General features: G+C 65.3%; 88 protein-coding genes (2 of these 88 cut by a window edge). 48 read left to right on the forward strand and 40 right to left on the reverse strand.

What is annotated here, in order from left to right; all coding sequences use genetic code 11:
* The 3 genes from parE to AAFG07_RS23070 all read left to right on the forward strand — a co-directional run.
* A protein-coding gene (gene parE / locus AAFG07_RS23060) for a DNA topoisomerase IV subunit B (protein WP_207839516.1) crosses the window boundary here: on the forward strand, positions 1–1,754 show its 3' portion. The gene continues 307 nt to the left of window position 1, outside the view; the window shows 1,754 of its 2,061 coding nt (coding positions 308–2,061); the start codon falls outside the window, past its left edge; its stop codon occupies positions 1,752–1,754.
* A gap of 229 nt (positions 1,755–1,983) precedes the next feature.
* Entirely contained in the window at positions 1,984–2,775 is a 792-nt protein-coding gene (locus tag AAFG07_RS23065) for a porin family protein (protein ID WP_342722174.1), read from the forward strand.
* A 199-nt stretch (positions 2,776–2,974) separates the two neighbouring features.
* The gene (locus AAFG07_RS23070) at positions 2,975–3,745 is read left to right on the forward strand and encodes a glucose 1-dehydrogenase (RefSeq protein WP_342722175.1); all 771 of its coding nucleotides are present in this window, start codon (positions 2,975–2,977) and stop codon (positions 3,743–3,745) included.
* Positions 3,746–3,819: 74 nt separating this feature from the next.
* On the opposite strand, the gene AAFG07_RS23075 is transcribed toward AAFG07_RS23070, so the two are convergent.
* From AAFG07_RS23075 to AAFG07_RS23085, 3 genes are all read right to left on the reverse strand, one after another.
* Positions 3,820–4,596, reverse strand: coding sequence for an outer membrane beta-barrel protein (locus AAFG07_RS23075; protein ID WP_342722176.1), 777 nt, complete (start codon positions 4,594–4,596; stop codon positions 3,820–3,822).
* Positions 4,597–4,795: 199 nt separating this feature from the next.
* Positions 4,796–6,001: an FAD-dependent oxidoreductase gene (locus AAFG07_RS23080; RefSeq protein ID WP_342729221.1), complete on the reverse strand. Its 1,206-nt coding sequence runs from the start codon at positions 5,999–6,001 to the stop codon at positions 4,796–4,798.
* Positions 6,002–6,101: 100 nt separating this feature from the next.
* Positions 6,102–7,598: a caspase family protein gene (locus AAFG07_RS23085; protein WP_342722177.1), complete on the reverse strand. Its 1,497-nt coding sequence runs from the start codon at positions 7,596–7,598 to the stop codon at positions 6,102–6,104.
* A 250-nt stretch (positions 7,599–7,848) separates the two neighbouring features.
* On the opposite strand from AAFG07_RS23085, the gene AAFG07_RS23090 reads away from it, so the two are divergent.
* The 6 genes from AAFG07_RS23090 to AAFG07_RS23115 all read left to right on the forward strand — a co-directional run bounded on the left by AAFG07_RS23090 (position 7,849) and on the right by AAFG07_RS23115 (position 17,867).
* Positions 7,849–8,802 carry a helix-turn-helix domain-containing protein gene (locus AAFG07_RS23090; RefSeq protein ID WP_342722178.1) on the forward strand — a complete coding sequence of 318 codons (954 nt, stop codon included), beginning with the start codon at positions 7,849–7,851 and terminating at the stop codon, positions 8,800–8,802.
* A 112-nt stretch (positions 8,803–8,914) separates the two neighbouring features.
* Positions 8,915–9,529, forward strand: coding sequence for a helix-turn-helix domain-containing protein (locus AAFG07_RS23095; protein WP_342722179.1), 615 nt, complete (start codon positions 8,915–8,917; stop codon positions 9,527–9,529).
* A gap of 189 nt (positions 9,530–9,718) precedes the next feature.
* The gene (locus AAFG07_RS23100) at positions 9,719–10,555 is read left to right on the forward strand and encodes a helix-turn-helix transcriptional regulator (RefSeq protein ID WP_342722180.1); all 837 of its coding nucleotides are present in this window, start codon (positions 9,719–9,721) and stop codon (positions 10,553–10,555) included.
* Positions 10,556–10,749: 194 nt separating this feature from the next.
* Complete coding sequence (locus AAFG07_RS23105; RefSeq protein ID WP_342722181.1) at positions 10,750–14,622, forward strand: autotransporter domain-containing protein; 3,873 nt, start codon at positions 10,750–10,752, stop codon at positions 14,620–14,622.
* A 371-nt stretch (positions 14,623–14,993) separates the two neighbouring features.
* Positions 14,994–16,484 (forward strand): DEAD/DEAH box helicase, encoded by a 1,491-nt coding sequence (locus tag AAFG07_RS23110; protein WP_342722182.1) that lies wholly within the window; start codon positions 14,994–14,996, stop codon positions 16,482–16,484.
* Between the two features lie 315 nt (positions 16,485–16,799).
* A complete protein-coding gene (locus AAFG07_RS23115; RefSeq protein ID WP_342722183.1) occupies positions 16,800–17,867 on the forward strand; it encodes a GGDEF domain-containing protein in 1,068 nt (355 codons plus the stop codon).
* A 39-nt stretch (positions 17,868–17,906) separates the two neighbouring features.
* On the opposite strand, the gene AAFG07_RS23120 is transcribed toward AAFG07_RS23115, so the two are convergent.
* The 8 genes from AAFG07_RS23120 to AAFG07_RS23155 all read right to left on the reverse strand — a co-directional run bounded on the left by AAFG07_RS23120 (position 17,907) and on the right by AAFG07_RS23155 (position 25,486).
* Positions 17,907–18,383, reverse strand: coding sequence for a TfoX/Sxy family protein (locus AAFG07_RS23120; protein ID WP_342722184.1), 477 nt, complete (start codon positions 18,381–18,383; stop codon positions 17,907–17,909).
* Between the two features lie 150 nt (positions 18,384–18,533).
* Positions 18,534–18,923 (reverse strand): iron-sulfur cluster assembly accessory protein, encoded by a 390-nt coding sequence (locus AAFG07_RS23125; protein ID WP_018271449.1) that lies wholly within the window; start codon positions 18,921–18,923, stop codon positions 18,534–18,536.
* 64 nt (positions 18,924–18,987) lie between these two features.
* Positions 18,988–19,359: an SUF system Fe-S cluster assembly protein gene (locus AAFG07_RS23130; protein WP_028342143.1), complete on the reverse strand. Its 372-nt coding sequence runs from the start codon at positions 19,357–19,359 to the stop codon at positions 18,988–18,990.
* Positions 19,356–20,603, reverse strand: a complete 1,248-nt coding sequence (locus AAFG07_RS23135; protein WP_342722185.1) for a cysteine desulfurase — start codon at positions 20,601–20,603, stop codon at positions 19,356–19,358. The genes AAFG07_RS23130 and AAFG07_RS23135 overlap by 4 nt, the downstream gene beginning before the upstream one ends.
* Positions 20,600–21,907, reverse strand: a complete 1,308-nt coding sequence (sufD, locus tag AAFG07_RS23140) for a Fe-S cluster assembly protein SufD (RefSeq protein WP_342722187.1) — start codon at positions 21,905–21,907, stop codon at positions 20,600–20,602. The genes AAFG07_RS23135 and sufD overlap by 4 nt, the downstream gene beginning before the upstream one ends.
* 17 nt (positions 21,908–21,924) lie before the next feature.
* A complete protein-coding gene (gene sufC, locus AAFG07_RS23145; RefSeq protein ID WP_342722188.1) occupies positions 21,925–22,677 on the reverse strand; it encodes a Fe-S cluster assembly ATPase SufC in 753 nt (250 codons plus the stop codon).
* Positions 22,678–22,735: 58 nt separating this feature from the next.
* Entirely contained in the window at positions 22,736–24,232 is a 1,497-nt protein-coding gene (gene sufB, locus AAFG07_RS23150) for a Fe-S cluster assembly protein SufB (RefSeq protein WP_212317493.1), read from the reverse strand.
* Between the two features lie 96 nt (positions 24,233–24,328).
* Positions 24,329–25,486, reverse strand: coding sequence for a cysteine desulfurase family protein (locus AAFG07_RS23155; RefSeq protein WP_342722189.1), 1,158 nt, complete (start codon positions 25,484–25,486; stop codon positions 24,329–24,331).
* A 474-nt stretch (positions 25,487–25,960) separates the two neighbouring features.
* Here AAFG07_RS23155 and AAFG07_RS23160 point away from each other — a divergent pair, with 474 nt between their 5' ends.
* Positions 25,961–26,608 (forward strand): alpha/beta hydrolase, encoded by a 648-nt coding sequence (locus AAFG07_RS23160; protein WP_016843213.1) that lies wholly within the window; start codon positions 25,961–25,963, stop codon positions 26,606–26,608.
* 137 nt (positions 26,609–26,745) lie between these two features.
* On the opposite strand, the gene AAFG07_RS23165 is transcribed toward AAFG07_RS23160, so the two are convergent.
* From AAFG07_RS23165 to AAFG07_RS23175, 3 genes are all read right to left on the reverse strand, one after another.
* Entirely contained in the window at positions 26,746–27,075 is a 330-nt protein-coding gene (locus tag AAFG07_RS23165; protein WP_342722190.1) for a multidrug efflux SMR transporter, read from the reverse strand.
* A gap of 3 nt (positions 27,076–27,078) precedes the next feature.
* Positions 27,079–27,756 carry a glutathione S-transferase family protein gene (locus AAFG07_RS23170; RefSeq protein WP_342722191.1) on the reverse strand — a complete coding sequence of 226 codons (678 nt, stop codon included), beginning with the start codon at positions 27,754–27,756 and terminating at the stop codon, positions 27,079–27,081.
* Between the two features lie 83 nt (positions 27,757–27,839).
* A complete protein-coding gene (locus AAFG07_RS23175) occupies positions 27,840–28,943 on the reverse strand; it encodes an anhydro-N-acetylmuramic acid kinase (RefSeq protein WP_342722192.1) in 1,104 nt (367 codons plus the stop codon).
* Between the two features lie 152 nt (positions 28,944–29,095).
* Here AAFG07_RS23175 and tyrS point away from each other — a divergent pair, with 152 nt between their 5' ends.
* Positions 29,096–30,349: a tyrosine--tRNA ligase gene (tyrS, locus tag AAFG07_RS23180; protein ID WP_342722193.1), complete on the forward strand. Its 1,254-nt coding sequence runs from the start codon at positions 29,096–29,098 to the stop codon at positions 30,347–30,349.
* Positions 30,350–30,405: 56 nt separating this feature from the next.
* On the forward strand, positions 30,406–31,653 hold the full coding sequence (locus tag AAFG07_RS23185) for an MFS transporter (RefSeq protein WP_342722194.1): 1,248 nt from the start codon (positions 30,406–30,408) through the stop codon (positions 31,651–31,653).
* A gap of 84 nt (positions 31,654–31,737) precedes the next feature.
* Here the strand turns inward: AAFG07_RS23185 and AAFG07_RS23190 are convergent, their stop codons facing one another.
* On the reverse strand, positions 31,738–33,492 hold the full coding sequence (locus tag AAFG07_RS23190) for a hypothetical protein (RefSeq protein WP_342722195.1): 1,755 nt from the start codon (positions 33,490–33,492) through the stop codon (positions 31,738–31,740).
* A 224-nt stretch (positions 33,493–33,716) separates the two neighbouring features.
* Entirely contained in the window at positions 33,717–37,421 is a 3,705-nt protein-coding gene (locus AAFG07_RS23195) for a DUF3971 domain-containing protein (RefSeq protein WP_342722196.1), read from the reverse strand.
* A 227-nt stretch (positions 37,422–37,648) separates the two neighbouring features.
* Here AAFG07_RS23195 and AAFG07_RS23200 point away from each other — a divergent pair, with 227 nt between their 5' ends.
* Both AAFG07_RS23200 and AAFG07_RS23205 read left to right on the forward strand, forming a co-directional pair.
* Positions 37,649–38,395: a peroxiredoxin gene (locus tag AAFG07_RS23200; RefSeq protein WP_342722197.1), complete on the forward strand. Its 747-nt coding sequence runs from the start codon at positions 37,649–37,651 to the stop codon at positions 38,393–38,395.
* Positions 38,396–38,494: 99 nt separating this feature from the next.
* On the forward strand, positions 38,495–39,844 hold the full coding sequence (locus AAFG07_RS23205) for a peptidoglycan DD-metalloendopeptidase family protein (RefSeq protein WP_342722198.1): 1,350 nt from the start codon (positions 38,495–38,497) through the stop codon (positions 39,842–39,844).
* A 169-nt stretch (positions 39,845–40,013) separates the two neighbouring features.
* Here AAFG07_RS23205 and AAFG07_RS23210 read toward each other — a convergent pair whose 3' ends face one another.
* Both AAFG07_RS23210 and AAFG07_RS23215 read right to left on the reverse strand, forming a co-directional pair.
* On the reverse strand, positions 40,014–41,255 hold the full coding sequence (locus AAFG07_RS23210) for a DUF5666 domain-containing protein (RefSeq protein ID WP_342722199.1): 1,242 nt from the start codon (positions 41,253–41,255) through the stop codon (positions 40,014–40,016).
* Positions 41,252–42,127, reverse strand: a complete 876-nt coding sequence (locus tag AAFG07_RS23215; RefSeq protein ID WP_342722200.1) for a DUF6502 family protein — start codon at positions 42,125–42,127, stop codon at positions 41,252–41,254. Before AAFG07_RS23215 ends, AAFG07_RS23210 begins: the two co-directional genes overlap by 4 nt.
* 175 nt (positions 42,128–42,302) lie before the next feature.
* On the opposite strand from AAFG07_RS23215, the gene AAFG07_RS23220 reads away from it, so the two are divergent.
* The 6 genes from AAFG07_RS23220 to AAFG07_RS23245 all read left to right on the forward strand — a co-directional run bounded on the left by AAFG07_RS23220 (position 42,303) and on the right by AAFG07_RS23245 (position 48,571).
* A complete protein-coding gene (locus AAFG07_RS23220; RefSeq protein ID WP_342722201.1) occupies positions 42,303–42,737 on the forward strand; it encodes a hypothetical protein in 435 nt (144 codons plus the stop codon).
* 195 nt (positions 42,738–42,932) lie between these two features.
* Entirely contained in the window at positions 42,933–43,163 is a 231-nt protein-coding gene (locus AAFG07_RS23225; RefSeq protein ID WP_342722202.1) for a hypothetical protein, read from the forward strand.
* Positions 43,164–43,180: 17 nt separating this feature from the next.
* Positions 43,181–45,121, forward strand: a complete 1,941-nt coding sequence (locus tag AAFG07_RS23230; RefSeq protein WP_342722203.1) for a glycosyltransferase — start codon at positions 43,181–43,183, stop codon at positions 45,119–45,121.
* A gap of 3 nt (positions 45,122–45,124) precedes the next feature.
* Positions 45,125–45,865: an ABC transporter ATP-binding protein gene (locus AAFG07_RS23235; RefSeq protein WP_342722204.1), complete on the forward strand. Its 741-nt coding sequence runs from the start codon at positions 45,125–45,127 to the stop codon at positions 45,863–45,865.
* Positions 45,862–47,277, forward strand: a complete 1,416-nt coding sequence (locus tag AAFG07_RS23240; protein ID WP_342722205.1) for a glycosyltransferase family 1 protein — start codon at positions 45,862–45,864, stop codon at positions 47,275–47,277. The genes AAFG07_RS23235 and AAFG07_RS23240 overlap by 4 nt, the downstream gene beginning before the upstream one ends.
* A 7-nt stretch (positions 47,278–47,284) precedes the next feature.
* Positions 47,285–48,571: an O-antigen ligase family protein gene (locus tag AAFG07_RS23245; protein ID WP_342722206.1), complete on the forward strand. Its 1,287-nt coding sequence runs from the start codon at positions 47,285–47,287 to the stop codon at positions 48,569–48,571.
* A gap of 336 nt (positions 48,572–48,907) precedes the next feature.
* Here AAFG07_RS23245 and AAFG07_RS23250 read toward each other — a convergent pair whose 3' ends face one another.
* Positions 48,908–50,143 (reverse strand): ABC transporter substrate-binding protein, encoded by a 1,236-nt coding sequence (locus AAFG07_RS23250; RefSeq protein ID WP_342722207.1) that lies wholly within the window; start codon positions 50,141–50,143, stop codon positions 48,908–48,910.
* A gap of 159 nt (positions 50,144–50,302) precedes the next feature.
* On the opposite strand from AAFG07_RS23250, the gene AAFG07_RS23255 reads away from it, so the two are divergent.
* On the forward strand, positions 50,303–52,456 hold the full coding sequence (locus AAFG07_RS23255; RefSeq protein WP_342722208.1) for a carbamoyltransferase C-terminal domain-containing protein: 2,154 nt from the start codon (positions 50,303–50,305) through the stop codon (positions 52,454–52,456).
* Here the strand turns inward: AAFG07_RS23255 and AAFG07_RS23260 are convergent.
* From AAFG07_RS23260 to AAFG07_RS23280, 5 genes are all read right to left on the reverse strand, one after another.
* Positions 52,416–53,351 carry a DMT family transporter gene (locus tag AAFG07_RS23260; protein ID WP_342722209.1) on the reverse strand — a complete coding sequence of 312 codons (936 nt, stop codon included), beginning with the start codon at positions 53,349–53,351 and terminating at the stop codon, positions 52,416–52,418. The two genes, AAFG07_RS23255 and AAFG07_RS23260, sit on opposite strands and share 41 nt — an antisense overlap.
* Before the next feature lie 84 nt (positions 53,352–53,435).
* Positions 53,436–54,305 carry an NAD(P)-dependent oxidoreductase gene (locus tag AAFG07_RS23265; RefSeq protein WP_342722210.1) on the reverse strand — a complete coding sequence of 290 codons (870 nt, stop codon included), beginning with the start codon at positions 54,303–54,305 and terminating at the stop codon, positions 53,436–53,438.
* Between the two features lie 3 nt (positions 54,306–54,308).
* A protein-coding gene (prfB, locus tag AAFG07_RS23270) for a peptide chain release factor 2 (protein ID WP_342722211.1) occupies positions 54,309–55,440 on the reverse strand; the annotation gives its coding sequence in 2 pieces (ribosomal slippage) (positions 54,309–55,370 and positions 55,372–55,440; 1,131 coding nt in all).
* 207 nt (positions 55,441–55,647) lie between these two features.
* Entirely contained in the window at positions 55,648–58,149 is a 2,502-nt protein-coding gene (locus AAFG07_RS23275) for a penicillin-binding protein 1A (protein ID WP_342722212.1), read from the reverse strand.
* 293 nt (positions 58,150–58,442) lie between these two features.
* Entirely contained in the window at positions 58,443–59,768 is a 1,326-nt protein-coding gene (locus AAFG07_RS23280) for an N-acetylmuramoyl-L-alanine amidase (RefSeq protein WP_342722213.1), read from the reverse strand.
* 703 nt (positions 59,769–60,471) lie between these two features.
* Between AAFG07_RS23280 and AAFG07_RS23285 the strand changes: the two genes are divergently transcribed.
* A complete protein-coding gene (locus AAFG07_RS23285) occupies positions 60,472–63,696 on the forward strand; it encodes an Rne/Rng family ribonuclease (RefSeq protein ID WP_342722214.1) in 3,225 nt (1,074 codons plus the stop codon).
* Positions 63,697–63,802: 106 nt separating this feature from the next.
* Positions 63,803–65,035, forward strand: a complete 1,233-nt coding sequence (locus tag AAFG07_RS23290) for an FAD-binding oxidoreductase (RefSeq protein ID WP_342722215.1) — start codon at positions 63,803–63,805, stop codon at positions 65,033–65,035.
* A 2-nt stretch (positions 65,036–65,037) separates the two neighbouring features.
* On the opposite strand, the gene AAFG07_RS23295 is transcribed toward AAFG07_RS23290, so the two are convergent.
* Together AAFG07_RS23295 and AAFG07_RS23300 are read right to left on the reverse strand one after the other, a co-directional pair.
* Positions 65,038–66,372 carry a dicarboxylate/amino acid:cation symporter gene (locus AAFG07_RS23295; protein ID WP_342722216.1) on the reverse strand — a complete coding sequence of 445 codons (1,335 nt, stop codon included), beginning with the start codon at positions 66,370–66,372 and terminating at the stop codon, positions 65,038–65,040.
* A 185-nt stretch (positions 66,373–66,557) separates the two neighbouring features.
* Positions 66,558–67,745, reverse strand: a complete 1,188-nt coding sequence (locus AAFG07_RS23300; RefSeq protein ID WP_342722217.1) for an aminotransferase class I/II-fold pyridoxal phosphate-dependent enzyme — start codon at positions 67,743–67,745, stop codon at positions 66,558–66,560.
* Between the two features lie 226 nt (positions 67,746–67,971).
* Between AAFG07_RS23300 and AAFG07_RS23305 the strand changes: the two genes are divergently transcribed.
* The 12 genes from AAFG07_RS23305 (at position 67,972) to AAFG07_RS23360 (ending at position 81,245) form a co-directional block, all read left to right on the forward strand.
* Positions 67,972–69,393, forward strand: coding sequence for a M48 family metalloprotease (locus AAFG07_RS23305; protein ID WP_342722218.1), 1,422 nt, complete (start codon positions 67,972–67,974; stop codon positions 69,391–69,393).
* An 86-nt stretch (positions 69,394–69,479) separates the two neighbouring features.
* Positions 69,480–70,247 (forward strand): DsbA family protein, encoded by a 768-nt coding sequence (locus tag AAFG07_RS23310; RefSeq protein ID WP_342722219.1) that lies wholly within the window; start codon positions 69,480–69,482, stop codon positions 70,245–70,247.
* 133 nt (positions 70,248–70,380) lie between these two features.
* Positions 70,381–71,340 carry a hypothetical protein gene (locus AAFG07_RS23315; RefSeq protein WP_342722220.1) on the forward strand — a complete coding sequence of 320 codons (960 nt, stop codon included), beginning with the start codon at positions 70,381–70,383 and terminating at the stop codon, positions 71,338–71,340.
* A gap of 124 nt (positions 71,341–71,464) precedes the next feature.
* Entirely contained in the window at positions 71,465–72,277 is an 813-nt protein-coding gene (locus AAFG07_RS23320; RefSeq protein WP_342722221.1) for a DUF1236 domain-containing protein, read from the forward strand.
* 298 nt (positions 72,278–72,575) lie between these two features.
* Positions 72,576–73,037, forward strand: a complete 462-nt coding sequence (gene aroQ, locus AAFG07_RS23325; protein WP_342711091.1) for a type II 3-dehydroquinate dehydratase — start codon at positions 72,576–72,578, stop codon at positions 73,035–73,037.
* Positions 73,038–73,088: 51 nt separating this feature from the next.
* On the forward strand, positions 73,089–73,583 hold the full coding sequence (gene accB / locus AAFG07_RS23330) for an acetyl-CoA carboxylase biotin carboxyl carrier protein (protein ID WP_342722222.1): 495 nt from the start codon (positions 73,089–73,091) through the stop codon (positions 73,581–73,583).
* A 24-nt stretch (positions 73,584–73,607) separates the two neighbouring features.
* Positions 73,608–74,966, forward strand: a complete 1,359-nt coding sequence (accC, locus tag AAFG07_RS23335) for an acetyl-CoA carboxylase biotin carboxylase subunit (RefSeq protein ID WP_342722223.1) — start codon at positions 73,608–73,610, stop codon at positions 74,964–74,966.
* A gap of 100 nt (positions 74,967–75,066) precedes the next feature.
* A complete protein-coding gene (locus AAFG07_RS23340) occupies positions 75,067–76,605 on the forward strand; it encodes a CHASE3 domain-containing protein (RefSeq protein WP_342722224.1) in 1,539 nt (512 codons plus the stop codon).
* Complete coding sequence (locus AAFG07_RS23345) at positions 76,602–77,042, forward strand: response regulator (RefSeq protein ID WP_342722225.1); 441 nt, start codon at positions 76,602–76,604, stop codon at positions 77,040–77,042. Before AAFG07_RS23340 ends, AAFG07_RS23345 begins: the two co-directional genes overlap by 4 nt.
* Positions 77,039–78,130 carry a response regulator gene (locus tag AAFG07_RS23350; RefSeq protein WP_342722226.1) on the forward strand — a complete coding sequence of 364 codons (1,092 nt, stop codon included), beginning with the start codon at positions 77,039–77,041 and terminating at the stop codon, positions 78,128–78,130. The genes AAFG07_RS23345 and AAFG07_RS23350 overlap by 4 nt, the downstream gene beginning before the upstream one ends.
* A 404-nt stretch (positions 78,131–78,534) precedes the next feature.
* Positions 78,535–80,250, forward strand: a complete 1,716-nt coding sequence (locus AAFG07_RS23355) for an adenylate/guanylate cyclase domain-containing protein (protein WP_342729223.1) — start codon at positions 78,535–78,537, stop codon at positions 80,248–80,250.
* 200 nt (positions 80,251–80,450) lie between these two features.
* Complete coding sequence (locus tag AAFG07_RS23360) at positions 80,451–81,245, forward strand: hypothetical protein (protein ID WP_342722227.1); 795 nt, start codon at positions 80,451–80,453, stop codon at positions 81,243–81,245.
* Positions 81,246–81,269: 24 nt separating this feature from the next.
* Here AAFG07_RS23360 and AAFG07_RS23365 read toward each other — a convergent pair whose 3' ends face one another.
* From AAFG07_RS23365 to AAFG07_RS23395, 7 genes are all read right to left on the reverse strand, one after another.
* Positions 81,270–81,608, reverse strand: a complete 339-nt coding sequence (locus tag AAFG07_RS23365; protein ID WP_342722228.1) for a BA14K family protein — start codon at positions 81,606–81,608, stop codon at positions 81,270–81,272.
* 11 nt (positions 81,609–81,619) lie between these two features.
* On the reverse strand, positions 81,620–81,919 hold the full coding sequence (locus AAFG07_RS23370; protein ID WP_342722229.1) for a hypothetical protein: 300 nt from the start codon (positions 81,917–81,919) through the stop codon (positions 81,620–81,622).
* Positions 81,920–81,927: 8 nt separating this feature from the next.
* Positions 81,928–83,415 (reverse strand): efflux transporter outer membrane subunit, encoded by a 1,488-nt coding sequence (locus tag AAFG07_RS23375; protein WP_342722231.1) that lies wholly within the window; start codon positions 83,413–83,415, stop codon positions 81,928–81,930.
* Positions 83,416–86,700: an efflux RND transporter permease subunit gene (locus AAFG07_RS23380; protein WP_342722232.1), complete on the reverse strand. Its 3,285-nt coding sequence runs from the start codon at positions 86,698–86,700 to the stop codon at positions 83,416–83,418.
* Between the two features lie 3 nt (positions 86,701–86,703).
* The gene (locus AAFG07_RS23385) at positions 86,704–89,811 is read right to left on the reverse strand and encodes an MdtB/MuxB family multidrug efflux RND transporter permease subunit (protein WP_342722233.1); all 3,108 of its coding nucleotides are present in this window, start codon (positions 89,809–89,811) and stop codon (positions 86,704–86,706) included.
* Positions 89,808–91,127, reverse strand: coding sequence for an MdtA/MuxA family multidrug efflux RND transporter periplasmic adaptor subunit (locus AAFG07_RS23390; RefSeq protein WP_342722234.1), 1,320 nt, complete (start codon positions 91,125–91,127; stop codon positions 89,808–89,810). Before AAFG07_RS23390 ends, AAFG07_RS23385 begins: the two co-directional genes overlap by 4 nt.
* A gap of 178 nt (positions 91,128–91,305) precedes the next feature.
* Positions 91,306–92,751 carry a DASS family sodium-coupled anion symporter gene (locus AAFG07_RS23395; RefSeq protein WP_342722235.1) on the reverse strand — a complete coding sequence of 482 codons (1,446 nt, stop codon included), beginning with the start codon at positions 92,749–92,751 and terminating at the stop codon, positions 91,306–91,308.
* A 223-nt stretch (positions 92,752–92,974) separates the two neighbouring features.
* Here AAFG07_RS23395 and aat point away from each other — a divergent pair, with 223 nt between their 5' ends.
* Positions 92,975–93,655: a leucyl/phenylalanyl-tRNA--protein transferase gene (gene aat / locus AAFG07_RS23400; protein ID WP_342722236.1), complete on the forward strand. Its 681-nt coding sequence runs from the start codon at positions 92,975–92,977 to the stop codon at positions 93,653–93,655.
* Between the two features lie 108 nt (positions 93,656–93,763).
* On the opposite strand, the gene AAFG07_RS23405 is transcribed toward aat, so the two are convergent.
* Complete coding sequence (locus tag AAFG07_RS23405) at positions 93,764–94,747, reverse strand: DUF2155 domain-containing protein (protein WP_342722237.1); 984 nt, start codon at positions 94,745–94,747, stop codon at positions 93,764–93,766.
* Positions 94,748–95,016: 269 nt separating this feature from the next.
* Here AAFG07_RS23405 and AAFG07_RS23410 point away from each other — a divergent pair, with 269 nt between their 5' ends.
* From AAFG07_RS23410 to AAFG07_RS23425, 4 genes are all read left to right on the forward strand, one after another.
* Positions 95,017–95,796: an SDR family oxidoreductase gene (locus tag AAFG07_RS23410; RefSeq protein ID WP_342722238.1), complete on the forward strand. Its 780-nt coding sequence runs from the start codon at positions 95,017–95,019 to the stop codon at positions 95,794–95,796.
* Positions 95,797–95,832: 36 nt separating this feature from the next.
* Positions 95,833–96,774 (forward strand): alpha/beta hydrolase, encoded by a 942-nt coding sequence (locus AAFG07_RS23415; RefSeq protein WP_342722239.1) that lies wholly within the window; start codon positions 95,833–95,835, stop codon positions 96,772–96,774.
* Positions 96,775–96,941: 167 nt separating this feature from the next.
* Positions 96,942–98,165 (forward strand): SLC13 family permease, encoded by a 1,224-nt coding sequence (locus AAFG07_RS23420; protein WP_342722240.1) that lies wholly within the window; start codon positions 96,942–96,944, stop codon positions 98,163–98,165.
* Positions 98,166–98,288: 123 nt separating this feature from the next.
* Positions 98,289–98,723: a hypothetical protein gene (locus AAFG07_RS23425; RefSeq protein WP_342722242.1), complete on the forward strand. Its 435-nt coding sequence runs from the start codon at positions 98,289–98,291 to the stop codon at positions 98,721–98,723.
* Positions 98,724–98,994: 271 nt separating this feature from the next.
* Here AAFG07_RS23425 and AAFG07_RS23430 read toward each other — a convergent pair whose 3' ends face one another.
* Both AAFG07_RS23430 and AAFG07_RS23435 read right to left on the reverse strand, forming a co-directional pair.
* On the reverse strand, positions 98,995–99,213 hold the full coding sequence (locus tag AAFG07_RS23430) for a hypothetical protein (protein WP_342722244.1): 219 nt from the start codon (positions 99,211–99,213) through the stop codon (positions 98,995–98,997).
* A 464-nt stretch (positions 99,214–99,677) separates the two neighbouring features.
* The gene (locus AAFG07_RS23435) at positions 99,678–100,616 is read right to left on the reverse strand and encodes a GlxA family transcriptional regulator (RefSeq protein ID WP_342722245.1); all 939 of its coding nucleotides are present in this window, start codon (positions 100,614–100,616) and stop codon (positions 99,678–99,680) included.
* 129 nt (positions 100,617–100,745) lie between these two features.
* Between AAFG07_RS23435 and AAFG07_RS23440 the strand changes: the two genes are divergently transcribed.
* The gene (locus tag AAFG07_RS23440; protein ID WP_342722246.1) at positions 100,746–101,444 is read left to right on the forward strand and encodes a DJ-1/PfpI family protein; all 699 of its coding nucleotides are present in this window, start codon (positions 100,746–100,748) and stop codon (positions 101,442–101,444) included.
* A 42-nt stretch (positions 101,445–101,486) separates the two neighbouring features.
* On the opposite strand, the gene AAFG07_RS23445 is transcribed toward AAFG07_RS23440, so the two are convergent.
* Positions 101,487–102,242 (reverse strand): substrate-binding domain-containing protein, encoded by a 756-nt coding sequence (locus AAFG07_RS23445; protein ID WP_342722247.1) that lies wholly within the window; start codon positions 102,240–102,242, stop codon positions 101,487–101,489.
* Positions 102,243–102,449: 207 nt separating this feature from the next.
* On the opposite strand from AAFG07_RS23445, the gene AAFG07_RS23450 reads away from it, so the two are divergent.
* On the forward strand, positions 102,450–103,319 hold the full coding sequence (locus AAFG07_RS23450) for a LysR family transcriptional regulator (protein WP_342722248.1): 870 nt from the start codon (positions 102,450–102,452) through the stop codon (positions 103,317–103,319).
* 361 nt (positions 103,320–103,680) lie between these two features.
* On the opposite strand, the gene AAFG07_RS23455 is transcribed toward AAFG07_RS23450, so the two are convergent.
* Complete coding sequence (locus AAFG07_RS23455) at positions 103,681–104,091, reverse strand: NADH:ubiquinone oxidoreductase subunit NDUFA12 (protein WP_342722249.1); 411 nt, start codon at positions 104,089–104,091, stop codon at positions 103,681–103,683.
* A 264-nt stretch (positions 104,092–104,355) separates the two neighbouring features.
* Between AAFG07_RS23455 and AAFG07_RS23460 the strand changes: the two genes are divergently transcribed.
* The gene (locus AAFG07_RS23460) at positions 104,356–104,934 is read left to right on the forward strand and encodes a BA14K family protein (protein ID WP_342722250.1); all 579 of its coding nucleotides are present in this window, start codon (positions 104,356–104,358) and stop codon (positions 104,932–104,934) included.
* Between the two features lie 126 nt (positions 104,935–105,060).
* On the opposite strand, the gene AAFG07_RS23465 is transcribed toward AAFG07_RS23460, so the two are convergent.
* Complete coding sequence (locus AAFG07_RS23465; RefSeq protein WP_342722251.1) at positions 105,061–105,957, reverse strand: DMT family transporter; 897 nt, start codon at positions 105,955–105,957, stop codon at positions 105,061–105,063.
* Positions 105,958–106,137: 180 nt separating this feature from the next.
* Here AAFG07_RS23465 and AAFG07_RS23470 point away from each other — a divergent pair, with 180 nt between their 5' ends.
* Together AAFG07_RS23470 and AAFG07_RS23475 are read left to right on the forward strand one after the other, a co-directional pair.
* On the forward strand, positions 106,138–106,542 hold the full coding sequence (locus AAFG07_RS23470; RefSeq protein ID WP_342722252.1) for a response regulator: 405 nt from the start codon (positions 106,138–106,140) through the stop codon (positions 106,540–106,542).
* 19 nt (positions 106,543–106,561) lie between these two features.
* Positions 106,562–108,799 carry a CHASE3 domain-containing protein gene (locus AAFG07_RS23475; protein ID WP_342722253.1) on the forward strand — a complete coding sequence of 746 codons (2,238 nt, stop codon included), beginning with the start codon at positions 106,562–106,564 and terminating at the stop codon, positions 108,797–108,799.
* A gap of 182 nt (positions 108,800–108,981) precedes the next feature.
* Here the strand turns inward: AAFG07_RS23475 and AAFG07_RS23480 are convergent, their stop codons facing one another.
* Positions 108,982–109,875: a DMT family transporter gene (locus tag AAFG07_RS23480; protein ID WP_342722254.1), complete on the reverse strand. Its 894-nt coding sequence runs from the start codon at positions 109,873–109,875 to the stop codon at positions 108,982–108,984.
* Positions 109,876–110,705: 830 nt separating this feature from the next.
* On the opposite strand from AAFG07_RS23480, the gene AAFG07_RS23485 reads away from it, so the two are divergent.
* From AAFG07_RS23485 to AAFG07_RS23495, 3 genes are all read left to right on the forward strand, one after another.
* Positions 110,706–114,482 (forward strand): vitamin B12-dependent ribonucleotide reductase, encoded by a 3,777-nt coding sequence (locus tag AAFG07_RS23485; protein ID WP_342722255.1) that lies wholly within the window; start codon positions 110,706–110,708, stop codon positions 114,480–114,482.
* 107 nt (positions 114,483–114,589) lie between these two features.
* Complete coding sequence (locus AAFG07_RS23490) at positions 114,590–114,919, forward strand: hypothetical protein (RefSeq protein WP_342722256.1); 330 nt, start codon at positions 114,590–114,592, stop codon at positions 114,917–114,919.
* A 2-nt stretch (positions 114,920–114,921) separates the two neighbouring features.
* Positions 114,922–115,343 carry the 5' portion of a hypothetical protein gene (locus tag AAFG07_RS23495; RefSeq protein ID WP_342722257.1) on the forward strand. It continues 160 nt past the right edge of the window, so 422 of the gene's 582 nt are visible here — the first part of the coding sequence; its start codon is at positions 114,922–114,924; its stop codon lies off the right edge, out of view.

Here is a 115,343-nt window from a genome sequence, read left to right on the forward strand (position 1 = left end):
ACGGCTTCCTGACCGTGACGGACAATGGCCGCGGCATCCCGGTCGATCCGCATCCGAAATTCCCGAAGAAGTCGGCGCTCGAAGTCATCATGTGCACCCTGCATTCGGGCGGCAAGTTCGACTCCAAGGTCTACGAGACTTCGGGCGGTCTGCACGGTGTCGGCGTCTCCGTGGTCAATGCCCTCTCCTCACGGCTCGAGGTCGAGGTCGCGCGCAGCGGGCAGCTGCACCGCATGACCTTCGAGCGCGGCCATCCCAAGGGCAAGCTCGAAGACCTCGGCAAGATCAACAACCGCCGCGGCACGCGCATCCGCTTCAAACCGGACACCGATATTTTCGGCGCCAAGGCGGCCTTCAAGCCGCAGCGTCTGTTCAAGATGACGCGCTCGAAGGCGTATCTGTTCGGCGGCGTCGAAATCCGCTGGCGCTGCGACCAGGAGCTGTTGAAGGGCGTCGAAGATGTCCCGGCGGAAGCCAAGTTTCACTTCCCTGGCGGCCTGAAGGACTATCTGGCCGCGGCGATCCATGCCGACACGCTGGTGCATCAGGATATCTTCTCCGGCAAGTCCGGCCGCAGCGGCGCGCATGGCGCCTGCGAATGGGCGGTAGCCTGGACGGCCGATGCTGATGGCTTCCTGTCGTCCTACACCAACACGGTGCCGACGCCCGATGGCGGCACGCATGAATCGGGTCTGCGCAGCGCACTGCTGCGCGGCCTGAAGGACCACGCCGAGCGCGCCGGCCAGGGCAAGCGCGCGGCCTCCATCACCTCCGAAGACGTGATGGTGGGCGCGGCCGTGATGCTCTCGGTGTTCGTGCGCGAGCCTGAATTCCAGGGCCAAACCAAGGACCGCCTCGCCACCGCCGAAGCGCAGCGCATCGTCGAACAGGCGATGAAGGATCCGTTCGACCACTGGCTGTCAGGCAATCCGAACCAGGCCAACCGGCTGCTCGACTTCGTGATCGATCGCGCCGAGGAACGGCTGCGCCGCCGCCAGGAAAAGGAAACCGCGCGCAAGACCGCCGGCAAGAAGCTGCGTCTTCCCGGCAAGCTCGCGGATTGCTCCGATGCCGGCACCGAAGGCTCCGAACTCTTCATCGTCGAAGGCGACTCGGCCGGCGGCAGCGCCAAGCAGGCACGCGATCGCAAGACACAGGCCGTGCTGCCGCTGCGCGGCAAGATCCTCAACGTCGCCTCTGCCGGCAAGGACAAGCTGACCGCCAACGCGCAGCTCTCCGATCTCGTGCAGGCGATCGGCAGCGGTACGCTCGCGCACTACCGCGAAGAGGATCTGCGCTATCAGCGCATCATCATCATGACCGACGCCGACGTCGACGGCGCGCACATCGCATCGCTCCTGATCACCTTCTTCTACCGGCAGATGCCGCGGCTGATCGACGAAGGGCATCTCTATCTGGCGGTGCCGCCGCTCTACAAATTGAAGCACGGCACCAAGTCGGTTTACGCGCGCGACGACGCCCACAAGGAAGAGCTGCTCAAGAGCGAATTCAACGCCAACGCCAAGGTCGAGGTGAACCGCTTCAAAGGCCTCGGCGAGATGATGCCGGCGCAGCTGAAGGAGACCACGATGGATCCGGCCAAGCGCACGCTGCTGCGCGTGGTGCTGCTTGCCGACGATCGTGAGGGCACCGCCGACTCGGTCGAGCGGCTGATGGGCACCAAGGCGGAAGCCCGCTTTGCATTCATCTCCGACAAGGCCGAATTCGCGAGCGACGATTTGCTTGACGTTTAGGCCCCAACCAGCTGATTTAAAATGATTTTATGGCCGCCCCCAGATCGGGGCGGCCGTTTTCATTTCGCGCTTTCGGAGAGTGCTTGCGGTTTCGTTTTCGGGCGGTTGTGTCTCACCCGCAACAGCATTTGCGGCGGAACCACGTATAGTCCCAGCATGAGTTTCGGGAATCGGTGCCATCGCGCCCCCGTCAGCGACCCGATCGAACGCTAAAGTCGAGGATTTGGATATGAAGAAGATTTTGCTCGCTCTGACCGCGGTTGCTGCGATGACGGGTTCCGCGTCGGCTGCCGATCTGGCCGCCCGCCCCTACACCAAGGCTCCTGCCCCGATCGCGGTGGCGCCGAGCTGGACCGGCTTCTACATCTTCGGCGGTGGCGGCGGCGGCGTCTGGGACGCTGACACCGGCGTCCAGTCGACCACCACGGGCGCGCCGATCCTCGGCTTCAACCAGCGCCAGGGCGGTGATGGCTGGTACGGCACCGTCGGTGCCGGCTACGACTGGCAGACCGCCAACAGCTGGGTCATCGGCGTGTTCGCCGACGGCCAGTTCGGCAGCCTGAAGGGCACGATCCAGGATCAGGGCCTCGGAATCGCCGGCAACATCAAGAACGACTACAGCTGGGCCGCCGGCGCGCGCCTCGGTTATCTGGTCGCTCCGAACGTTCTGTCCTACGTCAACGCCGGCTATTCCAACTCGCACTGGAAGGGCACCACGCTGTTCAACACCGCCACTGCTCTCCCGGTGGGTGGACACACCGACGGCTTCGATCGCAGCGGCTGGTTCGTCGGCGGCGGCGTCGAGAACAACCTGAACATCTTCGGCATCACCGCGCCGGGCTGGTTCATGAAGACCGAGTACCGCGCCGCTTACTACGACAACAAGAACATCTCGGAACTCGCCGACGTCACCAACATCTCGAACGGCCGCGACATCACCTTCAAGCCGCTCGTGCAGACCATCAGCACCTCGCTGGTCTACCGCTTCAACTGGACCGGTCCGGTTGTTGCCAAGTACTGAGCTGATTACTGATCCCTGCTGACTTGGCAGACGAAAAGCCCCGGTATTGTCCGGGGCTTTTTTGTTGCCTGAACGCAGTCGAGAACGATTCTCGCGCGCACGCCTCTTCGCGCAGGGCCGACCGGCCGCGCCCGATCTGGTCAGCGCCCTGACGATCGGGCACTCTCTCCGCAGGTTCAAACCATAGCGGACAATAACAATGAGAAACGGACAGTTTGATCTCTCGGGCCGGGTCGCGATCGTCACCGGCGGCAATGGCGGCATCGGGCTTGGCATGGCGCGCGGCCTGGCGGATGCCGGCGCGGCGGTTGCCGTGGTCGGCCGCAACGAGGCGAAATCGAGGGCTGCCGTCGAGGATCTCGGCCAGCGTGGTGTCAAGGCGATCGCGGTGGCAACCGACGTGACCGACAAGGCCGCCGTCGCGGCGATGGTCGAGCGGGTCATCGGTGAGCTCGGCCGGATCGACATCCTCGTCAACAACGCCGGCATGAGCATCCGCAAGCCGCCGCACGAGCTCGAGCTCGACGAGTGGAGCAAGGTGATCGACACCAACCTCACCAGCGCCTTCCTGTGCTCGAAGGCGGCCTATCCGGCGCTCAAGGCGTCGGGCCACGGCAAGATCATCAATATCGGCTCGATGATGTCGATCTTCGGCGCGAGCTTCGCTGCGGCCTATGCCGCGAGCAAGGGCGGCATCGTGCAGTACACCCGCGCCTGCGCCAACGCCTGGGCCCCAGACAACATCCAGGTCAACGCCATCCTTCCGGGCTGGATCGACACCGATCTGACGAAGGGCGCGCGCCAGCAGGTCGCCGGGCTGCACGAGCGCGTGCTCGCACGCACGCCGGCGGCCCGCTGGGGAGCCATCGACGACTTCTCAGGGATCGCCGTGTTCCTGGCCTCGCCGGCGTCGGACTTCGTCACCGGCACCGCGATCCCGGTCGACGGCGGCTATTCGGTGATGGCCTGAAAACACAGGATCCATGAAACACAAGAGCCCCGGCATTTGCCGGGGCTCCTGCATCCTGTTCGCCTCAGTGTCGTTCAGTAGCGCGCGATGACCGGCGCGTCGAACTTGTAGTTCATCCGCACCACCGCCCACTGGATATCGCGCGGCTTGGCGTCGAACGTATAGGTGCCCGCCGCGGTGCCGGCGAGCTGATAGGTCTGACGCTCGAAGGCGGCGTAGTTGTATTCGACGCCGATGGTCCAGTTGCGGGTGATGCCGTATTCCCAGCCGGCGCCGACCGTCCAGCCGCTGGCCCAATGGGTCTGGCTGCCGGAGCCGGTTGCCGGCGGAAGGTTGTCGACGACGGACAGGCGGTTGTTCACGCCGGCATAGCCGCCCTTGAAATAGAGCAGATTGTTCTGGATCGCGTAGCCGGCACGACCGACGATCGTTGCCATGACGTTCGAGCGCCAGCTGAATTGATCGTCGCGGCCGACGCCGAACACCGTGTTGGTGACGCGGCCGGAATTGTCGAGCCCGGAGATCGTGCCCTCGACGCCGAACACGAAGTTGTTGGCCTGCCAATTGTAGCCGATCTGACCGCCACCCATGAAACCCGAGCCGCGTTGCCGAAAGCCCTGGCCGGGTGCGAGATCGCCGAACGCCGTCGTGTTTGCGCTGTTGACCCACTGCTCGTTGGTCCAAGCGCCGCCGAGATGGCCTCCAATGTAGAAGCCGGACCAGTTGTAGAGCGTTTCTACATAGGCCGGCGCCTTGGTGTACGGACGGGCGGCAAGGTCGGCGGCCGATGCAGCACCGACGCCGAGCGCTGTGGTCACGGTCAGCGCGGCAATGAATTTGGCATGAGACATGGTGGCATCCCCAGATTGTCTGATGGGGATGAGCTTTCCCAGAGAGACCCTTACCAAAAGCAAACCGCGGGAACCGGCCCTGCAGAATCCATGTGCGCCGGGTTCGAATCATGTCTGTCTGTTGCAATCACGCAACTTCTAACGGCTCCTTTAAGAAGCTGTTATCCTTGATAAATTCCTTCCCTGCGCGCGACGCCTGTCAGCGCGCCGCCGGCGAATGGACGTGCTCCGGCCGCACCCCGATCGCGACAAGACGCGCCGTCAGCCCTTGCAGCCAGGGCATCGCGGTGATCAACCGCAACGCGAACGGCACCGGTTGATCGCCGCCCTTCAGCGCAGCGCTGATGATGTTGTTCTGCGCGATCACCTGCATGCGCTGCGTCACCCGCACCGGGAATTCGCGGCGACGCCGCACGGCATCGAGCTCGTCCTCCGGCGGACAGCCTTGCGCGAGCTTGGCCGCCAGGATGTTGGCGGTCGCGACCGCGTCCTGCACCGCGAGGTTGACGCCGACGCCGCCGATCGGCGACATCGCGTGCGCGGCGTCGCCGATACAGAGCAGGCCGGGACGGGTCCAGCGCGTCAGGCGATTGATCGCAACCGTGAGCAGCTTGACGTCGTCAAAACTCTTCACGTCGGCAATGCCGGCCTTGAGGATCGGCGCGAGCCGCAGCACGTCGTCGAGCAGCGCCGGCAATCCCCTCGCCTTCACGGCCTCATATTGTCCCTTGGCGATCACATAGGCGCATTGCCAATAGTCGCCGCGGTCGAACGTCACCATCATCTTGCCGTGGTCGATGCGGGCGAACAAATTCTCGGTCTCGTCCCGACGCCGCCCGACGCGAAACCACAGCACGTCCATCGGCGCGCCGATCTCCTCGACGTCGAGGCCGGCGCGCTCGCGCACGATCGAATGGCGGCCGTCGCAGCCGATCGTGAGATCAGCCTCGATCTCGATGGGCCCATCAGGCGTGTTCACATGGACGCCTGCAACGGCGTCGCCGCGCCGGATCAGGTCGGTCGCCTTGGCGCTCATCAAAACCTGCAGCGAGGGGAAACGCTTGCCGCTCTCGCGCAGGAAATTGAGGAAGTCCCACTGCGGCATCATCGCGATGAAAGGATATTTGACGCTGAGGCGACTGAGGTCGGCGATCCGCACCGGGGTGCCGCCGAACATGCCTTCGAGCTTCTGGATGTCCTGGTGCGGCAGCTTCAGGAAGCCGTCGATCAGACCGAGCTCGTCCATCACCTGCAGGGTCGACGGATGCACGGTGTCGCCGCGGAAGTCGCGGAAGAAATCGGCGTGCTTCTCCAGCACCACGACATCGATCCCGGCGCGCCCGAGCAGATAGCCGAGCATCATGCCGGCCGGCCCACCGCCGACGACGCAGCAGCGCACCTTCATCTGACGCGTCTTCGGCGTTGCCGGATTGCCTGCATCCACGATGCCGTCCTTATCGCTGCCTCGCCGACTGTAACGCAGATCGGACGACAAGGATGCTGTGCTATCGCCTGAACGTCTTGATTTCCGACACGCTGCCGTCGCGGTAGGTCAGCTCCACCGAAACCGACTTGGTCTGCGGCGCGAGCTTCAGATAGGGCTGCGCGTCGGACGGGATTGCGCTCGGATCGCGCGAATTGCAGGCCGGCATCTTCAAGACCTTGTCCGGTACCGCGGTGTCGATGCCGATCCGCACCTCGCGGATCGCGCAGCGATACGACATCAGGTGGGTGTAGTAGACGAGCAGCCCGTTGAACTCTCGGAACGACAGCCAGCTCGTCGCGGTCATGTCGAGTATCTTGCGCTGGTCGCGGATCAGCGCGGCGTCGGGATCGAACTTGATCGGGAACGGCCCCTGCATCTCGCCCTGCGTATCGACATAGCGGAGCTCGATCGTGGCCGCCGGCGCATCGGCCGGCAGCTCGATCGATGGATTGGGCATCCGCTTGCGCGTGCGCGGATCGAGCGTGTCCATGAAGCCGGTTTCGCGGAAATCGCCGCTATCGCCGATCCGCCAGGAGATGCCGAGCGTCGGATCGGCGATCGAGAACACGACGGTCCAGCCGCCATTGTGCCGCGAGAAGCTCGCGATCGGCGCGTTGATGGAATCGTCCTTCGGCAGCTTCGGCACCGAGACCGGCGGCAGCGCCGCCACCTGCTGCGGCGGAGCCGATGGCTTGGCCGCCTCGGCCTGCCCCTTCGCGATCCCGTTCAGGAAGACGTCGTCGACCATCTGGTCGAAATAGACCGGGATCTGCTTGTGCTTCACGGTCTCGGCCATCTCGCTGACCAGACGCCGCGTGCGCTGCGCGACCTGCACGAGGTTTTCGCCGGGCTGCAGCAGCTCCCTGGCAAAGGTTCGCGTGAACACAGAATTGGGACTGGCGTCGTCGTTCGACAGCCGGTCGAGCGCAGTCTGTCGCGGCCCCGCCGAAAACACCGAGAACACGCCTTCGGGCAGCTGCGTCATCGGCGCGAGGCCACCGCCGCCGGCAACGGCGCGCGTGCCGGCGCGCTCGAACGGATTGTTGCGGCAGGCGTCGAACACCAGGATCGAGGTCCGCGCCTTCTTGTTCTGCAACCGCTCGATGATGCGGTCGGCGAGAACCGAGGCGTCGCGCACCAACTCCTCCTGCCCCTCGGTCGCGGCAGGCACGTCGGTCGGCAGCAGGAAATTCTGGCCCGCGATCTCGAAGCCGTGACCGGCATAGAAGAAGAACGCGGTGTCGCCGGGCTCCACGGCGCGGTCGAAGGCCAGCAACGTCTCGGAGAACGCCTGCCGGTTCAGATTCTCGGCCACCATGACGTTGAAGCCGAGCTGCTTCAGCGTGTCGCCCATGGTGCGGGCGTCATTGACAGCCTTCTGCAGCTTGGGGACGTTCCTGTAATCATTGTTGCCGATCACCAGGGCGACGCGCTTTTCGGCCTGGGCGGGTGCCGCCGATGCGACAAAGGCGACCGCGAACAGGGCCGCTGAAAGTCTCGAAAGCCAGCTCTTCATCCCAATTCCCGCCTGCACGACAAGTGCGCCGCTCGTGCGACCGCCGCCTAATAGTCGGATCAGCCGTTTGGCCGGTTCAAGGCCGACGCCGGATGGCCATCGTGACCGCCCCTTGGCGTCCCTCTTTGCCCCCCATGAGGCGTCCCGTCCGTCTTAGGTCAAGTTTCTTTTTACGGCCCGCGTGATAGGTTCCAGCTTCCATCCGGCGCGAGCTCTCCGCACGTCCCAAGGGCACTCCAGGGGCTTTTCCGTGTACACATGGTCCACTGAGCAAGTCGATCCCCCGGATCGCTTCGACTATTGGCGCGAGGTCCGCGCCAAGGGGTTGTTCGGCGTCACCGCAGAACTCGAACCCGAGCACCGCAGCGACTTCTTCGGCGAGTTCTCGCTGCGCCAGCTCGGCGACGCTGGGCTGGTCGAGCTGCGTGCCTCGCCCTACCGCGTCGAGCGGCGCGCCGGCGACATCGCAGACGCGCGCAGCGACAGCCTGTGCATCTACCAGCAGCTCGGCGGTGGCGGCTGGTTCGGCGGCGCGCGGCTCGATGAATTCGCGGTGCGCGACGGCATGTTCGCGACCAGCTATTCGGACCTGCCCTATCGCACCGTCCCGCTGCACGATGACGGCTTCCACCTGCGCATCATCAAGATCCCGGTGACCAACATCGTCCCGCCGGGTGCGGAGCTCGGCGAACTGGTCCCGAGGCCCATGCAGGATGAGACCGCGCTGCGGCCATTGCTGGAATCCTGCTTCCGCGACCTCATCGAAGGCCATGACGCCACCGCGGCGGATGCGGCCCCGATGGTGCAGGCGCTCGCCCATATCGCGCTGATCGAGCGCGGCATCATGCGGCCAAAGAGCCGGCTCGCGCAGCAGGCCCTGCGAAGCGCCCATCTGTCGCTGGCCCGCCGCCTGATCCGGCGGCATCTCTCGAACGCGGCGCTGACGCCAAGCCTGATCGCCGGCCTGCTCGGCATCTCGGTGCGTCACCTGCACATCCTGTTCGAGGCGACCGAGATGAGCTTCTCGGAGACCGTTACCGCGCTTCGGCTCGCGCAAAGCCGCCGCCTGCTCCGCGAGCAGTCCGGGCAGACGATCGCCGAGGTCGCGTTTGCCTGCGGCTTCGAGAGTCTCGCGACGTTCTACCGCCTCTTCAATGCATCCGAATCGATGACCCCAGGCGATTACCGGGCACGGGTGGCCTGACCGTCGATCCGGACCGGCCGCGACACCGGGCACTTGCGGGTTGCTAAAGCGCCGTGATGCCCGTAATCGGGATTCCCTGCGTCACGCGCCGTCCCTCGTCCCCGGAATCCTGATGTCGAAGAAGATGATCAAGCCTGGACCTGACCTGCTGGCGCAGGTCAATCAGGCTTTTCTCGACTACGGCTATAGCGGGCTGTCGATGGTCGGGCTGGCCAAGGTCTGCGGCTTCACGCAGCGCGCGCTGTATTACTACTTCAGCAACAAGGAAGAGGCGTTTCGCGCCGTCATCGCCTGGCGCCACGTCGAGGACGTGGCACTCGCGCTGGAGGCCGGCCGCACCGTGCGGGCGAAGGGCGGCGGCGCGCTGGATATTTTCGCGACGATTCTCGACGTCCGCTACGGCGAGACGCGGCGCCGCCTCACCCATTCGCCGCACACCGTCGAGCTCAATGCCGAGGCCTTCAAGCGCTGCCGCGATTTGATGATCAAATCCGCCGTCTCATTCCAGGCCGATCTGGAAAGACTGGTGATCGACTTGCAGGCCGCACGGCTCCTGAAGCTGAACGGCGAGTTCAAACCGGCGCAGATCGCGCAGGCCCTTGCGGACGGCGCACGTGCCGTCAACCAGGCGCTGCCGCCGATCGCCCGTGACGACTTCTCGGCCCGCTACCGCCAGATGTGCGCGATGGTGCTCTACGGCTGCGCCGTGATGCCGAAGCGGAAGTAGTCCGCAACGACGGCCCGCGCGCGCCGCGGTTACCCTTTAGCAAAACCCTCCCGACCACCGACCATCAGGGACCGGCCGGACCATTTCGCCGGACCGTGGATAGTTTTGACGCATGTTATCTATTTCATATTTTACACGACTATGTGAAATATAGGATATTGCATCGCAAGACCTTTGGAGACGTCTCGAATGGCTGACATGGGACAAACCGACGACCCGGCCGATCGTGGCGCGATCCCGCGTCCTCTGCACCGAAGTGATCAGCTTGCGCGCATTGAGAAGATAATTTCCGGCGATTTCGCCAGAACCGCGCTGGCGCTTCGCCCGGGCTCGGCACAGCCAATTTCCTTACCGGCGACGCGCGCTCTGATGCAGAGCGAAGGGTCACGCACGATGCGCAGCAAGCAAGTGGATCACAGCCCGGAAGCGCCATCGACCGGCCCGGCTCGCGCGCTTGTGCCCGATCTCGTGGACCTGCGCGTAGATCAGACTGCAGCCCTCGCGCTTGCGCGCCGGAGTTCTCCGGCGACAAGCCATCGCGGCTGGGCGCCGTTGCTCGAAGCCTGCCTTGCCGATTTCAAGGAGGCCACCGAGGCCGGTGATACCGCGAGCATTCCTGCGCTGGTCAAGATCGTGGCGGACCTTGCGTTGATCGAGCGCGGCGCGATCAGGCCGGGCAGCCGCCGCGCCCAGCAGGCACTGCGCGCCGGCCGGCTCAGCCTCGCGCGCCGCCTGATCACGCGCCATCTCGCGAAGCCGGCGCTGTCGCCGGGGATGGTCGCCGAGATGCTCGGCGTCTCGGTCCGCTATCTGCACGTCCTGTTCGAAGCGACGGGGGAGAGCTTTTCGCAGACCGTCACGGCCCAACGCTTGAGCGAGAGCCGCAGGCTGCTTTGTGAAAAGCCGCCGCGGCCGATCGCCGATATCGCCCTCGCCTGCGGGTTTGGCAGCCTGGCGACGTTCTACCGGATCTTCGGCGCATCCGAGGGCCTGACGCCGGGCGAGTACCGGGCTGCGGGGCACTAGGACGACGGCGCTGCGTGGCGGCACTGCGCTCGCGCCGATCCGACGCAGCCCGTGCGACATGGTGCCGAGAGGCAACACCTGCGCTCATTTCTGCGGCAGCTGCGCTTTGGATCGACGGTATGCGCGCACTGAGAAGACAGCGCACGACCGTTGCGCGAGAAACATGCAGATACAATGGGGCGTGGGGCAAGTTCATGATCGGCATCGGCGGCAGGCTGACGATGTGGCGCGGCGCGCTGCTCGGATCGGCATCATTGATCGCGCTGGCCGCCGCGACCGAAGCGCAGGCGGCCTGCCAGGGCCTCAGCGGCACCATAGCCACGTCAAACAACGTCCTCTGCGACGCCGCCAACCCGGCCGGCGGGCGCCTTAACGTCACGCGTTTCTCAAACGATCTCACGGTTACCGTCAACGCCGGCGCCGGAATTACCGGCGGCGCAGCGGCGAGCAGCGGCGGCAACCTGACTTTCAATCACAACGACCTCGCCGGGATCACCGCATCAACCTTTTACGACGGCGTCGTGCTCAGCGCCCAAGGCACGATCACCTACACGGGGTCGGCCGACGTCACCGCCGGCGTGTACGGGTCCGCGATCAATGCCTCGATCGGAAACGGACCGGTCTCCATTACGCAGAGCGCCGGCACGATCAGGGGCGGCAGCGGGATCCAGGTCGCGGGCAGCGGACCGAACGCCAGCGTCAACATCAACACGGTCGGAAGCCAGATCGTGGCCAGCTTGGGAATCTACGTCCTGACCGACGGCAGCCAGTCCGACGTCACGATCGCGACAGGCGCAGTCAGCGGGGACGCAACCAATGGCAGCCGCGGAATCTTCGTCCGGATGGGACAGATCCTTCATTCTGCGCGCAATCTTTCCGTCACGACCAACGGCGCAGTCACCGGCGGCATTTATCTCCAGAACGGCGGCGTCGGCACCGTCGACCTCACCACCAATGCGAGCGTCACTGGGGGCATCCGCCTCGAAGGCAACAATTCGGCCAACACCAGCGCGTTCACGGTGAAGCTCAATCAGGACGTTAGTGGCGACGTCAGCCTATGGAACTACGGCACCGGCACCACGACGGTCCGAACGCGCGGCATCACGGGCGGGACGCTGTCCGTTTACGCCGCCGGGGGCGCCAACAACAGCCTCGTCGTGGACGGCAATATCGCCAGGGGAAGCGGCCCCGATACGTCCTTCTTCGGCACCCTGGCGTCGGTCAGCTTTTCCGCCGCCGGCGGCACCAACACCGCGACCATCAATGGCGATCTTTCCGGAACCTTCGACACCAGGGCTTCCACCCTTCCTTCGGCCGGTGGCACCGTCGCCGGTCTGTCCGCCGGGCTCGGAAGCACGTCCAGCAACGGCTCGGCGGTGCTGAACGCCAACGGTTCGATCACGGTCACCGGCATGTCACGGTCCGGCTACGTGGCAAACGTGATCGGAGCGTCCCTCGGCGCCAGCGGCGTGGTCCCGGTCGACTTCAACCTGCACGGCGCCGTGACGGCAACCTCGGTCAGCGACATCGCGTCGAAGGTCATCGGCATCAGCATGGGACAATACAATCTGGCCGCGACGCGGCTGACCACCGACGGTGCCGTGACGGCGACCGCGACCGGCCCCGGCAGCACCGCCACCGGAATCAGCGCCTCAGCCACCAGCTTTTCTCCGACCAACATCAACACCGGCACCATGACCGTTCGCGCCAATGGCGACGTGACCGCCACCTCGGACGGTGCCGCGACCGGTGTCGCGCTGACCCGCGGCGATACCAGGCGCGCTGCCGAGACCGCGGGGCTCGGCGGCATCGATCTCGACACCAAGGGGACCGTGAGCGCCACCTCGACCAGCGCGGCGGCGATCGGCATCAGCGGCATCATCGCGAACGGCGCCGACAATTCCGCAACGCTGGCGCTGCGCGCCGAAGGCAATGTCATTGCGAACGGCACGGCCGCCGGAAGCTACGGCATCTTCGCCCAGCGCGACGGCCTCGGCGACATCAGGATCGACGCGCTGGCCGGCGTGCAGAGCTCGGGCATCGGCATATCGGCATCGCGCTCGACCCCCGGCAACATCTTCATCACGACCGGCACCTACGTCACCGGCACCACCGGCATCGTGACGTCCGGCGGCACCACCACGCTGATCGCCAACGGCACCATCACCGGCACCGGCGGCACCGCCGTTCAATTCGGCGGCACCAACGACGTGCTGCAAGTCCAGTCCGGCGCTGTGTTCAACGGCAACATCGTCGGCAGCGGGACCAGTATCGTGCAGTTCGGCGGCACGACCGCGTCGAGTTTCGACCTATCGAAACTCGGCAGCGGCTTCGCCAATTTTGGGATTCTTGCAGGCTCGAACTGGAGCTTTACCGGCAGCAACTCGAACTTTGCCGGGATGGTCAACGTCGACAGCGTGTTCATCCTCAACGGCACGATGCCGAACGCCAGCGTCACGGTCGGCCCGACCGGCACGCTCGGCGGCAACGGCACCATCGGTAACGCTGTCATCAGCGGCACGCTGTCGCCCGGCAATTCGCCGGGGACGATCACGATGGCGAGCCTGACCATGACCGCGGCGGCGACCTATCTGGTGCAGCTCACCAATACGATCAGCGACAAGACGATCGTGACCGGCACCGCCAACCTTGGCGGCAACGTGGTGGTCGATCCGCTCGAGCGGATTACGAAAAAGACCACCTACGCGATCGTCAATGCGGGAACGCTGAGCGGCACGTTCGGCTCGGCAACCCTGCTGCTCGCCAACAACCTCGCCCGCAATCCGGTACTGAGCTATGTCGGCAACGATGTGCTGCTGTCGGTCGATCCCGGCATGCTCTCCCCGATCCTGCCGGCCAATGCCGGCATCAACCACAGGACCGTCGCCGGTGCGATCGACAACGGCCTGCTCGGCGGCGCCAACCTCTCCAATGCGTTCAGCGCGATCTTCAAGGTCTCGGGCGACAACCTCCTCAACGGCCTGACCCAGCTCTCCGGCGAGACCGCCGCCGGATCGCAACAGACCACCTTCAACGCCATGAACCAGTTCATGGGCACGATGCTCGATCCCTTCGTCGACGGCCGTGTTCCGACGGCGACGCCGGCCGGCGCCACGGCCTACGTTGACGACAACTCGCTGGCCTATGCAGCGAAGCGTTCGACCAGCGACGCCGCCGCCGCGATCTATCGCAAGGCGCCGATCGCCGAGAGCTATGACCCACGCTGGAGCGTGTGGGCGGCGGCCTACGGCGGCTCCCAGACCACCGACGGCAACGCGGCGCTCGGCTCGAACAACACCACAAGCCAGGCGTTCGGCACCGCCATCGGCGCCGACTACCGCTTCTCGCCGAACACGATCGCCGGTTTCGCGCTCGCCGGCGGCGGCACCAATTTCAGCGTCGCCAATGGCGGCGGCGGACGCTCCGATCTGTTCCAGGCCGGCGCCTTCGTCCGGCACACTATCGGCGCGGCGTATCTCGCCGGTGCGCTGGCCTATGGCTGGCAGGACGTCACCACCGACCGCACCGTGACGGTTGGGGGTCTCGATCGCCTTCGCGCCGAGTTCAACGCCAACGCCTGGTCGGGCCGCGCTGAAAGCGGCTATCGCCTCGTTGCGCCGTGGATCGGCGGCGTCGGCATCACGCCCTATGCCGCCGGCCAGTTCACGACATTCCAGCTGCCGGGCTACGCCGAACAGGCCATCGTCGGCGCCAACACCTTTGCGCTGGCCTACAACGCCAAGAGCGTCACCGACAGCCGCAGCGAGCTCGGCCTGCGCGCCGACAAATCCTTTGCGCTCTCCAATGCGGTTCTGACGCTGCGCGGCCGTGCCGCCTGGGCGCATGATTTCAACCCCGACCGCAGCATCGCCGCGACGTTCCAGACCCTGCCCGGCGCGAGCTTCGTCGTGAGCGGTGCGGCGCAGGCCGCAGACTCCGCCCTCACCACCGCCTCGGCCGAACTGAAATGGGCCAACGGCTGGTCGGCGCTCGCAAGCTTCGAGGGCGAATTCTCCAGCGCGACCCGCTCCTATGCCGGCAAAGGCGCGGTCCGTTATACCTGGTAGGGCAGCCCGCGCCGCGGCGGGGCCGGGCGCGGCGGATTTATGGGAAAAGCGGCGCGAACGCCCCTTGCCGAGGCCCGCCGTCAGATAGCCGGCCAGTGATTCATTTGAACGCCAAATGACGGAAACGACGGTTATTTTGGCGAAAACATTAAGCTTTTTCGGCCATCCGGCTGGTTCCAAGATTGACTTTACCGCTTGCGCCCCTATGTTGCGGGCAACGCGGCCCTCGGATCGAAACGCGATTCGTCAGGTTTGCCGTCCGTCAGCGTTAGTCAGAGCCCCCGAGCTTTATAGAAAAGCGAGCCGTTTCGGGGCCGAACGCGACAGCCTTTTACCTGCGATGCCGAACGGCGGTTTCGACCAGAGGCTCAATGTCTTTTTCCAATCTAGGCCTGTCCGATAAGGTCCTCGCCGCAGTTGCGGCTACCGGTTACACCACCCCCACTCCCATCCAGGAACAGGCAATCCCGCACGTCCTCGCCCGGCGCGACGTGCTCGGCATTGCCCAGACCGGCACCGGCAAGACCGCTGCCTTCGTTCTCCCGATGCTCACCCTGCTCGAGAAGGGCCGCGCGCGGGCACGCATGCCGCGCACCCTGATCCTCGAGCCGACCCGCGAGCTAGCCGCGCAGGTGAAGGAGCAGTTCGACAAATACGGCGCCGGTCAGAAATTGAACGTGGCGCTGCTGATCGGCGGCGTCTCGTTCGGCGACCAGGACTCCAAGCTGATGCGCGGCGTCGACGTCCTGATCGCAACGCCGGGCCGCCTGCTCGACCACACCGAACGCGGCGGATTGCTGCTCACCGGCGTCGAGCTGCTGGTGATCGACGAAGCCGACCGCATGCTCGACATGGGGTTCATTCCCGACATCGAACGCATCTGCAAGCTCGTCCCGTTCACGCGGCAGACCCTGTTCTTCACCGCGACGATGCCCCCGGAGATCAGCCGCATCACCGAGGCCTTCCTGCACAATCCTGCGCGGATCGAAGTCTCCAAACCCGCCACCACCGCCGTCACCGTGACGCAATTGCAGGTCCCGGCCGGTCGCGAGGCGCATGACAAGCGCGAAATCCTCCGCCGCCTGCTGCGCGACGCCAAGGATCTCAACAACGCGATTATCTTCTGCAATCGCAAGCGCGAAGTCGCCGTCCTTCACAAATCACTCCAGAAGCACGGCTTCAGTGTCGGTGCCCTCCACGGCGATATGGATCAGTCCGCCCGCACCGCGGCGCTGGATCAATTCCGCAAGGGCGAGATTCCGCTGCTCGTCGCCTCCGACGTCGCCGCCCGCGGCCTCGACATTCCCGCGGTGAGCCACGTCTTCAATTTCGACGTGCCGCACCACCCCGATGATTACGTCCACCGCATCGGCCGCACCGGCCGCGCCGGGCGGACCGGCACTGCGATCTCCATCGTCACCTCGCTCGACAGCAAGTCGATGACGGCGATCGAGAAGCTGATCGGCCAGCCGATCCCGCGCGCTGAGGGCGACTTCACCGTTCACAGCGAGGCCTCCGACGACACGGCGCCGCGTCGCTCGCGCAGCCGCGAAGGTTCGCGCGACGGCGCCCGTGGCGGCCGCAAGCCGCGACGTGAGCGCGAGCCGCGTCACGTTGAACGCGAGGCGCGTCACGGTGAGCGTGAGCCGCGTCAGGACCAGGAGCCCCGCCAGGAGCGTGCAGCCAAGCCGGAGCGCGAACCGCGCCACGGCCGCAACTCTTCGCCGCAGGCCACCCCGGCGCACGTGCCGTCGATCGGGCGCGCCGAGCCACGGCGGCCGCAGCGCGAGGTGGACCACGAGCCCGCCGATCATTCGCACCTGCCCGCCTTCCTGCTGCGACCTGTGCGCGCACGCGCCTAAGACCGGCTCCGATGCCGCCGCACCAGCGGCGGTATCCTGCGGAGTCTGTGTCGCTGCCGGCGACCGACGCCCACGCTGATCGCTCGCGTTTGAAGCAAATGCGCTCGGTTTCGCGACATAATGGCGAGCAAGCGAAAGGCTTGCCAAAGCCGGGCTCGATCCGCGACGGACTCGAGCTCGTACGACATTAGTTGCGGCGAAATCCCCCTAGTTCCACTATTTACCTTGCCTTCATTCTCGTCCCGTACCCTCGCGCCAATAATTTAGTCATTGCTGCCGGGCATGACCGGCATTGCGTGCATTGAGGACGTGACAGTGGTCAAGCTGCTGGACGAACACGAACGTACGTTGGCCTTTGCCGAAGTCGCGCTTGGCCAGATCCGCTCGCTTCGCCAGACCGCCGTGCCGCGCAACTACGAAATCTGGTACGTCTACGCGACCGGATACAACGCACCGCTGAACAAGGTCATCAACGAGACGCTTGCGCGCTGCGGCAAGCTCTCTGAATCCGATCTCGAGCAGATCTACGAAACCTACCTTTCGCACATCAAGACCTCGGACCGCATCGACAAGGTCGGCGCGCGCGTCATCGGCGAGATCGACGCCGTCATGCGGCTGATCACCGATGCGCTCGGCGTGTCCGCGACCTACGACGCGAGCCTCGTCGGCGCCAGCGACCGGCTCTCGACCGCGACCTCCCGCGACCAGATCAAGATCATCGTCGAGGGGCTCGCCAAATCGACGCGCGAGATGCGCGAGACCAATCAGGCATTGGAGAACCGGCTTGCGCTGTCGAAGTCGGAGATCAGCGATCTGCAACACAGCCTCGAGGCGATCCGCGCCGAGAGCCTGACCGATCCGCTCACCGGCCTCGGCAACCGGAAGTATTTCGACCGTTCGATCGACATGGCGGTGCAGACTGCGCTCGCCAGCGGCGAACCGCTGTCGCTGCTGATGTTCGACATCGATCACTTCAAGTCGTTCAACGACTCCTACGGCCACCTCACCGGTGATCAGGTGCTGCGGCTGGTGGCGCAAACGCTGAAGCAGACCATCAAGGGCCAGGACATCACCGCCCGCTACGGCGGCGAGGAATTCGCGGTGGTGCTGCCGAACACCGCGCTGCGCCAGGCGCTGACCGTTGCCGACCACATCCGCCGTGCCGTGATGGCCAAGGAACTGAAGAAGAAGTCGACCGGCGAGATCCTCGGCCGTGTCACGATCTCGGTCGGCGTCTCCATGCTGAAGCCGGCCGACGACACCGATTCCCTGATCGAGCGCGCCGATGCCTGCCTCTACGGTGCCAAGCGCGCCGGCCGCAACCGCGTGATCTGCGAAGCCGATCCGGAATACAGCGCCGAGACCCAGACCCGCGTGGCGTGACCTCTGAGCGTGCCTTGAGACGCGCGCAATGCGCGTCGCTCAGGATTCTTTCCGCTTCACGCGCTTCTTCGAAACTGAGGACGGTTTTGCGCTCGGCTTCCGCGCCGCTATCTTCTTTCCCGCCACCTTCTTTGCGGCAGTCTTCTTTGCTGGCGCCTTCGCCTTTTGCGCGGCCGGTCGTTTCCTCGGCCGCTTGCGCAGCGCGGCGCGCTGGGCGGCGCCGAGCGCCAGGCGCGCCCAGACCGCAAGCTCCTCGGAATCATCGAACAGCCGCGCCGGCAGCTGCCAGTAGGAGTTCACCGTCACCGTCTTGGCGCGCGTCTGGTACTGGAACGGTCCGCAGCCTTCGGCCTCGAATTGCGGGATGGTCTCCTCGTCGGCACGGAAGTAAAGCCCGGCGCGTAGCGCGAGCGCGAAATTGGTACCGTCAGCGGAGATGCCGTAGCCGGAGAACATCCGGCGCAGCGTGACCGGGCCGAAATCGGCGAACAGGTCGGTCAGGAATTCGCGGTCCATGTGCCCACCATTGTTCCAGCGCGGCCGAACGCGCCAGCCGCAGCCTGTTGGCAACGCAGTATGGTCGACGACGGCGTCAACATGCAACGATGGAGGGTATCGGATCCAAGGCGCGAGCGCGATTGCGCGCTCGCGAGGGCGCAGCAGCGATCAGACCGTCGCCGGCTTGAGCTGCACCGATTCGCCACAACCGCAGGCGGAAACCTGGTTCGGGTTGTTGAACACGAACTGGGCCTGCATCCTGTCGGCCACGTAGTCCATCTCGGTGCCGAGCAGGAACAGCACGGCCTTCGGATCGACCAGGATCTTCACGCCCTTGTCCTCGACCACTTCGTCGGTCGGGCGGATCTCGTGGGCGTATTCGACGGTGTAGGACTGTCCGGCGCAGCCGCCGTTCTTGATGCCGACGCGCAGGCCGACGATCTCGGAATCGGCGCGCTTGGTCAGCTCGGTAATCCGCTCCGCCGCGGCATCGGTCAGTCTCATGACCTGCGGGCGCGGCCGCTTCGGCTTGGCTGGGGTCGGTGAGGCTTGTGTCATGTCACTCATGTGGTCAGTCCCAGCGGCAATTCAATCTCGAGCTTAGGCTCAATCCCCTAACGCATCACCACATATTGAGGACGAGGCGCGCCTCGTCCGACATCCGGTCCGGCGTCCAGGCCGGATCCCACACCAGGTTCACGTTGACGACGCCGACGCCGGGGACGCTGGCAACCGCGTTCTCGACCATCTGCGGCAACTCGCCGGCCGCCGGGCAGTTCGGGGTGGTCAACGTCATCAGGATGTCGACCGAGCGGTCATCCTTGAGATCGACCTTGTAGATCAGGCCGAGCTCGTAGATGTCGGCCGGGATTTCCGGGTCGAACACCGTCTTCAGCGCCGCGACGATCTCGCCGCTCATGCGCTCGGTCTCCTCCGCCGGCAGCGCCGAGGTGGTTTCCATGGTGGCCGTCTTGACTTCGGCTGTATCGGTCATGCGAACAATTCCCGCGCCTTGATCAGCGCCTGCGCCAAATGGTCGACTTCTTCCTTGGTATTATACATCCCGAAGGATGCCCGGCAGGTGGCCGTGACGTTGAACCGCTCTAAAAGCGGCATCACGCAATGGGTGCCGGCACGCACCGCAATGCCCTGCCGGTCGATCACGGTCGCGACATCGTGGGGATGCGCGCCCTTCATCTCGAACGAGATCACCGGCCCCTTGTTGCGGGCGGTTCCGATCACGCGCAGCGAGTTGATCTCGCGCAAGCGGTCCTGCGCGTAGGTCAGCAGCTCGTGCTCGTGCGCGGCGATACGCTCCTTGCCGATCGAATTGACGTAGTCGATCGCGGCACCGAGCCCGATCGCCTCGACGATCGGCGGCGTCCCGGCCTCGAACTTGTGCGGCGGATCGCCATAGGTGACCCAGTCCTTGGCCACTTCACGGATCATCTCGCCGCCGCCGTTGAACGGCCGCATCGCCACCAGATGCTCGTGCTTGGCGTAGAGCGCGCCGATGCCGGTCGGCCCATACACCTTGTGGCCGGTGAAGGCGTAGAAATCGCAATCGAGGTCCTGGACGTCAACAGGCAGATGCACCGCGCCCTGCGCGCCATCCACCAGCACCGGAATGCCGCGGGCGTGGGCGAGGCGGACCACCTCCTTGACCGGAACCAGGGTGCCGAGGGCATTCGACATCTGGGTGATCGCGACGATCTTGGTGCGCGCCGTCAGGAGCTTCTCGAACTCCTCGATCAGGAAGTTGCCTTCGTCGTCGACCGGCGCCCACTTGATCACGGCACCATGGCGTTCCCTGAGGAAGTGCCACGGCACGATGTTGGAGTGGTGCTCCATGATCGAGAGGACGATCTCGTCGCCCTCCTTGATGTTCACCCCACCCCAGGACGATGCCACCAGGTTGATCGCCTCGGTGACGTTGCGGGTGAAGACGATCTCTTCAGCGCGGCGGGCGTTGATGAACTGCGCGACCTTGCCGCGGGCGCCCTCATAGGCCTCCGTCGCGGCATTGGCGAGGTAATGCAGGCCGCGATGCACGTTGGCGTATTCGCTCTTGTAGGCCTCGGTCATGCGGTCGAGCACCGCATTCGGCTTCTGCGCCGATGCCGCGTTGTCGAGATAGACCAGCGGCTTGCCGTAGATCTGCATGGCGAGCGCCGGGAAATCCTGCCGCACCAGGGCGACGTCGTAAGAACCGTTGGCGACCGCCTTGTGCATGCTCACGCCCTCGCCTGAAGCCAGCGCTGCGCGGTGGCAATTGCGACCTCGCGCAACGCGTCGCTGGCAATCGTCTCGATCGCCTCGCCGACGAAGGCCTGGATCAGAAGCGCCTGCGCTTCCTTCTCGGGCAGTCCGCGGGCGCGCATGTAGAACAGCAGGCTCTCGTCAAGCGCACCGGTGGTCGCACCATGACCGCAGGTGACGTCGTCGGCGAAGATCTCGAGCTCGGGCTTGTTATCGGCTTCCGCGTCGTCGGACAGCAGCAGCGCGCGGGTCATCATCTTGGCGTCGGTCTTCTGGGCATCCGGACGGACGATGATGCGGCCCTGGAACACGGAATGGGCGCGGTCGTCGACGACGGCCCGGAAGATCTCGCGGCTCGCGCAGTGCGGCACCGCGTGATCAATGAACAGCGTGGTGTCAGCGTGCTGCTTGCCGTTGATCAGATTGACGCCATTGGTCTCGACCTTCGAGCCTTCGCCGGCGCAGGTGATCGTCAGCTGGTAGCGGCTGACATGACCGCCCGAGGTCAGCCCGAACGTGTTGAAATGGGCATGCGCGCCGAGCGACACGGTCGCCGACGAAATGTTGAAGGCATCGACGCTGTCCTCGACCAGACGCACGTGATCGAACCGCGCATTGTCGCCGATCAAGACGACCAGCGCGTCGTGTGCCTGGTAGGTTCCGGCGCCTTCGGCAGCAAGAAAGCTTTCCACCAGCGTCGCGCTGGCATCGCGACCGAGGCCAAGCAGCGACCGCGTGAACATCGCCGCCGGAGCCGCGCCGGACGCCACGTGCACGATGTGTAGCGGCTGGCTCAGCACCGCGCCGTCGGCGATCTTGATGAACACGCCATCAGTCGCCATCGCGCCGTTCAGCGCGATCATGGGGTTGGAATAATCCGACGAGAGCGCCTCTCCACCGTCCTCCAGCACCTCGCGCAGCGGGCGGATGCTCAGACCCTTATCGAGATGACCGAGGTCGGAGAGGTCAGGCGCGAACACGCCATCGACCAGCACCAGGCGGCGCACGTCGTCGATCGCCCGCAGCTTGACCGCAGCAGCAGCACGCCCCAGCGCCGCCGCATCCGGCGCAGGGGCCAGCGGCAGCACCTCGCGCATCAGCGCGCGCAGGTCGGTGTATTTCCAGTCCTCGATCCGGCGATGCGGCAAGCCAAGGCGCTCATAGGCCTCGAACGCCTCGCGGCGCTGATCGGCGATCTTGCCCTTGCCCGGCAGACGGTCGCGCGCGACGGCGAAAGCATCGCTCAGCGCGCGCCCGGTCTCGGTCTTTGCAACAACGTTCATCTGAGAACCCGCATTTGTCAGGCAGCGTCTTCGAACTGCGCGTAGCCGGACTCTTCCAGCTCCAGCGCCAGTTCCTTGCCGCCGCTCTTCACCACCCGGCCCTTCGACATCACGTGCACGACATCGGGCACGATGTAGTTGAGCAGCCGCTGATAGTGGGTGATGACGACCATCGCGCGCTCCGGCGAGCGCAGCGCATTGACGCCGTCGGCGGCGATCCGTAGCGCGTCGATGTCGAGGCCGGAATCCATTTCGTCGAGGATGCAGACGGCCGGCTCGAACAGCGCCATCTGCAAGATCTCATTGCGCTTCTTCTCGCCGCCGGAGAAGCCGACATTGACGCCGCGCTTCAGCATGTCCTGCGGAATATTGAGCGACTTGGCGACTTCGCGGACCTTCTTGAGGAAGGCCGGCGACGAGAGCTCGTCCTCGCCGCGCGCCTTGCGCTGGGCGTTGAGCGCCGCGTGCAGGAAATTCCAGGTGGTCACGCCGGGGATTTCGACCGGATACTGGAACGCCAGGAACACGCCCCTGGCGGCGCGCTCATTGGGCGCCATCTCCAGGAGGTCCTCGCCCTTGTACAGGATTTGGCCGCCGGTGACTTCGTAGCCCGGCTTGCCCGCGATGACGTGGGAGAGCGTCGATTTGCCGGAGCCGTTCGGCCCCATGATCGCGTGCACCTCGCCCGGGTTCACCGTGAGCGACAGCCCGTGGAGGATCTCGCGCTCCTCGACACGGACCTGCAGATCTTTCACTTCAAGCAGAGACATCTGATTTTTTCCTGAGCATCACCCCGGGGCGCGTCGGCCGCGCCGTTAGCGGGATGGATTAGCCAACCGAACCTTCAAGGCTGATCGAGATCAGCTTCTGCGCTTCCACCGCGAACTCCATCGGCAGTTGCTGCAGCACGTCCTTCACGAAGCCGTTGACGACGAGGCCGACGGCTTCTTCCTGCGAGAGCCCGCGCTGGATGCAGTAGAACAGCACGTCCTCGGAAATCTTCGACGTCGTCGCTTCGTGCTCGAACGTCGCCGAGGAATTCTTGGCCTCGACATAGGGCACGGTGTGCGCGCCGCATTTGTCGCCGATCAGGAGCGAGTCGCAGGCGGTGTAGTTGCGCGCGCCGGTGGCTTTACGATGCGCGCTGACGAGACCGCGATAGGTGTTCTGCGACTTGCCGGCGGCGATGCCCTTGGAGATGATCCGGCTCGACGTGTTCTTGCCGAGGTGGATCATCTTGGTGCCGCTATCGACCTGCTGGAAGCCGTTCGAGATCGCGATCGAGTAGAACTCGCCGCTCGAATTGTCGCCGCGCAGGATGCAGCTCGGATACTTCCAGGTGATCGCCGAACCGGTCTCGACCTGGGTCCAGGAGATCTTGGAGTTCTTGCCGCGGCAGTCGCCACGCTTGGTGACGAAATTGTAGATGCCGCCCTTGCCCTCGGAATTGCCGGGGTACCAGTTCTGCACCGTCGAATACTTGATCTCGGCGTCGTCGAGCGTGACCAGCTCGACCACGGCGGCGTGCAGCTGGTTCTCGTCGCGCTGCGGTGCGGTGCAGCCTTCGAGATAGGAGACGTAGGAGCCCTTGTCGGCGATGATCAGCGTGCGCTCGAACTGGCCGGTGTTGCGCTCGTTGATGCGGAAATAGGTCGACAGCTCCATCGGGCAGCGCACGCCCGGCGGCACGTAGACGAACGAGCCGTCGGAGAACACCGCCGAGTTCAGCGTCGCGAAGTAATTGTCCGAGGTCGGCACCACGGTGCCGAGATATTTCTGCACCAGCTCGGGATGCTCGCGGATCGCCTCCGAGATCGGCATGAAGATCACGCCGGCCGCCTTCAGCTCCTTCTGGAAGGTGGTCGCGACCGACACCGAATCGAACACCGCATCGACCGCGATCTTGCGATTGGCCGACGGCGGGCCGCCGGGCGGCGGCTCGACGCCCTCGAGAACGGCGACTTCGCGGAGCGGAATGCCGAGCTTCTCATAGGTCTTGAGGATTTCCGGATCGATCTCGTCGATCGAGGACAGCGTCTTCTTCGGCTTCGGCGCCGAGTAATAATAAAGATCCTGATAGTCGATCTTCGGATAGTTGACGCGCGCCCAGGTCGGCTCGGTCATGGTCAGCCAGCGGCGATACGCCTCCAGACGCCATTCCAGCATCCAGGCCGGCTCGTTCTTCTTTGCGGAAATGAAGCGGACGGTGTCTTCCGACAGGCCTTTCGGGGCCTTGTCGGACTCGATCAGCGTCTCAAATCCATAACGATACTGGTCGACGTCGATGCGCCGGACGCGCTCGACCGTCTCTTGTACAGCAGGCATTCAATCCTCCGCTCGCGGTTTCAAGGACCGCGGTGGATCTCAAGTTCCGAAGTCTCTTACGATGCTTTGAAGACGAAATCACCCGCTTAGAACTGTTCAAGCTGTGTTTCGTCGCTCTCCCTTAACTAAGGTATCGGCGAGCTTTCGCCAAGCCTTGAGGGTCAAATCCACGTCTGTCTCCGTGGTAGACCAGCCAAGACTAAGCCGCACCGCTCCCTGGGACACCTCTGGACGGTATCCCATTGCCTCCAGGACGTGGGACGGCTGGACCTTGCCCGACGAGCAGGCGGAACCGGACGACACCGCTACCCCCGCCAGGTCGAATCCGATGACCGCCGTTTCGGCCTTCATGCCGGGCGCTGTGAACAGAACGGTATTCGGCAACCGCTTCACGTCATCGGAGAAGACCACCACGTCCGGCGTCTGCCGCAGCCCGTGCTCGAGCCGGTCGCGCAGTCCCCTGACGCGGGCGGCGTCGGCCTTCAGCGCCACCATCGCGGCCTTCGCGGCCGCACCAAAACCGGCAATCCCTGCGACGTTCTCGGTCCCTGCCCGTCGTCCGAGCTCCTGCCCGCCGCCGCGCAAGAACGCCTCCAGCCCTTCGACGCCTTCGGCAAGCACCAGTGCGCCTGCGCCCTTCGGTCCACCGATCTTGTGCGCCGACAGCGTCACGAGATCGGCCTGGGTCGAGGCGAGATCGAACGGGATCTTTCCGAACGCCTGGATCGCGTCGACGTGCATTAGGCCACCGGCCGCGTGGACGGTCTCGGCGACGTCAGCCACCGGCTGGATGGCGCCGGTCTCGTTGTTCGCCAGCATCACCGAGACCAGCGCGGGCGCACCGTCGGCCAGCAGCGCACGCAGATGATCGAGATCGATCACCCCGGCGCGCGTGACATTGATCGCGAGGGTGGCCTCGCGCGCGAACCGTCCGCCCGCGAGGACAGACGCGTGCTCGATCGCGGACACGAGCAGCCGGCTGACCGGCGCGCCTGCACCGCGGCGCAATCCCGGCGTCAGTGCGAGCGCATTGGCTTCGGTCCCGCCGGAGAGAAACACGACGTCCTGCGCCCGGCCGCCGACCGCATTCGCCACCGCACTGCGGGCATCCTCGACCAGCCGGCGCGCGCGGCGTCCCTCGCTGTGCACCGAGGACGGGTTGCCGCTCAATTCCCATGCCGCAGTCATCGCCGCCTTCGCCTCCTGGCGAAGCGGCGTGGTGGCATTCCAGTCGAGATAGACGCGATCGGCCATCGAGCTTGTCCGCGGCAACCACCGTGATTGCGGCCTTCCACTGCGACATAACGACAGTCGGGCAGCGAGACCAGATCAGAGTCACCAATGCCAGCGATTTTTCACACTCGCCGGGAGTCCCATCGTGTTGCCTGGCAAGACATTCGCAGTTTCCTTGCGCCGCGCCCCGCGCGCGATAGCAATATGACAAAGCAAAACTTCAGGTAGCCAACGAGCAATTCGGCGTGTCGATCCGGGTCGCCGCCGACGCGCCGGCTACGCGTGCGTCACGGAGCGGATTAGCACCTGCCAAGCGGCACAATTTCCTTGATTTTTGCCCCTTGCGTCATGCTAGAAGGCCTTCCAGCGTGCCGCCCGGCGGCGCCTGCGCTGATTTCATCATGAGCCGCTCTGCTCGCGCCCGTCGCCGAAGATGGCTCCAACCGGTTGATTGATCGACGTCAATCAAGGGAACGCGTCAATCAAGGGAACACAATGCCTGAAGTCATTTTCACCGGCCCTGCTGGCCGTCTCGAAGGCCGCTACCATCCGGCCAAGCAGAAGAACGCGCCGATCGCGATGATCCTGCATCCGCATCCGCAGTTCCACGGCACGATGAACCACCAGATCGTCTACCAGTGCTATTACGCGTTCGCGCATCGCGGCTTCTCGGTGCTGCGCTTCAACTTCCGTGGCGTCGGCCGCAGCCAGGGCTCGTTCGATCACGGCACCGGCGAATTGTCAGACGCCGCGAGCGCGCTCGACTGGGCGCAGGCGATCAATCCGGAGGCGCGCGCCTGCTGGGTTGCGGGCTTCTCGTTCGGCGCATGGATCGGCATGCAGCTCTTGATGCGCCGTCCCGAGGTCGAGGGCTTCATCTCGATCGCGCCGCCCGCCAACCTCTACGACTTCTCGTTCCTCGCGCCCTGCCCGTCGTCGGGCCTGATCGTGCACGGCGACAAGGATGCCGTGGTGCCGCCCAAGGACGTCAACACGCTGGTCGAGAAGCTGAAGACGCAGAAGGGCATCGTGATCGACCAGCAGGTCATCCCCGGTGCCAACCATTTCTTCGACGGCAAGCTCGAGCCGCTGATGGAGACGGTGACCGGCTATCTCGACATGCGCCTCGCCAACGTGCGCTGAGGCGATCTTGTAGCCCGGATGGAGCCAACGGGTCGCGCGAACGCGCGCCCGATGACAGGCTCCGCGAAATCCGGGACAGCTCTCACTAGTGGCACAACTGATCCCGGATTGCGCTTCGCTCCATCCGGGCTACGGATTTATTCCGGCGCGAATTTCAGCGCGGCGATGCCGACCAAGACCAACGCGATCCCGGCGACCTTCATCGGATTCAAAGCCTCGTTGAACAGCAGCACGCCCATGGTCAGCGTGCCGACCGCGCCGATGCCGGTCCATACCGTGTAGGCGACGCCGACGCCGAGCACCTGCAACGCGCGCCCGAGCAGGAACACGAACGCGGCGAGCAGCGCCAGCGAGACCAGCGTCCAGCCAAGGCGCGTATAGCCTTCGGCATATTTCATCGAGATGGCCCAGCCGACGTCGAGAAGACCGGCGACGACCAGCGCGATCCAGGCAATGGAGTGCGACATGGGTTACGCGGCAAGCTTCAGCATGTGCGCGCGGTGGCCGACCAGGAACGCGTGCAGCAGCGCGGGATATTCAGGCGACACGGCGCTGCGCACGCTCGGCCGCTGCGCCAGCGCACTACGCCACGCGCGAACCTTTGGCGTGTGGGTGAACACGGCTAGATCGGTCAGCTGGTCGAACAGATCGAAATAGCGGAAGACCGGCGCGAACACCGCATCCACCAGACTGAACCTGGCGCCCGCGAAGAACGGACCCGCGCCGAGCGCAGCCTCGACGCGCGCGAATTTTGCGGCGACCGCCTGCCGCTTGCCCTCGAAGACCGCGGCATCGGTCGCAGTCTCGAGCCCCCAGAGGTCGCCGAGAATGGCCGAGCCGAACTCCATCCAGGCGCGATGCTCGGCGCGCGTCAGTGCATCCCCCGGATGCAGCTTCGCGCCGCCTTGCGTCTCCTCGATGTACTCGCAGATCACGTTGCTCTCGAACAGCGCGACCTCCTTGCCGTCGTCACCGGTCACGACCAGCACCGGCACCTTGCCGAGCGGCGAGATCTTCAGGAACCAGTCCGGCTTGTTGGCGAGATCGATGTCGATCCGCTCGAACGGCACGCCCTTCTCGTGCAGCGCGATCACCGCGCGTTGCACGTAGGGACAGAGCTTGTGGCTGATCAGCTTCAGGGCGGCCATGACGAACCTCGCGTTCCAATGCAACTGCATCGAATTAAATGCTGCGGCATGGAACTGTCAAGGTAGATGCATTTGCATCTAAATCACGGTCGCGCGATGATGCCCCCGGTCATCGGGATCGGCACCCCCGTGGTGGTGGGGTAGCTCAGCGGCAGGCCCTTCATGCCGCGCGCGGCGAGGAAGCCGAAGGCCTGCGCCTCGATCGCGTCCGCCGCCCAGCCGAGCGCCTCGGCGGGCTCGACGAGCGCCGGCGTCAGGCGCTCGCGCAGCATCCGCAGCATGGTGAGGTTGGAGGCGCCGCCGCCGCAGATGATCCAGCTCTTCGGCGCCTTCGGCAGCAGCGGCACCACGCGAGCGATCGCGGCCGCCGTGAAAGCGGTCAGCGTCGCAGCGCCATCGGCCGGCGCCACGGCGCCGAGCTTCAGGCTGGCAAAGTCGTTGCGGTCGAGCGATTTCGGCGGCGGAACCGAGAAGAACGGCAGCCTCAACGCCTGTGCGATCCAGGCTTCGTCTGGTTTGCCCAGCGCGGCAAATTTCCCGGCGGTGTCGTACGGCTGATGCATCTGGCGGAACATGAAGTCGTCGAGCAGCGCGTTGCCGGGCCCGGTGTCGCAGGCGATCAGCGTGTCGGTTCCGTCGATATAGGTGATGTTGGAGACGCCGCCGATATTGACCACGACGGTCGGCCCCTCGCGGTTCAGCGATTGCGCCAGCGCGCGGTGGTAGACCGGCACGAGCGGCGCGCCCTGCCCGCCGGCCTCGACGTCGGCGGCGCGGAAATCATGCATCACCGGAATGTGGATCGCTTTGGCGAGCGCCAGGGCATCGCCGATCTGGACCGTCAACCTCCGCTCGGGGCGGTGCAGCACGGTCTGGCCATGGAACCCGACGATGTCGATGTCCTGGGCGGAGATCCGGGTCTGCGCCATGAAGCTGGCGACGGCCGCAGCATGGGCTGACGTGACGGCCTGCTCGGCCTGCCGCAAGATCCCCGGCCGGGCGTCGCGCTGTGTCAGATGGACGGCCTCGGTCAGCGCCTGGCGCAGCAGGCTGCGCTCGCTGTCGGTATAGGGTCGATAGCCTGTAGGCCCGAAGGCCTTGATCTGGCGGCCGTCGGTCTCGATCAGTGCCACGTCGACCCCGTCGAGCGAGGTCCCGCTCATCAGACCGAGTGCCGTTAACATCATTGTGGAAGCGCCCCAGCCGGGAACCCCCGGCTTGTCTCAAACAAGTACATCCTATAATGCCACTGCGCGTCCGCCTGCGGCAGCCTCAAGCCTCAAGGTTCCGCAAATAGATGCAAAAACCGTAAAACAAGAATGATCTGGCTCGCCGACAAATGACTGCATTTAAATCGGATTTCCTGAACACTCTACAGGAACGCGGCTTCGTCCACCAGTGCTCCGATTTCGAGGGCCTCGACGCGCTTGCCGCGAAGGGCGAGGCGACCGCCTATGTCGGCTATGACTGCACCGCGCCGTCGCTGCACATCGGCAACTTCCTCACCATGATGATGCTGTACTGGCTGCAACAGAGCGGCAACAAGCCGATCACATTGATGGGCGGCGGCACCACGATGGTCGGCGACCCCTCCGGCAAGGACGAGACGCGTGCGATGCGCACGGTCGCGGAGATCGAAGCCAACAAGGCCTCGATCCGCGGCGTGTTCGCCAAGGTGCTGCGCTATGGCAATGGGCCCTCCGACGCCATCATGCTCGACAACGCCGAGTGGCTGACCAAGCTGAACTGGATCGAGATGCTGCGCGACATCGGCCGGCACTTCTCGGTCAACCGCATGCTGACGATGGATTCGGTGCGGCTCCGGCTCGAGCGCGAGCAGGAGATGAGCTTCATCGAATTCAACTACATGGTCTGCCAGGCCTACGACTTCGTCGAGCTGTCGCGCCGCGCCGGCTGCCGGCTGCAGATGGGCGGCTCCGACCAGTGGGGCAACATCGTCAACGGCGTCGATCTCGGCCGCCGCATGGGCTCGCCGCAGCTGTTCGCGCTGACCACGCCGTTGCTGACCACCGCCTCCGGCGACAAGATGGGCAAGACCGCCAAGGGCGCGGTGTGGCTCAACGCCGACCAGTTCTCGCCGTACGATTTCTGGCAATACTGGCGCAACGTCGAGGACGCCGACGTCGTCAAATTCCTCAAGCTGTTCACGATCCTGCCGATGAGCGAGATCGGCAAGCTCGCCGCGCTCGGTGGCAGCGAGATCAACGAAGCCAAGAAGGTGCTGGCAACCGAGGCCACCGCCCTGCTCCATGGCCGCGATGCGGCCAATGAAGCCGCCGAGACCGCGCGCCGCACCTTCGAGGAAGGTGCGCTGGCCGAGACCTTGCCGACGGTGGAAATTCCGCGCGGCGAATTCGGAGCCGGCGTCGGCGTGCTCGTCGCCTTCGTCAAGGCCGAGCTCGTCGCCTCCAACGGCGAAGCGCGGCGGCAGATCAAGGGCGGCGGCCTGCGCGTCAACGATGTCGCGGTCACCGACGAGAAGATGCTGCTGACGCCGGCCAATCTGACGCCGGAAGGCGTCGTCAAATTGTCGCTCGGCAAGAAGCGGCACGTCCTGCTGAAGCCTGCATAGGCGCATTCGTATTTGTCGGTTGCAGGGAGCGCCCAAAGCGCGCTCCCTCCTTTTCGATGGACCAGACCACGACTCCGAACGACACGCTTGCAACGCCGGCGAAACAGTCGCGCGTCGCACTGAACGTGCTCGCACTCTGCTTCGTGCTGTCGGTGCTCGGACGCGGTCTCAGCGACAGCTTCACGGTGTTCCTCAAGCCGATCTCGGAAAATTTCGGCTGGGACCGCGCCTCCGTCGTGTCGGTCTATTCGCTGACCTGGCTCGCCAGCGGCCTCACCGCGCCCCTGGTCGGGCGCCTGTTCGATCGCTCGGGTCCGCGCGTGGTCTATGCGCTGGGCCTGTCGCTGCTCGGCTGCGCATTCCTGATCGCCTCACGCGCGCAAGCGCTCTGGCAGTTCCAGCTCAGCGTCGGCCTCTGCGTCGGCTTCGGCACCGCGCTGATCGGCAACGTCTCGAACTCGATCCTGCTCGGCCGCTGGTTCGGACCAAAGCTGCCAACCGCGATGGCCGTGATGTATTCGGCGACCGGCGCCGGCCTCTTGGTGCTGCTGCCGCTGTCGCAGGTGCTGATCGACCGGATCGGCTGGCGCGAGGCCTATCAGGTATTCGGCGTCAGTGCGCTTGGCCTGCTCGTCCCGCTCGTGTTCCTGCCGTGGCGGCTGCTCGCCGGCGGATCGCCGCACATCATCAGGAAGGCGCAAGCCGGGCTCGCCGAAGAAGGCTGGACGTTGCTGGCTGCGATGCGCCACCACGCCTTCTGGGCGCTGTTCTCGACTTTCTTCTTCACCGCGATTGCGATGTATGCGCTGACGGCGCAGATCGTCGCCTACCTGATCGATGTCGGCTTCCCGCCGCTGCAGGCCGCCACCGCCTGGGGCTTCTCCGGCGTCGCGCTGTTCGTCGGCATGCTCGGCGTGTCCACGCTCGACGGCATCATCGGCCGCCGGCCCTCGGTGCTGTTCAGCTACGGCGTCTCGATCATCGGCATCATCCTGCTCTGGCTGCTACAGTGGTATCCGAACTACTGGCTGCTGACCGGCTTTGTGATCTGCTTCGGCAGCATGATCGGCTCGCGCGGCCCGCTGATCACCGCGACCGCGCTAAAAATCTTCCGCGGTGAACGTGTCGGCACGATCTACGGCACCATCATGATCGGCAGCGGCCTCGGCTCCGCGCTCGGCTCCTGGGGCGGCGGCCTGATCCACGACTGGACCCACAGCTACAATCCGCTGATCGCCTTCGCGCTCGTCAACGTGGTGCTCGGCCTGATCCCGTTCCTGGTGGTGCCGGCGCTGCGGCGCTGAGTCGAGTGCTCATGAACTTGGCTAGTTCGACGGCCTCTCCCCACGGGCACATGGGGAGAGGCCGAAGGCTACGACGTCTTTCGCTCAGTCGATATCGCGGCAATCGTCGCCGCGGTGGTCACGGCCGCAGGAGCCGCGGTCATGGGCTTCCTCCCGGCCATCGCCGGTGCCCGGCGTGAACGACACGCCACGCAGCGCCTCGCCGGAGTTCGCGGTGCGCAGCGTGACGAAATGCTCGCCGGCCGGCAGCGTGGTCGCGGAAAGCTTGTCGGTGATCATCACGAGCTTGTTCGGATCGGCACCCTGGTCGCCGCTGCCGCTCACCGTGGAGGTGATCGCCCAGATCGACACGCTGCCGTCGCGATTGACGCGGCCGGTGATGTTGCGCAGGCCGTCGGTCGCCGGCGACCACGGCTTGCCGGTCGCGGTGTTGTTGCCGGTCGGATAGCCCTGCACCGTGTAGGGCACACCGAGGTCAAGTCCCGCCTGCAGGGTGTAGGCCTGCTTCCACGCGCCGGCGGTGCTGTCGAACACCCACTTCTGCAATCCGGCTGATGTCTGCGCCTTGGCAGCGGTATAGCTGTTCGATGTCGGGTCGAATGTTGCGGTGCCGTTGCCTTCGTCGGCGACGTAGAGCGTGTTCGCGTCGGCGAACCAGATGCCGAACGGGAACGAGGTTGTGCTCTTGAGCGCAGTCGGGAAACCGCTCAGCACGCACATGTTGTAGGGCGTGACGCCCTGCGTCGCCAACTTCGAACCGTCGTAGAAGATCTGCGTCGTCGGCAGCGACGCAGACGGAGCCGGCAGGCCGACGCCGTTCGGGCACGCCTTCGGACTGCCGTTGGCGGCGTTGCCGGTGGTGTCGATGAAGTAGACGGTGTTGATTCCGTTACCGCCGCTGCCCTTGGTCGTGTAGATCACGTTGTTGAACACGGTGAGGCCGCGAAAATTGGTGTCCTTGCCGATCTTGTCGGCTTTCTGGCCGAGTTCGGTGATGTTGAAGCTGCCGAGCGGGAAAGGGCCGCCCGGATCCGCCTGCCGCGCGAGCGGCGCGTCGGCCTCTCTCGCGATCTGCATGCCGGCCCCCGTGATGACGCCCGCAGGCTGCGGGTTGCCGCCATTGCCCGCATTGCCGGCGGTGTAGAACACACCGGCACCATGCCGATCGTTGAAGATCGCAGCGCGACCGTTGTTGCCGCTATAGCCGTTCACCTTGGTGAAGTGGAAGCGACCGTTCTCGTCGACTTCGGCGACCAGGCGATAATAGGTGCCGGGCACCGGATTAGTCGGATCGATGACGTCAGGCGTATTGGAGTTCGACACGTCGATGGCGCCGATCGGAGCGAGATAGCCCATGAACGTCACCCTGCGGTGATCGAGCGACAGATTGAGCGCCAGCTCGGATTTTGACGAGAAGCTGGTGACCATCTGGTCCTTGTTTTGGGACACGCCGCGCTGGGCGCTGTTCGGCACCTCGAGCGACTGCACATGTCTGCCGTCGAGACGCAGTTCGTCGAGCAGGATCTTCGCAGTCAGGCCGAACGAGCCGTCGACACCGTCGTTGTTGAACACCGTCGGATAGGTGCCGTCCGCCGTTGCGGTCACGCAATTGGGCGACACGCAGTTCGGCGGCAATTGTGTCACGCCGGGCGTGATGGTGACGGCGTTGTTGACGAACACCGCACGGCTCAACAACAGATGACCCGGCCGGAAATGAACGTCGTCGCCGTCGGCGTGCGCAAGACTGCTGGCGAGCGCCGTGGAGGCGAGCAGCGTCAACGCAAAAACCGGCCGAGACAGCGGAAGCCCCACAGGCGGGCGCAATCCTTTGGCGATCATTGCTTTTCTCCCAATGTAAGATTTTTTCAGAAAACGAGAGGCGCGTAACCGCCCGCCATGGCGGCGGTCGGCGCGCGCAATCTGCGGGCGGACTGTTACGGGCGTGCGACAATCCACCGCATGTCCACTGCGGGATCTCACTCGTCGCGATGGATGATCCAGTCGGTCATGCCCGGCAATCTCGTCCGGGCCCTCGGCTACCGCCGAGGGAATCTGCTGACGCGCTAATTGTTCGTCGTCGGCAGATCGTTCGGGCCGTACTGCTTGAACTCGAAGATCTTGCGCGTCAGGCCGGGCGCCAGCGCCGAGATCGGGTTGACGCGCAGCACCGGCGCACTCGGTGTTCCCACCACTTCATAGGTCACACCGATCAGGCCTTCGTTGCTGCCGGCGCCCAGGAAAATCCCGAAGAACGGGATCTGGCCGAACATGTTGTTCAAGCCGTACATCGGAATGAAGGTGCCGTTCATCCGCACCTGGTTGCCGAGATAGTCGATGCTGCCTTCGATCGTCGCGCCGATGCTCGGTCCCTTGACCACGCCGTTGCGGATCGAGAGCTGGCCGCTCTGGCGCGTGAACTCGGCGCGCAGCGCGTCGAACCCGATGCCGTTCTGGGTGCTGACCGGCCCGCCGGCGACGGCGCGGTCGAGCTGGGTTTCGCCCTTCACCGAAAAGCCGGTGATGTTGATGAGACCTTCCCTCGGGCTCGGCTCGGGGATCGGCGGCTCCATCGCCAGCGTGAGCTGGCCGCCGACCACCTTCGAATAGGTGTCGATGAAGCGCAGGAACGCGCCGGCGTCACCGGTTTGCAGGTAGATCACCTCGCGGCCCTGCTGGCGGCCGCGCATGTCGACGCTGACGGGGGTATCGCGGCCGACCCTGCCGCTCAGCGTGAACGCCTTGAAGAACCCGTTGCGCCGCGAAATCTTGGCGTCGACGCCACGCAGCGCTTCGCCGTTGAACCCGGCCACCGCGCCGAGCTTCAGATCGACATCGAAATCGGTGGTCTTGGTCTTGCTCTTGGGATCGCTGTCGCGGCCGGAGATCGCCGATTTCAGGAAGCCGCGGCCATCGAACACGTCGCCACGCATCGTCACCTTGATCACGCCGTCGGGACCGCGATCGGCCCGCAGCGATGTCTTGTCGCCGTCCGACGGCGCATAGGTCGGGAAGTTCGCATTCATCAGGTCGCCGTTCTGGTCGACCTCGAGCGCGCCCTTGATCGAGACGCCGCTGCCATCGATCGAGATATCCTCGAACCGCGTCGACTGCCCCTTCGGCACCACGTTGAAGGTCGCCTTGCCGGCCCTGCCCTGCGCCTTGACCCAACCCGGCAGGATGTTGTCGAGCTTGAGCTGGGTCAGGTCGGCCTCGACACCCATCTTGGTGGCGGGATTGTCGCCGCTGCCGATCTTGCCGCTCAGCTTGATCGGGATCGCGCCTGACACGGCGGGACCGAGATCAAGCCCGAGCCGTGCGCGGCTCGCATCGTCCAGCGTTGCCTGCAGCTTGACGTCGGCATCGCCGTCGGCCGGCTTGCGGTAGTCGAGCGAGGCCGCCTGCCCGTTGATCTTGACGTCGCCCTTGACCTGGAAGCCGGCGTTGCTCGCAATCACCTTCAGCGTGTTGGCCTCGAGCTTCTGGTTCATGACCAGCTTGTCGACGGCAACGGCGGAGATGTCGGCGGTGACGGAATATTGCGTGTCGGCCTTGGTCAGCCCGCCCGTCACCGGCATGCCGAGATTGATCGTGGCCGTGACGTTGCCCTTGCTGCCGTTGGGATCGATCGGCGGACCGGAGAGATCGCTGAGCCGGTCGGATGCGAGGATTTCGGCGGCGGCCGGCACCGGACAGTCGACCCGGAACTTGACCTTCGACGGCGACGGCTTCGGCGCCATGTCGGGCACCTCGAAGCTGAAATCCGACAGCGTGATCTTGCGGCCGGCCGGCGTGTCGGCGATGCCCTGATTGATGGTCACGGTCGCCGTGCGGCCGGTCACCCTGGCCTTCAGATCCGCATCATGCACCGCGGGCATCTTGTCCACCGGACGCACCGTGACACCCGAAGCGACGATGTTAACCGAGAGGCCGTCATCCGGGATCGGCGGTCCCTTGCGCGACAGATTATGTACCGGCGAATTGACGCCGACATCGATGCGCTGGAGCGTGCCGCGGTCGATCCGCTCGAGCACCCATTCGCGCACCTCGGGCACGATGATGATCGGCCACATCCGCTTCAGCGCGGAGGCCGACATCGGCGTGCCGGCGAAGCCGAGTTGCAACCGCGGCTCGCCGGAGTAGTCGATGCTGCCGGTGCCGGCGACGCCGATCTCGCCATTGCTGATATCGGCCTGGGTCAGCAGCACCCGCTTCTTCTCGGTGTCGAACCGGAAACCGACGTTGATGCGATTGAAGATCAGCGGCGGTTCGTCCTTGTCGGCGCCGGCGAGCACGATGGTGCCCCCGGACAGGCCCGCCTGCCAGTCGGTGACGTTGTCGTTCGGCGGCTCGAGATGGCCGAGCAGCGTGATGCGGTTGGCGCCCGAGACGATCTTGATCGGCGCCAGCAGCACGCGGCGCCCCGAATCCCATTCGACGCTCATCTCGGCCGAATCGACCGGCATCGGGTAGTCGGGCGTGTCGGTGTCGATGATGTTGCCGGCACCGACATTGATCTTGCCGCGGAAATAGGTCGGCAGGCCGTCGCGGCCGAGCTCGCCCTTCATCTCGCCCGACAGCGGCAGGTCCGCGGTGTAGGTGAGATCCTTGGTCCGCATCGCGAGCAGGATGTTGCGGGTGGAGACCTTGTCGGCCTTGATGTCGACCGAGCGCACGCCATTCTGCTGCGGTCCAATCAGGACGCGGACCGACCAGGGCTTTGCGCCGTCCTCGCCGAAGCTGAGCGCAACCCCGCCGCCACTCGGGCGCCGCAGGCTCAGGCTGATATTCTCAAAGCTCCATTTGTTGCCGCGCTGCTGGTCGTCGACGACGAGATTGCCGTTCTTCAGGCCGATCTCGTTGAGATTCTGACCATCGAGGCCGGTCATGCTGAGGCTGTCGAGCCAGTCGAGGCCGGCGAGCAGCCCGCTCTGGGCCGAATCGGGTGCGGCAGCCGAGGGTGCGGAGGCAACTGGAGGCAAGGCAACCGGCGGCGGCGGCGCAGCGGTCGCCGGCCGCGGGAATGTCGGCGGCAGCCCCGCCTCCCGCTTGGATGCAACCCCGGTGGCGAGCGGTTTTGCGGTGTCGCCGGCGGACACGGTGACATTGCCGTCGGGCGTGATGCGCACCGACAGTTCCGCATCGACCAGGTTGAGGCTCTCCGCCCGCAACTGGCCCATCAGCAATGCCGTTCCGGACAAGCGCACTTCGGCTTTCGGCGCGCTGGCAACGACCGCGTGGTCGCGGTCGCGGACGATGATGTCACGGATGCGCACCGCGATCCTGACCCGGCCGGCGCGCTCGATCTGCGTTCCGCCGACCTCGACCGTGTTGCCGTGACCGATATTCTCCTCGATCGCCGCGGCAAGCCATGGCGTCGCCAGATCGAGATTGATCGGACCGGCGCCGAGCCGCCACCACAACGCGCCGAAGCAGGTCGCGAACATCACGACCAGCACCACGAGCACCAGCCCGATGCGGCGGATCCAACGCTCACGATGCAGCCAGCGCTGCATGCCGGAGCAGAAATCGCTGAAACGATGCAGGTTGGTGTTGGAACGCGCCAGCAATTGCCGCGCACGGTTGCCCGCCGCCTCATCCTGCTCGTCCCACGCGGCGTCGTCTTCCCATTGCGAGAAGTCGGTCCCGGCGCGCGGATTTGGACCCTGCGGCGACGTGTTCCTTGCCATTGCCTCTCGGTGCTGACGGCGAAGCTGATCGCCGCCATCGGGGCGCCCGTCGACTGTTATCGAGCGCTCCCTTGCCGGCATCGCCGCCTATCCTCGCCTAATCATGTTACTCGCCGATGGCCCCGGAACGGGCCAAACCAACCAATCAAAAACCAATTCAGCAAGCGGACGGGTAACGCGTCGAATTCCTTGTCACCATACTCCGTGGCCATCAAACTTGCCCAGCAGCCGATGCGAATCCGGCCGCTGCGAATGAGACCCGCAATACCCCAATGGTTGAGCTTCGGAAAGCGACGAAAGGAAGGCGTATGTCCAAGAAAACGCGCAAGAAATCCTCCAACACAACCGGAAAGCGGGTCGCAACAAAGGTTGCGCGCGCCACAAGCGCAAGCACTGGGAAGTCCGCGATGAAAACCCGCACAACGGTTGCGAAGACGGCCGCGGCCAAGAAAGCAGCCAAGAAAGCAACGAAGGCGAAGGCCAAGACCACCGCAAAGACCGCAACGGGTGTTCAAGGCAAAGCCTCGCACAAGGCTGCATCGAAACCGTTAAAGGCTGAGCCGGCCGCAACCGTGACCAAGTTGTCCGCCGTCACACTCACTGAGGGCGCCGCGGCGCCCGGCTTCGACCTGCCGCGCGACGGTGGAGGCAGCGCTTCACTGCGAGATTTTGCCGGCAAGAAGCTGGTGCTGTTCTTCTATCCCCGCGCCGACACCCCCGGCTGCACCAGGGAGGCGATCGACTTCACCCGGCTCAAGAACGAGTTCGCGGCTTCAGGTGCCGAGGTGGTCGGCATTTCCGCCGACACGGTTAAGGCGCAGGAGTCATTTCGAAACAAACACCAGCTGTCGGTGCCGCTGGTCTCGGACCCGGCCCACCAGATGCTGGAGGCGTATGGCGCCTGGGGCGAAAAATCCATGTATGGCAGGACCTTCATGGGAATTATTCGCACCACGGTTCTGGTCGATTCCAGTGGAAAAGTCGCCCGGATCTGGCGCCATGTGAAGGTCGACGGCCATGCCGAAGCGGTATTGGAGGCCGCCCGATCGCTCTGATCGGAGGGTTCCGTTTCCTGAAAATTAACCATGGCGAGCTCAAATCGGCCCCACAAATTAGCCGTACGGAACTTGGTCCGACCGGCCGCGGGAGTACCGATGTCGAGCCGGTCCGGTCATCACCAGAAACACCATCATCCACAGGACCATGGCCGGTCGCCGGCACGCCGTCCGGTAGCACAGCATGCCGCACCGGCGGCGGCCGCCTCCGGCGAGGGCTATACGCTGGTTCATGCCGGCAAGCAGGTCCGGTTCGGGCCCGTCGTGTTCTGGATCGCGGTCGGCACCGTCGTCCTGCTCGGCATGTGGTCGGCGGCGACCGCGACCTATTTCGCATTCCGTGACGACGTCCTGACCCGGCTGATCGCGCGCCAGGCCGAGATGCAATACGCCTATGAGGACCGCATCTCGGAGCTGCGCGCCAAGGTCGACCGCACCACCAGCCGCCAACTGCTCGATCAGGAGCAGTTCGACCAGAAGCTCGACCAGATCATGAAGCGGCAATCGGCGCTGGAATCGCGCGCCACCGCGCTCGGCGCGATGCCTGATGTTGCGACCACCGGATCGACCAAGCCGCAGGGCCGCGCCGACGCCGCGCCGTCATCCGGCACGCCAAAGCCCTCCCCGATCAGCGACACCGTGATCTTCGTGGCACCGCCGGATCGCGAGGCGCGGCTGGAATCGCGCGCGCCGCTGATCGCCAAGGCGCAACCGAACCAGTTCGCCAAAGCGCAGGGCGTCGACAACGTCCTGGTCCGTCTGCAAACCTCGCTCGATCAGGTCGAGCGGCGCCAGGTCGCCGCGCTCTCCTCGGTCGAGGACGGCATCGAATCGCGGGTGCGCCGGATGCGCGGCGTGATCTCCGATCTCGGCCTCAACATGGCGCAGCTCGAAGCCGCGACGCCGCGCTCCGGCATGGGCGGACCCTATGTGCCGGTGAAGCTCACGCCCGACGCTGGCGCGTTCGAGCGCCAGCTCTATCGCATCAACATCAACCGCGCGCAGATGCAGCGCCTGAACCAGACGCTGGCGCTGGTGCCTTACCGCAAGCCCGTTGTCGGCGAGGTCGAATTCACCAGCGGCTTCGGCGTTCGCTCCGATCCCTTCCTCGGCCGTCCGGCGATGCACACCGGGCTCGACTTCCGCGCCGCGCAAGGCGATCCGGTGCGGGTCACCGCCAACGGCAAGGTGGTGTCGGCAGGCTGGGCCGGCGGCTACGGCCGCATGGTCGAGGTCGATCACGGCAATGGTCTCTCGACCCGCTACGGCCATCTCTCCGAGATCGGCGTCAAGGTCGGTGAATACGTCAAGATCGGCCAGGTGATCGGCGCCGTCGGCTCGACCGGCCGCTCCACCGGTCCCCATCTGCACTATGAGACCCGCATCGACGGCGAAGCGGTCGATCCGCAGAAATTCCTCCGCGCCGGCGTCCGGCTCAGCGCAGGCTAGCTCAATCTCGCAACGATTGATCTGAACGTCGGCGCAAGCGGCCTCGCTTGCGCCGATCTCGTTTGTGGTTTGGAGCATCAGTTCTGATTGCATCAGCTCCGATGCTCCAGTTTTTTGTCTGGACGCGTTTTCTTCACGCGAACCGGCGTCCACTTCGCTCGAAAACACTTTAGCGACGGCCGCCACCGGGCGGCCCGCCGCCACCGAATCCGCCGCCGGGCCCGAATGGGCCCCCGCCGCCGGGGCCGAAGGGTCCGCCGGGCGAGCCGAAGCCGCCCGGACCGGGGCCGGCCGTTCCGCCATTCAGCGGATCGGGCGCAGGACCGCCGCCACCGGGCGGCCCGCCACCGGGCGCACCAGACGGCCCGCCAGGGCTGCCACCTGGGCCGCTGCCGCCGGGGCCGCCAGCTGGCGCACCGCGCCCGCCCGGTCCGGATCCATGCCCGGGCCCAGAGCCGCCTCCGCCGGAGCCGCGGCCCGGTGTGCCGGGGCTCCGCACCGACGAGCCCGGGAATCTCGTGACCGATTGCACCGACTCGACGCGCAGCTCGCGTGTCCCCGACAGCTGCGCGTTGACCACCACGCGCGTATCGGCGGCCGGTGAAAAGCGCGAGTGGTCGCGCGCGACGAAGCCGGAGCCGAGCTGCAGGTCGTTGCCGACCCGCCGCACATAGGCCTCGATCAACAGCCGCTTGGCGCCGGCGAGATCGGAGAAGTCATCGGCGCGGCTGCGCGAGACCTGCATCACGCCCTGCGCAACATGGCCTTCGGCCTGCACGCGTTGACCGACCAAAGCTGCATCGACGCCGGTCAGCTTGAGCTCGCCGATCCGGAACGCTCCGTCGTGGTCGCGCTCGAGCGGTCCTGCGACGCGCATCGCAGCGTCATGGCGCTCCTGCACCAGGCTTGCGACGACGACGCCATCGGTGCGGCGCAGGCCGAACACGGCGACATGCGCGCCGACCTTCAGCCAGCTCTCGCGGCCGCTCCAGGCGACCTTCTGACCGAGCACCATCAGCTCGCCCGATTTCACCTGCTCGACCGGCCCGGTCACTTCGCTCGCCACGTCGATGCGTTTGGTCGACAGCGTGCCGCCGGCATCGCGCTCTGCCACCACGCGCGCGAGCTGGCCGATCCGCAGCGCTTTGGCGCTCGCCGCCTCGCCGTCGATCCGGACCGGCACGTCGGCCGCATAGGCGACGCGCTCGCCATTGACGTAGATCGAGCCGAACCGCTGGATCACACCGACAATGCCGGTGCCACCGATGCCCTGGTCGGAGCCGGTGATCCCGGTGCCGCCGATACCCTGATCGTTGCCGCGCTTCTTGACCTGCGCGCCGGCGAGCGAGGTTCCACCGAGCCAGAAACCGATCAGCAGCGCGCGGCGGGACATGACCGGCGGGCTTTTCATGCCGCACCGCCTTCGTCGGCATCTTCATCGACCGGACCGTCGGGGCCCTCGCGATAGATGTAGATGCCGAAATTCCAGCGGTAGTCGCCGCCCTTGTCCTTGGCCAAGGCGCGGTTGGCCTCGCGGTTGGCGACCTTCAGCGCCTCCATCGCGAGCTCGCGCGAGCGCCCCTCGAGCCGTTTTGCCAGCTTGGCCGACAGCCCGTCGTAATGTACCGCGCGTTCGAGGAAGCGCGGCGTCGCCGACGACACGTTGAGTTCGGCAGCCGCGACATGGTCGTGCAAATTGCGGCCGAGATAGTGCCATTTGCGATCGTCGTCGCCATGCGGGACGAAGGCCTCCTCGACCAGCATGATCTCGTCGCGATCATTGATGGTGACGAGCTTGCGGTCGAGCCATTCGTCGAGCACCGCGCGCGGCCGCACATCCTTGGTGATCGATTCGACCAGCGTCTCGAACGACGGTGCGCCGCCATCGGCGGTGCGCGGCAACGGCAGGGGATCGCCCTTGGCGTCGGTGAATTCCGGCGCGGCCAGCCAGCGCGCGATGATCGCGCTGGTGCGCGACAGTGTTGCCGGCACCGCATTGACCGGCGCGCCTGCGCCGCGCAGCCGCGCGACCTCCTTGCGGTGGATGCCGGTCAAGAGGCTGACGCGGCTGTCGGTCTGCTCCTTACCCTCGAGCGCGAAGTCGTGCTCGGCGACGTTGACATAGAGCTCGCGCAGCAGCTGGGTCAGCGCCGGAAATGTCATGCCGCCGCGGACGCAAAGCCGCACCAGCGGGCGCAGCATCCGCGCCAGCGGCGCGTGCAGCTTCGCGGCGGCGATCGGCGCAGACGATCCCGGCTTCGACTTCGGGGGCTTGGCATTCATGCCCAACTTTTAGCCGTCCGCTCCGTGGGACACAATCCCACCGCTTTGCCCCCCCCGCTTGACGTGTGACATTTTCCCACTTATGGGAAATAAAATCACATCCGGACACGACGCGCGCTTGCCGGCGTGAGTGTCAGGGTGCGGAGGCACTGCCGCCATCGCCACGGACCGCTCCATGACGCCTGCCCGATTCGACCTTGCGATCGCGGAAGCCTGCCGGATCGCCCAGGTTCCCTACGAGGAGTTCGTGTCGACGGTGATGGCAGGCGGCTATCCCTGCCTGCCGGGCGTGGCGCCCGGCTCGCCGCGCCGCTTCGGCGAAACCGATCTGCTGGCGCTGTACATCTATGGCCGCCTGCTCGCCTTCGGCTTTAGCGGCCTGCGCGCCGGCGAATATGCCAGCCGCGCGCATGCCGGCCTCACCGCCGAGCCGCGGGCGAACTCGATCTCGATCGCGCTGACATCGGATGGCGGCAAGCGTGTCGTCATCGAGCAGGATCTGCAGCGGCCCGCAGCCGCGATGCTGCCCGAGCGGATCCATTTCGACATCCCCGCGATCCGCCGCCAGTTGCAGCCCTCTGCGGCCGGCAGCACGGCCGAGCCGGCCTGACATCTCGCTAGCACTCCCGACCTGCTCGCCTCGCGCCGTCACGGCGCGATCGCGCCGCCATGCGCTCCGATGCCTCCTGCCAAAAAAATTGTCCACCGCCACACGTGGGACATAATCCCACATTTTAGTCCGACGCCATTGACGTGTGAAATTTTCCCACGTATCCAGAATCCATTCAGCAGGGAATCCGACGCAATGTCTCTTCGTTCGGCCCACGAACCCGGTTCGTCTTACGAACTCGGTTCGTCTTGCGAACCCGGTCGGTTCGCCGCCACCACACTCCGTTTCACGCCGAAGGCGCCCTTCTGCTTCACGCCGCAGGCGCCTTGCGGCCCGATCGAGCCGGTGTTTCCGGCGCTGCTGCGCTCGCTGGTGTTCGCCGCCGCGCTGGCGCTGCCGTTCGTCGTCGCCCTGTTCGTCGCATGATCCGGATCGAGCCGCCCATGATTGGTCTCAACGCGCAGGCCCGGCGTCCGTCGGTGCTCCACATCTTCAAGGTCTACTACCCCGACCTGTTCGGCGGCACGCTGACCGTGATCCGCGACATCTGCGCCTCCCTGAGGGACACGTTCGACGCCGCCGTGTTGGTCTGCTCGCGCTCCGGAGGCGAGCGGCAGATCGTGGTCAATGACGTTGCCGTCGAGCGCGTGCACTCGTTCGGCGACGTGCTGTCGCTGCCGGCGGCGCCGACCTATCCGTGGCGGCTGTGGCGCCGCATCGCCGAGCACGATCTGCTGGCGCTGCACGCGCCCTTCCCGCTCGCCGACCTCGTGTTCGCATTCGGGCTCGGCCGCGCGCGTCCGCTGGTGGTGCACTGGCACGCCGACATCGTCTCGCACGCGGCCTTGCGCTTTCTGGTCGAGCCGATGATGCGGCGAACCCTGCGGCGTGCCGCCGCGATCATCGTCTCCGATCCGGTGCTGATCGAAACCACGCCGCTGCTTCAGGAGTTTTCCGACAAGTGCCACGCCGTTCCGTTCGGCGTCGATGTCGAGAAATATGACCGGCCCGCCGCGCAACCCGACGACGTCAACGCCCGCGGCCGCCTCGTCCTCGCCTGCGGCCGGCTGGTGCCCTACAAGGGCTTTGACGTGCTGGTGCGCGCCGCCCACGCCCGCAATTTCGAGGTCTGGATCGTCGGCGAGGGCCGCGAGCGCGGCAATCTCGAGCAGCTGATCCGCGACTATGGCCTGCAGGACCGCGTCCGCCTGCTCGGCTCGGTGTCCGAGAGCGAACGCGTCAAGCTGATGCGCATCGCCGATGTCTTCGTGATGCCGTCGGTGACCAATGCCGAGACCTTCGGGCTGGCCCAGCTCGAGGCGATGGCGGCGAGCCGTCCGATCGTCAACACCGCGCTCGACACCGGCGTTCCGCATGTCGCCCGCGACGGCCTCGAGGCCATCACCGTGCCGCCCGGCGATCCCACCGCGCTCGCCGATGCCATCGAGACGCTGATCAACGATCCCGAGCGGCGCCGCCGCATGGGGCAGGCCGCGCGGCATCGCGCGATGACGAAATACTCGACATCAGCCTTCAAGGAGGGAGTGGAGACGGTGTACCGCAAGGTCGTGACCGAAGAGGCCGCCCCAAAGGACGCAGGGTCACTAGCCTCAGCCCCGCGCCCCCGAACGGCCGGTCTCGTCGGCGCGATCCAGATCGCGGCAGCGCTGGCCTGGTCAGACGTCCGCCATCGCTACGTCCGCTCCCTCCTTGGACCCTTCTGGATGTCGATCCAGATGGCGATCATGGTGGCCGTGCTTGGCTCGGTCATCGGCCATCTCTCCAACGCCAGCGCGGTGGCGCGGCTGCCGATGCTGGCGGCGAGCCTCACCGCCTGGACCTTCCTCAACAGCGTCGTGCTCGACGCCACCACCGCGCTGCAGGGCTCGGCCAGCCTGATCAAGGATCGCGCGCTGCCACCGGTGATCTTCCTGCTGCAGTGTACTTTCCGCCAGGCGCTCTTCGCGGCGCACAACGCGGTCGTGCCGCTGATCCTGTGGCTCGTGCTGACGCCGCGGGATGTGGGCGGCGCCATCGCCGCGCTGCCCGGCCTCGTCCTGTTCGCCATCTGCACGCTCGGCGCCAGCCTCGTGCTCGGTGCGTTGGCGACGCGCTACCGTGACATAAAGCCGATCATCGAGTCCTCGCTGACGCTGGCCTTCCTAGCGTCGCCGATCATCTGGACGCCTGAGATGATCGATCGCGGCTCGACGGTGATGCGGCTCAATCCGCTGACGCATCTGTTCGCGGTCTGGCGCGACCCGCTGGCATCGGGCCATGTCGCGATGCCGAGCGTGATCTACGTGCTGGCCTGCCTTGCTGCGCTCGCGGTCGCGGCGACCGTGACGGTCGCTCAATTGCGCAAAGCGGCATTCTGGATCTAGCACATGGCAAGCATCCACCTCCGTGACGTCTGCCTCGATTATCCGCTGTACGGCGCCTACGACTTTTCCCTGAAGCGCCGCCTGCTCGGCCGCCTGTTCCGCCAGACCAGCGAGATGCGCACCATCCGCGCGGTCGACAACATCTCGATCGAGGCGAAGGCCGGCGCCCGCATCGGCCTCGCCGGGCCGAACGGCTCCGGCAAGTCAACTTTGCTGCGGCTGATCGCCGGCGTGTTTCCGGCAACCAGCGGCGAGGTCGAGATATCAGGCAATATCGTGCCGCTGCTCGGCCTCGGTGCCGGCGTCAATCTCGATTTCGTCGCCGCCGACAATATCAACCTGCTGCTGCGGATCTCCGGACGCAAGCCGACGCCGGCGATCCTGGACGAGATCTGGGCGTTCACCGAGCTGGAGGCGCGCATGCAGCGGCTGCCGCTGCGCATGTTCTCCTCGGGTATGCTGATGCGCGTGCTGTTCGCGACCGCGACCGCGTTTCCCGCCGACATCCTGCTGCTCGACGAATGGCTCAGCGTGGTCGACGAGAATTTCTCGGCCAAGGCCGAGCAGCGGCTGCGCAAGATGGTCGAGGCAGCTGCGATCGTGATCATCGCCTCGCACGACCAGGGGCTGCTGCGCCGAACCTGCAACCGCATCATCAATCTCGACCACGGCCGCATCACCAGCACTGTTGCGCTGGATCCGCCCGTCCTGCATCACCTTGAGCTCAGAGAAATAACCGCATGACAAAGATCCTGGTCGTCAGCGAGGCGCTCGGCGAACCCAACCACAAGCGCGGCATCTTCCATTTCACGCGTGAATTGATCCGCTCGCTGGCCGACGACGGCCACGAGCTGACGCTGCTGGTCGAGACCACCCGCCGCTATCGCAAGCTGCGCCAGCGCCAGCAGCGCACAAGGCTGCTGCCCGACGGCTCGCGGCTGATCGAGCTGCTCGCGCTCTATCGCTTCCTCGACGAAGCCGACATGAATGCGCCTGTCATGCGCAGCAGCGGCGGCTTGCGCCGCACCGTCGACTGGTTCCGCGGCAAGCTCCGCGCCGCGACCTCGCTGGAATTCGCCGTCAGCTTCCTGCGCGCGCTCCATTTGCTGCCGGCCGGCGTCAGCCTGATCGAGAACCACGCCGACGGCCTCGAATACATCCCGACCGATTTGCGCCATCTCAAGCTGTTCGGCGATTTCCTGCTCGAACCCGGCTTCTACAGCTATCAGGACACCTCAGCGCTGCTGCGGCTGCCGCCGCCGCGGGTCGATGCGCGCGGCTACGACGTCATTCTCGTCGACACGCCGACGCGGGTCGCGATCCAGCGCAAGCGCGGCGCCAAGGTGATCTGCGTCGTGCATGACCTGTTGCCGCTCACCGATCTCAAGCTCAGCGACGTCGCAACGCGGCTGTTCCTGTCGCGCCTGTTCACCAGCCTGCAGCAGGCCGACGAGCTCGCCTTCGTCTCGCATTACAGCCTGGGCCGGTTCCGCGCCTTGCTTCCGCAGTTCGCGCATCTGCCGGCGCGGGTGGTCTATCCCCGCACCAGGTTCGATGCACCGGCGCTGCCGGCAGCCGGTGCCCCGAGCGGACGGCCGTACTTCGTCGTGATCGTCTCCGCCGAGCCGCGCAAGAACCTCGCCGCGGTCATCCGCGCCTTCCGCAAATTGCCCCAGGCCGACCTCGTCGTGATCGGCTACACCGGCGCGCCGAGCCTGACCCGCAATGCGCCGCCCAACGTCCGCTTCTCCGGCTATGTCGAGGAGCACGAGAAGGCCGCGCTGATTGCCGATTCCCATGGCCTGATCATGCCGAGCCTCGCCGAAGGCTTCGGCGTGCCGATCATCGAGGCGCTGGCCGCGAACACGCCGGTGCTGTGCTCCGACATCGCCGTGTTCCGCGAGGTCGCGGGCGAGCTCGCCGACTATTTCGACCCGTTCTCGATTGATGCGATTAGCGCCTCGGTCACCCGGGTGCTGGCTGAGCAGGAGCAATGGCGGAACAAGATCCGCGCGCGCCGGACCGAGCTCGCCGACCGCTTCGGCCACCATACCCAGGCGCGCGACCTGCTGTCCCATCGGGTCGTCGCGGAAGCCGCGGCCGCCGTGCCAGCGCCGCCTGCCGCGATCGCCGCATTCAACGGCGCCACCGTGTAGGCCGGTCATGACCACGGAATCCCACGCGTTCGGCGGCGCCGAGCCCGCACTGCGCTGGCGCGACCGCGTCCGTGCCTGGTCCGGCTCAATCGCCTATGTCCGCACGACCGATATCCTGATCGTGCTCGCCGCGGCCTCGCTGCCATGGTCGACGACGGCGCTTGCCGTCTTCATGCTGCTGTGGCTCGTCGCCGTGATCCCGACCATCGACTGGGAGCAGTTCATTCTCGACCTCGCGCAACCGGCCTTTGCATTGCCGGTGGCGCTGGTCGCGCTCGCGGTGTTCGGCGTGGCGTGGTCGGAGACCGGCTGGACCGAACGGCTGCAAGGCATCAAGCCGCTCGGCAAGCTGCTGCTGCTGCCGTTCCTGCTCGGCTACTTCCAGCGCTCGCAGCGCGGACTCTGGGTGTTCTCAGCTTTCCTGGTGTCCTGCACCTTGATGATGATCCTGTCCTGGATCGTGCTGGCGCTGCCGCAGCTCAAGCTTGCGCACACCGCCTCCGACGGCGTGCCGGTCAAGAACTACCTCGACCAGAGCCAGGAATTCGTGCTGTGCGTCTTCGCGCTGATGCTGCCGGCGTTGACGGCGCTGCGGGCCCGGCAATGGCGCATCGCAGCCGGCGCCCTCGCGCTGATCCTGCTGTTCGTCGCCAACATGTTCTATGTCGTCTCGGCGCGGACGGCGCTGGTCACCATGCCGGTCTTGCTGATCCTGTTCGCCGCGCTGCATCTGTCCCGCCGCGCCACGCGGCTGCTGTTCACCGCTGTCGCGCTGGCGAGCCTGCTGGTGTGGACGACGTCGCCCTATCTGCGTCACCGCATCGCCGACATCGGCCTCGAGTATCGCGCCCACGATACGTCCGGGATCGCCTCGACCGCACAGCGCCTGACCTATTGGCGGAAGTCGGTGAAGTTCATCACCGAGGCGCCGCTGCTCGGGCACGGCACCGGCGCGATCAAGCACATGTTCAGGCAGGATGCCGCCGGACAAACCGGCCTAAACGCCGAGGTGATCAACAACCCGCACAACCAGACCTTCAATGTCGCGATCCAGTGGGGGCTGATCGGCACCGTGCTGCTGTACGCGATGTGGACCACCCACGTCAGGCTGTTCGCCGGCCGCGATCTCGTGACCTGGGTCGGGCTTGCCGTCGTCGTGCAGAACATCACGAGCTCGCTGCTCAACTCGCATCTGTCCGATTTTCACGAGGGCTGGATGTACGTGATCGGCGTCGGCGTCGCCGGCGGCATGACGCTGCGCGCCCGCCGACCCGGAGAAGGTCCTGGCGGATAGTGCAGCACGCCGTGGATGCCTGGCTCACAAGTAGTGCAACAAACTCAGTTGTCGTCCCGGCGCAGGCCGGGACCCATAACCACCGAAGGTAATTGTTGAACGACGCTGGAGCCACAGCCCTCTTCAACGACACGACCCTGGTGGTTATCGGTCCCTGCTTTCGCAGGGACGACGATCGGGATGTAGTCCGCGCCACACATTCGATGTCGTCCTGGCGAAAGCCAGGACCCATTACCCCAAATGGTCATTGCAGCACGACGCTGCGGGCCCCCTGGCTTTCGCCAGGACGACAGCAGTGTTTGCTGCGTCAGCAGCGCCTCAACGACCTCCAACCGCCTACCGCGTCGCGTCGTGCCCGACCTCACCCGTGATGACGTCGCCGAACAGCTCCCACGCTTCGCCGTTGAACCGCATCAATTGCATCTGCTCGATCGGGTAGTAGTCGTCGGGCGAGGTGTTGACCATGATGCCCGGCAGCATCAGGTCGGAGTGGAAGTTCTTCAGGCTGGCCGCCTGCTTCATGACGTTCTCGCGCGTGAGATTGTCGCCGCATTGCTTCAGCACCTGCACCATGGCCTCCGACTGCACATAGCCGTAGACGTTGTTGAAATTGGCCTTGTCCCCTTCAGGATAGTATTTGTCCATAAAGCCGCGCCACTTCACGACCGCGGGGTCCTTGTCCCAGGTTGGGTCGGTCGGATCCTTCAGGTATTGGGTCGAGATGATGCCCTTGGCGTATTCGAGCCCCGCCGGCTTCAGCACCGAGGCGACCGTGGTCGCGGTGTTGGCGAGGAAGAACTTCGGCTTCCAGCCGAGCTCGCCCACTTTCCGGATCGCCTGCGCCGATCCCTTCGGCGCCGCCCAGGAGAAGAAGATGTCGGCGCCGGAATCGTGCAGCGCGACGATCTGCGAATCGATCGAGGGATCGGAGACTTCGTATGACTTGTCGGCGATGATCATGCCCGCCTTGTCGCCAAGCCCGTCCTTCAGGCCCTTGAACTGATCCTTGCCGGCGTCGTCATTCTGCCAGAACACCGCGATCTTGCTGTCGGGGAATTTGTCACGAATGTATTTCGCATAGATGCGCCCCTCGCTCTGGTAGTTGGGCTGAAAGCCCATCGTCCAGGGAAAATTCTTGGGGTCGCCGAATTTGGTGCCACCGGAGGCGACGAACAATTGCGGCACCTTCTTGGCATTCATGTATTTCATGATTGCCGAATTCGACGGCGTGCCGAGCGCCTGGAAGATCAGCAGCACCTCGTCGCTCTCGACCAGCTTGCGCGCCTGCTCGATCGCCTTCGGCGGCGAATAGGCATCGTCGTAGCTGATGAAGGTGATCTTGCGGCCATTGATGCCGCCCTGCTCGTTGATCATCTTGAAGAACGCGACCTCGGTCTTGCCGATCACGCCGTAGGACGACGCCGGGCCGCTATACGGCATGATGTTGCCGATCTTGATTTCGCCATCACTTGCGCCGGGATCGTATTTCTTCTGCGCGGTGGCCGAGGTCGTGATCAATGCGGCACTTGCGAAGGCCACGATCGCGCCAATATATCCAGAACGAGCCGGCATCGTTTTCTCCCCGATTTTTGTCGTGGTTTTGACGGCAAGTCTCGCAAGAGACGCATGTGCTGGCAAGCGCTAGGTTTTTCCGTTGGGCGAAACGGCATTGTTGCCTGGCGCTAGTTATGATTGAAGTCGACCTGGGGATCACGAGTCGAGGCGTTCTGATTGCGTAAACCGGACATTCGTACCGGTCCGCGGCATCCGCGTATTGCGGCCGCGGGCTATGAGATCACGCGCCGCCTCAGTGAACGTGCGTTGGCGAAGCGTGGCCTGCACAAGGCCAATGGCGAGTTCGCGCAGCGCACGATCGCTTCGATCCGCGAAAAGCTGCAGCGCGGCGAGACCGTCTACATCGCCGGCCTTGCCTGCCCCGGCACCCACAACACCGGCGTCGCGCTGGTCGAGGTCACCCAAAAGGACGGGCCGCGCCTGATCGTCAACAACGAGGAAGAGCGCTTTTCCGGAAACAAACACACCAACGAGTTTCCGCAACACGCGCTCGACGACATGCGCAAGGTGTTGCAGCGGATGGGCCGCGACGTCGGCGACATCGCGGCTTTCGTCACCACGTGGGACTATCCGGCGCTGCTGGCGATGCTGATCCGCACCTCGCTCGAGGAAGCGCCGGCCAGCATTAAATTGCTGAGCGCGCCGATCGCGCCGGCGATCAACCTGCGCCAGATGGACCAGGTGCGGCGCATCGCACGCAGGCTCGGCAGGATGTACGGGCTTGGCGAACAGCTGCCGCTGATCTGCATGCCGCATCATGACAATCACGCCTGGTACTCGTTCACCGCATCGCCGTTCGCCGATGTGCGCGAGCGTGTCGCGATCGCGGTGCTCGACGGCACCGGCGACGTCGGCTCGATTTCGCTCTATGTCGCCGAGAACGGCGAGATGAAGCAGCTCTATTGCAACGAGAGCCTGTTCGATTCGCTCGGCGCCTTCTACACCGTGATCTCGTCGAGCCAGGGCGGCTGGACCTGGCTCTCCAGCGAGGGCCGCTACATGGGCGCCGCCGCCTGGGGCGACATGAACCGCGCCACCAATCCCTATTATCAGCGCCTGAAGGCGGTGCTGCAGCTCGGGCCCAATGGCAGCGTGCGGCTCAACCGCGCGATGGCCAATTGGTACGCCGACCCCGCCGACAATCCCTATCATCAACCGCTGATCGATATTCTCGGGCCGCCGCTGCGGCCCGACCAGCTCTGGAATCCCGACGCCGTGCTGCGCGTCGAGGACATCAATCACCGCCCCGACACCAGGGACCGCGTCGACAAGGCCGCCGCCACCCAGTTGGTGTTCGAGGACGCGATGATCCATGTCATCGATCATCTCCTGCGCATCACCGGCACCGACCGCCTGGTGCTGACCGGCGGCGTGGCGCTGAACGCGCTCGGCAACATGCGGCTGCTCGAGCACTTTGACGAGGCGTGGTTCGAACGCGCGCAGCAGCGCAAGACGCGGCTGCATATGTGGGTGCCGCCAGTGCCCGGCGATCCCGGCGTGCCGATCGGCGCGGCCTGGCTGTTCGCGCATATGGCGGGCGCGGCGCGCGGCGCGCCGCTGTCGCATGCCTTCTATTGTGGCCTGCCGCCCTCGAACGCCGACATCACCGCGGCACTGCGTGCCGACGACGTCGCCTCCACGGAGATCGGCAATGTCGCGACATCGGAAGGACGCGATGCGGTCGCCGATCTGATGGCCAGCATGGTGGCGCAAGGCGGCGTGATCGCGATCTATCAGGGCGCGGCCGAAACCGGCCCGCGCGCGCTCGGCCATCGCTCGATCCTCGCCAACCCCTGCGACCCCGAGGTGCGCAGGCGGCTCAACGAGCGCGTCAAGTATCGCGAGGCGATCCGGCCGCTGGCGCCGATGGCGACGCTGCAGGCCGCGCGCGACTATTTCGAGCTCGAAGACGGCGCGTCCGACGACGACTACAACGCCTACAATTACATGGTGCTCACGGCGCATTCGAAGCCGGAGGCCCGCGCCAAGATTCCCGCCGTGGTGCATGCCGACGGCACCGGCCGCATCCAGATCGTGCGCGAGGCCGACGATCCCCTCACCTACGCTTATCTGAAGGCGCTCGGCCGCCATATCGGCGTCGAGATGTCGGTCAACACGTCGTTCAATGTGGCGGGCCCGATTGCGCAGACGCCGGCTCAGGCGATGGACACGCTGCGTCGTTCCAGGGGGCTCGATGCCGTGGTGCTGGTCGCCGACGACGGCACCGCCTACGCCGCCTGGCACGGCGGCGAGCGTGACAGCGGCCGCTTCACCGGCTGGTATGCGGCGTGGAAGCAGGCGCGCGGCTGAACCAGGTCAGGACGCGCCCGTCGATCAGGAGCAGCGCGCTGGCGATCACGAGCGCACCGATCACCTCGCGCGGCGCGACCGGCTCGCCGAGGACGAAGAATCCGAGCAGCATCGCGGTGACCGGGAGCAGCAGCGTCACCAGCATCACATTGGTCGCGCCGGAGCGCTGCAGGATCTGAAAGAACACGATATAGGCCAGCGCCGTCGACAGCGCCGCGAGCCCGAGCACGGCGAGCCACGTGGTCGGATGCGGCATCGGCAGCAGCCAGGGTCGTTCGGCCACACCGACAACGACCGCCATCATCACGCTGGAGGCCATCATCTGGAACGTCGCCGTGCCCAGCGGCGGCACGCGCTGTGGCAGCCGCCGCCCGACCAGCGCCGCGATGCCGTAGCTGAAGGCGCCGGCGAGGCACAGCAGGATGCCGATGCCCTGCCTGCTCTCGAAGCCGAGCGCATCACCATGCAGGATCGCGACCCCGATCAGCCCGACCACCACGCCGGCCACGCGGCGCGCCTGCAGCCGCTCCTCGCCGGCCACCGCCATCACGACCACCGCAAACAGCGGCGTCGTCGCATTGAGGATCGAGGCCAGCCCGCTCGGAATATAGGTCTGGCCGAATACGATCAGCGAGAACGGCAACGCGTTGTTGAACAGTCCCATCGCGGCGAACGGCGCCCAGCCGGACAGGCCACGCGGGAATTCGATCTTCCGGGCCCGCAGCAGCGGCAACAGAATGAGCGCGCCGAGCACGACGCGCAACAGCACCAGCGTCAGCGGCGGCAATTCGCGCAGGATCACGCCGTTGAAGAAGAACGAGCCGCCCCACAGCACCGACAGAAAGAGAAGCAGCCCCCAGTCGCGGCGATCGATCCTGTTGTCGGCGGAAGACATGGCGGGCACTCATCTGCGCAGGCGCAGGTACCTAGCCGGGCGCGGCGGCGATGGCCACCCGATTTCCGTGAATGGCGGCTCTGCCTATTTCGGCCGCGACACGATCTCGATCATCTGACCTTCGTCGCCATCGGGCGCGTGGGCCTTGGCCTTGTCGTAGGCGGTGAGCGCGGCACGGCTCACGGGCACGCCGGGCAACAGCGTCTCGGCGAGCCGCACGGCGTAGTCGGCATCCTTGTGGCGCAGCGCCGCCGTGAAGGATGCGCCGGTGAAGTTGCGGTCGATCATTCGCTTGCTGTGGCGGATGATCTGCGGGCTCGCGATCGCGCCGGTCGCCAGCGCCTCGGCGACCAATTGCATGTCGAGGCCGGCCTGCTCGGCGATCGCAACGCCCTCGGCGAGGCTTGCGATCTGCACCGCGCCGATCAGATTGTTGATCAGCTTGAACACGGTGCCGGTGCCGACCGCACCGAAATGGCGGATCGTGCTGCCGATCGGCGCGAGGAACGGCCGTGCCTTGTCGAGGTCAGCGGCATCGGCGCCCACCAGCAGCGTCAGCTTGCCCGCGGCCGCCGCCTCGGGGAGCCCGATGACCGGGCAATCGATGTAGATCAGGCCGCGGCTGTTGAGCTCGCGCGCCATGTCCAGTGTGTGCTGATACGAAACCGTGGAGCATTCGATCGCGAGGGTGCCGGCCTTCATGGTGGCGGCGGCGCCGTCCCGGGTCAGCCAGACCGCGCGCGATGCCTCGTCGTCGGCGACCATGGTCACGACGGCATCGGCATCGATCGCGGCGTCCTCCGGCGAAGTCGCCCACAGCGCGCCGCGCGCGATCAGATCCTCGGCCTTGGCCTTGCTCCGGTTCCACACCGCAACGGTGAAACCGGCATCGAGATAACGGCCGGCCATGCCGTGGCCCATGCGTCCCAATCCGATGAAAGCGACGCGCGGCATGGGCTAATCCACATCCTCGACGGAGCCGGGCCCGGTGCCGAAGGCACGCTGCGCCAAGGTCGCCGCCATGAATTCATCGAGATCGCCGTCGAGCACACCCGAGGTGTCGGAGGTCTGCACGCCGGTGCGCAAATCCTTCACCATCTGGTAGGGCTGCAGCACATAGGAGCGGATCTGGTGACCCCAGCCGATCTCGGTCTTGGCGGCCTGATCGGCAGCCGCCTGCTCCTCGCGCTTCTTCAGCTCCATCTCGTAAAGCCGCGCGCGCAGCATGTCCCAGGCCTGCGCCCGGTTCTTGTGCTGGGAGCGGCCGGCCTGACAGACCACCGCGATGCCGGTCGGGATATGCGTCAGGCGCACCGCCGACTCGGTCTTGTTGACGTGCTGACCGCCGGCGCCGCCCGACCGCATCGTGTCGGTGCGAACGTCGGACTCCTTGATCTCGATCTTGATGCTGTCGTCGATCACCGGGAAAATCTGCACCGACGAAAACGACGTATGCCGCCGCGCGTTGGAATCGAATGGCGAGATGCGCACCAGGCGGTGCACGCCGGCCTCGGTCTTCAGCCAGCCATAGGCATTGTGGCCGGAAATCTGGATGGTGGCGGACTTGATGCCGGCCTCTTCGCCCTGGGACTCCTCGAGGAACTCGATCTTGAAGCCGTGCTTCTCCGCCCAGCGCGTGTACATGCGCAGCAGCATCTGCGCCCAGTCCTGGCTCTCGGTGCCGCCGGCGCCGGCATGGACTTCGAGATAGGAATCGAACGTGTCGGCCTCGCCTGAGAGCAGCGCTTCCAGCTCGCGCCGGGCGACTTCCTTCTTGAGGTCCTTGAGCGCCTTCTCGGCCTCGGCGACCACGGCCGCATCGTTCTCGGCCTCGCCGAGCTCGATCATGCCGATGTTGTCCTCGAGCTCGCGCTCGACCTTGCCGATGCCCGACAGCGCGTCCTCCAGCGAGGTGCGCTCCTGCATCAGCCGCTGGGCCTTCTGGGGATCGTTCCAGAGATTGGGATCTTCAGCGAGCTTGTTCAGCTCAGCGAGGCGTGCCGTCGATTGTTCGACGTCAAAGATGCCTCCTCAGCAGCCCGACTGACTGCTTGATCTCTTCAACAAGGCGTTCGATTTCCGCGCGCATGGTCTTTCAGGTGTTGGTGAAAAAGCTTGCCGGGGATGTAGCGACCGGCGCGGCAAAGCGCAATCGGCTTGGCCGCGCTATCCCGGCGATTTGGATCGGCCAACCGCTAGAGCCATTTCCGTTCCGATTGGATCGGAACGGGCTCTAGGTTTTTGTTTTGACGCGTTTTCTTCACGCGAACCGGCATCCACTTCGCTTGAAAACGCTCTAGTACAGCCCCCCGGTTCCCGGCCGCATGAAGAAGCCGCCATCCGGCTGTCCGCCGCTCTGCGACGGCTGTGGACCGGGTGCAGGGCCGCGGCCATCGGCATCGGCGACACCGATCACCGAATAGTTGTCCGGCGGCGCGGTGCCCGGCTTGAAGGCTTCGAGGATGGTGTTGCCGCTATCGCCTGGGCCGGCACGCATGCCGGTCTTGGCGTCGACGCGGATCAGCTTGATGCCGGCCGGGACCTTGAACGGGGTCGGCGGCTTGTCGGCGAGCGCAAGCTTGAGGAAGTCGCGCGCGATCGGCGCGGCCACGTGACCGCCGGTGGCGGTGCGGCCGAGATTGCGCGGCTTGTCGTAACCCATGTAGACGCCGACCGCGAGGTCCGGCGAGAAGCCGACGAACCAGACGTCCTTCTCGTCGTTGGTGGTGCCGGTCTTGCCGGCGATCGGCTTGCCGACCTCCTTGACGACGGTCGCGGTGCCGCGCTGGACCACGCCTTCCATCATCTCGGTGATCTGGTAGGCGGTCATCGGATCGAGCACTTGCTCGCGGCGGTCGACGAGCTGCGGCTCCGGCTGGCTCTTCCAGCCCCCTGGCGCGTCGCAGCCGCGGCATTCGCGGGTGTCGTGCTTGAAGATGGTGTGGCCGTAGCGGTCCTGGATGCGATCGATCAGCGTCGGCTTCACCCGGCGGCCGCCATTGGCGAACATCGAATACGCCGTGACCATCCGCATGACGGTCGTCTCACCAGCACCCAGCGCATACGACAGATAGTTCGGCAACTCGTCATAGACGCCGAAGCGTTTGGCATACTCGCCGACCAGCGGCATGCCGATGTCCTGCGCAAGCCGCACCGTCACGGTGTTGAGCGATCGCTGCAACGCGTTGCGCAGCGTGGTCGGACCGTAATACTTGCCGGTCGAATAGTTCTCCGGACGCCACACGCCGGCGCCCTGCCCCTGATCGATCTCGATCGGCGCGTCGATCACCGTGGTCGACGGCGTATAGCCGTTGTCCAGCGCCGACGAATACACGATCGGCTTGAACGACGAGCCGGGCTGCCGGTAGGCCTGCGTCGCCCGGTTGAACTGGCTCTGGTCGAACGAGAAGCCGCCGACCATCGCGAGCACGCGGCCGGTCCACGGATCCATCGCCACCATGGCGCCGGAGACTTCGGGCAATTGCCGGAGGCGATACTGGCCCTCGACCGCAGTGCCTTCCTTGGTCACCAGCGGGTCGGCATAGATCACATCGCCGGGCTGCAGCACCTGCGAGACCGCCGTCGGCGCCTTGCCCTTGGTCTTGGCCCAGCGCACGCCGTCCATCGTGATGATGCCGGTCTGCCGCTCCTTGCTGACCGCGCCGCCGAGCTCGCGGCCCGGCTGGAAGCCGATCCGTGCTGACTGATCGCCGGTCTCCAGCACCACCGCCATCCGCCACGGCGAGATGTCGGAGAGCGATTTGACGTCGGCAAGCTTGACGCCCCAGTCGCCGGAGACGTCGAGCTTGTGCACCGCCCCGCGCCAGCCCTGCGCCTCATCGTAGTTGACGAGGCCCGTGACCATGGTCTTGCGCGCCATCACCTGGATCTTGGGATCCAGCGTGGTGCGGACCGACAAGCCGCCCTCATAGAGCTTCTTCTCGCCGTAGCGCTCGAAGATGTCGCGGCGGACTTCCTCGGCGAAATATTCGCCGGCGAAGATGTGCGCGCCGTTCGAGCGGCTGGTCACGTTGAGCGGGTCCTTGCGCGCCTTGTCGGCGTCGGCCTGCTTGATCCAGCCGTTCTCCAGCAGGCGGTCGATCACATAGTTGCGGCGCTCGATCGCGCGATCACGGTTGCGGACCGGATGCAGCGCGGCCGGCGCCTTCGGCAGCGAGGCGAGATAGGACGCTTCGGCGATCGTCAGCTCGTTGACCGACTTGTCGAAATAAACCAGCGACGCGGCCGCGATGCCGTAGGCGCCGAGCCCGAGATAGATCTCGTTCAGATAGAGCTCGAGGATGCGGTCCTTCGAATAGGCGCGCTCGATGCGCATCGCCAGCAAGGCTTCCTTGATCTTGCGCGCGAACGAGACCTCGTTCGTCAGCAGGAAGTTCTTGGCGACCTGCTGGGTAATGGTAGAGGCACCCTGCGGGCGGCGGTTGGAGCCGTAGTTCTGCGCGTAGAGGATCGCAGCGCGCGCCATGCCCTGATAGTCGATGCCGCCGTGCTCGTAGAAATTCTTGTCTTCGGCGGCGAGGAACGCGTTGATCACGAGCTTCGGCACCGCCTGGATCGGCAGGTAGAGCCGGCGCTCCTTGGAGTATTCGCCGAGCAGCGCGCCGTCGACGGCGTGCACGCGGGTCATCACCGGCGGCTCGTAATCCTGGAGCTGCGAGTAGTCGGGCAGATCCTTCGAGAAATGCCAGATGGCGCCAGCGACGGCGGCGACACCGACCAGGAACATGACGGTTCCGGCGGCGAACAAGAAACCCATGAACCGCACGAGCAGGCGCATTATCGACGTTCCGTTCCTACCCTCCGGCGCTCAATCGTCAGAAGCGCCTGTCCAAAAGTGCGGAGCCTCACACAACGGAGGCTCACATAGCGAGGCCTTCACGTTGAGGCCTTTACTTCAAAGCCTTGACATCGAAGCCTTGGCCCAGCGAGCCGCCTTGCGCACGCGAATAAACAAAAGCCGCCGGACAATATGGTCGATTCTGCGGACCTGCGGTCCTTTGTCTATAACGTCGCCGCTGTGGCCAAACTAGGGCTTCCGGGCAACGGCCCCGGCTTTTCAGGCGGCCAATTTCACTTTGCCGGTCCGGCGGTTGCCAGCCGTTTGGAGAAGAACGTGTCGATCGCCTGGACCATCGATCCGACGGCCTTGCTGCGCCAGTTCTCGGAGACCAGATGCTCGAGGTCACCCTTGTTGGAGACATAGCCGATCTCCACCAGAACGGACGGCACGTCGGGCGCCTTCAGCACCCGGAAGCCGGCCGATTTCAGCGGATGCTTGTGCATCCGCACCGTGGACTTCATCTCGTCCATCAGCAGACGAGCGAAGCGGTTCGAGAAGGTCTTGGTCTCGCGCTGCGCGAGGTCGATCAGGATGTCGGCGACCTCGGTCGGCTCGTCGGTCAGGTTCACGCCCGCGATCGCGTCGGCCTTGTTCTCCGCTTCCGCCAGCCGCTCGGCCTCGGCGTCGGACGCCTTGTCCGACACGGTGTAGATCGTGGCGCCCTGGGCGTCGCCCTCGCGGCGCGGCAAGGCATCGGCGTGGATCGAGACGAACAGCGCCGCGGATTGCGAGCGCGCGATCTTCACCCGGTCGTTGAGCGGGATGAAGGTGTCGTCGGACCGGGTCATGACCACCCGGTATTTGCCCGACTTCTCGATCCGGTCGCGCAAAGCGAGGCCAAAGCCCAGCACCAGGTTCTTCTCGGTCTGGTCGCCGGACTGGGTGCCGTTGTCGATGCCGCCATGCCCCGGATCGATCACGATCAGCGGGCGCGAGTCGGTGGTCGCAACCGGCGGCAGCGCCGCCGTGGTGACGGCCGGAATGGTCGCCGTGGTGGCTTCGGAAATCGACGGCTTCAATTCGGGCCGGCTCTCCGGCGCGAGCGACTGCACGAAGCTGGTGCGATCGACCTGCTCGAAATCCAGCACCAGCCGCGGCGGCTGGCCGTTGGCGGCATCGAGCACATAGGAATTGGCGATCTTCACCGGGCCGGTCATGTCGAACACGATGCGGGAGCCGCCGGGCATCACGAGGCCATAGCGAAACGCCTTCACCAATCCCCGCGCCGCCGAGCCGGTGCCGGCAGCGAGCTGGAAATTGACCTGCGGGATATCGACCACGACACGGTAGGGGTCGGCCAATGGAAAGGCGCGAAACTCGATCTTCCGGTCGAGATCGAGGATGAAACGGGTCTGCTTGTCGTCGCCGGCAAGCCTGGCGCCGGATGCGACCGGGAAATTCGGCGCACTGGCGGCTGGGGCACTAGCGGCCGGCGCCGGCTGGCCGTCCGGTGGTCCCTCGGCCGCGCTCGGGGCGCTGGCCATGCCAAGCGCCAATGCTGCAGCGCACAACAGCCCGCATCCCAAGAAAACAAGGTGTTTTGCGCGGTTCTCCACCCGATTCGGAGCCTCCCAGCTGCTTCTTACCGCATTAGAACCACACGGTTAATCGCACCCTAATGACGCGCGGGCGAAAAGAGCCGAGTGTTGCGGCGGCGTGACGCTTCCCTTGCACGCGGCGGGCAATCCACGTATGTACGGAGTGCTGACGGCTAGTACTCCCGGTTGTGTCGCGTTCAGCCTCTCGGTGCAACGGTGGAACCTTCCAAGTCGAAGATCCCGCCGTGTTTTTCCGGTCCCTCCCCAGCCAGCGCCGCGCGCGGCTGACACGGAGAGGCGGATTCAAGCCCGAGCGGCGTCCGGTCCCAGACACACTCCCTCGCCAGAGGGACGGTTTGAGACACGGCGTAACCGATTATCCGGCCCCTCGGGGCCTCGATATGCGATGGCCGGCAGGCGCTTCGGCGCCAGGCGGGGCCTTCAGCAAAAGATACGGCGGTAATTTTCGCCGCCAACATTTAGACGGGCCGACGCTTAATGCGCCAGACTGCATTGCCGACCAGGATCTCCCGAATGATCGCGCTGACGCGAGGTGAAAACTTCGCCCGTCGCATCATCCCGGTGGGTTCCCGTCCGGCGCTGCGCCGCGAGACGCGTTTTGGCCTTCCCCTCACCCCCGAATCAGGTGGACCGTCGCGTCACCGGGCGGCGCAATTTGCGCCTGCCATGATCCGCGCCCGCCGCCGTCAAGAGCTCCAAAATGCCCAACAAGATGTTGATCGATGCCACCCACCCGGAAGAAACCCGGGTCGTCGTGGTCCGTGGCAATCGCGTCGAAGAGTTTGATTTCGAGACCGCCCAGCGCAAGCAACTGCGCGGCAACATTTACCTCGCTAAGGTCACGCGCGTAGAGCCGTCGCTGCAGGCCGCCTTCATCGAGTATGGCGGCAACCGCCACGGCTTCCTGGCCTTCAGCGAAATCCATCCCGACTACTACCAGATCCCGGTCGCCGACCGTCAGGCGCTGATCGAAGCCGACGAGCGCGCCCATCGCGAGGCCGAGGAAGAGCACGAGAACCGCGGCCATCGCCGCCGGTCGCGCCATCGCAATGCCCGCCGCCGCGGTCATGGCGACCGCGTCCAGAGCGAGGTGATCGAGGGTGCAGCCGACGCGCAGGCGCTGCCGGCAGCCGAGGCTCACGAACATCCCGCCGATGCCGGGCATCATGAACACGATGCCGGGCATCACGAGCACGGCGTGGCCGCCTATGAGGGTCACGAGCATGAGGCGCATGATCATGCGCATCACGACGACCACGAGCATCACCACGATCATGAGCATGAGCATGAGCATGAGCATCACCATGACCATGGTCACGACGATCATGGCCACGATGATCACGATCATGACCACCATGACCATGATCATGCGCACGTCCACGTAACGAGCGAGGCGCCGGCGGCCGACGCTCCGTCCGACCCCGTCGTCGCGGTGGTCGAAGCCTCCGTTGCGTCAGCTGCGCCGGAATTCGTCGAGACCGCCGAGGTCAATCATGAGCCCGAGCGGGCCCATGAGGAACAGGTCGCGGAAAACGCCGCGCATGCCGACGACGCGCCGCATGGGGCAGCCGACGAAGTCCACGCCGCGGCCGATGAGCACGGCGTCGCCGAATACGCAACGCTTGCAGACGGAGCCGCGCCCGAGGCTCGGCATGGCGACGATGCCGGCGAAGACGATGACGAGGATGACGGCGAGGAAGGCGAGGAAGAGGATGTCGTCGAGTCCGTCGGCGGCGACGACGTGCTCGAGGAGGTTCCGGAGCGCGCGTTCCGCCCCCGTCGCCAGTACAAGATCCAGGAAGTGATCAAGCGCCGGCAGGTGATGCTGGTGCAGGTCGTCAAGGAAGAGCGCGGCAACAAGGGCGCCGCGCTGACCACCTATCTGTCGCTCGCCGGCCGTTATGCCGTGCTGATGCCCAACACCGCGCGTGGCGGCGGCATCAGCCGCAAGATCACCTCCGCCCAGGACCGCTCGCGGCTGAAGGAAGTGGTGCAGGACCTCGACGTGCCCGAGGGCATGGGGATCATCCTGCGCACCGCCGGCGCCTCCCGCAGCAAGCCGGAGATCAAGCGCGACTTCGAGTACCTGATCCGGATGTGGGAGACGGTGCGCGACCTGACCCTGAAGTCGCAGGCGCCGACCCTGGTCTACGAGGAAGGCTCGCTGATCAAGCGTTCGCTGCGCGACCTCTACAACAAGGAGATCGACGAGATTCAGGTGGCGGGCGAAGCCGGCTACCGCGAAGCGCGCGACTTCATGAAGATGCTGATGCCGGCCAATGTGCGCGCGGTGAAGCAATATCGCGACGGCCAGCCGCTGTTCTCGCGCATGGGCGTCGAAAGCCAGCTTGACGCGATGTTCTCGCCGACGGTGCAGTTGCGCTCCGGCGGCTACATCGTGATCAACCAAACCGAGGCGCTGGTCTCGATCGACGTCAACTCCGGCCGCGCCACGCGCGAGCACCATATCGAGGACACCGCGCTCAAGACCAATCTGGAAGCCGCGGAAGAAGTTGCGCGTCAATTGCGTTTGCGCGACCTCGCGGGCCTGATCGTCATTGACTTCATCGACATGGACGAGAAGCGCAACAACCGCGCGGTCGAGCGCAAGCTGTCGGATTGCCTGCGCCAGGACCGTGCCCGGATCCAGGTCGGCCGCATCTCGCATTTCGGCCTGTTGGAAATGTCGCGCCAGCGCATCCGCGCTAGCGTGCTGGAGAGCTCGACCGAGCCCTGCCCGCAATGCGGCGGCAGCGGTCACGTCCGTTCGGTCTCGTCGGTGGCGCTGCAGCTCCTGCGCGGCATCGAGGAAATCCTGATGAAGGGCGCCACCCACAATCTGGTGGTCCGCACCCGCACCGACGTCGCGCTCTACGTGCTCAACCACAAGCGCGGCCATCTGCGCGACCTCGAGGACTCCTTCCGCGTCTCGCTGTCGATCGTCGCCGACGCCACGGTGCACGGCCAGCAATCCTACATCATCGATCGCGGCGAGCAGGTGCATACGCTCGAAGCCGCCAAGGCGCTGCTTGCCGCGCAAGCTGCCGCTGCGCCGGCGCAGGTCGACGAGCCGGATGACGAGGAAGAACTGTTCGAATACGAGGCCGAGATCGAGACTGACGAGACCGAAGGGCTCGTCGACGACCGGGCGGCCGGCGAGGAAGCAGGCGCCGCTGAGGGCGAAGGCGACGGCCAGCGCCGCAAGCGCCGCCGTCGGCGCCGCGGCCGTGGTGGCAGCGAAGCGCGCGAAGGTGCTCCGCCGCCGCGCGAGGACGGCGATCTGATGCATGTCCTGCCCGATGGCACCGAGGTGGTTGCCGCGGGCGAAGCCGAAGGCGATGAGGACGAAGGCGACGAAGCCCAGGGCGCTGCCCGCGACGACCAGGCCGGCAACGGCGATCGCCGCCCGCGGCGCCGCGGACGCCGTGGCGGCCGCCGGCGGCGCGGCACTGGCGGACCGGATGACGGTCTCGCTGGATCGATCTCCGATGAGCTGAGCCCGGTGGCAGCGCCTGAAGCCACGGACGCAGTTGCCGATTTCGATAGCCACGACGTGGAGCCGGCCCCCTCGCTCGCGCAGCCCGAGCTATTTGCCCAGCCGGCGGAATGGCAGCCGATCGAGGCCGCGCCGGTTGAGGCGATCGCGGCACCCGAGCCCGAACCCGTTGCAGCACCTGCCGCTGAGGACACGGCCGAAAGCGACCGCGCGCAGCGGCGCCGCTCGACGGTGCGCGAAAAGGTCAGCTTCGCATCGAGCCCGCAACCCGAGACAACACCGGCGCTGGCTCAGAGCCCGGCGGAGCAACCTGCCCCCGCCCCTGAACCCGCAGCCTCTGCCCCGCAGTCCGCAGCGGACGCCGCCACGGCCGAGGCTCCGGCCCGCAAGGGCTGGTGGTCGCGCCGCTTCGGCGGCGGCGGCAACTAGCGCCACCTGGAAGTCAAAACGCCCGGTTCACCCCGGGCGTTTTTATTGAACAGGCCATCCGTTCGTCAGACGCCGGCGTGACGGAGCCTGACGGAGACGGATCCCAATGCAAAGCGCGATCGTTCTTGGCGGCGGCATGGTGGGCGTCAGCACGGCGCTGCACCTGCAACGCCGCGGCTGGTCGGTGACGCTCGTCGACCGCAAGGAACCGGGCCGCGAAACCAGCTACGGCAATGCCGGTATCATTCAGAGCGAGGCGGTGCGGCCCTATCCGATGCCGCGCGATCCCGCCACGCTCGCCAGGATCGCGATGGGACGCACCAACGACGTGCGCTATCGCCTGGCCTCGTTGCCGCAGCACGCCGGTCCGCTGCTGCGCTATTGGTGGAACTCAACGCCCGAACGGCACCGCGAAGCCACCATCGCCTGGGCACGCCTGATCGCCTACGCCACGGCGGAGCACGACACGCTGATCCGCGATGCGCATGCCGACAATCTGATCCGCCGCGCCGGCTATCGCCTGCTGCATCGCGACCCGGCGGCACTGGAGCAGGCGATTGCAGTCGCCGAAGGGAACCAGCGCGACTTCGGCGTGCAGTTTCGCGTGCTTGACGGCAGCGAGCTCGCCAAGGCGGAGCCGTTGCTGCGCGACGACCTGCCCGGCGCCATTCACTGGCTCGGACCGTGGACCGTGTCGGACCCCGGCGGTCTGGTCTCGGCCTATGCCGGATTGTTCGAGCGTCTCGGCGGCACGCTGCTGCGCGGCGACGCGCAGACGTTGACGGAGACCGCAACCGGCTGGTCGGTCGGCACGACCGGAGGCCGGATCGATGCCGCCCATGTCGTCGTCACGCTCGGGCCGTGGTCACCGCAATTGCTGCGCAAGTTCGGCTACCGCATCCCGCTGGTGCGCAAGCGCGGCTACCATATGCACTATCAGGGCGGCCGCTCGCTCGACCTGCCGCTGGTCGACACCGCGAATGGGTATGCGATGGCGCCGATGGCCAAGGGGATCCGCATCACGACCGGCGCGGAGCTGACCAGCCCCGATGCGCCGGCGACGCCGATCCAGCTTGGCCATGCCGAAGCGGCCGCACGCGAGCTGATCGAGATCGGCAGCCGCGTCGAGCCCGAGCCGTGGTTCGGCACCCGCCCCTGCACCACCGACATGCTGCCGGTGCTCGGGCCTGCGCCGCGGCATCGCGGGCTGTGGGTGAACTTCGGTCACGGCCATCAGGGCTTTACGCTCGGCCCGGCGACGGCGCGGGTGCTGGCCGAAGCGATGAACGGCGAGGCATCCTCGGTGGACACCTCGCCGTATCGGATGGACCGGTTCTGACGTCAATCCGTCGTCAGCGCGGTCTCCATGTCGGTCGGGTCGATCTGCCGGGCGAGATTGGCATTGAGCTTGTCGCGATCGAGCTCGCCCTCCCACCAGGCGACGATCACGCAGGCGACACCGTTGCCGCACAGATTGGTCAGCGCGCGGCATTCGCTCATGAACTTGTCGATGCCGAGCACGATCGCCATGCCCGGCACCAGCCGAGGATCGACCACCGCAAGCGTCGCCGCCAGCGTGATGAAGCCCGCGCCGGTGATGCCGGAGGCGCCCTTCGAGGTCAGCATCGCCACGACCAGGATCGTGAGCTGCTGGCTGAACGAGAGGTCGTAGCCCAGCGCCTGCGCGATGAACAACGTCGCCAGCGTCATGTAGATGTTGGTGCCGTCGAGGTTGAACGAATAGCCCGTGGGCACCACGAGGCCGACCACCGACTTCGAGCAGCCGAGACGTTCGAGCTTCTCCATCAATGACGGCAGCGCGCTCTCGGAGGATGAGGTGCCGAGCACGATCAGGAGCTCGTCCTTGATGTAGGCCAGGAACCTGAAGATCGAGAACCCGGCGATCCGCGCGATGATGCCGAGCACCACGAGGACGAACAGCGCGGCGGTCAGATAGAACGTCGCAATCAGCCCCATCAGATTGAGGATCGCGCCGGTGCCGAACTTGCCGATGGTGAAGGCCATCGCGCCGAACGCACCGATCGGCGCTGCCCGCATCACGATCGAGATCACGCCGAATACCGCATGCGCGGCGTCGTCGATGAACGAGCGGATGGTGTGGCCGCGCTCGCCGAGGCCCATGATCGCAAAGCCGAACAGCACCGAGAACAGCAGCACCTGCAGGATCTCGCCCTGCGCGAAGGCGCCGACGACGGTATCCGGAATGATGTGCAGCACGAAGTCGACGCTCTTCTGCGCCTCCGCCTGCTTGGCGTAGCCGGCAACCGCCTGCGCGTTCGCCGCCGCATTGCCGAAGCCCGCGCCTGGCTTGACGATATTGCCTATCAGCAATCCGAGCACCAGCGCGAAGGTCGAGACGATCTCGAAATAGACCAGCGCCTTGACGCCGATGCGGCCGACCTTCTTGGCATCCTGGATATGGGCGATGCCGGACACCACGGTGCAGAAGATGATCGGCGCGATCACCATCTTGATCAGCTTGATGAAGCCGTCGCCGAGCGCCTTGATCCACTCGTTGGTGGCAAGCGACGGCCAGAACGCGCCAACCAGCGCGCCGAGCACGATCGCGATCAGAACCTGAACATAGAGAATCTTGTACCACGGCTTGCCACCGGCAGACGCCGGTGAAGCCGTGGCAACGGTTGCCGTTGCCATGTGTCACTCCCCCTCAGAAATGGCGGAAATAGCCAAGATCAACTTGGCCGTTCAAGTCAAATGGAACTGTGTGGCCCCTGCCGTTTATCCGCGGCGATCTGTCGCGTGCTGCTCCGCCGAAACCGAGGCCAGCGCCTGCGAAACCGATCTAACCGACAAGACCGAGGGCTCTTGAAGACTGCGGGCTATTTAAGCCAATGCGCGATCCGCGCAACTGCTTCCTGCATCTCCGCCGCGGAACGCGCATAGGAAAATCGGATGAAGGCGCGGCCGTGGATCGGATCGAAATCGACGCCCGGGGTCGCTGCGACATGCGCCTTCTCGAGCATCTCGCTGGCGAAGGCGAAGCTGTCGGAGGTGAAGTCGGAGACGTCGGCATAGAGATAGAACGCGCCGTCGGCCGGCAGGAACTTGGTCAGCCCGGCCTTGGGCAGGCCTTCGATCAGGATGCGGCGGTTCTCCTGATAGCCGCGCTTGATCGCCTCCATCTCCTCGCGGCCCTCGAAGGCCGCCTCGGCGGCGATCTGCGACAAGGTCGGCACCGAGATCGACAGGTTCTGCTGCAGCCGCTCGATCGGACGCACCAGCACGTCGGGCACCACCATCCAGCCGACTCGCCAGCCGGTCATGCAGAAGTACTTCGAGAACGAGTTGATCACGAGCGCGTTCGGCGACAGCTCCGCCGCCGTCACCGCAGGAAATGCGTAGTCGAGGCCGTGATAGATCTCGTCGGAGATGAAGCGGATGCCCACGCTGTCGGCGGCGGCCATCAGGCTCGACAGCGCCTCGCGCGACATCATCGTGCCGGTCGGATTGGCAGGGCTGCCGACCAGCACGCCCTTCAGCGGCGCCTTGCGATGGGCGGCCAGCAGCGCCTCCCCGGTCAGCGCATGACGGGTGTCGCCGGAGGTCTCGATCAGCACCGGCTCGCAGCCGAGCGCGGTCAGGATGTGCCGGTAAGGCGGATAGCCCGGCACGGTGACGGCGACCCGGTCGCCCGGCTCGAACATCGCAAGGAACGCCAGGATGAACCCGCCCGACGAGCCCGTGGTGACGATGATGCGCTCGGCATCGACCGCGCAGCCATACGTGTCGCGGTAATGCCGGGCGATGCGCGCGCGCAGACTGGGAATGCCGAGCGCCGAGGTGTAGTCGATCCGTCCGCCGGCAAGCGCGGCCTGTGCGGCCGCGATCGCCGGCTTCGGCGCACCCTCGGCGGGCTGCCCCACCTCCATGTGGATGACATGGCCGCCCGCGGCCTCGATTCGCGCCGCGGCCGCCATCACGTCCATCACCATGAACGGCGGAACATCGCTCCGGCCGGACGCTGTCAAAAGGCTGCTCACACGGTCTCTCGCTGTCGCTTCACGCATGGATTTCTGCTATTGCACGGCCGCTGCCGAATTCGGGTTCCGATACCGGCGACCGCCCCAGACTGGCCGCATTCGGTGGCTCCTTATAACGCTTTCAGGCCAAGTGCATACCCGGTTCGCGTGAAGAAGAACTGCAAAAACAACAGACTGTGCCACGCGCCTGATCCGGTCGGATCGGGAACCGGACCTTGCCGCCGCGCGGCCAGAAATCGCCGATAGATCGCCCATGCTGCTCCGCCTCGCTCTTCGCACCAGGCCCCTCAAGCCGACTGCGTTCAAGCTGACCGCACTATTGACCGCGGTTGCACTCGCCGTTGGTCCCGTCGTCCCTGCGCGAGCCCAGCAGAAGGGCCCGCCAGTGCTGCGCGACACCGAGTCCGAGCAGCTGCTGCGCGAATATACCAGGCCGATCCTGCGCGCCGCCGGTCTCGAGAAGCAGAACATCCAGATCGTGATCATCAACGACGGCTCGTTCAACGCCTTCGTCGCCGACGGCCGCCGCATCTTCGTCAATTACGGCGCGCTGCTGCAATCGGAGACGCCGAACCAGATCATCGGCGTGCTGGCGCATGAGACCGGCCATCTGGCCGGCGGTCATCTTGCCAAGATGCGCGAGCAGCTGGCGCAGGCGCAGACCCAGATGATCATCGCGATGCTGCTCGGCGTCGGTGCGCTGGCCGCAGGCGCTGCGGGCGGCGGCGTTGGAAACGGCCTCTCCAGCGCCGGTGCCGCCGCGATCTCGGCGCCGCAGTCGGTCATTCAGCGCACGCTGCTCTCCTACCAGCGCCAGCAGGAGGAAAACGCCGACCGCGCCGGCGTCAAGTTCCTGAACGCGACCGGCCAGTCCGCCAAGGGCATGTACGAGACGTTCAAGCGCTTCACCGACGAGAGCCTGTTCGCCGCGCGCGGCGCCGACCCCTATCTGCAATCGCATCCGATGCCGGTCGACCGCGTCTCCGCGCTGGAGGAGCTGGCGCGCTCGAGCCCCTATTGGGACAAGAAGGACGATCCGGCGCTGCAGATGCGCCACGACATGATGCGCGCCAAGATCTCGGGCTTCATGGAACGGCAGGACACGGTCTACCGCCGCTATCCGCTGTCCAACACCAGCCTGCCGGCGCGCTATGCCCGCGCGATCACCACCTATCTGCACGGCGATCTGCGTTCGGCGATCGCTCAGATCGACGGCTTGATCCAGGTCCAGCCGAACAATCCCTATTTCTACGAGTTGCGCGGCCAGGCGCTGCTCGAAGGCGGCCGGCCGTCGGAGGCCATCGCGCCGCTGCGCCGCGCGGTGCAGCTTTCCGGCAGCTCGCCGCTGATCGAGATGCTGCTCGGCCAGGCCCTGGTCGCCTCCGACAACAAGGCCTACACCGACGATGCGATCAGCATGCTGCGCGCCGCCGTGGCGCGCGAGCCCGAGGCGCCGCTCGGCTATACCCAGCTCGCGATGGCCTATGGCCGCAAGGGCGACTATGCCCAGGCCGACCTTGCCTCGGCGCAGGCCGCCTATCTCCGCGGCGACAACAAGACCGCCCGCGAACTGGCGTCGCGCGCCAAGACGCGGTTTGCGATCGGCACGCCCGGTTGGGTCAAAGCTGACGACATTGTGAGCGCCAAGCCGATGCCAGGTCAGAAAAACAACTAGAAATAAACCGTAGTTCCATACAACGATCACCGAAACCGGCCCACGGCGGTGCCGTATTTCGGGCCACCTCGAACAAGGATTTTGCCATGCCAGCGCTTCGTTTTCTCGCCCCTGCCCTGCTCGCGCTCGGCATTTGCGCCGCGCCGCTGACTGCGTCCGCGCAGAGCTTCAACGACACCCAGCGCGGCGACATCGAGACCATCGTGCGCAACTACCTGATCGCGCATCCCGAGGTGCTCGAGGAGGCGATGAACGAGCTCAGCAAGCGGCAGGCTGCCGCCGAAGCCGAGAAGCATGAGCAGAACGTCGCCAAGAACGCCGACACGATCTTCAACTCGCCGCGCGGCGTCATGCTCGGCAACAAGGACGGCGACGTCACCTTCGTCGAGTTCTTCGATTACAATTGCGGCTACTGCAAGCGCGCGATGTCCGACATGCTCGACCTGATGAAGTCGGATCCGAAGCTGAAGGTCGTGCTAAAGGAATTCCCGGTGCTGAGCCAGGGCTCGGTCGAGGCCGCGCAGGTCGCGGTCGCCGTGCGGATGCAGGATCCGACCGGCAAGAAGTATCTCGAGTTTCACCAGAAGCTCTTGGGCGGCCGCGGCGCCGCCGACAAGGCGCGCGCGCTGGCGGTCGCCAAGGAGGTCGGTCTCGACATGACCAAGCTCGAGAAGGACATGGCAAGCCCCGAGGTGAAGGCCACCATCGAGGAGAACTTCCGCCTTGCCGAATCCATGGGCATGAACGGCACGCCGAGCTACGTGATCGGCAAGCAGGTCGTGATCGGCGCGGTCGGCGTCGAGGGTCTCAAGGAGAAGATCGGCCTTGCCCGCTGCGGCAAGGCGACCTGCTGATCGTCGCTTCGACAGCGCTCATCCATCCAGAAAAATCCGGCTGCCTGGCAGCCGGATTTTTTATTTGCGGCGCCGAACCACTTCCGCGCTGGCCGCAACCAAGGGGCATCACCAACAACGGAAGCCGCGCGCCATGCCCCTGGCTCCGCCAGCCCTTGCTCCACCAACACTTGCTCCACCAACACTTGGCTACGATCTCACGCTGCTGAAGACCGCGCCACAGCGTGGCACCGACCACGATCACGGCTGGTGCTACGGCCTGCCGCCGGGCATTCGCACCGAGCAATGGCCGCTCAGTCCCCATGACGGCTTTCCGATGCAGCACTGCTTCACGCTGCGCGTACCGGCGCAGTATCGCGCCAAGGGCGACGCCTATGTCGCGCTCGCCATGTTCGCCGATCAGCAATATGACGAACCCGTCGAGATCGACGCGGTCGCGCAATATCTCGCGGCAGAGACCATCGCGCGTCCATCAGATCCCCATCTGCTGCCCTACTTCGCCTATCGGCAGAACCGTCATCCGATGGAGTTTCGGATGAAGGACATCATCGACCATAATTTTGTGGCGATCTGGCTCACGGAGACCGAGTTCGCAGGACCGCTCTGCCGGCCGCCGGAGCTTGCCGGCAATCCGTTGCTGGAAACCAATTCGCCGCCGCGCTGGATCGTGAAGGGCGCGGCGCGCACGGCGTTCGACGTCAACGTCGGCCGCACCCGCATCGACGCGCTGGAGAAGACATACTGGTACCGCCTGTTCGGCGGCATCCCCGAGGCCGGGCACCACGCCTACGGCATCGGCCTTGCGCTGCGCGACGACGATCCCAATGTCGGCAAGCCGCCGCGCGATCATCTGCTGCACAAGGGCGAGCTCGGCGACTACATCGCGCCTTACGGCGAGCAAGGCTGTGCGCGCGGTCTCGAGCGGTTGCACGGCCGCAATCATCTCGGCGGCACGATGTTTCCGAACCAGTGGACGCCGAGATACAGCGCGACCTATCTCGAGATCGAAGAGCATTTCGGCGGATTCAATTTCGGCGGCGGCAACGGCCAGCTCGACCTTGCGAGCATGGAGTTCGACTGGGCCTGCGGTTGAATCGCAAATCGTTCATCGCGCATTCACACAAGAAACAAACTGCGGGGAACCGCTAATCAATAGGAACATCGCACATCCTCTCCCGTTGTCGGCGCGGGCAATGCTGAATAACGAGGAGAATATGATGTCTAACCGCTTTCTGATTTCGGTCGCTGCGGCGGCTTTGATCGCTGGTACTGGATTTGCGAATGCACAGGGCGCCGGCGGCGCCAACAAGGAATCCGGGGCCGGCGGTGGCGCGACCGTGCAGCACAGCGCACCGTCCGGTGGCGCATCGTCGGGCACCATGCAGCGCGATACGGGCGGCATGAAGGATGACTCGCCAGGCATGAAGGGCGCCGAGTCCGAAAAGTCCGGCCCCGCCACCAAGGGTGCACAGGAGAACACGCAGAAGTCGAAGAGCATGAGCTCGGAGAACGATGCGACCAAGGGCGCCAAGGAAGGTTCGAAGGAAGGCCCGAAGGACATGAAGGCCGAAGGCCGCGACAAGAGCGGCAACATGAAGGCCGAGGAGCATGACAAGAGCGGCAAGATGAACAACGCCGCTGAGAGCCGCGAGAAGAGCGGCGCTACCACCAACCAGAACGCTCAGACCAAGAGCCCGACCGACACCAACCGCGCGCAGACCAACGACACCAGCCGCACCCAGACCACGACCGGTAACGCGGCGACGTCGGCCACCGCGGCTCCGCCGGCCGAGAAGCGCACCCAGATCTCGACGGCGATCAGGTCGGAGCACGTCACCGAAGTCACCAATGTGAACTTCAACGTGTCGGTCGGCACCCGTATCCCGGCTGACGTGCACTTCTACCCGGTGCCGGAGCGCGTCGTGACGATCTATCCGCAGTGGCGCGGTTACGAGTTCATCCTGGTCCACGGCCGCTACATCATCGTGCAGCCGGAGACCCACGAGATCGTCTACATCATCGAGGGCTGACCTTGGCCTCGGCGCGAGGGTGCCTTGACGGGCCCTCGCCTCGATCTCAACCCCGCCCCCTCAGGGGCGGGGTTTTGCATGCGGCTGCACCCGCAGTCGCCAGTGGATGGCTGGCTGGAGCACACCCGCGGGCGCGCCTTCCGCCAGATTTGGTTAATCAGCAATTTCCGTAGGTTACGGCAGCTATCTAACAGGGCGGAGGAAGCTGTTGAAGAGGTTCCGATTTCACCTAAAGACTTCCCCTGCGGCCGGTTGTTACCTATAACCCGGCCCACTTTCCCCTTCGGAACCCATGGAAATGGCTGCTGCCGGAACGATCTATGTGCTGAACGGCCCGAACCTCAACCTGTTGGGGACGCGCGAGCCGGAGACGTACGGCCATGCCACCCTCGCCGACGTCGAGAAGCTGTGCGCGGACACCGCGCGGCAGTTCGGGTTGACCGCCGATTGCCGGCAGTCCAACCGCGAGGGCGAACTGATCGACTTCATCCATGAGGCCCACGCCAAGAAGGCGGTCGGCATCATCATCAATGCCGGCGGCTACTCCCATACCTCGATCGCGCTGCATGACGCGCTGGTTGCGGTCAAGATCCCCGCCGTCGAAGTCCATGTCAGCAACATCCACGCCCGCGAGAGCTTCCGGGATCACTCGTTCACTGCTAAAGCCGCCTTCGCGTCACTTTGCGGCTTCGGCATCGACGGCTACCGGCTTGCGATCATCGGCCTCGCCACCAGGATCGGTGCGAAGGCAAAGACTTAATCGTCAATCCTGACGTTCCCCGTCACCAGACAGAGATTTCGGATCAACAACATGGCGCGCCAGCCAGACGACAAATCAGACGCAAAGTCCAAGAACGACTCCAAGAACGACGACAGCGTCCTCATTCGCGAGCTCGCGCTGCTGCTTGCTGAAACCAACCTCACCGAGATCGAGATCGAGCGCGCCGGCCTGCGCGTTCGGGTCGCGCGCAATATCAGCATCGCCGCCTCCGTGCCGTCAGCCGTGCATGCGGTTGCCGCCCCGGTGGCAGTGCCGGCTGCCGCCGCTGCTGCCACCGACATGGCGAAGCACCCGGGTGCCGTGCCCTCGCCGATGGTCGGCACCGCCTATTGGGCTCCGGAACCTGGCGCCAAGCCGTTCATTGAAGTCGGCAGCAAGGTCACCGCCGGCCAGACGCTTCTGATCATCGAGGCGATGAAGACGATGAACCAGATCCCGTCGCCGCGCGCGGGCACCGTGACCCAGATCCTCGTCGAGGACGGCCAGCCGGTCGAGTTCGGCGAGCCGCTCGTCATCATTGAATAGCTTCCGTCAACGTCAGGCGCTGCGATGTTCGACAAGATCCTCATAGCCAATCGCGGCGAGATCGCGCTTCGCGTGCTCCGGGCCTGCAAGGAGCTCGGCATCTCCACCGTCGCGGTGCATTCGACGGCCGACGCCGACGCCATGCATGTGCGGCTCGCCGACGAGAGCGTCTGCATCGGGCCGCCGCCGTCGAAGGATTCCTATCTCAACATCCCGGCGCTGCTGGCCGCCTGCGAGATCACCGGTGCCGACGCCGTGCATCCCGGCTACGGCTTCCTGTCCGAGAATGCGCGCTTCGCCGAGATCCTCGCCGACCACAATCTGGGTTTCATCGGACCGAAGGCCGAGCACATCCGCCTGATGGGCGACAAGATCGAAGCCAAGAAGACCGCCAAGCGCCTCGGCATTCCCGTGGTGCCCGGCTCGGACGGCGCAGTAACGCCAGACGACGATGCCATGGCGATCGCCAAGGAGATCGGCTTCCCGGTGCTGGTGAAGGCGGCGGCCGGCGGCGGCGGCCGCGGCATGAAGGTCGCCCACACCGAGGCCGACCTCGCGCTGGCGCTCACGACCGCGGCCAACGAAGCCAAGTCGGCGTTCGGCGACGCCTCGGTCTATCTGGAGAAATACCTGCAGAAGCCGCGCCACATCGAGATCCAGATTCTCGGCGACGGCCGCGGCGGCGCTATCCATCTCGGCGAGCGCGACTGCTCGCTGCAGCGCCGTCACCAGAAGGTCTGGGAGGAAGGCCCCTCGCCCGTGCTTGGGGCGGCTGCGCGCGCCAGGATCGGCGAGACCTGCGCCAAGGCGATGCGGGACATGAAGTATCTCGGCGTCGGCACCATCGAATTCCTCTACGAGGACGGCGAGTTCTATTTCATCGAAATGAACACGCGCATCCAGGTCGAGCATCCCGTCACCGAAAGCATCACGGATATCGATCTGGTGCTCGAGCAGATCCGGATTGCCGCCGGCGGCGAGCTTCCGGCCAAGCAAGGCGACATCGCGATCATCGGCCACGCCATCGAGTGCCGCATCAATGCGGAGAACCCGCAGACCTTCCGTCCCTCGCCCGGACGGATCACGCAATTCCATGCGCCTGGCGGTCTCGGCGTGCGGATCGATTCCGCCGTCTATCAGGGTTACGTGATTCCGCCCTATTACGACTCGCTGGTCGGCAAGCTGATCGTGCACGGCAAGACCCGCGGCGAATGCCTGATGCGGCTGCGCCGGGCGCTGGACGAGATGGTGGTCGACGGCATCGAGACGACGCTGCCGCTGTTCCGCGCACTGGTGCGCGAGCCCGACATCATCGAGGGCGACTATCACATCCATTGGCTGGAGCAGTACCTCGCCGGCCAGCCATCCGACGCCCCGAAATAGTTTGGAACTTTGTGGAACCCAGCGCCCCGCTCAAACGTACTAAAGGGTTGTTGGCTTTCCACGGGGACGCATTGAATCCCACTCTCGCGAAGAGACCGTCGTGACCCCAGTTTCACGACGCCGGTCCACGTTACAGATCCTGCTGCTCTCGGCGGGATTTTTCGTGCTGGTCGCGGTCAGCGTGGCGTCCGTCCTGCTGGTCAACAAGGCGCGTGAGGACAACGCCTTGGTCGTCCATACGGTCGAGGTGGAGGGCCAGGTTGCCAGCCTGCTGCTTGACGTCAGGCGCGCCGAAAGCGCGACCAGGGCGTATCTGCTGACATCAGCACCACAATACCTGTCCGAGTACCAGTCGGCCGCGGCAGCGCTCCCGGCCGCGCTCGGCCATCTCCAGATGATGACCGTCGATAATCCGGCGCAGGTCGCCAATGCCGCGAAGCTCAAGACCGCCGTCGAGCAACGGCTGGCCGAGTTCGCCCTCAGCATCGAGCGCGTCAACAACAACGATGCCGCGACCAGCGTCGACATCCTGCGCAAGGGCACGTCGGCCGATGCATTGGAGGCGATCGCTCGGATCGGCCGCGACATGCGCACCGAGGAGGATCGGCTGCTGGCTGAGCGCACCGCGACCGCGGACAGGACCCAGGTGCTGGCCTCCTCCGTCACCATCGCCGGCTCCTGCATGGTGCTGGCGCTCGCCGCCCTCTCGCTCGTGCTGCTGCAGCAATCCTCGCGGGCGCGCGACGAGGCCGAGGCCAGGCTGCGCGACAGCAACCTCAATCTCGAAACCATCGTCGACGAACGGACCGCCGACCTGCGCGAGGCCAACGAGGAAATCCAGCGCTTCGCCTATATCGTCAGCCACGACCTGCGCTCGCCGCTGGTCAACATCATGGGCTTCACCAGCGAGCTGGAGGAATTGCGCGGCGACATCTTCAAGCGCATCGCCACGCTCAATCGCACCGCGTCGCTGGCGCCGGCGATGGAAGACGCGACCGACGCGGCCGAGCCCGAGCTCGAAGGCTCCGACAAGCAGCTGTCCGACGATTTCAACGAATCGCTCGGCTTCATCAAATCGTCGATTGCCAAGATGGACCGCCTGATCAGCGCGATCCTCAATCTCACCCGCGAGGGCCGCCGCGAGTTCAAGCCGGAGCGGATCGATCTCCGCGAGCTGATCGACGGCATCGTCAAGACGGTCGCGCATCAGGCGGCCGAGGCCAATGCGACCGTCGAGGTCGGCGCTTTGCCGAATCTCGTCAGCGACCGCCTCGCGCTGGAGCAGATCTTCTCCAACCTGATCGACAATGCACTCAAGTACCTCAAGGACGGCGTCCCCGGCGAGATCTCGATCGAGGGCCGCACCAAGCTGGGCTTTGCGATCTTCGAGGTTGCGGACAACGGCCGCGGCATCGATCCGAAGGACCACCAGCGCATCTTCGACCTGTTCCGCCGTGCCGGAACCCAGGACAAGCCCGGTCAGGGCATCGGGCTTGCCCATGTCCGCGCACTTGTGCGCAGACTGGGCGGCACCATGTCGGTAGCATCGGAACTTCACAACGGCAGCACGTTCACGATCACGCTGCCTATCAAATGGTCAGGCAAGAACTCAGGCAAGAACCGGGACAAAGAATCATGAGCGATCCAGTCACCATCATCATGATCGAGGACGACGAGGGCCATGCCCGCCTGATTGAGCGGAATATCCGGCGCTCAGGTGTCAACAATGAGATCATCCCATTCACCAACGGTACAGACGCCGTGAACTACCTGTTCGGCAAGGATGGCAGCGCGGTTGAGCGCAAGGGCCAGGCCCTGCTCATCCTGCTTGATCTCAATCTGCCCGACATGACCGGCATCGATATTCTGAAGCGGGTCAAGGAGAACAAGCATCTCAAGGCGACGCCGGTGGTCGTGCTGACCACGACCGACGACTCCCATGAGATCAAGCGTTGCTACGAACTCGGTTGCAATGTCTACATCACCAAGCCGGTGAACTACGAAAGCTTTGCCAACGCCATTCGCCAGCTTGGCCTGTTCTTTTCCGTGATTCAGGTGCCGCCAGCTTCCCTATGACCAGCGCAACGCCGACACTGCTCTATATCGACGACGACGCGGCGCTGGCGCGCCTGGTCGAACGCCGGCTGACGCGCGCGGGCTACAAGGTGGTGCACGCCGCAAGCGGCCAGGAAGGCCTCGAGCGGCTCGCCCAGGGCGGCATCGACGTCGTCGCGCTCGACCAGTACATGCCCGGCCTCGATGGGCTGGAGACGCTGGAGCAGATGCTCAAGATTGCGGACGCACCGCCGGTGGTGTTCGTCACCGCCTCGCAGGATTCGGCGATTGCCGTCACCGCGCTGAAGGCCGGCGCGGCGGACTATCTGGTCAAGGACGTCAGGGGCGAATTCATCCCCCTGCTCCAGGTCGCGGTGAACGGCGCGGTCCGGCGGGCCGCGATCCAGAAAGCGCGCGACGAGGCCGAGGCCGAGGTGCACGCCTCGCGCGACCGCTACGCCGCGCTCGCGGCCGAGCGCGAGGTTCTGCTGCGCGAGGTCAACCATCGCGTCGGCAATTCGTTGCAGATCATTGCCTCGCTGCTGCATCTGCAAGCCAATTCCTCGACCCAGCAGGATGTCAAGGCGGCGCTCACCAATGCGATGGGCCGCGTCGCCGCCGTCGCGCAGGTGCATCGCCGCCTCTACACCTCGCACGACTTCAAGACGGTGATGCTCAACCAGTATCTCGAGGCACTGCTCGAGGATCTCAGGCGATCGGCCGAAGGCAACAAGATGTCGCGGCTGACGCTGAAGGCCGACCCGGTCGAGATCGATCCCGACCGCGCGGTCGCGATCGGCATCATCGTCAACGAACTGGTGATGAACGCCGTGAAATACGCCTATCCCGACGGCGCCGGCCCGATCCATGTCGAGCTGAAGCCGCACGCGGACGATTTGCAGCTTGCAATCAGCGACGAAGGCGTGGGCTTCTCCGACAAGGCCGATCCACGTGGCACCGGCATGGGCCAGCGCATCGTCGCGGCGATGGCCGTCAAGCTCGACGCCAGCGTCGAGCGCGACCCGAGCCACAAGGGCACCCGCTTCGTGGTGCGGTTTGCCCGCGTCACCCCGGCGCCGGCGAAATCGACAAGCGCGGCCGCCAGTTAGGGCGTGGAATCATTCGGATTGATGGCGGTCCATCCGTAGTCGCTGAGTTCGTAGCGCATGATTCGAGGCTCCAGTCATGGAGCTTGAATCACGTCTCGGGCAGCGCCACCAACCCGCAATGGCCGATCGCGGTCCTGCTAATGCTCTGAACTTACTTCCGCTTCCGGCGGCATAACGGACATTGCCGGACTGGCTGCTGGCCCGGTCCGGTCGCGAATGCCCCCTCTCGGACTTGGCGGCTCGCCCCGCATCCCGGGGTCACCTCGATGTTTGAAGTGTCATGACACTTCATCCCACGATAGGCTGCGAGCCAGAACAGGGAGCGCATCTTGGCCAAACCCATCGACGCTGAGCGCAGGCTGGTCGCGATTTTTGCGGCCGATGTCGAGGGATATAGCCGCCTGATGGGGGCCGACGAGGTCAGCACCTTCAGGGATTTGACAGAGCGGCGCGCCATTCTCGACGAGTTGATTGCTTCCCATCGCGGCCGGATCGCCAACACCGCAGGCGACAGCGTGCTGGCCGAGTTCGGCAGCGCCGTCGATGCCATCCAATGTGCGGTCGAGGCGCAGGCCGCGCTGGCCGGAGCCAATGCCCCCCTGCCACCTGAGCGTCACATCAATTTCCGGATCGGAATCCACGTCGGCGATGTTATGGTCAAAGGAGGCGATCTCTTTGGCGATGGCGTCAACATCGCCGCGCGGCTGCAAGCCATCGCCAGCGCCGGCGGCACCTGCATCTCCAGCATTGCCTATGATCAGGTCAGAAAAATTCTGCCCCTGGCGTTCACTGACCTTGGCGCCCAACAGGTCAAGAACATCGAGGAAGCGGTCAGGGCTTATGCCGTCACCTCGAAGGGGGCGACGACGGCGGACACAGCGAGATTCGCGGCAGCACTCGGCAGCAACAGCGCACTACCGCTCCCGGACAAACCCTCCATCGCTGTCCTGCCGTTTCAGAACATGAGCGGCGATCCGGAGCAGGAATACTTCGCAGACGGAATCGTCGAGGACATCATCACTGCACTGTCGCGCTTCAAGTCGCTGTTCGTCATCGCGCGCAACTCGAGCTTCACCTTTAAGGGCAAAGCGGTCGACATCCAGAAGGTCGGCCAGGAGCTCGGCGTTCGTTATGTGCTCGAAGGCAGCATCCGCAAGGCGGGAGGAAGGGTCAGGATAACCGGGCAGTTGATCGATGCCGCGAGCGGCGCGCATCTGTGGGCCGACAAGTTCGACGGATCGCTTGAAGATGTGTTCGATCTTCAGGACAGGATTACCATGAGCGTGGTTGCCGCGATTGCACCCAAGCTCGACCAGGCCGAGATCGAACGCTCCAAGCGAAAGCCGACCGAAAAGCTGGATGCCTATGATTACTACCTTCGCGGGCTGGCGGTCGTCGAAGGCGCAACCAAGGACGAGAACGAGGAAGCGCTTCGGCTCTTCTACAAAGCCATTGAGATCGACGCCAAATTTGCACTGGCACATGCGATGTTGGCGCGGTGCTTTACCTTACGAAAAGCAAACGGCTGGATGGCCGATGTTGCAATGGAATCGGCCGAGACCGCCAGGCAGGCCCGGCGGGCCGTGGAACTGGGAAGAGACGACGCGGCAGTTCTGTCGCGGGCCGGGTACGCTCTCGCGCGGGTCGTTTTCGAACCGGAGGAAGGCGCTGACCTGATTGAACGGGCGCTTGCGCTCAATCCGCATCTCTCCTCCGCGTGGCAATTCGGCGGCCTGCTCAAGGCATTCCGCGGAGAGCCGGAAACGGCGATCGAGCATTTGGCTCACGCCATGCGGTTGAGCCCGCTCGACCCCAGTCTCTACTCGATGCAGACAGCTACGGCGCTCGCCCATTTTGTTGCCGGCCGATATGACGAGTCGGTCTTGTGGGCTGAGAAGGCCTCGCGGGAAGATCCGAACTTCTTACCCGCCATTAGAATTATCGCGACCAGCGCTGGAAATTCCGGTCAACTGGAGCGAGCCCAGAAAGCGGCGAAGCGAATGCTGGAAATCGATCCTGCGTTCAGAGTGTCCAGATTGACCGATCACGTACCGCTGCGCCGCCCCGACGATCTTGCCAGATATGCGGAAGGCCTGCGACGCGCCGGATTGCCGGAATAGCCACACGCCAGCTGCGTTTTTGGGGGGGTGTCTCGAGATCCTTACGACAACTTCCGCAATGGCCCATTACGTCATTTCGCCGCGATGCGGAATTTGATTGCTACCGGGACAGTGCGGACTCTCGCGAGCCGCCAGCTCGGCCGATTTATGGGTTCAAGGCCTTGGGCTCCTGCCGCCGGCGGATTGATCGAGTTTTCGCGTTGGCATTAACGGCCGCGTCACCCTGTTGTTCGATCGCGGCCGCTGGCCCTGACCGATTAAGACAAATCTGGGCGTTGTTTGCCATGCTTTTCCCCCAGCTTGGCAGGAACGGCACGATGTTCGAGCGCAGGGTGGTTTTTGGAAAGAAGCAGGCGACGTCGGGCGATCTCAAAGAGCCCTTGCGTCCGGCATCGGGTGCCGACGGCGCGGCACCCGCCTTTCACAGAAGGCAGTGGGAAGATCCGCGGATCGGGCCGATGCTGCGCGATGCCGGGTTCGCGCCCGACGACGCAGCCAGCATCGTGCCGACGGCGGACAATCGTCTCGTCGTGTTTGCCGCGGCCAACCAACGGCTGCAGGAGCGCACCGAGAGTTTCAACCGTGACATGACGGCGCGCCACGGCCACTGCCATGCATTGCCATTCCTGGTCATCGACCACAAGATCTGGGACGGGCCGCATGGCGCGTTTCTCTACGCGCAGATGGATCTGATCGGCTACGACGAGTGGAACGTGATCATGCTGGCGGAGGATCCGCAGACCACGGAAACATGCGGCCTGGCGGGCCATCCCGGCTTCCTTCCGGCGGTGACGCAGCTCATGACCGAGCATGTGATCGCCTGGGAGGCGCGGCACAACGCCTTGCTCAAGGAATTCGGAATTACCACGAGCGGCGGCCACCACGTCCCGCACGAGCAATATGAGATGGAAAAGGACGCGCTGCGCCGGGAGATTATCGACAAGGCCGGCTGGATGAAGCTGCGCATCATCGACGACCTTCTGCGCAAGAGCTAGAAGCGCCTTCTGGTCCCGAGCACCTCAATCAACCCGATCGCGGTGCCGCCGCGTGCGATGCGGACGGCAATCCTGGCATGGCGCGCCGAAGATCACCTGCGACGGATAGGGCCGCGCGGAGTGATACGGCGTCGAGCCGAACAGACCCGCCGCGCCGAAGCCCGCGCTGAAGGGATCGGCGGCAAAGCTGCCCGGAAAGGAGCCGTTGCTGCGGAAATCGCGGTCGTCGTTCCTGCCGTCGAAATACACACCGCCGGTGCTGCCGTAACGCAGCGGCCGTTGCGGCGTCAGGTTTTGGGCCGAGGCAGTGGCCGTACCGAGCGCGATGGCGGCGCAGGCGATCAGTGCTCTGATGGCGGTCATGGCGAAGGCCCTCATTGCGGAATGGTCCCCCAGTCGCCCTTCCAGGCGATCAGGCGCCCCTTGCCGAATTGCAGATAAAGCCCGTCGCTGCGCCGCGACAGCACGCTGCCCCTGACATTGGGCAGCGCGACGAACAATTCATTGCCCGGCGTGCCGCGGACATAGTTCAGGGGAACGCCGAGCGACTGGCTGGCCTGGTCGGCGCTCATGCCGAAGGCCAGCGGCACGCTGTTCGGTGGCCGCTGCTGCGCACGGGCCGCGCCGAGCGCGATGACGAGGGTAACGACGAACAGTGTGACGAACCGCTGCATGACCGACCTCATGGCACTGCCGCCGCGAGCGTGCCGGCCGGCGTCCAGCCGCCGCCGAGCGCCTGGAACAGGCTGCTCGCCGCCAGCAGCTTGTTAAGCCGCACCGACACCAGGTTGAGTTCAGCCGTGAACAGCGTCTGCTGTGTCTGCAGCACCGTGATCAGATTGACCGTGCCGCCGCGCAGCTGCATCTCGGAGACCTCGAACGCCTTGCGCGAGCTCGCCACCACGTCGGACTGCAGCCGCTCCTGCAGCGTATACTTCTGCAACGCGATCAGCGCCTTCTCGACATCGGCGAAGGCCGACAGCACCGCCTTGCGATAGGCCTGCAGGTTTTGCAATTGCTGGCCCTTGGCGAGCTTGAGCTGGCTCTCCAGCAGGAAGCCGTCGAACAGCGGCTGGGTCAGCCCGGCCGCGAGCGTGTAGTACCAGGCGCCCGGCGCAAACAGCGAGGCGAGCGCCGCGCTCTGGAAGCCCGTGGTGCCGGTCAGCTGAATCTGCGGGAAGAACGCTGCCCGCGCCGCGTCGACGCTGAAATTGGAGGCCGCGAGTTGCGCCTCGGCCTGACGCACGTCAGGCCGCTGGTAGAGCAATTCCGACGGCATCCCCGGCGTGATGCGCGGCACCGAGATCTGCGTGGTGCTGCCGCCGCGCACCGCGAAATCAGCCGGTGCGCGCGCCACCAAGAGGGCGAGCGCGGCGGTGTTCTGCCCCAGCGTCACCTCGAGCGGCGGGATCGCCGCGCGCTGCGTGGCGACCAGTGCCTCCTGCTGCGACAAGTCGAGTTGCGAGGCGGTGCCGCCGGCGAATTGCGACTTGATCAAAGCCAGGATGCGCTCGGCCGCCGCCAGATTGCGCCGGGTGGCCTTGATCTGGTCCTGCGCCGCCAGCACCTGGAAATAGGTGTTGGCCACCGTCGCCATCGTGGTCAGTGCGACCACCTCGCGATTGTAGCGGGCAACCGTCGCGCTCTCTTCCGACGCCGACAACGTCGCGCGGTTCTTGCCCCAGAAATCGACGATATAGCTCGCGCTCAGCCCCAGACTGTACTGCGAGAACGTGCCGCTGCTGCTGCCGAGCGATGAACTCGATCCCGTCGCGATCTTCTGACGCTCGGCATTCGCCGATCCCGAGATCGACGGCAGCAGCGCGGCGCCGGACACGCCGGCCTGCGCGTCGGCCTGCACGATCTGGGCGATCGCGACCGCGATATCGAGATTGTATTGCTGCGCGGATTCCATCAGCCCGGTCAGCTCGGGCGAGCGGAAGCCGCGCCACCAGGCGAGCGCCGGAACGGCGGCGTCGGCATCGCCCTTGGCGGCGGCGCGATAGCTCGCCGGCACTTCGAGACTGAGCTCGGGTTTCTCCACCCCGGGGATGCAGCCGGTCAGGCCAAGGCTCAGACCAAGGCTGAGGCCGCCGAACGCCGCCACGCGCCGAAACCGGACCGGTTTCCGCAATATTCGAAGACTAAGCAACGCTGCACCTGTCGGCATTTACTCGCCCGGTTGAAGTGAGGAGCCCGGCATGCGCATGGCGCCGCCGCGGCGGACGCGCAGGGCCCACAAGCGGAACCGGTCGAGATAGAGGTAGATGACCGGCGTCGTGTAGAGCGTCAGGACCTGGCTCAGGATCAGGCCGCCGACGATCGCGATGCCGAGCGGCTGCCGCAGCTCGCCGCCGTCGCCCATCCCGATCGCGAGCGGCACGGCGCCGAGCAGCGCGGCCATCGTCGTCATCATGATGGGACGGAAGCGCAGCAGGCATGCCTCCTTGATCGCCTCGAGCGGCTCCAGCCCGCGCCTGCGTTCCGCGTCCAGCGCAAAGTCGATCATCATGATGGCGTTCTTCTTCACAATGCCGATCAGCAGGATGACGCCGATCAGCGCCATGATACTGAACTCGGTCTTGAATGCCATCAGCGCCAGCAAGGCACCCACACCTGCCGAAGGCAGTGTGGACAAGATGGTCAGCGGATGGACGTAGCTCTCATAGAGCACGCCCAGCACGATGTAGATCGTGACGATCGCGGCGAGGATCAGGAACGGCTGGTTGCTGAGCGAATCCTGGAACGCCTTGGCGGAGCCCTGGAACGTGCCGCGGATCGTGGCCGGGACGCCGATCCGGTTCATGGTCGCCTCGATGCTGCCGACCGCGGTGCTCAGCGACACGTTCGGCGGCAGGTTGAACGAGATGGTGTTGGCGACCAGGAGGCCCTGGTGATTGACCGCAAGCGGCGTCGCGCCCTGCTTGAACTCCGCCACTGCCGACAGCGGAATCATGGTCTCGCTGTTGGTCGAGACGGCCGATCCGGTCGAGGCCACGCCCTTCCCGGTCGAGCCGATCGAATTGGTGGCCTGGTTGCGCGCGGCCTGGGCATTGGCTGAACTGGCGGCGCTCGAGGTTCCCGGCGCCACCACGGTACCGGCCACCGCGTTGGTCGATTGCGAGCCGCCGACCGAGCCGCCCGACGTGCTGATGTAGACGTCCTTCAGCGTCTCAGGATTCTGCCAGTAGCGCGGCGCGACCTCCATGATGACGTGGTACTGGTTGCGCGCGACATAGATCGTCGACACCTGACGCTGGCCGAAGGCGTCGTAGAGGGTGTTGTCGATCTGGCTCACCGTGACGCCGAGCCGGGCCGCGGCATCGCGGTCGATCACGAGGTCGGATTCCAGCCCCTTGTTCTGCTGGTCGCTGTTGACGTCGGCAAGGTTCGGATCGCGCTGCAACGCCGCGGCGATCTTCGGCGTCCAGTCATTAAGCTCCTCCAGCGTCGAGCCCTGCAGCGTGTACTGATACTGCGCGTTCGAGGCCCTGCCCCCGACCCGGATGTCCTGCACCGCCTGCAGGAACAGGCTGGCGCCGGGCACCACCGCCATCTCGCGGCGCAACCGCGAGATCACGCCGTCGGCGCCGATCTTGCGCTGGTCGAGCGGACGCAGCGAGACGAACACGAAACCGGAATTGGTCTGGCCGCCGCCGGTGAAGCCGACCACCGTCTCCACGGCCGGATCCTTCTGGATGATGCCGACGAACTGCGCGAGCTTCTGCTGCATCAGTTGGAACGACACGCTCTGGTCGGCCTGGATCGAACCGACCAGCCGGCCGGTGTCCTGCTGCGGAAAGAAGCCCTTCGGGATCACGTCGTAGAGATAGAAGTTGAGACCGAACACCGCCGCCAGGATCAGCATCACCGACAGCGGATGCTGCAGCGCCGCGGTCAGCGTCCTGCGGTAGAAATTCAGCATCGCCTCGAAGAAGCGCTCGCTGGCCCAATAGAGCCGGCCGTGGCCGCCGCTGTCCGGCTTGAGCAGCACGGCGCACATCATCGGCGTGGTCGCCAGCGAGACCGCGAGCGAGATCAGGATCGAGATCGAGATCGTCATCGCGAATTCACGGAACAGCCGCCCGACGATGCCGGCCATCAGCAGGATCGGGATGAACACCGCGATCAGCGAGATGCTCATCGACAGCACGGTGAAGCCGACCTCGTTGGCGCCCTTCAGCGCCGCCTCGAGCGGGCTCAGGCCCTCCTCGATGTAACGGGTGACGTTCTCCAGCACGACGATCGCGTCATCGACCACGAAGCCGGTCGCGACCGTCAGCGCCATCAGCGACAGATTGTCGAGGCTGTAGCCGATCAGGTACATCGCCCCGAAGGTCGCGACCAGCGACACCGAGACCGCCACCACCGGAATCAAGGTGGCGCGCAAATTGCGCAGGAACGCGAACACCACGATGATGACCAGCACCACCGCCAGAACCAGCGTTCGCTCGACGTCGCGGAGCGAGGTGCGGATGGTTGTCGAGCGATCCACCGCAAGACCGATGTCGATCGCCGGCGAAATCGAGGCCTGCAATTGCGGCATCAGCCCCTTCACCAGGTCGACGGTCGAGATGATGTTGGCGTTCGGCTGGCGGTAAAGGATGAGCAGCACCGCGGGCTTGCCGTTGGCGAGCCCGGCATTGCGCAGGTTCTCGACGCCGTCGGCGACCTCGCCGACATCGGAGAGGTGAACCGGCGCGCCATTGCGGTAGGCCACGATCAGCGATCTGTAGTCGTCGGCCTTGTTGGCCTGGTCGTTGGCGTAGACCTGGTAGCGCTGGTCGCCGACATCGATGCCGCCCTTGGGGCTGTGGGCGTTGGCGCTCGACAGCGCCGCGCGGACGTCTTCGAGCCCGATGCCGTATTTGTAGAGCGCCTGGGGGATCAGATCGACGCGTACGGCGGGCAGCGAGCTGCCGCCGACCACGACCTCGCCGATGCCCTCGACCTGCGACAGCTTCTGCGCCAGCACCGTGGAGGCGGCATCGTAGAGCGCGCCGCGGGTCAGCGTATCCGACGTCAGCGTCAGGATCAGGATCGGCGCGTCCGCCGGGTTGACCTTGCGATAGGTCGGATTGCTGCGCAGGCTGGTCGGCAAGTCTGCCCGCGCCGCATTGATGGCGGCCTGCACGTCCCGCGCCGCGCCGTTGATGTCGCGGTTCAACCCGAACTGCAGCGTGATCCGGGTCGAGCCGACCGAGCTCGACGACGTCATCTCCGTCACGTCGGCGATCTGGCCGAGATGCCGCTCAAGCGGGCTGGCGACCGTGGTCGCGACGTCCTGCGGGCTGGCGCCGGGCAGCGTCGCCTGTACCGAGATGGTCGGAAAATCCACCTGCGGCAGCGGTGACACCGGCAGCTTGAAGAACGCGACAAGGCCGGCCGCCGCAAGCCCGAACGTCAACAGCGTGGTCGCGACCGGCCGGCGGATGAAGGGCGTTGACGGATCCATGGCTCAACGCGACCCGCTCGCCTCGCCGACCTCGTCCGCCCGCCCGGCAAACCGCAGCGCCAGGCGATCGAACCAGAGATAGATCACCGGCGTCGTGAACAGGGTCAGCATCTGGCTCACCAAGAGGCCGCCGACGATCGAGATGCCGAGCGGATGCCGGAGCTCGGAGCCGGCACCGCTGCCGAGCATCAGCGGCAGCGCGCCGAGCACGGCGGCCATCGTCGTCATGATGATCGGCCGGAACCGCAACAGGCAGGCCTGGTAGATCGCCTCCCGCGGCGGCTTGCCCTCGTTGCGCTCGGCATCGAGCGCGAAGTCGATCATCATGATCGCGTTCTTCTTCACGATGCCGATCAGGAGGATGATGCCGATGATCGCGATGATGGTGAGATCCTGGCCGGCCATCATCAGCGCCAGCAGCGCGCCGATGCCGGCGGAAGGCAGCGTCGACAGGATGGTCAGCGGATGGATAAAGCTCTCATAGAGCACACCCAGCACGATATAGACCGTGATGATCGCGGCCAGGATCAGGAACAGCTGGTTGGACAGCGAGGACTGGAACGCCAGCGCCGCGCCCTGGAAGCTCGTGATCATGCCGAGCGGCTGGTTGATTTCGGCCTGCGCCTGCTTGATCGCGGTCACCGCGCCGCCGAGCGAGGCGCCCGGGGCCAGGTTGAACGAAACGGTTGCCGACGGGAATTGGCCGAGATGCGAGACCTGCAACGGCGCGGTCTCGACCCGCATCCTGGCCATCACGGACAGCGGCACCGGCGTCGAGCCCACCGATGACGGCAGATAGATCGACGACAGCGAATCCAGCGAGTTCTGCAGCGACGGATCGGCCTCGAGGATGACGCGGTACTGGTTCGAATTGGTGAAGACGGTGGAGACGATGCGCTGGCCGTAGGAATCGTACAGCGCGTTGTCGATCGTCGCCGGCGTGATGCCGAACCGCGCGGCCTGGTCGCGGTCGATGTCCACGAACACCGACAGCCCCTGCGCGGAGATGTCGCTGGTGACGTCGCTGAGCTCCGGCAATTCCCTGAGCTTGTCGACCAGCTTCGGCGTCCATTCCGCAAGCTCGTTCGGATCGGCGTCCTGCAGGATGAACTGATACTGCGTCCGGCTCACCGTGCCTTCGATGGTGAGGTCCTGGACCGGCTGCATGTAGAGCGTGATGCCGGTCAGCGCGGCAGTGCTCGCCTTGATCCGGTCCATCACCGTCGAGACGCCGGCCTTGCGCTGCTCATGCGGCTTCAGATTGATCAGGATGCGGCCGCTGTTGAGCGTGGTGTTGGTGCCGTCGACGCCGATGAACGACGACAGGCTCTCGACATCGGGATCCTTCAGGATCGCGCTGGCGAGCCGCTGCTGCCGCTCGGCCATCGCCGCATAGGACACCGATTGCGGCGCCTCCGAGATCGCCTGGATCACGCCGGTGTCCTGCACCGGAAAGAAGCCCTTGGGAATGACGACGTAGAGCAGCGCCGTGAGACCAAAGGTAGCAAGCGCGATCAGCAGAACGAACGTCTGGCGATCCAGCACCCAGTTGAGCATCCGGCCGTAGATCGCGATGACGGCGTCGAAGCCTTCCCGGCTGAGCCGCTGGAGGGTGTTCTCGCGCGTCATGCTCTCCGGCTTCAGGAGTTTCGCGCAGGCCATCGGCACCAATGTCAGCGACACCACGGCAGAGATCAGGATCGTGACCGACAGCGTGATGGCGAATTCGCGGAACAGGCGGCCGACGACGTCGCCCATGAACAGCAGCGGGATCAGCACCGCGATCAGCGACACCGTCAGCGAGATGATGGTGAAGCCGATCTGCTCGGAGCCGCGCAGCGCCGCCTCGAGCGGCGACTCGCCCTCCTCGATATAGCGCGAGATGTTCTCGATCACGACGATGGCGTCGTCGACCACGAAGCCGGTCGCGATCGTCAGCGCCATCAGCGACAGATTGTTCAGGCTGAAGCCGAACAGATACATTGCGCCCAGCGTGCCGACCAGCGAGAGCGGCACCGACAGGCTCGGGATCAGCGTGGCGCGGGTCGAGCGCAGGAACACGAAGATCACCAGCACGACCAGGATCACCGCGAGCGCCAGCTCGTACTCGACGTCGCGGACCGAGGCCCGGATCGTCACGGTCCGGTCGGTCAGGATGTTGAGGTCGATCGCGGCCGGCAGCGTGGCCTGCAGCTGCGGCAGCAGGTCCTTGATGCCCTGGACCACCGAGATCACGTTGGCGCCGGGCTGGCGCTGGATGTTGAGGATGATCGCCTGCGTCTCGTTCATCCAGGCGCCGAGCTTGTCGTTCTGCGCGCCGTCGACGACGTTGCCGACGTCGCTGAGGCGGACCGGCGAGCCGTTCTTGTAGGCGATGATCAGCGAGCGGTAGTCGCTGGCATTGCGGATCTGGTCGTTGGCGTTGATGGTGTAGGCGCGCATCGCGCCGTCGAAATTGCCCTTCGGCGTGTTGACGTTGGCGTTGCCGAGCGTGGTGCGGAGATCGTCGATGTTGAGGCCATAGGCCGCGAGCTTGCGGATGTCGGCCTGGATGCGCACCGCGGGCCGCTGGCCGCCGCTGATGCTGACGAGGCCGACGCCGGGCAGCTGCGAGATCTTCTGCGCCAGCCGGGTGTCGACGAAGTCCTGCACCTGGGTCAGCGGCATCGTCTTCGAGGTCAGGCCGAGAGTGAGGATCGGCGCGTCAGCCGGATTGACCTTGGCGTAGATCGGCGGCGCCGGCAGGTCCGACGGCAACAGATTGCCCGCGGCGTTGATCGCGGCCTGCACCTCCTGCTCGGCCACGTCGAGCGAGATCGACAGGCCGAACTGCAGCGTGATGACGGATGAACCGGCCGAGCTCACCGAGCTCATCTGGTTCAAATTCGGCATCTGGCCGAACTGCACCTCGAGCGGCGCCGTCACCGACGACGTCATCACGTCGGGGCTGGCGCCCGGATAGAAGGTCTGCACCTGGATGGTCGGATAATCGACCTCCGGCAGCGCCGCGACCGGCAGGAATCTGAACGCCAGCATGCCCGACAGCATGATGGCGATCATCATCAGGGTCGTCGCCACCGGCCGCAGGATGAATGGCCGCGACGGGTTCATTTCGTCTGCCCGTCCGCGGAACCCTTATGGTCGCCGCCTCCCAGCTTGTCGGGAGCAGCCCCGCCTCCCTTCGCGGCCCCATTCGCGGCCCCGCTCGCCGTCCCCTTGGCTGCACCGGCCGGGCTCGCGGCATCGGCGGCCGAGCGCACCACCACCTTGGCGCCCTCGCGCAGCTTGTCGGCGCCGTCGATCACGATGCGATCTCCGGGCACAAGCCCCGAGAGCACCTCGACGCGGTCGCCGTCGGTGACGCCGATCTTGACCGGCCGCACCGAGACGGTGCTGTCGGCGTTGACCAGATAGACGAAGGTGCCGGGGACGCCGCGCTGGATGCCGGCGGTCGACATCGTCGTGGCATCCTTGTGGGTGTCGAGCAGCAGGCGGATGTTGACGAACTGGTTCGGATACAGCGTGCGCTTGTCGTTCTCGAACTGGGCGCGCAGCTTGATCGTGCCCGTGGTGGCATCGATCTGGCTGTCGAAGGTCTGCAGCGATCCCTCGGCGAGCTTGTTGGCGCCGCTGCGGTCATAGGCGGCCGCCGGCAGCACCGCGCCCTCCTTCAACCGCTTCGCGACCGCCTGCAGATTGTCCTCCGGCAGCGTGAACAGCACGCTGATCGGCTCGAGCTGCGTGATCACGACAAGGCCGTTACTGTCGCCCGCCGTCACATAGTTGCCGAGGTCGACCTGGCGCAGTCCGACCCGCCCGTTGATCGGCGAGACGATACGACAATATTGCAGATTCACTTCGGCCGATTTCACCGATGCCCGGTCGGCCTCGACCGTGCCCTGATACTGCGCGACCAGCGCGACCTGGGTATCGAGCGTCTGATGCGGCACGGCGTTCTGCGTGGCGAGATTCTGGTAGCGGGTGAGATCGACCTGGGCGCCCTTCAGCTGCGCCTCGTCGCGCGCCAGAGTGCCCTTGGCCTGCGCCAGCGTCGCCTCATAGGGACGCGAATCGATCTCGGCGATCAGGTCACCCTTCTTGACCTCATCGCCCTCCTTGAAGTCGATCTTCATCAGGTAGCCGCTGATCTGGCTCCTGATCGTCACGGTCGCGAGCGACGTCACGGTGCCGAGCGCATTCAGGCTGACGCCGATATCGCCCTTGCCGACGGTCTCCGGCACGATCGACATCGGCCCGGCGTTGCGCCCGCCGCCGGCCTGCGGCGGCGCGGCCTGCTGCCGCGTCCACCAGACGATGCCGGCAAGCACCGCCAGCACGACACACGCTGTCAGAAACCCTCGCCCGCGCGATGGCCGCCTGGTTTGCTCGGGCGCCGCGATCAACGGGTCTTTGATATGCTGGTCCATCACTTGCCCACGAAGAAACACGAATGAGCCGGTGCGGCTCTATGTGTCCCTTGAAATCCGCGCGCGCCACATTCGAGGAAGCATTTTGGACGCTTCCGTCAGACAAAGCGCGTTAAGAATCGGAAAGGAAAGTCCTCCTTCCCGATCGGCCGCTGTTTCCCGCTGGATTGTGGCTATTTTACCCAATCATCTGTAGCCAGGGCAACACGATCAGCAACAATCCGGCAAAGTAGATTACGCCGAAGATCAGCCCGAACTTCCAGAAGTCGCCTTTGCCGATATAGCCGCTGCCGTAATACATCGGCGCCGGTCCGGTGGCATAGGGCGAGATCACGCCCATCAGGCCGAGCGAGTAGACGCACAGCAGCATCAGGGTCTGCACCGACAGGCCGGGAATGCTGGAGCCGACCGCGAGCACCACCGGCAGCACGGCGGCGGTATGCGAGGTGATGCTCGAGAAGAAATAGTGGATCCAGAAGAAGAATGTGACGAGCAGGATCATCCCGACCACCGGCGACGTGCCGGACAGCGGCTTCGCATAACCCTCGGCCACCCATTTGATGAAGCCGATCTCGTTGAGACCCGACGACAGCGTGAGCAGCGAGGTGAAATAGAAGAATACCTCCCACGCACTCTTCTCCGCGACGATGTCCTCGAATGCGATCACGCCTGTGAGCAGCATCAGCGAGATCACGACGAACACCACCGTGGTCGCGTTGATGAAGTTCGAGCCGAGCAGCGGCACGCTGATATTGGGATTGGAGCCGCAGATCCACAGGAACATCGCCAGCAGCACCAGCACCGCCATGATCCATTCGTGCCGCGACGGAGGCCCCATCTTGGCGAGTTCGCCTTCGCTCCAGGTCACGATCTCGGGGCTCGCCTTGATCTCCGGCCGGCAGATGGCGTAGCTCAACAGCGGCACCAGCAACAGCAAGAGGATCCCGAGCGGCGCGAAGCCGATGAACCATTGCGACCAGCCGACCTCGATATTGACGAGCTTCTTGGCGATCGAGAGCGCGGCGGCGTTCGGCGCCAGCGCGGTCAGAAACAGCGAGCTGGTGACGGCCGTGGTCGCAAACGCGGTCCACATCACGAAGGTGCCGATCTTGCCCGCGGTCGGACCGGGCTCGGAGCCGTAGATGCGCGGGATGTTGCTGACGATCGGATAGATGGTGCCGCCCGAGCGCGCGGTGTTGGACGGCGTTGCCGGCGCCAGCACCAGATCGGAGAACGCCACCGCATAGCCGAGCCCGATGGTGCGGCGGCCGAGCCCGCGCACCAAGAGCAGCGCCAGCCGGCGGCCGAGCCCGCTCTTGCGGTAGCCGATCGAGAACACGAAGGCGCCGACGATCAGCCACACCGTGCTCTCGGAAAAGCCGGCGAGCATCCAGCGCAGCGACTTGTTCGGGTCGGGCTCGACATAACCGCCGACCCCGGCGACCGTCAGTCCAATCAGGCCGACCGCGCCGACCGGCATCGATTCGAGGATCAGCCCGGTGATGACCGCGGCGAACACCGCAAAATAGTGCCACTGATTGGTGTTCAGCCCTGACGGCACCGGGACCAGATAGATCACCAGCCAGACCAGCAACGGCGCAAACGTCCGCCATGACGATTTCATGCAGCGTCCCCCTCACCTGTGTTGATTATCGGCGCGCAAACCGCCATGTCCCGGGCGGCGGCGCCATCTTTTTGTGGCAATGTAGCATGGCCGCGCAGTCCGTCTCGGGAAACTGCGGCGGAATGGCGCGGCTTGTGGAGGAACCGGCGCGTTTCGTCAACACGTCGCGACCCCGTGGCAGGCCCCATCGCAAGACGGCCCGCGCTTTGCTATCCTCGCCGGCATGACCTCACGCGACTCCGCCTCCTCCGAGATCACGCCCGAGGTGCTGCTGCGCGCCTATGCCTGCGGCATCTTCCCGATGGCGGAGAGCGCCGACGATCCGACCCTGTTCTGGGTCGAGCCGGAATTGCGCGGCGTGATTCCATTCGACGGCTTCCGCGTCGCCTCCCGCCTGGCGCGCACCGTGCGCTCGGACGTGTTCACCGTCACCGTCGATACCGCGTTCAAGGCCGTGATCGCCGGTTGCGCGGCGCCGCAGCCCGGCCGCGACGACACCTGGATCAACAAGCGCATCCGCGACCTCTATGTCGGGCTGCACGCGTCAGGCCATTGCCACAGCGTCGAGGTCTGGCAGGACGACAATCTGGTCGGCGGGCTCTATGGCGTCAGCCTCGGCCGCGCCTTCTTCGGCGAGAGCATGTTTCACACCACGCGCGACGCATCGAAGGTCGCGCTGGTGCATCTGGTGGCGCGGCTGATCGCGGGCGGGTTCGAACTGCTCGACACGCAATATGTGACCGAGCATCTGAAGACGTTCGGTGCGGTGGAGATTTCGCGTCGCCGCTATCGCGCACTACTCGACAAGGCGATCGCAGGCGCGCCGGCGGAATTCCGCAAGCTCGACGCCACCCAGCCGGTCAAGGGTGCCGACGCGCTGGCGATCATCGCCGCGCGTGGTTGATCTTTGGGTGCATGTAGCCCGGATGAAGCGAAGCGTAATCCGGGAAAGTCTCTCCGCGGAGAGAACCCCGGATTTCGCTAACGCTCCATCCGGGCTACGCAGTTTCGCCTAATTCCCGAACAATCCGCCGAACAATCCGCCCGGCCGCTGCTGCTGGGGCGGCGGAGGTGGCGGCTGCTGCTGGTATTGCGGCTGCGGCGGCGGACGCGGCGCGGCCTGCTTCGGCGGCGCGCGCTTCTGGGCCGGCGGCGGAGGCGGCGTCGGCGCCTTCGGCGGATCGGGCGCGGCGGTCACGATGGTCTGGTCCGGCCCTTTGCAGTCGGTCAGCCAGATGTCGTAGATCGGATGCTCGACGCCATGGAGGCCCGGGCTCGCCGCGAACATCCAGCCGGAAAATATCCGCTTCACCTCGCCCTGCAGCGTGATCTCGTCGACCTCGACGAAGGCGTCGGTGTTGGCGGCTTCCGTCGACGGCCTGGTGTAGCAGGCATCGGTCTTCACCCGCAGCGCGCCGAACTGCACCGTCTCGCCGATGTCCTCGTCGAAATTGATGATGCGTCCGGTGATCTTGTCGAGGCCGGAGAAGCTCGCCTTCTTGTTGGTGATCTTGGTCGACGGCGGCTCCTGCACGACCTCGTCGCCCGGCTGCAACGCGGCAGGCGTCTGCGGCGCCGTGCCCTGCGGCGTGCCCTTGGGCTGACGCTGGCCCGGCAGCGGATTGGCACCGGGCGGTGTATTGGCAACGGCGGGCCCGCCGGGCTGCGGCGGCTGCACGGCAACGCCGGGCGGAGCGACCGTGCTACCTGGCGGCGGCGCCAAAGGCTGCGACTGCACGCTGCCGGGCGGCGGCACCGCCTGGCCGGGCGGCAACGCCCGCGGCTGCGTCGGCAGCAGGCGGCCGCGCGGCAATTCCGGCACTTCCTCGTCGTCGTCGCCGGGAGGCGCCACCTGGCCACGCGGAATCGAGCCGGGCGGACGCGGCGCGGGATCGGAGAAAATCGTTCCGATCTGCGCGCGCGCGGGCGGCGCAAGCGAGATGGTTGAGGCGGCAACCAAGGCCGCAAAGCCAGTCAGGGCAATGGTTCGAAGCATCTCGCGGGCTTTAAAAGGCGAATCGGGCTCGCGACAGTCTACCTTGATATCGGCCGCTCGCAGGCCACCGGTTAACACGCCGAATACGGCGGGGAAAGGGCGCGCGGACGCCCGTCCCCGGCCCTCCGGCCAGGCACTGGTCACCCCTCTGGTCACCCTCTGGTCACTCCTGGGAACACGTGTGATAGTCCTCACGCTGAAGGCGCGCGGCACCGCGTGAAAACCAGGAAAATCCGGATCGAACCGGACCAGCCAGAGGAAACCCAAACATGCCAGATCGCATCAGGCTCGACGGCCGGGTTGCCGTCGTCACCGGGGCTGCCGGCGTCATCGGAACCGCCACGCTCCAACTGCTCGCCGAACGCGGGGCGCGGATTGTCGCGGTTGACCGTAACGAGGCGGATCTTGCGGCCGCCATCAAGGACCTCCCCGCCTCGGCCGAGGCCTTCGCGATCGCCGCCGACGTCACCGATGAGGACGAGGTCAAGGACTATGTCCGCGCCGCCGTGGACCGCTTCGGCAGCATCGACGCCTTCTACAACAACGCCGGCATCGAGGGCGACATCAGGCCGATCCCGGAATATTCGCTGGAGAGCTTTCGCCGGGTGCTCGACGTCAATGTCGTCGGCGTCTTCCTCGGCATGAAGCATGTGCTGCCTGTCATGCTGAAGCAGAACAAGGGCAGCATCATCAACACCGCCTCGATCGCCGGCCTGATGGGATCGCCGATGATCGCGGTCTACAGCGCCAGCAAGCATGCGGTGATCGGATTGACCAAGAGCGCGGCCTGGGAATGCTCCGGCACCGGCGTGCGCGTCAATTGCGTCTGCCCCGGCATGATCGAGAGCCGGATGCTGAGCACCATCCTGCAGGGCCGTTCCGGCGGCAACGCGCCGCCGCCGGTCGAGAAGATCGTCGACCGCATCCCGGCACGCCGGCTCGGCCTCGCGAGCGAGGTCGCCTCGATCGTCGCTTTCCTCGCTTCCGACGAGGCGAGCTACGTCTCCGGCTCCGCCTACACTGTCGACGGCGGCCGCACCGCCGCCTGACAGTTCATTTCAGCATCACAAGAAGGTTCGTTGCCTATGCCCGTCGTTCTCGATCCCGATGCCGCCGCCGTCTACAAGGCTTTCCAGGAGGCCGGCCGCCCCGCCTATGAATCGCTGACCGCACCGGAAGCGCGCGACTATTATCGGGCCGCCCGCATCGTCTCCAATCCCGAGCCGCCGGCGCTTGAATCGAGCAAGCCGCTTGCGATCCCGGCGCCGCACGGCACCATCCCGGCCCGCATCTACACGCCGAAGACGCTGCGCAAGAAGGACGGGCTCGCGCCGTGCCTGGTGTTCTTCCATGGCGGCGGCTGGGTGATCGGCGATCTCGATACCCATGAGGTGGTTTGCCAGAAGCTCGCCCATGAGGGCGAGCTGATCGTGATCTCGGTCGATTATCGGCTGGCGCCCGAGCACCGCTTCCCTGCCGCGGTGGACGACGCCGTCACCGCGACCAAATGGGTTGCGGCCAACGCCGGGGATCTCGGCATCGATGCCGCGCGTCTAATTGTCGGCGGCGACAGCGCCGGCGGCAATCTGGCTGCGGTGGTTGCCCTCACCGCCCGCGCCGGCGGACCGAAGCTCGCGGCCCAGCTGCTGGTCTATCCTGCGACCGATTTCTCGCGCAAACATCCCTCGCATCGCGAGCCCGAGACCAGCATCCTGCTGACGCATTCGGTGATCGGCTGGTTCGGCGACCATTATCTCGGCGACGCCGACAACAGCGACTGGCGCGCCTCGCCTGCGCGCGCGAAAAGCTTTGCCGGATTGCCGCCGGCCTATGTACTGACCGCCGGCGCCGATCCGCTGCGCGACGAAGGCGACGAGTATGCGACATTCCTCAAGGATGCCGGCGTGCCCGTGACCTGCCGGCATTTCCCCGGCCAGTTCCATGGCTTCTTCACCATGGGCAAGCTGCTCAATCAGGCCAATGTCGCGGTGACCGAGATCAGCGCCTGGCTGAAGACGCTGGGCTAGCGATCCGATCGGGGCGACGCGCCTGCAGCGTCGTCCCCTCGATCGAGGCCCGGAGCGCATGGCGCGCGCAGCTTGCGGCGTTAGCGCGCCTTGAAGTTCCCCGCGCCGCGCGATAGTGCGGCCGGACACGCTTCGCGCCACCGGGCACTCCAGCCATCGAGATCGTCTTGTTCACGCCCATCCTCGTCTACGGTATCCCGCTCGATTTCATCCTGTTCGCGCTGACGCTGCTCGGCGTCGCGATCTTCCATCACCATACGCTCGCCGTGGCGTTGACCGGCCTTGCCGCGATCGTCGCCTACAAGCTGCTATTCACGGGCTTCGCAAGGTTCGGCGCGGGCGTGCCCGGCCTCGTGCACCAGATGGAGCATGAGTGGGTCACGCTCGCGAACCTGTTCCTGCTCCTGATGGGATTTGCGCTGCTGTCGCGGCATTTCGAGGAGAGCCGCATCCCGGACGAGATGCCGGCGCTGCTGCCCGACGACTGGAAGGGCGGACTGATCCTGCTGGTGATCGTGTTCGTGCTGTCGGCTTTCCTGGACAATATCGCGGCGGCGCTGATCGGCGGCACCGTCGCCCGCTCCGTGTTCCGCGGCCGCGTCCATATCGGCTACCTCGCGGCCATCGTTGCCGCATCGAATGCCGGCGGCGCCGGCAGCGTCGTCGGCGACACCACGACCACGATGATGTGGATCGACGGCGTCAGCCCGCTCACCGTCGTCGACGCCTATGTCGCCGCCATCGTGGCGATGCTGGTGTTTGCGGTGCCGGCCTCGCTGCAGCAGCACCGCTATTCCCCGATCGTGAAGGATGCGCCGTCCGGCCTCTCCATCGACTGGGCCCGGGTTGCGATCGTGGCGGTGATTTTGCTCGCCGCGCTGACTGCCAATGTCACGGCCAATCTGAAATTCCCCGCGCTATTGGACGCGCTGCCCGTGCTCGGGCTCGCGGTCTGGGCCGCAATCCTCGTCACCTCGCTGCTGCGGCGGCCGGACTGGTCGGTGATGCCCGAGACGTTCAAGGGCACCGTGTTCCTGCTCGCGCTGGTGACGGCGGCCTCGATGATGCCGGTGGAGAAGCTGCCGGCGGCATCGTGGCAGACCGCGCTCGGGCTCGGCTTCATCTCGTCGGTGTTCGACAACATTCCCCTGACCGCGCTGGCGCTCAGGCAAGGCGGCTACGACTGGGGCTTTCTCGCCTACGCGGTCGGATTTGGCGGATCGATGGTCTGGTTCGGGTCGTCCGCGGGCGTTGCGGTGTCCAACATGTATCCGGAAGCCAAGTCGGTGGTCCGCTGGATCACCCAGGGCTGGCCGATCATGGTGGCCTACGTCGTCGGCTTCTTCGTGATGCTGGCCCTGCTCGGCTGGCATCCCGACGCGCCGCATTGAAGCAAATGCGGAACTCGCCATGCTGCGACGCACAATTGGACTGTCTCAAACTTGTGGAAAAGCGAGACAAATCCGTTGACATTGCTAAACTCCATTCGCCGTAACAACTTATGGAGCGTTCGCATGAGTGTTAGTGCAGAAGTCCTCGCCCGCGCCCCGTTGGAAACGACGGAGGGCGAAATCGACACGGTGAGTTCGCATCGACCACGCGGCAACATTCGGCCGCTCTCACCGATGCCGGACTACGTCGAGCACCGCAACGGCGTCAACGAGGTGGGCAAGCTATCGGCCGAGGCGGTCGTGCGCGAATACGAAGCGGCGGTGAAAGAGATCGAGGCCCTTGGAACGGAACTGCAATTGGCCGCCAAGAACTGCGAGGTCATGGTGGCGGGTGTCCACGACATGATCGCGGAAATCAAGGAGTTCGCCGCGGGTTACCGCGATCAGGGCAAGCGTTTTTTCCTGCAGATCGAAGCCGTCTCGTTGATGACCACGGAGGTCAGGAATACCTGCGAAGCACTCAAGAAGAAGATCGCGACCGACACATTGAGCAACTGATATTCTGGCTCGGGCAGGTTTCGTGCTCGGCCATCCGTGGATTTTTCAGCGTGTGTGCTGATCGAGCGTAGGTGAATGGCTGCGCTATTCCGGCGCGGCGGAACCGTTAGTTCTATTCAAGACCAAGTCGTTTGAGATCAAGTCGTTCAGGATCAAGTGGTTCTAGATCAAGTCGTTCAACATCCGGCCCCGCTTCGGCGGGGCGTTTGTGCTGCGCTAATCTCTGCACGCGGCGTGTCCGCGATGGGCCGGATCGACGTCAATGACCCGTTTAGCGCACATCAGGTGCGCGCTCGGCCATGTCCGTCGCCGGAGCCAAGGCGGAAATCGGAGACCAGCGGTCGCTGAAATCCTTGGCCGGGAGCGCGTCCGTGTCGGAGACGACAACGCCCTCGGTCCGGGGCAGATGCGACCTGATCGTCGCGGCGGTTGCAGTGACAGCCAGCAGGGCGACGGCCACGAACCCGGTCATCGTTCGATGCTTTGTCATTTTGAACCTCCTTGGTCCCCAACGCCCACTTAACGTAGGTCACAGGAACCTTCGCGCTGGTTCAGCACAAAGACAGCATGGATCGTGTGAGATTGGACAACGAGCTTGTCCCAAACTCAAATTGCCTCTGCCGGCAGCGCCGGTGAGTTTGGCGACGGTTCTCATCGGCAGCTGTGTTCGCTTCATCGGCGCTGCACTATTCGCCGCTGTAATGCTCACTGGCATACGATAAGGGCGCCCCGATTTTCACCTGTTGCAATCGCGCCGGAAAGCCAAATCCAGGCCTGTAAGGCTTGTGTCAGCCGAGTTGCTTAGACTCGTTCGCATGGACCGAGACCTACTCTATTTCCGCACATCGCTGGTTTGGGCGGCATTGCTTGCCGCTGCGCTGGTGTACATTCTCATTGCATAATCCGCTTGTGGCGTTAGCGCCATAATACCGGGAGCTTCCGCAAGTCCACGACCTACCCCGCGCGCGATGCCCGGCGCAGCGATTGCGGCGGCTGGCCGAAGGCGCGGATGAAGGCGCGGCGCATCCGTTCGGGATCGCGGAAGCCGGTGATCTCCGCGACGCGCTCGATCGCCTCGCCCGACGACTGCACGCGCTGCCGCGCGACTTCGATCCTCAACCGTTCGACCGCTTTCGATGGCGTGGTGCCGGTCTCCGCGATGAAGGCGCGGGTGAAATGCCGCGAGCTCATCCCGGCCTTGTCGGCGAGGTCCTCGACCGTCAGCGGCGCATCGAGATGTTCGCGCGCCCAGGCCAGCAGCGGCCCGAACCGGCCGTTCGGCGCCTTCAATTCCAGCAGCGAGGAAAACTGCGACTGCCCGCCGCTGCGCCGATGATACAGCACGAGTTGCCGCGCGGTGCTCTGCGCGACCTCGTCGCCGTAGTCTTCGGTGATCATGGCGAGTGCGAGGTCGATGCCGGCGGTGATGCCGGCCGAGCTCCAGATGTTGCCGTCGCGGACGAAGATCTGGTCCGGCTCGAGCTTGACCTTCGGATAGGTCTTCACGAAATGCGGCGTGCGCTGCCAATGCGTGGTGGCACGGCGGCCGTCGAGCAGGCCGGCCTCGGCCAGCACATAGGCGCCCGAGCAGACGCTGGCGACGCGGATGCCGCGGCTCGCCATCCGCCGCACGAATGACAGCGTGGTCGGACAGGTTGCCGGCGTGCCCACGCCGTTGCCGCCCGCGATGATCAGCGTCGTGATCGCCGCCGACGGCTTGAGGCCGCGCGCCAGCATCTCGACGCCGGACGAAGAGCGCACCGGCCCGGCCTTCACCGCGATCGTCTTGATATCAGGCGGGTTGTTGGCGAAGCGCGCCGCAATCTCGAACGCCGCGATCGGGCCGGCCGCATCGAGCAGCTGGAAGTCGGGAAAGATCAGGATGCCGATCATCTGCCAAATCCTCGTAATGCCAAATCACCGGAGACGGGGTCGACGTCCGAAAATGAGGGAATTACGCCATTTTGGACAAGAGGCCATCATGGCATCGTGGTTCCGTCAAGCGCTATTTGGAGACCTCCGATGTCCGAACCCCTGCAGATTGGATTGCTCGTCTTCCCGAAGGTGACCCAGCTCGACCTGACCGGCCCGCTGCAGGTATTCTCCTCGGTCCCCGGCGCCAAGGTGCATCTGATCTGGAAACGGATCGAGCCCGTTCCGACCGACTCCGTCATGGTCCTGACACCGACCACGACCTTTGCCGACTGCCCGCAGCTCGACGTGATCTGCGTGCCCGGCGGGTTCGGCACCGACGACATGGTCGGCGACGAGGAGATGCTCGCCTTCCTGCGCAAGCAGGCCGAGGGAGCGAAATACGTCACGTCGGTCTGCACGGGATCGCTGGTGCTCGGCGCCGCCGGTCTGCTGCAGGGCTATCGCGCCACCACGCATTGGAGCGCGATCGATTTCCTGGCGGGCTTCGGAGCCATCCCGACCAAGACGCGCGTCTGCGTCGACCGCAACCGTTTCACCGGCGGCGGCGTCACCGCCGGCATCGATTTCGCGCTGACGCTGGTGTCCGAGCTCGTCGATCGCAAGACCGCGGAAGCGATCCAGCTCAGGCTCGAATACAACCCGGCCCCGCCGTTCAATGCCGGCTCGCCCGATACCGCACCGGCCGAGATCCTCGCCTTCATGAAGGAGCGGATGGGACCGGCACATGCGCGCCGGGGCGAATTGATGAGCCGCGCCGCGGCGCGGGTCGGCCAGGGGGCGTCCTGATCATTCCTCGCGACAATTGCCGTCGGCCGCGAGCGCAGAGCTTCAGGGGACAACGGGCTCCAATCCCCTGCTCCGTATCGCAGCAACCGCCGCCGGCGAGTGCAGGAATGCGATCAACTGCTCGGCGGCCTTCGGCTCGCCGGCGCCGGCACTGATGCCGACGCTGAAGGTGGTGTAGTTCTGCAACTCGTCCGGAAGCAGCCCTGCGAGAGCGACGCCCTCGACCCCGATGATGTTCGGCACGGTAATCACCGTGAGCTCGGCTTCGCCGCGCGCGACGGCATCGACCGGGCTCCGTCCTGTGATAGCCAAAAGCCTCGGCTTCACTTCGCCTTCGATTCCGAGGCGATCGAGCAAGCGAAGAAAATAGCTTCCGCTCACGCTGTCGCTCGAATAGGCGATCGATCTCGCCGCCAGCAATGTTCGCTTGAGGTCATCGACGGAGGCGACCTGAGGCTTCGGCGCACCGGCGCGGATCGCCACACCGGCAGCCGTACGAGCGAAGTCCGATCGCGAACCCGCGGCGATCTTACCCAGCCGGGCAAGATCATCAAGCGCCGCTGGTAGCAAGACGGCGGCATCGAACTTCTCGCCCGCTTCGATCTGCCGCTTGAGCACCGGCACGCCTTCGAAGGTCAGGACAAGCGTATGGCCGGTTGCGCGGGCGAAGGCCGGCGCTAGCTCATTGAAGGCACCCTTCATGGTCGGCGTGCTGAGAACGGCGACTTCGGCCGCGCCGCTGGCCGTGGCGCTCATTGCCAATACAAATGCCGTGGCTGCGACGCGAATATGCCCCATCACCATCTCCTGCGTATCGAGCGGGTCCGGGCCAAGACTTCAGGCCCGGAGCTGGAGTCAGCGTGAAAACAGGAGTATCCACAAGATCGATTATTCGACAGGCCGGTAGCTTTTTAGGTACGTCATATGCGTTGGGCCGACAGGGTTGGACGTTTTCTCAAGCCTCGCGACCTCCACGTCTTCATGACGGTGGTCGAGGAGAGCAGCATGGCGAAGGCTGCCGAGCGGCTGGCGATCTCACGGCCAGTGATCTCGCGCACGATCGCCAATCTCGAACACATGCTCGGCGCGACACTGCTCGACCGCACGGCTCGCGGCGTCGAGCCGACGCTGTTCGGCAAGGCGCTGCTCAAGCGTGGCACCGCGGTATTCGATGAACTTCGGCAAAGCGTCGAGGAGATCGCGTTTCTCGCCGACCCCCAGGCGGGCGAGCTGCGCATTGCCTGCACCGAGGTGTGGGCCGCCGGCCTCGTGCCGGCAGCCATCGAGCGGCTGTCAAAGCGCCTGCCGCGTCTGCGCGTCAGGCTGGAGCAAGGCACTGCGCTCCATCAGTTCAACCTGCTCCGGGAGCGTCAATGCGAAATCGTGATCTCGCGGCTGCTGACGGAGACACCGGACTCCGACCTCGACATGCAGCCGCTGTTCTACGAGCCGCTAGCCGTCGTCGCCGGCCCGCAAAGCTCCTGGTCGCGCCGCCGCAAGCTGACGCTCTCAGAGCTCGTCGACGCACCGTGGATCCTGTCGACGCTGGAAGCGGAATCCGGGTCGCCGTTCGTCGAAGCATTCCGTGCCGCGAATCTGCCGATCCCCACCGCAACGATCTTCAGCAACTCGCTACACCTGCGCATCAGCCTGCTCGCCACGGGACGCTATCTCACGCTCGTTCCGGGCTCGGCGCTGCGATTCGGTCCCGGAACTGATCTGCTCAAGGCGCTGCCTATCGCATTGCCGCGATGGCATCTGCCGACGGCGATTTTCACCCTGAAGGGCCGAATGTTGAGCCCGGTCGCGCAAGTGTTTGCCAACTGCGTTCGCGACGTTGCGAGGCCGTTTGCCCAAAGCAAGGGGGCGCCGTGACGCCTTCAGCCGTCCCGCGAAAGAAAAAGGCCGCCCGGTTTCCCGAGCGGCCCTTCCTGTCTCACGGTAGCCTCACATTTGCGGGCGATTTCAGGACGTCTGCACCGGGGGCCTATCTCCCGGCCGCATCCAACTCGGAGGCCGCTGCACATCGGGACAGTCGCGATCTGGAGCCCGATCCGACGCGATGGTTTCCCATCTCCGTAAGATGGCTTCATTGAGCCGCGAAGACGTGCGCGGCGCAAGCGGCCAGCATCGGCAGCAGCCTACCTGTCCCCGCTGTTACCGTTGTCCACAGGCGCGCGTGCGCTGCACGCGCGGCGTTACGCACGCGCACGGCAGAAACAACAATGCGTGAAGCTCAGCTTCCCGGCGTCCAGGCGTGATAGTCGCCGGTCGCCTTGGGGCGGCGGCCGCTCGCCAGCGTCGAGCCAGACGGACGGTAAGCCTGCGCGGTGCCGGTCATGTTCGGCAGATGCGGCTTTTCCCATTCCCGCGGCGCGTACGTCTCCTCGCTCGGGGGCACATCAACCGTGTGATGCAGCCAGCCGTGCCAGCCGGCCGGGATCCGGGACGCTTCGGCATAGCCGTTATAGACCACCCAGCGGCGCTCGAAATGCAGCGTCGGATCGATTTCGCCGCCCTTGGTGCGGTAGTAGCGATTGCCCTGCCCGTCCTCGCCGACCAGCTCGCCGTAGCGCGAGGTCCACAATTGCGTGCCAAAGGTCTGGCCGTTCCACCAGGTGAAGAATTTCAGCAGGAATTGTTTCATGCGTGGCCGGTCGGTTCGAGGCAGTCCGGCTCTGATGCCACCTGAATCTCCAAATGTCCAGCCGCGCCCAAGGTAGCCCGGCACTCCCGGAATGGGTCCGGGTTGCGGGCCCTTTGGCGACCAAATGACGCGGTCACGAGGAGTTTTGTTCACCCGCCATACATGCGCCGCCGGTCAAGCCAAGATGACGGACAATCAATGTCGAGCGCAGGAACGTCTGACGGCAGAGATGGTTAGACATTGTCCGCTTTAATGGAGTCCAAAATGATCAATATGAAGGTTCTGAGCACCGCCGCGGCGCTGGCGCTTGCGCTGCCGTTGGCTGTGGCGCCGACCGTTTCGTTCGCCCAGTCTGCCGCGCAGATGGGCGCGATGGGCGGCGGCGGTGGTGCGCGCGGCGGCGGAGGTGGCGGAGGCCATATCGGCGGCGGCGGTGGTGGCTTTGGCGGCGGCCGTGGTGCTGCGATGGGCGGTGGCGGCGGCTGGCATGGCGGTGGTGGCGGCGGCCAGTGGGCCGGTGGCGGTGGCGGTGGTTGGCGCGGCGGCGGTGGCGGCTGGCATGGCGGCTATCACCGTGGCGGCAACGGGTTCTGGCCCGGCGCAGTGGCCGGTGCAGTCGTCGGCGGCGCCCTCGCCTCGGGTGCGTATTACGGCTCCGGCTATTACGGCTACGGCCCGAGCTACTATGACGACAGCTACGGCTATTACGACGACAGCGCGCCTGTCGCCGTGGAAGCCGCTCCAGGCGGCGACGCGAGCTATTGCGCGCAGCGCTACAGGTCCTACGACCCGGGTTCGGGCACCTATCTCGGCTTTGACGGCCTGCGGCACCCCTGCCCGTAACGGCCTCAATGCCTGAAGGCATGATCCGGAAAAGTGCGAAGCGGTTTTCCCTCGCGACAAACGCGGAACGCGTTTGCGCGGAGATCATGCCCAGGAGCTAAAGGGCGGCGGCAACGCCGCCCTTTTTCATGTCCGCAACGCCACCGCGACGGCTGCGAACGTCACCACCAGCGCCGCGATGTCGCTCGTGCTGAGCGGCTCGCGCAGCATGGCCGCCGCCGCCAGCACGCCGACGACAGGCACCAGCAGCGTGCCGATCGACGCGGTCGCCGCGGGCAGCCGCTCCAGCGCCGCGAACCAGCAGACATAGCAAAGGCAGAACTGGATCAGCGTCATGTAGAGCATCGACGCCCAGCCGAATTGCGACAGCGCCGCAAGCTGCGGCTGCTCGATCAGGACGCCGGCGATCGCGATCGGCACGCAGCCGATCGCAAGCTGCCAGGCCGCAAGCGACAGCGGCGGCATTGCGAGCTTGAAGAACTTGGTCAGCACCGTGCCAAGGCCAACGCAGACCGCGCCGGCGAGCGCGAACAGGAGGCCCGGCAACTTGCCGAGGCTCGCGTCAAGACCGCCACCGCCGATCAGTGCGGCGATCCCGACGAGCGCCACGCCAAGCGCGAGCGCACGCGGCAGCGACACGCGCTCGCCGAGCACCGGCCAGGCCACCAGCGCGACCCACACCGGGATCGAGATCCCGAGCACGGCCGCCTCGCTGGCCCGCAGCCAGATCAGCGCCAGGCCCATCGACGCGACCCAGCCGCCGATCGATAGCGTCGACACCAGCGCAAGCCGCAACCACATGCCCTTGGGGATGCGCAACGGCTGTCCGCGTGCGACCGCCACCAGCGCGAGTGCGATTGCGCCGACCACGCCGCAGAGCCCGCGCGACGACAACGGCGGCCACTCCGTGAGCAGGAACTTCATGATCGGGAAATTGAGACCCCAGCCGGTCGAAGCGACCACCAGGAATGCGAGGCCGAGCGGTGACAGCGGGGCGCGGCCGGCGACTGGAACTGCGGTCATGGACCCGTCGTAATGTGGGCGGACAAATACAAGTGATGGTGTCAGGGCTAGCTGGAAATCTGCTTGTCAGCAAACAGCATATGCATTCTATGATACAGACTTTCCGTCTAGGTTCCGCCTTAATCGGCAGACGGGCCAAGCGAGTCGCCGGCACGCGAGGCCGCAGGAAGAGGATGCATCGTGCCGAGCGTTCTCGTGGTCGATGATGACCCGATGGTGTGCGTCGCCATCGAGGTGTGTTTGCAGCGCCAGGGCTTCGACGTCACCGTCGCGGATGGCGGTGAAGCGGGCATGCGCGCGCTGGACAAGGCGTCGTTCGACGTCATGCTGGTCGACGTCTTCATGCCGCATATGCGCGGTTTCGAGGCGATCCGCGTCTTCCACGAGCGCGCGCCCCATATTCCCGTGATCGCGATGTCCGGCTATGCCTTCGCCAATGCCGACCGTGCGCCGGATTTCCTGCGGATGACGATCGAGCTCGGCGCGTCGGCCTGCCTGCGCAAGCCGTTTACCCCGCAGGCGCTGGTTGCCGCCGTTAACGAATGTCTTGCGAAGTCCGCTCCTTCTGCTCGTCTTTCCAAATAATTGCTCGTACTAATCGTCGATGACTTCCCAGCGTCTCATCCTCGGCAGCGGCCTTGCGATCCTCCTCGTCATCAGCGCGGCGTCGATCGGGCTGGATGTCAAGTCGCGCAGCGAGATTGATTCGGTCGATCACGCACTCGGCATCCTCAAGCGCATTTCGGATGCGCGTTCGCTGCCGCGCGGCGTCGAGAGCGCGGCACGCGGGTTCGCGCTGACGGGCGACGCCTCCTTCGCCGAAGAGTTTCGCCAGCAGAGCACCGCCCTCACCGCCGCCTTCGACGATTTGATGGCTGCGGTGAAGTCGGCCCCGGAGGAAGCGCGGCTGATCACGGGCACCAGGGCAGACGTCGCGCGCGCCGTTGCGCTCGGTGCCGAACTGATCAGGTTGCGCACGGCGGGCGACACCGCCGGCGCCGCGGCGCTGATCTCCGCGGGCGAGAGCCGCGCGCTGATGGACCAGGTCGGTGCGGCGCTCGACCGCCTGGTCACTGAAGAGCGCCGCCTGCTCGGGATTCGCACCGAACGGTCGAAGACCAATGGGCGGCTGTTGCTGGCGGTCGACCTTGCCGGCGTGGTGATGATCCTGCTGCTCGCGGTCGCGCTGACGCTGGCGGCCCGGCGCGCCAGCCGCGAACTGCAGGGCGCGCTCAGCGCGACCAAGGCGACCAATCTGTCGCTCGAGGGCAAGGTGGCCGAACGCACCAAGGATCTCGGCACCGCGCTCGAAGAGCTCCGCCGTTCCACCTCGGTGATGGAAACCACGTTCCGCAGCATGGCGGAGGCGGTGCTGGTGATCGACGGCGGCGGCACCGTGCTGCTCTCGAATCCGGCCGCCGAGAAGATGCTGCGCTACAAGCCGGGCATGACGGTCCGGCAGTTGCGCGCCATGAGCAACGTGTTCCAGGCCGACGGCGTCACGCCGATGCTGGCCAACGACATGCCCTCGGCCAAGGCGCTGCGCGGCGAGGAATTCGACGGGCTGGAATTCGTCGCCCGGCCGGTGCGCGGCGCGCCGGAGATTCACCTCGTGGTCTCGGGCCGGCCGCTGCGCGACGGCGAGGACACCATCACCGGCGCGGCACTGATCTATCACGACATCACCGCCTCGCGCGAAACCGAGCACAAGCTGCAACAGGCGCAGAAGCTCGACGCCATCGGCAAGCTGACCGGCGGCGTCGCGCACGACTTCAACAACATGCTGACGGTCATCACCGGCACCACCGAGACGCTGGTTGACAGCCTGCGCAGCCAGCCGAAGCTTGCGCAAACCGCCGAGCTGATCGACCGCGCCGCCGAGCGGTGCCGCGAGCTGATCCAGCATCTGCTCGCCTTCGCCCGCCGCCAGCCGCTGGAGCCGCGCACCGTCGACATCAACGGCACCGTGGTCGATATCGCCAAGTTGCTGCGGCCGACACTGGGCGAGCAGATCGAGATCGATCAGGTGCTCGCGCCCGATGTCGCCAGCGTCCATATCGATCCGTCGCAGCTTGCCAATTCGCTGCTCAACATGGCGATCAACGCCCGCGACGCGATGCCGAACGGCGGCAAGCTGTTGTTCGAGACCAGCAACATCGTGCTCGACGACGCTTATGCTGCTGTCAACCCCGACATCACGCCGGGCCGTTACGTGCTGCTCGCGGTCAGCGACACCGGCACCGGCATGTCGCACGCGGTGCAGGACAAGGTGTTCGAGCCGTTCTTCACCACCAAGGAAGTCGGCAAGGGCTCCGGCCTCGGCATGAGCATGGTGTACGGCTTCGTCAAGCAGTCCGGCGGCCACATCAAGATCTACAGCGAGGAAGGCCACGGCACCACGATCAAGCTCTATCTGCCCCCTGCCCGCGGCCAGGTCGAGGTCGAGGCCCCTGCGCCGGAGCCGCCGCGGCGCGGCAGCGAAGTCATCCTGGTCGTGGAAGACGACCAGCTGGTGCGCAACTACGTGGTCACGCAGCTCGGCGCCCTCGGCTACAAGACCATTGCCGTGCCCGACGCCCGCGCCGCGCTGGCACTGGTCGACAAGGGCGAGAAGTTCGACCTCCTGTTCACCGACGTCATCATGCCCGGCGGCATGAACGGCCGGCAGCTCGCCGACGAGGTCGCCAAGCGTCGCCCCGGCATGAAGGTGCTCTACACCTCGGGCTATACCGAGAACGCGATCGTGCATCACGGCCGCCTCGACGAGGGCGTGCTGCTGCTGGCAAAGCCCTATCGCAAGGCGCAGCTCGCCAGCATGCTGCAGCAGGCGCTGGGTGAGTAGTGCGAACGCCTGGTCATCGCATGGCGTCTCACACGGATGGAGCCGCGCTGCCCTCTCCTCCGTCATTGCGAGCGAAGCGAAGCAATCCATTTCGCCGCTTGTGGAGGCAATGGATTGCCGCGGCGCTGCGCGCCTCGCAATGACGCGGTTAGGTCCGCAAGTACAGAACGGGAAGAGACAGACTACCTCGTCGCCAGCGCGACGCCGGCCAGCGTGAACAGCAGAGCCGTGATCTGGGTCGGCCCGAGCGGCTCGTGCAGCGCGACCGCGGAGGCGATCACGCCGATCACCGGCACCGCCATGGTGCCGATCGCCGCCACCGAGGCCGGCAGGCGGGCGAGCGCGGCGAACCAGGCGACATAGGCGACGCAGAACTGGATCAGCGTCGAATAGACCAGCAGCCACCAGCCGACCGTCGTCACGCGATCGAGATGCGTGGTCTCGATCAGCAGGCCGATGATCGCGATCGGCACGCAGCCGAGACCGATCTGCCAGGCCGCGGCCGGGATCGGCGGCATCACCAGCGGGTATTTCTTCGCCAGCACCGTGCCGAGCGCAAAGCCGAACGCGCCGCCGAGCGCCATGATGATTCCCGGCAGCTTATCCTTGCTCGCAGTGATGCCGTTGCCGCCCATGATCGCGGCGAGCCCTGCGAATGCCATCACCAGCGCGATGGTCCGCAGCCACGTCGGCCGCTCGCCGAGCACCGGCCAGGCCAGCAGCGAAGCCCACACCGGCATGGTGTAGGCGATCAATGCGGTCTCGCTCGCCGGCAGCCACAACAGCGCCAGCCCCATCAGCACCATCCAGCCGGAGACGTTGAGCGCCGCATAGAGCACGAGGCGCGGCCACAGCTTGGCCTCGACATGCAGGCTCTGGGCGCGGAGCAGCGCCAGCGCAGCCAGCAGCACGGCGCCGATCACGCCGGTGATGCCGCGCAGGGTCAGCGGCGGCAGCTCGCTGAGCAGGAACTTGGTGGACGGCCAATTGAACCCCCAGCCCACCGAGGTAATGGCGAGGAACATCAGGCCGGCGGGCGCAAGGCGCGGCCGCGCGGAAGGCTTCTGGTCTGTCATGGAACCCGGCAAGGGTATGAAGAGCAAGGGTACGAAGAGGAGTGAGTCGGCCGCAGCTTGCCCGCGATTTTGTCGCCCGACCATCACGCCCCTGACATGCCTGATCCTTACTTTGCCCGTAGGGCTACGTGAGTCCCCAAAATTCAATCCGCCACCGCGAATAAAAACTTCGCCTGTGAACAGCGGGGCGAACCTCCAATCCACAGGCGATAGGAATTTTTTTGGCTTGGGAATCCCTGAGGACTCACCGATAGTTGTCTCGATCACAGGCGCGGCACCGACCCCTGTTATCCCCCTCCGTCCACCATATTTAGTGTTTGATTCAGAAACTCGTACTAGTTCTTGACGGGCGCAATGGACATGGCCTAGCTTTCAACCTGTTCGGCGCGAGTGTGTTTGGGTCCCCGCCGGTCGCTCCCACAAGGGTTCCAAAATGACCACTCCGCCACGCCTTCGGGCCGCGGGTGAAGGGCTTGTCTGCCCTGATTTTGGGCCGCTGTCGGGACGACAAACGGGCCGAGAAGGACCCGGAAACAGAGGCCGGAACCGGCCCACGAGAAGCGTACGCGTGACGTGTCGCGTGAGCGTTTGGGGCGTTGAATGCATGACCCGGAGGACCCGACCAGTCGGGCGCCGCCGCGGGACCATGCCGCCGCTGGGCCGGGTCAAACCGGCGCCGGACGGACGAGAGAAAACAGGCCGGATCCACCGGCTGAGCTGCGGATGACGGGAGGCGTGCTGACGCGTTCTCCCAAAGTCCGCGAACAGATAACATTCCGGCAACCTGCGAATAACGTGGGGCCGGGCAGAAGAAGAGACGGGGCTCGACCATGCAGATCGAACGACGCAACACCACCAGCGGACAATCTCCCTATGCCGGGATCAATTTCCGCCTGACCAGATCTGAGATCCGCAACCCGGACGGCTCGGTCGTGTTCCGCGCCGAGAATGTCGAGGTTCCGGAGTTCTGGTCGCAGGTCGCCTCCGACGTGCTGGCGCAGAAGTATTTCCGCAAGGCCGGCGTCGCCGCGCGCCTGAAGAAGGTCGAGGAAGAGACCGTGCCGTCGTGGCTGTGGCGTTCGGTGCCGGACACCGACGCGCTCGCCACCCTGCCCGAGAACGAGCGCATCGTCGGCGAGACCAGCGCAAAGCAGGTGTTCGATCGCCTCGCCGGCTGCTGGACCTATTGGGGCTGGAAGGGCGGCTACTTCTCCACCGAGGAAGATGCGCTGGCCTTCTTCGACGAACTGCGCTTCCAGCTCGCCAAGCAGATGGTCGCACCGAACTCGCCGCAGTGGTTCAACACCGGGCTCCACTGGGCCTATGGCGTCGATGGCCCGGGCCAGGGCCACTATTACGTCGACTGGAAGACCGGCAAACTGACAAAATCGAAGTCGGCCTATGAGCATCCGCAGCCGCATGCCTGCTTCATCCAGGGTGTCGGCGACGACCTCGTCAACGAGGGCGGCATCATGGACCTCTGGGTGCGCGAGGCGCGCCTGTTCAAGTATGGCTCCGGCACCGGCTCCAACTTCTCGAGCCTGCGCGGCGAAGGCGAAAAGCTCTCCGGCGGCGGCCGCTCGTCCGGCCTGATGAGCTTCCTCAAGATCGGCGACCGCGCCGCGGGCGCGATCAAGTCGGGCGGCACCACGCGCCGCGCCGCCAAGATGGTCGTGGTCGATGCCGATCACCCGGATATCGAGACCTATATCGACTGGAAGGTGAAGGAGGAGCAGAAGGTCGCCGCTCTCGTCACCGGCTCCAAGATCAACCAGAAGCACCTCAAGGCCGTGATGAAGGCCTGCGTGAACTGCGAAGGCAGTGGCGACGACTGCTTCGATCCCGAGAAGAACCCGGCGCTCCGCCGCGAGATCAAGCTCGCGCGCCGCAACCTCGTGCCCGACAACTACATCAAGCGCGTCATCCAGTTCGCCAAGCAAGGCTACAAGGACATCTCGTTCGACATCTACGACACCGACTGGGATTCCGAGGCGTACCTCACCGTCTCCGGCCAGAACTCCAACAACTCGGTATCGCTGAAGGATGATTTCCTCCGCGCAGTCGAGACCGACGGCGACTGGAACCTGATCGGCCGCACCACCAAGAAGGTGACGAAGACGCTGAAGGCCCGCGACCTCTGGGAGAAGATCGGTTACGCCGCCTGGGCGTCGGCCGATCCCGGCCTGCACTTCAACACCACGATGAACGACTGGCACACCTGCAAGGCGTCCGGCGACATCCGCGCCTCCAATCCGTGCTCGGAATACATGTTCCTGGACGACACGGCGTGCAACCTCGCCTCCGCCAATTTGCTGACGTTCTACAGCTCGACCACCAAGCGGTTCGACATCGAGTCCTATGAGCATCTCTGCCGGCTCTGGACCATCGTGCTCGAAATCTCCGTCATGATGGCCCAGTTCCCGTCGAAGGCGATCGCCGAACTGTCCTACGAGTTCCGCACCCTCGGCCTCGGCTTCGCCAACATCGGCGGCCTGCTGATGACCATGGGCCTGCCCTACGACTCGAAGGAAGGCCGCTCGCTGTGCGGCGCGCTGACCGCGGTCATGACCGGCATCTCCTACAAGACCTCGGCCGAGATGGCGGCCGAGCTCGGCACCTTCCCGGGCTACAAGAAGAACGCCGCGCACATGCTGCGCGTGATCCGCAACCACCGCCGCGCCGCGCACGGTGAAAGCCGCGGCTATGAGGCGCTCGCCGTCAATCCGGTGGCGCTCGACCACGACTCGTGCCCGCAGGCCGACATCGTCGCGCACGCCAAGCTGGCGTGGGACGATGCCCTCGCCCTCGGCGAGGTCAACGGCTATCGCAATGCCCAGACCACCGTCGTGGCGCCGACCGGCACCATTGGCCTGGTGATGGATTGCGACACCACCGGCATCGAGCCTGATTTCGCGCTGGTGAAGTTCAAGAAGCTCGCCGGCGGCGGCTACTTCAAGATCATCAACCAGGCGGTGCCGGCGGCCTTGCGCGCGCTCGGCTATCGCGAAGCTGATATCGCGGAGATCGAGGCCTACGCCGTCGGCCACGGCTCGCTGTCGAATGCGCCGGGCATCAACGCCACGACGCTCAAGGCAAAGGGCTTCACCGACGAAGCCATTGCCAAGGTGGAAAAGGCGCTGCCGACCGCGTTCGACATCAAGTTCGCCTTCAATAAGTGGACCTTCGGCGAGGACTTTATTCGCGACACGCTCGGCATCGGCTCCGAGGCGATTGCTGCGCCGGGCTTCGACCTGCTCGCGGCGGTCGGCTTCTCCAAGCGCGAGATCGAGGCCGCCAACGTGCACATCTGCGGCGCGATGACGGTCGAAGGCGCTCCGCATCTGAAGGCCGAGCACTATCCCGTGTTCGACTGCGCCAACCCCTGCGGCAAAATTGGAAAACGCTACCTCTCGGTCGAGAGCCACATCCGGATGATGGCGGCCTCGCAGCCGTTCATCTCGGGCGCGATCTCCAAGACCATCAACATGCCGAACGACGCCACGGTGGAGGATTGCAAGTCCGCCTACCTGTTGTCGTGGAAGCTGGCGCTGAAGGCCAACGCGCTGTACCGCGACGGCTCAAAGCTGTCGCAGCCGCTCAACTCGCAGCTCATCTCCGACGATGAGGACGAGGACGATGCGGTGGAAGCGCTCTACGAGAAGCCGATGGCGGCGCGTGCCGCCCAGGTCTCGGAGAAGATCGTCGAGAAGCTGGTCGAGCGCATCATCGTGATGCGCGAGCGCGAGAAGATGCCGGATCGCCGCAAGGGCTACACCCAGAAGGCTGTCGTCGGCGGCCACAAGGTCTATCTCCGTACCGGCGAATATGACGACGGCCGGCTCGGCGAGATCTTCATCGACATGCACAAGGAAGGCGCGGCGCTGCGCTCCTTCATCAACAATTTTGCGATCGCAGTATCCCTGGGTCTGCAATACGGCGTGCCGCTGGAAGAATATGTCGACGCCTTCACCTTCACCCGCTTCGAGCCCGCAGGCCCGGTGCAGGGCAACGACTCCATCAAGTACGCGACCTCGATCCTCGACTATGTCTTCCGCGAGCTCGCGGTGAGCTATATGAGCCGCTTCGACCTCGCCCATGTCGATCCGAACGAGTCTGGCTTCGACGCGCTCGGCAAGGGCGTCGAGGAAGGCAAGGAGCCGGATGAGGCCCCCGCCCAGCACCAGGCGACGAAGTACGTGTCGAAGGGCCTGACCCGTTCGCGCACCGACAACCTCGTCGTCATGCGCGGCGGCTCGGCCGCAGTCAGCGGCAACGCCGACAACGCCCCCGCCGGCGGCAACCGCGTCACCGCGCTGGCTCCGCACGGCGCCACCGCCCGCGGCGTCTCCGACACCATCGAAGGCGCGGTCGCCCTGAAGCAGGAGGTCAGCCACGACCTCTCGCCGACCGAGAAGCTGGAAGCGCTGAACTGGAGCAAGCCTGGCACCGCCGCAGCCGCCGCCCCGTCGAAAGCGGAGCGTCGCGCCGAAGCCAAGGCCAAGGGCTACGAAGGCGAGATGTGCTCGGAGTGCGGCAACTTCACGCTGGTGCGGAATGGGACCTGCATGAAGTGCGATACTTGCGGCAGCACGACAGGGTGTTCGTGAGGGGGTAGCGAAACTTTAGTCTTTGTCATTGCGCTGGCCAGTTGCGTCGCACCACATGCGATGGTGCGGATCATCTGGCCGGCGTTTCCAGTGAGTCTAGAAAACAAATGAGCGACGATGAAACGCCTCCGAGTTCTCGTGTCCCTAAAGTTACTGGGTTGGACATCCTCAAGAACGTTGGTGGGGCACTTACGATTGCATTTCTGATATACTGGATTCCTATTGTCGCCGAGCAATTCTATTCACCAACCGAAATCCGCTTTCATCGCGTAACGCTGGGCCAGCTTTCGGGTTACCTGTTCTCAATTCAAAACTATTCGCGCCGACCGATAGACGATCTCTCTTTTTTATTAGTTCAAAGAACGGAATTGGCACCGTTCTTCACGATGGCGCCGTCTCAATCGAAACTTCACCCAATTCCAGCCCCAGCATGGTGAAGATGAAGAACATTCCCCCAAACAGTGAAGCGACGCTGTTTGTGGCAGTGGACACGCCGCTGGAGCAAAGTCAAATACGCGTCAACTCAAGTTCGGCCATTACGAGTTTTGAAGACACGAAGTTTGTTCGACGCGACATCTGGAGCCCATCCACGCTGTTCTCCTCAGGATTCTCTGCTTTGTTGTACTTGACGTTCGGGCTCTACATGGCGGCGCGTGATCGCCGCACTGCCGCCGAGGCGGCGGCGCTCCGACAACGGATCACCCGACTTGATGAGAATACCGAACGTCTTAAGGCAGAAACAAAGGAAGATATGGATGACGTCAAATGGCGCTTGATGAAGGTTCGCGTGCATATGGCGCGGCATATTGCCCGCCAGCACGAAGAGCTAATGGTGTGGCGCCGTTTCTTTCGAGCAATCTA

Origin of the sequence: Bradyrhizobium sp. B097, from assembly GCF_038957035.1 — a bacterium.
Lineage (GTDB): Bacteria > Pseudomonadota > Alphaproteobacteria > Rhizobiales > Xanthobacteraceae > Bradyrhizobium.

Excerpts from the sequence above, each read along its gene's own strand:
- AAFG07_RS23065 (WP_342722174.1), top strand. The coding sequence starts at position 1,984 with ATGAAGAAGATTTTGCTCGCTCTGACCGCGGTTGCTGCGATGACGGGT.
- AAFG07_RS23070 (WP_342722175.1), top strand. The coding sequence starts at position 2,975 with ATGAGAAACGGACAGTTTGATCTCTCGGGCCGGGTCGCGATCGTCACC.
- AAFG07_RS23075 (WP_342722176.1), bottom strand. The coding sequence starts at position 4,596 with ATGTCTCATGCCAAATTCATTGCCGCGCTGACCGTGACCACAGCGCTC.
- AAFG07_RS23080 (WP_342729221.1), bottom strand. The coding sequence starts at position 6,001 with ATGAAGGTGCGCTGCTGCGTCGTCGGCGGTGGGCCGGCCGGCATGATG.
- AAFG07_RS23085 (WP_342722177.1), bottom strand. The coding sequence starts at position 7,598 with ATGAAGAGCTGGCTTTCGAGACTTTCAGCGGCCCTGTTCGCGGTCGCC.
- AAFG07_RS23095 (WP_342722179.1), top strand. The coding sequence starts at position 8,915 with ATGTCGAAGAAGATGATCAAGCCTGGACCTGACCTGCTGGCGCAGGTC.
- AAFG07_RS23100 (WP_342722180.1), top strand. The coding sequence starts at position 9,719 with ATGGCTGACATGGGACAAACCGACGACCCGGCCGATCGTGGCGCGATC.
- AAFG07_RS23105 (WP_342722181.1), top strand. The coding sequence starts at position 10,750 with ATGATCGGCATCGGCGGCAGGCTGACGATGTGGCGCGGCGCGCTGCTC.
- AAFG07_RS23110 (WP_342722182.1), top strand. The coding sequence starts at position 14,994 with ATGTCTTTTTCCAATCTAGGCCTGTCCGATAAGGTCCTCGCCGCAGTT.
- AAFG07_RS23120 (WP_342722184.1), bottom strand. The coding sequence starts at position 18,383 with ATGGACCGCGAATTCCTGACCGACCTGTTCGCCGATTTCGGCCCGGTC.
- AAFG07_RS23125 (WP_018271449.1), bottom strand. The coding sequence starts at position 18,923 with ATGACACAAGCCTCACCGACCCCAGCCAAGCCGAAGCGGCCGCGCCCG.
- AAFG07_RS23130 (WP_028342143.1), bottom strand. The coding sequence starts at position 19,359 with ATGACCGATACAGCCGAAGTCAAGACGGCCACCATGGAAACCACCTCG.
- sufD (WP_342722187.1), bottom strand. The coding sequence starts at position 21,907 with ATGAACGTTGTTGCAAAGACCGAGACCGGGCGCGCGCTGAGCGATGCT.
- sufC (WP_342722188.1), bottom strand. The coding sequence starts at position 22,677 with ATGTCTCTGCTTGAAGTGAAAGATCTGCAGGTCCGTGTCGAGGAGCGC.
- sufB (WP_212317493.1), bottom strand. The coding sequence starts at position 24,232 with ATGCCTGCTGTACAAGAGACGGTCGAGCGCGTCCGGCGCATCGACGTC.
- AAFG07_RS23155 (WP_342722189.1), bottom strand. The coding sequence starts at position 25,486 with ATGGCCGATCGCGTCTATCTCGACTGGAATGCCACCACGCCGCTTCGC.
- AAFG07_RS23160 (WP_016843213.1), top strand. The coding sequence starts at position 25,961 with ATGCCTGAAGTCATTTTCACCGGCCCTGCTGGCCGTCTCGAAGGCCGC.
- AAFG07_RS23165 (WP_342722190.1), bottom strand. The coding sequence starts at position 27,075 with ATGTCGCACTCCATTGCCTGGATCGCGCTGGTCGTCGCCGGTCTTCTC.
- AAFG07_RS23170 (WP_342722191.1), bottom strand. The coding sequence starts at position 27,756 with ATGGCCGCCCTGAAGCTGATCAGCCACAAGCTCTGTCCCTACGTGCAA.
- AAFG07_RS23175 (WP_342722192.1), bottom strand. The coding sequence starts at position 28,943 with ATGATGTTAACGGCACTCGGTCTGATGAGCGGGACCTCGCTCGACGGG.
- tyrS (WP_342722193.1), top strand. The coding sequence starts at position 29,096 with ATGACTGCATTTAAATCGGATTTCCTGAACACTCTACAGGAACGCGGC.
- AAFG07_RS23185 (WP_342722194.1), top strand. The coding sequence starts at position 30,406 with ATGGACCAGACCACGACTCCGAACGACACGCTTGCAACGCCGGCGAAA.
- AAFG07_RS23190 (WP_342722195.1), bottom strand. The coding sequence starts at position 33,492 with ATGATCGCCAAAGGATTGCGCCCGCCTGTGGGGCTTCCGCTGTCTCGG.
- AAFG07_RS23195 (WP_342722196.1), bottom strand. The coding sequence starts at position 37,421 with ATGCCGGCAAGGGAGCGCTCGATAACAGTCGACGGGCGCCCCGATGGC.
- AAFG07_RS23200 (WP_342722197.1), top strand. The coding sequence starts at position 37,649 with ATGTCCAAGAAAACGCGCAAGAAATCCTCCAACACAACCGGAAAGCGG.
- AAFG07_RS23205 (WP_342722198.1), top strand. The coding sequence starts at position 38,495 with ATGTCGAGCCGGTCCGGTCATCACCAGAAACACCATCATCCACAGGAC.
- AAFG07_RS23210 (WP_342722199.1), bottom strand. The coding sequence starts at position 41,255 with ATGAAAAGCCCGCCGGTCATGTCCCGCCGCGCGCTGCTGATCGGTTTC.
- AAFG07_RS23215 (WP_342722200.1), bottom strand. The coding sequence starts at position 42,127 with ATGAATGCCAAGCCCCCGAAGTCGAAGCCGGGATCGTCTGCGCCGATC.
- AAFG07_RS23220 (WP_342722201.1), top strand. The coding sequence starts at position 42,303 with ATGACGCCTGCCCGATTCGACCTTGCGATCGCGGAAGCCTGCCGGATC.
- AAFG07_RS23225 (WP_342722202.1), top strand. The coding sequence starts at position 42,933 with ATGTCTCTTCGTTCGGCCCACGAACCCGGTTCGTCTTACGAACTCGGT.
- AAFG07_RS23230 (WP_342722203.1), top strand. The coding sequence starts at position 43,181 with ATGATTGGTCTCAACGCGCAGGCCCGGCGTCCGTCGGTGCTCCACATC.
- AAFG07_RS23235 (WP_342722204.1), top strand. The coding sequence starts at position 45,125 with ATGGCAAGCATCCACCTCCGTGACGTCTGCCTCGATTATCCGCTGTAC.
- AAFG07_RS23240 (WP_342722205.1), top strand. The coding sequence starts at position 45,862 with ATGACAAAGATCCTGGTCGTCAGCGAGGCGCTCGGCGAACCCAACCAC.
- AAFG07_RS23245 (WP_342722206.1), top strand. The coding sequence starts at position 47,285 with ATGACCACGGAATCCCACGCGTTCGGCGGCGCCGAGCCCGCACTGCGC.
- AAFG07_RS23250 (WP_342722207.1), bottom strand. The coding sequence starts at position 50,143 with ATGCCGGCTCGTTCTGGATATATTGGCGCGATCGTGGCCTTCGCAAGT.
- AAFG07_RS23260 (WP_342722209.1), bottom strand. The coding sequence starts at position 53,351 with ATGTCTTCCGCCGACAACAGGATCGATCGCCGCGACTGGGGGCTGCTT.
- AAFG07_RS23265 (WP_342722210.1), bottom strand. The coding sequence starts at position 54,305 with ATGCCGCGCGTCGCTTTCATCGGATTGGGACGCATGGGCCACGGCATG.
- AAFG07_RS23275 (WP_342722212.1), bottom strand. The coding sequence starts at position 58,149 with ATGCGCCTGCTCGTGCGGTTCATGGGTTTCTTGTTCGCCGCCGGAACC.
- AAFG07_RS23285 (WP_342722214.1), top strand. The coding sequence starts at position 60,472 with ATGCCCAACAAGATGTTGATCGATGCCACCCACCCGGAAGAAACCCGG.
- AAFG07_RS23290 (WP_342722215.1), top strand. The coding sequence starts at position 63,803 with ATGCAAAGCGCGATCGTTCTTGGCGGCGGCATGGTGGGCGTCAGCACG.
- AAFG07_RS23295 (WP_342722216.1), bottom strand. The coding sequence starts at position 66,372 with ATGGCAACGGCAACCGTTGCCACGGCTTCACCGGCGTCTGCCGGTGGC.
- AAFG07_RS23300 (WP_342722217.1), bottom strand. The coding sequence starts at position 67,745 with ATGCGTGAAGCGACAGCGAGAGACCGTGTGAGCAGCCTTTTGACAGCG.
- AAFG07_RS23305 (WP_342722218.1), top strand. The coding sequence starts at position 67,972 with ATGCTGCTCCGCCTCGCTCTTCGCACCAGGCCCCTCAAGCCGACTGCG.
- AAFG07_RS23310 (WP_342722219.1), top strand. The coding sequence starts at position 69,480 with ATGCCAGCGCTTCGTTTTCTCGCCCCTGCCCTGCTCGCGCTCGGCATT.
- AAFG07_RS23315 (WP_342722220.1), top strand. The coding sequence starts at position 70,381 with ATGCCCCTGGCTCCGCCAGCCCTTGCTCCACCAACACTTGCTCCACCA.
- AAFG07_RS23320 (WP_342722221.1), top strand. The coding sequence starts at position 71,465 with ATGTCTAACCGCTTTCTGATTTCGGTCGCTGCGGCGGCTTTGATCGCT.
- aroQ (WP_342711091.1), top strand. The coding sequence starts at position 72,576 with ATGGCTGCTGCCGGAACGATCTATGTGCTGAACGGCCCGAACCTCAAC.
- accB (WP_342722222.1), top strand. The coding sequence starts at position 73,089 with ATGGCGCGCCAGCCAGACGACAAATCAGACGCAAAGTCCAAGAACGAC.
- accC (WP_342722223.1), top strand. The coding sequence starts at position 73,608 with ATGTTCGACAAGATCCTCATAGCCAATCGCGGCGAGATCGCGCTTCGC.
- AAFG07_RS23345 (WP_342722225.1), top strand. The coding sequence starts at position 76,602 with ATGAGCGATCCAGTCACCATCATCATGATCGAGGACGACGAGGGCCAT.
- AAFG07_RS23350 (WP_342722226.1), top strand. The coding sequence starts at position 77,039 with ATGACCAGCGCAACGCCGACACTGCTCTATATCGACGACGACGCGGCG.
- AAFG07_RS23355 (WP_342729223.1), top strand. The coding sequence starts at position 78,535 with ATGGGGGCCGACGAGGTCAGCACCTTCAGGGATTTGACAGAGCGGCGC.
- AAFG07_RS23365 (WP_342722228.1), bottom strand. The coding sequence starts at position 81,608 with ATGACCGCCATCAGAGCACTGATCGCCTGCGCCGCCATCGCGCTCGGT.
- AAFG07_RS23370 (WP_342722229.1), bottom strand. The coding sequence starts at position 81,919 with ATGCAGCGGTTCGTCACACTGTTCGTCGTTACCCTCGTCATCGCGCTC.
- AAFG07_RS23375 (WP_342722231.1), bottom strand. The coding sequence starts at position 83,415 with ATGCCGACAGGTGCAGCGTTGCTTAGTCTTCGAATATTGCGGAAACCG.
- AAFG07_RS23380 (WP_342722232.1), bottom strand. The coding sequence starts at position 86,700 with ATGGATCCGTCAACGCCCTTCATCCGCCGGCCGGTCGCGACCACGCTG.
- AAFG07_RS23385 (WP_342722233.1), bottom strand. The coding sequence starts at position 89,811 with ATGAACCCGTCGCGGCCATTCATCCTGCGGCCGGTGGCGACGACCCTG.
- AAFG07_RS23390 (WP_342722234.1), bottom strand. The coding sequence starts at position 91,127 with ATGGACCAGCATATCAAAGACCCGTTGATCGCGGCGCCCGAGCAAACC.
- AAFG07_RS23395 (WP_342722235.1), bottom strand. The coding sequence starts at position 92,751 with ATGAAATCGTCATGGCGGACGTTTGCGCCGTTGCTGGTCTGGCTGGTG.
- aat (WP_342722236.1), top strand. The coding sequence starts at position 92,975 with ATGACCTCACGCGACTCCGCCTCCTCCGAGATCACGCCCGAGGTGCTG.
- AAFG07_RS23405 (WP_342722237.1), bottom strand. The coding sequence starts at position 94,747 with ATGCTTCGAACCATTGCCCTGACTGGCTTTGCGGCCTTGGTTGCCGCC.
- AAFG07_RS23410 (WP_342722238.1), top strand. The coding sequence starts at position 95,017 with ATGCCAGATCGCATCAGGCTCGACGGCCGGGTTGCCGTCGTCACCGGG.
- AAFG07_RS23415 (WP_342722239.1), top strand. The coding sequence starts at position 95,833 with ATGCCCGTCGTTCTCGATCCCGATGCCGCCGCCGTCTACAAGGCTTTC.
- AAFG07_RS23425 (WP_342722242.1), top strand. The coding sequence starts at position 98,289 with ATGAGTGTTAGTGCAGAAGTCCTCGCCCGCGCCCCGTTGGAAACGACG.
- AAFG07_RS23430 (WP_342722244.1), bottom strand. The coding sequence starts at position 99,213 with ATGACAAAGCATCGAACGATGACCGGGTTCGTGGCCGTCGCCCTGCTG.
- AAFG07_RS23435 (WP_342722245.1), bottom strand. The coding sequence starts at position 100,616 with ATGATCGGCATCCTGATCTTTCCCGACTTCCAGCTGCTCGATGCGGCC.
- AAFG07_RS23440 (WP_342722246.1), top strand. The coding sequence starts at position 100,746 with ATGTCCGAACCCCTGCAGATTGGATTGCTCGTCTTCCCGAAGGTGACC.
- AAFG07_RS23445 (WP_342722247.1), bottom strand. The coding sequence starts at position 102,242 with ATGGGGCATATTCGCGTCGCAGCCACGGCATTTGTATTGGCAATGAGC.
- AAFG07_RS23450 (WP_342722248.1), top strand. The coding sequence starts at position 102,450 with ATGGCGAAGGCTGCCGAGCGGCTGGCGATCTCACGGCCAGTGATCTCG.
- AAFG07_RS23455 (WP_342722249.1), bottom strand. The coding sequence starts at position 104,091 with ATGAAACAATTCCTGCTGAAATTCTTCACCTGGTGGAACGGCCAGACC.
- AAFG07_RS23460 (WP_342722250.1), top strand. The coding sequence starts at position 104,356 with ATGATCAATATGAAGGTTCTGAGCACCGCCGCGGCGCTGGCGCTTGCG.
- AAFG07_RS23465 (WP_342722251.1), bottom strand. The coding sequence starts at position 105,957 with ATGACCGCAGTTCCAGTCGCCGGCCGCGCCCCGCTGTCACCGCTCGGC.
- AAFG07_RS23475 (WP_342722253.1), top strand. The coding sequence starts at position 106,562 with ATGACTTCCCAGCGTCTCATCCTCGGCAGCGGCCTTGCGATCCTCCTC.
- AAFG07_RS23480 (WP_342722254.1), bottom strand. The coding sequence starts at position 109,875 with ATGACAGACCAGAAGCCTTCCGCGCGGCCGCGCCTTGCGCCCGCCGGC.
- AAFG07_RS23485 (WP_342722255.1), top strand. The coding sequence starts at position 110,706 with ATGCAGATCGAACGACGCAACACCACCAGCGGACAATCTCCCTATGCC.
- AAFG07_RS23490 (WP_342722256.1), top strand. The coding sequence starts at position 114,590 with ATGAGCGACGATGAAACGCCTCCGAGTTCTCGTGTCCCTAAAGTTACT.